A 115343-nucleotide genomic window follows, 5' to 3' on the forward strand; every position below is an offset into this window, starting at 1 on the left:
GCAGGTAAACTGACCCTGGCTGATACCAACGAGGAAGGTGCAAACCTCCTGGCCCTGCAGACCCGCCAGCAGCTTGCATCAACGTCCCTCTCGTTCGCGTCGCAGGCGGACCAGACGGTTCTCTCCCTCTTCTAAGAAGAATCAGTCAGACGCACGACTCACAAGCTGACAACCAGGAACGGCGGGGCATTGCCCCGCCGTTTTGCATTTGGCGGCATTAACACCCTCCAAAACTTGAATTTTTTTCCCGAACGAATCCAACTACTTAAAAGAAAGTTTTTGGTAACTCTTCTTACCAAACCTTTAACAGGTGCACGGTCGCTTAACTTTCCATTTACAATTTGAGGATCGAGACCTTCTGCCAGAAGGCATTGGAAACGCGTGCCTATCAATTCAGGCACCAAATGATGTGGTGAGCCCAAATGAGCGATATTGTTCTTTCGAGTGCCGTTCGGGAAAACTTGCTCTCGTTGAAAAGCACGGCGAAGCTGCAGTCGACAACGCAAAACCGTCTCGCGACCGGTTTGAAGGTCAACTCCGCCCTGGACAATCCGAACTCGTTCTTCACCGCAGCAGGTCTGACTGACCGGGCGAACGACCTGTCCAACCTGCTCGACAACATGGGCCAGGCCGTCCAGACGATCCGCGCAGCGGACGACGGCATCACCGCAATCACCAAACTCGTTGAGTCCGCAAAGGCAATCGCCAACCAGGCGCTGCAGACCCAGAGCGAATACCAACGCAAGACCTACGCCGAGCGCTATAATGACATTCTCGAGCAGATCGAGGATCTGGCGCGCGACTCCGACTACAAGGGCAAGAACCTTCTGGCGGGCGCAGGCAACGAACTGCAGGTTATCTTCAACGAGGACAGCACCTCGAACCTGACCGTCCATCCGGTCGATTTCACCGATACCACGCTGTCCACCGGGCTTGCCCTGAACGACCTTGGCGTCGGTGCCGGGGCAACAAATTCCTTTACCCTCGCGGCAGGAACGACGACCCTCGATCTGACGGGATTGCAGGCATCGTCCAAACTGTCCGACCTGGCCGACTGGGCAGACGGTGACCAGGTCACCATCTTCGACGGTACGACCACCAAGACCCTGACTGTGGGCTCCAACCCGGGCGAGATCGAGACCGTTCAGGATTACGTCAACGCCATCAACGATATGCAGGGTTTGAAGGCGACTTTTGACGAGGATACCGATCAGATCACCGTCGTTTCCGGCCTCGATCCGGCCGTATCCCTGACGATCAACAAGGACAACGCCGGCGGTGGCAACGCAACCAACGGCGGCGTCGGCACCGGTACGACGACCCTTGTAACGTCGGTCATGACGGCAGGCTCTACCCTGATCAGCTCCGGTGGCTTCGATATCGACGATGTTCTCTACATCACCGATGGCAACGGCTTTGAAGCCGCCTCCATCGAGATCGACGAAAACACCACCGTCAGTGATCTGGTCAGCCTGATCAAGTCGGTCAAAGGCCTCGATGCCAACTTCACCGCGGGCAGCATCTCCTTGATCGGCGATGTCTCCTGGAGCATTACCAGCACCAATAACGACTTCAATATTCGCGATCTAAGCGTCACGGACGGCAGCGTGAATATCCTGGCAACCGACTCGGACTTCGCCAAGGACACTGACATCGAACGCGTGCTACAGTCGATCAACTCTGCGCTTGATGAGCTGCGTGCGGCCGCTGGCAACCTCGGCACGAGCCTGTCCACGGTGGAAATCCGGACGGATTTCACCGAAGAGCTGATCAACACGCTTGAAGTCGGCGCCGGCGCCCTGACGATCGCTGACATGAACGAGGAAGGCGCGAATATGCTGGCCCTCCAGACCCGTCAGCAGTTGTCGTCCACCGCCCTGTCCCTCGCCAACCAGGCAGAACAGAGCGTCTTGAGCCTGTTCGGTTAATCAAAACGGGTAATTCGTTAAGGTATCGGGCGCGGCGCGTTAACCTTTGCGCAACATTGGTGCCCGATACTGGGGAGTGGAGGTCAGGGAATGGCGCTCAAGGTCGAGCTTAAACCGGGCGAACGCATTATCATCGGTGACTCTGTAATCACCAATGACAACCAGCGGACCCGTTTGTTCATCGAAGGACAGGCGCCAATCCTGCGAGAAAAGGACATTCTCACACCGGCCACCGCGGATACACCAGCCAAACGCGTCTATCTAGCCGTGCAGCTTATGTATCTCTCCAGTGAAGTGGACAAAATTCAGGAGAATTACTTCACTCTTGTGAATGACATTGTAAAGGCAGCTCCGAGCACGATCCCATACGTTACGCGCATCAGTAACGCGATCATCGGCGGCGCTTTCTACAAGGCCCTGAAAGAAGCACGTAAGCTTATCGAGTACGAGAGGACGCTGATCGGTCATGTACAAACAGGCAGCGCAGGCTTACCAGAAGACGAGCCAGGTGGCGGTGTCGCCGAGGGAGCTGGAAGCGACCCTTCTGATGAAGGCAGCCGCCCGGCTACAATTGATCAAGGATGATTGGGAAGAAACCTCCTTCGCAGAGAAGGATGAGGCTCTATCCTACAACAGAAAGCTTTGGACGATCCTGGTGACTTCCGCCACGAGCGCGGAAAGCCAGCTTCCCCAGGACATCAAGAACAACATGGCGTCACTGGGCGTCTTCGTTTTCAAGCACACCATGGCAATAATGATCGATCCGGTGCCGGAGAAGCTCGGCACGCTTATCTCGATCAACCGCAACATTGCCGAAGGACTTCGCGCCCGCCCCGAATAGGCATGGCATGCAAGCGAACAAGAAAGGCCGGAGCATCAATCCATGCTCCGGCCTTTTCTATGTTTGTCGGTTTACTGCATCTGACGGCGGAACTACGTGCCGTCTCTGCCTTTAAAGATAATCGACGATGCTGAGCTGATAGACAATCGAGGATGCCCTGTAGGAGGCTTCGATGTTCGTCTGAAGCTGAAGGATCTCAGCGGCCAGCAGCTCGTTGTCGACGCCCTCTATGGTATCGATCGTCCCAAGATAGCTTGAACGCATCTGGTCGTGCCGGTCATCGGTGCTCTGCACGGTGCGGTAGGCGACCGAGATCTCTGTGGTGATATCCACGATGCCCGACTGGTCCGCCGTATCCGGCTCGAGGACGGTACGCATCCTGTCGCTGAGGGCAGAATAATGCAGCTTGGTCAGGTCGTAGCCATCGGAGAAATCGGCGCTGATGAAGGTCGCCAGGGCCTTGATGACATCCGTCAGCCCGTCCTCGTTCGCACGGGCTCCGTAGTTCACCGAAAGGTTGGTGTCGATCACCGCCGTCTTGTCGGCCCGTGCGTCGGTCGTTGCGCTGTTCTCACCGGTGTACCAGATGACCGTGTTGGCCGCGCCGGAGACAAGCCCTGTGGCGGTATCGAAGGGCGGTCCGTCCACACGCACGGGCTCACCGCCTGCGAAGGTATCGAAGAAGCTGTTCGCCGCCCATTCATCGGAGGCTGCCCTGAGCGTCGTTTGAGCCTCCTTTTCGAGCCTGGCGATCATCGCGTCGCGAAGATTGTTGGCCGTCTCCTCCAGGTCCGCCCCGATCGCAAAGGTGTCATCCTCGCCGCCAATCGAATTGGCGGTGAAGGTGAAGACCACCGGCTCGTCATGCGCCGGCGGCATGGTGAATTCCAGGGTGATGCTTTCGCCCAGCTCCGGCTGACCTGTGAACTGGATGTCGAAGCTGTCCGGATCCACTCCCCCAGCCGGACCGGTGATGGAAACATTGGTCAGGTTCGATGAAACTGCCGAGATATCGAAGCCGAAATCATGGGCCCCGTCTTCGGCAATCGTGAAGGTGGAATCCGTTGGCGTAGGACCGGCATAGTTGGTCGTCAGGGCGGACACGTCGAGCCGACCATTGTCGTTCGGACCGAGATTTGCCTGGTAGAATTCGTCCACGACCTGCCGCAGACCGGCACGTGTCAACGTTCCGTCCAGGATCTCCTTGACGCCGGCGACGGGGTCGTTCGTGGCATTGCTGCCGCCATAGAGATAGTGTCCGGCCACTTCCGTGTTCAGTAGGTTGACCGCTTCGTAGAGCAGGATCTCGGCGGTCGCCTGGGATCGGGTCTGCCCATCGGCCTGAAGCTCGAAATCATTTGGATCGATCGCGGACTTGCCGTCGATGCGAAGGTCTTCCAGGCGGTCCAGCGTCAGGTTCAACGTCTCGATGTGAAGGTTCGCGTGAACGATGGTTTCCTGGTAGGCCTCGATCCGGCCCACCCGCTGGGAAAGCTCGAGATCCAGCAAGCGGTTGTTGCCGATACCGCCATAGGTGCTGGAGACCTTGCCCGTTGCAAGCTGCGTAGTCTTTTCCGTCAGCGTCTTGCTCAGGCTGGTTACCTGCTTGGTCATGTATGACCGGGAAGTGGTAATCGTACCAATGGCCATGATGCACCTACTACACAGTATTCAACAGGACATCGAACAGCTCGTTCACCGCCTGCATGACCCTTGCGTTGGCCGCATAAGCGTTCTCGAGTTCGATCAGAAATGCCATTTCAGCGTCCACGTTGACCGAGTAGCTTTCCTCGTAGCGGATCGCCAGATTGGTGGTCAGCGTTTCCTTGGCCTGGGCATAGGCAGCCGCGTCGTTTGCCTGGTTTCCCTGATAGGCAACCACCTGGTTGACGTAGGCAAGCAATGTTCCCTCGTAGGGCGCGCCGGTATTCCCGATGCCCGCGCCCGCGTCGTAAGCCTTTGGAGTGGCCGTCAGCTTTTCGAGAAGATATTCGGCCCGAGCGGAATCATTGTCGGAGTTGACGCTCGGAACCGTCTCGTATGTGACGAGCAGCGAGCTGTCGGCCTTCAGGTCCGCATTGACCGCAAACGACTTCGCATATCCGACTCGCTGCCCACCGTTTTCCAGCGCATCGGTGAAGATCTCCTGCCCCGCCCTGCTGTCAACGAAGATGGACAGGCCAAGTCCCTGGTCGGTATTTGCCGTCGGTGTGATATTCGCGCTCAGGCTGGTCACTGCCGAGGGGGCGCTAACGTCGCCCAGAACCTGCAGATTGCCGGACCCATCGTCGCTGGCCTGAAGCGGCGTAGCGGCAAGGGCCGCAACCATCTGCGCTACATAAGTCGCCGGCGTTCCACTCGAAATATCAATACCATAGACCGTATCGTCCGGCCGTGCGGTCTCGGTATCGTCCAGCGGAAGCAGGGACGCATCGGTAACCGCGACGAAGGTTACGTTCTGCGTTGCGCCTGCCGTGTCGGTGTATGTCAAAGACACCGTATTGCCGGCCTGCAGTCCGGAAACGTCCAGAACGTAGCCGTCGTCCGGAACCACCGTGACCGCGCTCCCGGGCACCGTCACATTGGACATGGAAATCGAAAGTTCGGCGGCAATCGTGTCGAGCTGGCGCTGCGCCTCGACGAGAACCTCGTCGCGCATTTCGCTGAGCGCCACGATCGAACCTGATTGCGAGTTCTGGACCAGGTCGAACTTTGTGCCGCCGGGCGTGGTGGCGATGATGGAATTTCCGCTTTCCCCCGGCCGCAAGAAGGAGCTGGCAGTAAAGGAAACCGACGAAACCTGATTGTTGGCAAGAAGCTGCTGACCGGTATCGGTCTTGATCTGCAGCATGCCGCTGCTTTCCTCGGTCACCTCGATGTCGAGGTATCCGGAAAGCTGCTCGACGTAGCGATCACGCTGGTCGAGGAGATCGGCAACCGAGACATCAATGGAGCGGGATTCGTGTATTTTCTCGTCGATGTCCTGAAGGCTGACAAGAAGCTCATTGATGTCTTCGGCTTCCGCACGCATCAGGGTATCGGCGTCGATACGCATGTCTTCGATCGCCGTGTAGGACAGGTTCAACTGCCGCGCCAGCGCATCGGCCGCGGCCACCACCTCCTGCTGCGCCGGATAGCCGCCCGGGTCATTCACAAGCGACGAGAGCGCATTGGAATATTCCGTCATCAGCGAGTTCAGGCCCGACCCGTCCTCGAGCGTCCCGAACAGATCATCCAGCCGGCTGGTGAAGTTCGCGATCTGCGAAGCGTAATTGGTCTCCGACAGCGAGCTGAAATAGGAAGCCTGGATATTTTCGTCGACCACGCGACGGACTTCGCTCGACAGGATGCCGGAAACATTGCCGCGACCGTCGAAGAAGACGTTGGCCTCGACCGTCTTGGTCGAATACCCCTGCGTGTCCGCGTTGGCGATATTCGCCGCGGTGACGTCGATCTGCCGCTGATTGAACGTGAGGCCGAACAGGGCCGTGTTCAGAGCTGATGTCAGACCCATGGCTTCGCCTCCTTAACTCTTGACGCAGGGGTGGACCGGCGGGAGTCCCGTCCCGCCGGCAGGGCTTATTAGCGGACCATGTTCAGGGCATCGTCCAGCATCTCGTCGGACGATGTGACGACCTTGGAGTTTGCCGAATAGGCCTGCTGGGTGATGATCAGCTTGGAGAACTCCGAGGCGATATCCGCGTTGGACAGTTCCAGGGCGTTGGCGATGATCGCGCCGCCGCGGGTCAGGTCCGGCACGCCGGAGGTCGGTGTCGCGGCAAAGGCTGCACCATCCACACGCTCCAGCGCCTGCTCGGCATCAAAGGTCGCAAGCGGGATTTCATACAAGCCACGGGTCTGGCTGTTGGAGTAGCTGGCGTTGATACGGCCGGACTGGTCGATGGAGATACCGACGATCTCACCGGCCGCATAACCATCCTGATCCAGCGTCACCGAAGAAGCGACACCAGTCGGGTCGGAGTACTGGCTCAGAGCGCCATTCGGGAAGGAGATCTCGACGTTGGTTGTGGTCACGTCACCAACCTTGAGGGTACCGATGATGAAGCCATCCGATGTACCGTTGACCACACCGATATCACTAGCGACCACAGCGACCGCATCCAGGTCGCCCGACGCATCAAAGCTGACAGTCCCTACGCGGTTCCATGAGTTGGTCGCATCACCGCCAGTGCTGATATACATGGACCAATCATCATCGGTCGTATTGTTGGTCTTGCCCCAACGAACCTCGACATTCAGCGGCGTGCCGTTGTCGTTGTAGATGGTAACCGATCCGCCAGAGATGGTGCTATCGAGGAAAATATCTTCATTTGCCACGGTAACGGGACCGGTACCCAGCGTCGCATTCAGAAGCGACGTGGCCGGATCAGAACCATCGTAGTCATTGGTACGCGGGACGGTCGGCAGGTTCGCCTGATAGTCGATCAGCGTCGTTGCCTCCGCCGGGATCGGCTGGTCGTCGATCTGGATCACGCCAGGCGCATCACCGATCGGGTTGCCGGAATCCGGATCAAGCTGGAAGCCCATCAGGTAGTAGCCCGAGCTGTTGACCATGAAGCCGTTCTCATCGAGCTCGAAGTCACCGGCGCGGGTGTAGTAGCTGGTGTCCGCAAAAGTCGTCTGCCCGTCCACGACATCGTTGGCGGCTGTAACGACAAAATACCCGGACCCCTTGATGGCCATATAGGTATCGACGTCGTTGCCGGAGATATCACCCTGGATGGTGTTGGTTGCGCGCGACGTCGCGTAGGTCGTGCCGGAGACCTGATCCGCCTGAACGGTACCGCCACCCGAAACCAGATCGGAGAACGTGGTGTCCAGGCGCTTGTAGCCGGTGGTCTGTGAGTTGGCGACGTTACCGGAAATATTCTCCAGGGCCTGCGCCTGTGCCGCCAAGCCGGAAACTGCGGCGTTGATTGCTCCGTAAATACCCATGCTAGTTCCTCTTCAGGTCCGGGCCCTCGCCCAAATGTCTGCCGGAACAATCGCAATCGGCATGCCAATCCAGATCGACAAAATTTATTATTGTAATTCAATGACTTAAAATAAATCATTCCACAAAGCCATCACTCGCCCACTGGGAAGAAAGCGACCGAGAGGCAAAAGATTCCGGGTGAGCAGGAAAAAACCGTCTACCCGGCAGAACCTGCAGATGCGCCATCGCGTCTCTTGCGCAGTGCACACGCCGACCATAGTCTCTGCGCAAATGAAATGACGGGAATAGCGAATGCGCTTCGAAGGAACTGACAACTACATCGCGACCGAAGACCTGCGGATCGCAGTCAATGCAGCCGTTGCCCTGGAACGCCCGCTGCTGGTGAAAGGCGAACCTGGCACAGGCAAGACGATCCTCGCGGAGCAGGTCGCTGCCGCGCTCAATGCGCCACTGATCGAATGGCACGTGAAGTCGACCACGAAGGCACAGCAGGGCCTTTACGAATATGACGCGGTCTCTCGTCTGCGTGACAGCCAGCTTGGCGACGAGCGCGTGAAGGACATCAACAACTACATCCGCAAGGGCAAGCTTTGGGAGGCGTTTACCGCCCCGGAGCGTCCCGTCCTGCTGATCGACGAAATCGACAAGGCAGACATCGAGTTTCCAAACGATCTGCTGCTCGAACTCGACCGCATGCAGTTCCACGTCTATGAGACCGGCGAAACCGTCAAGGCGGTTCGCCGTCCCGTGGTAATCATCACCTCGAACAATGAGAAGGATCTGCCGGATGCCTTCCTGCGCCGGTGCTTCTTCCACTTCATCAAGTTCCCGGACAAGGACACGATGGCCGAGATCGTGGACGTTCATTTCCCCGGCCTGAAGCAACGCCTGCTGCACGAAGCCCTGACGCTGTTCTATCAGGTCCGCGACGTCCCCGGCCTGAAGAAGAAGCCTTCGACATCGGAACTGATCGACTGGATCAAGCTCCTCGTCAACGAAGACATTGATGCCGAGACCCTCAGGACGGCGGACAGCAAGAAGCTGATCCCGCCGCTTCACGGCGCACTTCTGAAGAACGAGCAGGACGTGCACCTGTTCGAAAGGCTTGCCTTCATGGCAAGGCGCGAACGACAATAGGATTTCGATTCTCCAGCCAGAGAAGACAATGACGCAGCCTGGGAACACAAGATTGACAGCGAGGCTCTTTTGTCTCGGTGCATGCCTTGTGGCCCTTGGTGTCCTATCCGGACCGATGGGCAAGGCGAACGCCCAGTCAAACACCGTCGAACAACAGGTAGGCTGGGTCAGCGACGTGCGCGGCATGCGCCACTTCAGCGGTCTTCGCTGTCCCGATATCGTCGGCGAACTCTTCCGCACCAAGGTTCTGGCCGCCGATGCGGACCGGCTGGCCGGCTGCGTTTATTCCGGGCGGGAAGGTCTGCGCGCGATCCTTCGCCAGCATGTCCCCGGCACAAGTTCGCGTGCCGCAAGCGATTATCTGAACAGCTACCGCTCAAGCGGCTTTCGCCGGGTGCAATTGTCGGGTGCGGGTGCAGGCGGCATCACTTTCGTCACCAATGACTGGACGCCGAACATTCAATACGAAACGCTCTGGCGCTTTGCCGGTGAAAAGGCCGATTTCACGGTCTGGATGTCCTACACGCTTCCCCAACAGGAAACGGACATCGGCCCTGCATTCGCCGCCTTCACCGATATATTGAACAGACAGAACTGACCGGAGCATCGCGGCGCACCCCAAACCCGAGCACCGCCGACAAACAAGAGCCGCCGGGCCACCTGGGAGAAACCTTTGCTTCGCTTGTTATTGCTACGCCACGCGAAATCCGACTGGGCCGATGCTGAATTGCGGGATTTCGACAGGCCGCTCAACAGCCGGGGACGCAGCGCCGCACGGGCCATGGCGACGTTTCTTGCAGAAGCCAAGCTGAAGCCAAACCTGATCCTGTGCTCCACCGCCCGGCGAACCCGCGAAACGCTGTCCCGGCTGCTTCCGGTCATGACGCACGAAGCGGACGTCAGGCTCCTGCATACCCTTTATGATGACAGTGAAGGCAATTACCTGCCGCAGATCCGCCAATTCGGCAAGGACGCCAGGACACTCATGGTGATCGGTCACAACCCTGCCATCGAGCAGTCCGCACATGGCCTCTTCGGCTCCGGCGAGATGGAGCTGAAATCGGACATGGAGCTAAAGTACCCCTCGGGAGCACTTGCAATCTACGAATGCCCGATCGACCGCTGGGCCGACCTCAAGCCGGAGACCTGTCGCCTCGAGGCCTTCATCAAGCCCCGCAGCCTTCCCGGCGAAGAGGGATGATTGCGAAGCCGAGCTTCAGTGCCTACATCACCGGGCGGAGGTAGACACTTGAAGCGACTGCAAAACCTGGCCGACGAAGCGCGGCTGACCCTTGCCAACATTACAGACGCAGCCACGGATCTGACCGTTCCGAGCGTTCGGCTCGGCGTAACCGGTCTGGCGAGGGCCGGCAAGACCGTCTTCATCACCGCACTCGTTCACAACCTGGTGCATGGCGGGCGCCTTCCGGTGTTCGGCGCCGCCGCCGGAGGACGGCTCACCCGTGCGTTCCTTCAGCCGCAGCCGGATGATGCTGTTCCCCGCTTCGACTATGAAACCCATGTGGCGGCTCTCGTCGACGAGCGCATCTGGCCGCAGTCGACCCGGCAGGTGTCCGAGCTTCGCCTCACGATCGAATATGAAAGTGCATCCTACCTTTCTCGCAAGCTCGGCCCTGGCAAGCTGCATCTGGACGTCATCGACTATCCGGGCGAATGGCTGCTTGATCTGCCGCTTCTGAAAAAGAGTTACGCCGAGTTTTCCGCAGAGGCCCTGTCGAGGGCGCGAGCCGCGAACCGTGCCCAGATCGCCGCGCCTTTCCTTCAGGAGCTCGACAAGATCGATCCGGACGGCCCTGAAACGGAGACCGAGGCCCAGCGCCTCTCAGGCGCGTTCAAGACTTATCTGGCCGCCTGCCGTGAAGATACGCACGCCCTCTCGATGCTGCCGCCGGGAAGGTTCCTGATGCCGGGCGATCTGGATGGTTCGCCTGCCCTCACCTTCGCCCCTCTCGATATTGCCTTCGATGCTGCACCGGCGCGAAGCGGCACCTTCCGGGCGATGATGGAACGGCGCTACGAGGCCTACAAGAGCCATGTCGTCAGGCCATTCTTCCGGGACCACTTTGCCCGCCTCGACCGCCAGATCGTCCTCGTCGATGTGCTTCATGCTCTCAACGCAGGACCCGATGCGCTTGCAGATCTGCAGGCAGCGCTCGGCGAGGTCCTGACCTCCTTTCGTCCGGGAAAACGCAGCTGGCTCGCCTCCATCCTGACCCGCCGGATCGACAGGATCCTGTTCGCCGCGACCAAGGCCGATCACCTCAACCGCACCGACCATGACCGGCTGCAGGCAATCCTGAAGCTGCTGGTTCAGCGCGGCATGGAGCACGCCCGGTTCAAGGGCGCCGAGGTGGACATCCTCGCCATGGCTGCCGTCAGGGCCACACGTGAGGCCTCCGTCAAGCATGCAGGCGAAGAGTTGCCGGCGATCCTCGGAACGCCGCTGCCGGGCGAGATGCTGGATGGCAAGAGCTTCGATGGAATGTCCGAAATCGCCATGTTCCCCGGGGATTTGCCGACAAATCCTGAATCAATTTTCCGGCCAGTTGAATCATCTTCTGAAAAAGTGACCTATGGTGATCCATCACTTCAATTCCTGCGTTTCCGCCCGCCAAAGCTCCAGCGCACGGCAGAGGGCATGAGCCTCTCGCTGCCCCATATCCGGCTTGACCGGGCGATTGAATTCCTGATCGGAGACCGCCTCGCATGACGCGCCGAACCGATGAAACCTCGTCCCCCTCTCCGACGAGGACCCAACGGCGTCCGGCGGCTTTCGCCCTTGATGACGAGCGGGTCCGCTTTGCGGACGACGAGCACGACCAAAGCCTGAGCGCGGAAGCGCTGATTACGCCCTATGACGAGATCGACGGGGTTCCCCGGCTTCCTGCCGAAGCCAGCCGCCCTCGCAAGGGCTTTTCCTTTGGCAAGTGGATCGCCATCGGCCTCGGCGGCCTTGTCAGCCTTTCCGTGGGACTTGCTATCGACAGCCTGATCCGGGACCTCTTTGCCCGCACCGACTGGCTGGGCTGGAGCGCTGTCGCGCTCGCCGGACTTGCCGCACTCGGTCTCCTCGGCCTGATTTTACGCGAGCTGCTCGGCATCATGCGCGTCGGCAAGATCGACCATCTGCGCGAAGGCCTTGGACAGGCAGCTGAGGCGGACGATGCGAAGGCAGCCCAACAGGGCTTGAAGGAGTTGCTCGGACTTTACGCCGACCGTCCGGAAACAGCGCGCGGCCGCAAGGCGCTTTCCGGCCACATGCGCGAAGTCATCGATGGCCGCGATCTGGTCATCCTGGCCGAACGGGACCTGCTGGCACCCCTTGATCTGGAAGCCCGGCGCATCGTCATGAACAGTGCCAAGCGGGTGTCTCTGGTAACCGCCGTCAGCCCGCGCGCCCTTGTGGATCTCCTTGCCGTGCTGTTCGAGAACATGCGCACGATCCGCAGGCTGTCCGCGCTTTACGGCGGCCGTCCCGGCACCCTCGGCTTCTTCCGGCTGGCCCGCCATGTGGCAACCCATCTTGCCCTGACCGGAGGTATGGCCGCGGGTGACAGCCTGGCGTCTCAGGTGCTCGGTCACGGGCTTGCAGCACGCCTTTCAGCGCGTCTCGGAGAAGGCGTGATCAACGGACTTCTGACCGCCCGCATCGGCATCGCCGCGATTGCGGTCTGCCGTCCCGTGCCCTTTGTCGCCACCAAGGGACCGAAGGTCTCGGACTTCATGAGCGAGCTGGTCAGGACAGCAGAGAAAGAAGACGGCGGGCGCTAGCTGGCGGCTCGACAGCTCAGCTGCACGCAGGTAATTTGCCCCCATGTTCATCGACTTCTTCACCGAGCTGAAATCTGCCGGCGTGCCGGTTTCCCTGCGCGAGTACCTGACGCTCATGGAAGCGCTGGAAAAGGATCTGGCAGAGCGCCGGGTCGAGGATTTCTACTATCTCGCCCGCACGGCGCTGGTGAAGGACGAGAGCAACCTCGACAAGTTCGACCGGGTTTTCGGCAATGTCTTCAAGGGTCTCGACCTGATGAGCGACGTGCCGGTCACCGACATCCCGGAAGAATGGCTACGCAAGCTCGCCGAAAAACATCTCTCGGAAGAGGAAAAAGCGCAGATCGAAGCCCTGGGCGGCTTTGAAAAGCTGATGGAGACCTTGCGGGAACGCCTCAAGGAACAGCAGAAGCGGCACCAGGGCGGAAACAAGTGGATCGGCACGGCCGGCACCTCGCCTTTCGGTGCCTACGGCTACAACCCGGAAGGCGTGCGCATCGGCCAACATGAAAGCCGCCACCGGCGCGCGGTCAAGGTCTGGGACAAGCGTGAGTTCAAGGACCTAGATGACAGCCTGGCGCTCGGCACCCGCAATATTCAGGTCGCCCTGAAAAGACTGCGCAATTTCGCGCGCACCGGAGCGGCAGAAGAACTCGACCTCGACAACACCATTCGCGCCACGGCCCACAGGGGCCTTCTGGATGTGAAGATGCGCCCCGAACGGCGCAATGCGGTCAAGGTTCTGCTGTTCTTCGATATCGGCGGCTCCATGGATGATCATATCCGCGTCTGCGAGGAGCTGTTCTCGGCCGCCCGCACCGAGTTCAAGGTCATGGAGCATTTCTACTTCCACAACTGCCTTTACGAGTATGTCTGGAAGGAGAACCGGCGACGTCATGCGGAGCGCATCAACACCATGGATGTGCTGCACAAGTATCCAGCCGACTACAAGGTGATCTTTGTCGGCGACGCCTCCATGAGCCCCTACGAGATCGCCTATGCTGGTGGGTCCGTGGAGCACTGGAACGAAGAGGCGGGGTCTGCCTGGATGCAAAGGGTGACCGGGCTATACAAAAGCGCTGTCTGGCTGAACCCGGTCCGCCAGGAGCACTGGGGCTATACCCATTCCATCCGCATGCTTCAGGAGCTGATGGAAAACCGCATGTACCCGCTCACTGTTGAGGGCCTGACGGAGGCCATGAAGGAGCTGGCACGCTAGTCACCTCTCAAACAACGAAAACCCCGGCCAGACACGCTGACCGGGGTCTCCTGTCGAGCAATTGGCACCCCTCAGCGCAACACCATCACCGAACACGGCGCATGGCGCACGATGTGGGCAGCGTTGGAACCGATGAAATAGGTCGAGAGACCCGGCTTGTGGCTGGTCATGAGAATGAGGTCGCAGTCGGCAGCCTGCGCTTCTTCCAGAACCTCATGATAAACGGAGCCGATCCGCACCTGGCTATCCACCACGCCGCCTGCAAGGCCCATCTTGGCGATGATTTCATCGAGCGTGGAACGGGTTTCGGCGACTTCCTTTTCCTGGAAACCTTCCGGCAACTGGCTGGCCACGAAGGTCTGGACTTCCGGGCACACGGCAACCAGATGGATCTTGGCGCCGTAATCCTTGGCAAAGGTTACGGCCTTTTCGATTGCAGCGTCGGCGAAAGCGGGTTCGGCCGGATCTATCGGCAGCAGGATTTTCTTGAACATTGAGCCCTCCTGAGTTGAGTTGGCTCACTCTCCGTCAGGGCGCTGACCTTGGCCATGAGGCAAATCAAATACCTGGATCCGATAAGAAATATCGGCCCGGAGTAACTCCGAACGCCTTCCGGAATGTCGAGACGAAGGCGCTGGGGCCCTCGTATCCAAGAAGATGGGATACCTCGGATACGGAGCCGCCCCCCGAGAGCAGCTCCAGCGCCCGGAAGAGTTTCGCTTGGTGACACCAGTTTCGATAACTCAGGCCGGTCTCGGCCTTGACCCGGCGCTCGAACGAACGCACTGACATGGCGCAGCTCTCTGCCGCCACCGCAAGCAAGGGGACCTCCGCCGGGCAACTCAAAATCCGCTCGCAAAGCTGACGCATGCGCGCCTCCTTGGGCATCGGCAGCTGCAGTGGGGCTGCGGGCAGCATCTTGAGCTGATCGAGAATGACGCCGACGATCCGCGCCTGCGGCCCGTCAACGATCTCTCTCCGCGGGTAAGACATGAATTCAAGGATCAGGGCGCGCAGCAATGTCGTCACTTGAAGTACTCGAGGCGTCTGAGGTAGCCGCTCGAGGTGCTCGCGGCCAAAATACATGTAGCGGACTTCCGTTTCGGCCAGATAGCGCGTCTGATGGTGCAGTCCCGCCGGTAGCCACACCGCCCGCTCAGGTGGCGCGAAGAAGGTCCCCACTTCGGTATCGATGGCAAGCGAACCGCGGACGACATGAAACAGCTGCCCGGTCGGATGATTGTGCCATGTCGTTACTTCGCCCGGCACACCCTCGGCGGCAAATGCCTGCACGGGCATGTCGGGCATCTTGGACGTCGTGACATAGTGATCCGGGTGGATCGATGCATCGCGCTGCATTATCGCCCTGCAAGTTCAGTATTTGGCGGGTCAGAAACATATGATGACGAAACAGCGCTAACACGCAAGCTCACCAGCGGCGTAAAAGCAATCCCAGACAGTTATTGAATTCCCTCAGGACAAAACCACACATGAGTTACTTCACCCGCAGCGCGGATCCCTCTGCTGTGACCGGTTGGCGTTCCCCGGCCGTACTTCTGATGATCATGGCTGGCGCCATGCAGTTGTCATTTGCCGCCTGGTGGAACCTGATGAACAACTTCGCCGTCCAGGAACTTTCGTTCACCGGGCGTGAAATCGGCATTCAGCAGTCCATCCGGGAAATCCCTGGCTTTCTGAGTTTCGCGGCGATCTACTTTCTGCTGGTCATGCGCGAGCAGACCCTCGCCTACATATCGCTTGCTTTTCTCGGCGTAGGTGTCGCGGTCACGGGTTATTTCCCAAGCGCCATGGGCTTTTACGTCACCACCTTCGTCATGTCGGTCGGGTTTCACTATTACGAGACCATGAACCAGTCGCTGTCGCTGCAGTGGTTGCCCAAAGCGACCGCTGCCGCGTCCATGGGCAAGATCATTTCGGTCGGCGCCTTTGCCCAGCTCATTGCCTACGGCCTCATCTTCATCGGTTGGAAGGCGTTCGACCTGTCCTTCACGACCGTGTTCCTCGTCGCAGGCGGCCTGACGTTGGTCGTACTCGCCGGCGTGGTGGCAATGTTCCCGAATTTCCGGGAAGGCACGCCGCAGCACAAGAAGCTGATCCTGCGCCGACGCTACTGGCTCTACTACGCCCTCACCTTCATGGCCGGGGCGCGGCGCCAGATCTTCACCGTCTTTGCCGGCTTCCTGATGGTCGAGCGTTTCGGCTACCACGTACATGAGGTGGCCGGACTGTTTCTGCTGAACGGCGCCTTCAACATGCTGCTCGCGCCAAAGATCGGTCAGCTGATTGTCCGCTTCGGAGAACGCAAGGCGCTCATGTTCGAATACGTCGGCCTGATCCTGGTGTTCGTCAGCTACGCCTTCGTCACCAATGCGACGGTCGCGGCGAGCCTCTATGTTCTCGACCACGCCTTCTTCGCCATCGCCATCGCGATCAAGACCTACTTCCAGAAGATCGCCGATCCGGCAGACATCGCGCCGACAGCTGGCGTTGCCTTCACGATCAACCACATCGCGGCGGTCTTCATACCCGTCGTCTTCGGGCTGGTCTGGCTGATCTCGCCAGCGGCGGTCTTCCTGTCCGGCGCGGCCATGGCCCTGGTCAGTCTGTTCCTGTCCAGCATGATCCCGCCGGCCCCTGAAGAGGGCCGCGAGGTGAATTTCTGGTTCCAGAAGCAGACGCCTCAGCCGGCGGAGTGAGCCCAGTACGACCTCAAAAAAGAAAAGCCCGCCAAATCGGCGGGCTTTTCTGTTGGCTGGAATCCAGGAAGTCCATGCCGGGGCACTCTCCTCAAGCCCCGGTCCACGGCGCCTCAGGCCTGGCGTTCGGGAACATGCACGACGAGACCGTCGAGTTCCTCGGTTACCTTGACCTGGCAGGACAGGCGAGAGGTCGGCTTCACGTCGTAGGCGAAGTCGAGCATGTCTTCTTCCATCGGCTCGGGCGAACCGACCTTGCCTGCCCAGGCCTCATCGACATAGACGTGACAGGTCGCACAGGCGCAGGCACCGCCGCATTCGGCCTCGATGCCCTGGACCATGTTCTTGATGGCGTTTTCCATGACGGTGGAACCGACGGGAGCGTCAACTTCGGTGCGCGCTCCGTCAGCGGTAACGTAAGTGATTTTTGGCATGATCCGCGTCTGATCAGATGAGGTGTAAGGGTTCTACCCCGACATAAAGAGTTCCGGTCAAAGGTCAAGGACCGACCTGCGGTTTGCGGAGGGCAGAGACGCTCAAATTTTCATGCAACGGGTGCCGATCCGCCTCTACCCCACCGCAGTTGCAGCCACAAAGCAGCGCGCTGTTAGGCATCCGCTTGAAGCGGCAGTGTCCCTCGATGCCGATCGCGTGATCGCTCACTCTTCCAGGATGTCATCGATGTAGGCATTGGCATCGCCAACGGCCTTTTCCAGGCTGATCAATGGCGGCTCACGGTTTTCCGCCAGTTCTGCCTCCAGTCCCTCGCAGACCAGTGCCACCTGTAGTGCGCCGACTGCACGGGCAGAGCCCTTCAGCGTATGCACCAGATCCTTGCGCATCTTGGGGGGCATCTCGCCACCAATGCGGCTCATCATGGACTGCGACTGGGCCTTGAACATCCGGAGGACTTCCAGTTCCAGGTCGCGGTTGCCGAGCGTAGAAGTTGCCAGTGCAACAAGATCGATAGGAGGCGTCGGATCCATGCGGCTGTCCGACCGAGCCATGGTTGCGATTGCCATTTTCGTACCCCGCACGATGTTCAGGTCTACCGAAACAGCTCCTCCAGGCCAATCCGGTCTCGATGACACGAGTGTGCGCCCGAAGAACGAACGAGGCGTTAAGACAGTCGCCAGCCGCCCCGTATGGACCGCTTCGGCGGCGATGTCCCCAATAAAGTGAATACTTGGTTAACGGCCGTAAATGAATTTTAAAGGCTTCTTTAAGACACTCGGAAAATCAGGCCCCTGTGCTGCTCACTGAAAGCTGCCGAGGCAAGCTGCGACCATAGGGGCTCACGGTCACTTGCTTTTGGCGGACAGCACCGAAATTCCCTTGTCGGTCAATTTGCAGACGAGCCAGTCAGGCTTGATTGGGTTGGAAAACCAAGGCTCTGCCCATCCTGCAGCAAGACAGGCGCGGATCGTACGGGCAGGAATTTCACGTCCGGCATCATCGAACAGAGGCAGTTTCCCACCCGGCTGTTCGAGGCCCTTCTGCAACCAACGCCTTTGCACATCGGTCGGCACATTGCGTCGTGCACCACCTTTTGGGGCACTCATTCGCGCGGACTTTTTCGGCCCTCCGGACTTCGCATTCTCTGTCATGTCCCGCCTCTACCTCCTTAAAAGGATTGCCGTTTGTTGTTCATTAGGAGAGAGTGTGCCATTAGGTAATGCGATGCGGCAAGGTGGGGAAAAGGCTCTTTGGTCATGTGACCTGAGCTGGTCAGCGGCGGCCCCCTTCCAGGCCAGGCCACGAGAAGCATTGACCCGCTATGGACCATACGTGCGTCAGTCGTTTCTCAGGGCCATTGCATTCGAAGAGCGAACCCGAACACGGGACGCTCGTCGATAGTAATGAGTAAGGAACTGAGGCGATCCTATCATGGCAAATCCCCCGAAGGTGAAAGATCCGGCGGAAGCAGCCCTGTCTGCTGTCGAAGAAGCGCTCAAGCTGGACTTCGGCGGCCCCGGCGCGAACAGCGATGCAGCTGAAACGGCGCCCAAGGCATCGGCAAGCGAACGCAATTCGGCACGGCAATCTGCCAACCAGCGCCAGGAGCAACGCTCGGCAAAGGAAGAGGCCAATGCACCGGCTCGTCGGCGCGGTCGCGGCAACCGTCCGCCCGCAGCAAACGACGACCGCCGCAACATCGGCAACCTCATTTATTCGCTTCAGCGCCGTCCGTCTTCGGCACCGTTCTGGGTTGCTCTCGTTCTGTCCGTCGTCTGGGCCACCGTCGGCACCAGCCTCACTCTTTCTTCCTTCGGCGACCAGCTTTCCGGTCTGTCCGATCTCGGCCAGCTTTCCGCCTCCCCGGCCCTGATCCTCGCCGCTGTCGCAATCATCGTCCCGATCGTCTTCTTCTGGGTCATGGCCATGATGATCTGGCGTGCGCAGGAAATGCGCATCGTCGCCCGTGGCATGACCGAAGTCGCCCTGCGCCTCGCAGAGCCGGAAGACATGGCCAAGGAATCCATCCTTTCGGTCGGCCAGGCCATCCGCCGTGAAGTCTCCGCAATGGGCGACGGCATCGAGCGTGCGATCGCCCGCGCCAGCGAACTCGAGGTGCTCGTGCACAACGAGGTTTCGTCACTGGAACGCTCCTACAACGACAACGAGCTGAAGATCCGTTCGCTGATCGAGGAACTGGTCAGCCAGCGCGAAGCCATCCAGATCAATGCCGACCGCGTCCGCGAAACCATTTCCGGCGCCCACGAAGCCTTCTCCTCGCAGCTTTCCAACACTTCCGACGAGTTCGGCTCCTCCGTGGATTCCGCCACCCAGCGCATGATGGATGCGGTCAACTCCCGCGTAGAGGAACTGACCTCCGCAGTTGACGGTCGCATCGAGTCCCTCAGCGCCAACCTGACCACGTCCGGCAACGAACTTGTCGAGGCACTGACGGTACGCGCCGATGACTACGTCGCCCGCCTCACCACAACCGGCAACGATCTGGTCGACAACCTGTCCCAGACAGGCAACCAGATGTGGGAAACCCTGTCGTCCCGCGGCAACGAGGTCAACGAGCGTTTCGCAGCCACCGCGAACTCCTTCGTCGAAACGCTGTCGAGCCGCGGCACCGAGATCAACGCGACGCTTTCTTCTTCCTCCGACCGCGTCATCGAAACCCTCAACGCCAAGGCGGACGAATTCCGCACGTCGCTGGAAAGCACCGGCGCGAACGTCGGCGAAACCATCAGCGCCCGCGGCGAAGAGATCAATGCCAACCTGTCTCTTACCAGTGGCCGCCTGATCGACACCGTCACAGCACGTACCGAGGAGCTGATCAGCACCGTCGACAGCCGTGTCACCAATCTCGACGCCTCTCTGGCCGAGACCGGCAACCGGGTCGTGGAAAGCATCTCCGAACGCGGTCAGGAAGTCACCAACACGATCTCCATCAAAGGTGCCGAGATCGTCGAGACCCTGTCCGAGCGCAGCACGGAAGTCGCTGAAATCCTTCGTGGAACCGGCGAGTCTATCGTGGTCGACCTGTCCCTGCGCGGTGGTGAAATCGCGTCCAAGCTGGACGAGACTGCCGGCAGCCTGACCGACACGATCACCGTACGTGGCGGCGAGCTTGCCGAGAAACTCGACACCATTTCCGAGCGGATCTACAACGCCATCTCGATCAACGGCTCCGAACTGGACGAGCGCCTGGCTGCGCGCGGCAATGAAATGGCCGCGATCATGGAACAGCAGAGCCTCGGCTTCCGCGAGTCGCTGGAAAGCATTTCCTCCGATATCTCGGCCAGCCTCGGCTACCAGACCTCCGAACTGACCCAGAAGCTGGCAGACACCGGCACGTCGCTCGCCGAACTCATCGGCTCGCGCGGCGCACGCGTCGTCGAGGACATCAATTCCGCAGGCTCCCAGATCTCCGACACGCTCGAGATCCGTGGCCAGATCCTGCAGGATGGCCTCTCCTCACGCCTCACTGATCTGGAAGGTATCGTTTCCGGCCGTGGCGGCGAACTGATGGAAGCATTCGACACCAAGACGCTGCTTCTGTCGGAATCCCTCGACTCGCGCCTTGCGACACTGGACAACACCTTCGCGACCCGCATCGACTCGATGGATGCATCGCTCGGCAGCCGTATCAACACGATCGATCTTACCCTCGATCAGCGCACGGCTTCCTTTGAAGCAGCTCTTGAGAGCCGGACCGCCCTTCTGTCCGACGCGATCGAGCAGCGCACCTCCGGCATCGCCGAAGCCCTGGAAGAGAAGACCCGGAACATCTCCGACATCCTCGCGGATCGTTCCGACGCCATCACGATCCAGCTTGGCCAGCGCGTCGAGGCAGCCGGCACCACCCTTGCCGACCGGGCAGAGGAAATTGCCCGCACGCTCGGCGAACGTGTCGATGTCGCGGCAACGTCGATGACCGAGAAGGCAGAGCACCTCGCAGAAACCATGACCAGCGGCACCGAGCGGATCGACGAGACCCTCGACAACCGCGCCCGTCAGATCAGCGAGACCCTGATTTCCCGCACCAAGGAAATCGCCAAGGCCTTCGTTGAGGGCCAGGACGAGATGACCACGGCACTCGACAACCGTCTCGCGGAGGCAGGCACTGTCCTCGCCCACCAGAGCGAGCAGCTGACCGAGTCCCTGTCCGAGCGCATTGCAGAGATCAACGTCTCGCTCGGCGCGAAGGTCTTCGAAGTCGCAGAGACACTCGATACCCGCGCCAGCCAGCTCGAAACAGTCCTCAACGAGCGCCTGGAAAGCATTTCCGGCACACTCACCGGCGAGAGCGAAAAGGCACGCGACATCCTGACAGGCATCATTGCAGAGGCAGGCGGCACGCTTTCCACCGAAAGCACCCGCATGCACGACATGATCAAGGATGCCGTCGCACAGGCCGTGGATGCCCTCGCAGACGAACGCAGCCGCACCGTTGACCTTGTGACCGGCACGGTGACCGACGCGACCGCCAAACTTTCGGGTGAAGGCGAACGCATGCGGCAGATTGTTCTGGGATCCGTTGGCGAGGCGCGCGGCGTTCTCGTCGGCGAAAGCCAGAAGGCGGCCGATGCCATCACCTCGGCCATGCATCAGGCGTCCGGTTCCATGTCTGGCGAAAGCGAGAGGATCCGCGAGCTCGTGCTATCCGCAGTCAGCGAAGCCGCACGGTCCATGGCGGCGGAAAGCGAAAAGGCACGTACCCTTTACGCCGGAACGCTGGCCGAATTCTCCGGTTCGCTCACAGGCGAAAGCGAGAAGGTCCGTACGGATCTGTCGCGCACCATCGCCGAGATCTCCGGCAACCTGTCGGCAGAGAGCGAACAGGCGCGCATGACCCTGGCGGCAACGCTGGAAGAAATCCGCGGCCAGATGACCGGCGAAGCCGACGTCATCCGCGCCCGTGTCAACAACGCCGTCAACGACGCGGCCAACATGCTGGCATCCCGTGGCAACGCGGTTGCAGCAGAGCTGCTTGAGACCGCCAACACCCTGAACGATGCCTTCGGCTCCCGTTCTGGCGAACTGGCCAAGTTGATCGGCACCGACGGCAACGAGCTGATCGCTGCCATCGAGACCCGTGCCCACGACCTCACCGGCCGCGTTTCCGAGATCCACAAGGCGATCCTGGACGCAATCACGGTCAAGGGCCAGCAGGTCAGCGACACCTTCGCCCAGAACGGCCTGGAAGCGACCCGCTCCCTCGTCGAAGCAGGCGACCGGATCGTTGCGACTCTCAACGAGCGCAGCGAGCATGCTGCAACCATGCTCAACGACACCAAGCGCCGTCTCGAGGCAGATGTCTCCGACATTCTCGACAAGCTCAACCAGTCGAACGAGATGCTGCAGACGGTCGTCACCTCCGCCGGCACCAACCTTGCGGACGTGGAAATCAACCTCGGCCGCCGTGCGGGCGAATTCCGCGCAGCTGTCGAACGCGCTGTGTCCGAGACCAATGTCTCGACGGGAGTGATCACCGATCAGGTGGACGCCCTGCGCACGGTAACCGAGACCACCCTCGCCGACGTCCAGTCGCTGGCGGCCCGCTTCGCTGACAATGCGAACGAGCTGTCCACTGCTGCCCGTCATCTGGAGGAAACCAACCGCTCGGTCGAGAACCGCGTTGCCGATCGCAAGACCGCGATCGAGCAGGTCGCCGACACGCTCCTGGCAAAGACGGAAGCTGTCGACAGCCTGATGCGTTCCTTCACCAACACCCTGTCCGAGACGCTGGAAACAGCCGACGACAAGGCACGAGATGCCGCCCGCATGCTGGGCGCCGCTGCCGAGGCTGCAACCAAGCAGGTAACCGAGCAGTTCGAATCCATGCGCCTCACGGCAGGCATGGAAGGCCAGAAGGCACGCGACGCGATCCGCTCGGCCCAGGACGACATCATGGCGGAAATGACCCGCACGGTGTCCGACGCGACCGAACGCTTCAGCGAGGCAGCAACCCGGATGCGCGATGTCGCCCGCGACGTACACCGCGAGCTGGAGGCAACCCGCAACGAGCTGAAGCAGGGCGTTCTCAACCTGCCGGAAGAGGCCGAGGAAAGCACCGCGGCCCTGCGCAAGGTGGTCAAGGAACAGATCCGCGCCCTGACCGAGCTGTCGGACATCGTCGCAAAGCAGTCCAGCGCACTGGATATCTCCCGTCCGCAGGATCGCCCGGCCCAGGTTGCCAGCGCATCGGCTTTCGCCGCGCCAGCTCGCCAACAGACTCCGGTTCAGCCGGCCGCTGAGAGCCGTCCGGCTCCGCGTCCGGCAGCAGAGCAGCCGCGTCGTCAGGCGCCGGCTTCTCAGGAGCCCGGTAGCAAGGGCTGGGTGTCGGACCTGCTGCGCCGCGCCTCACGCGATGAAGACCAGGCGGAAGCTGGTCAGACCCGCTCGCCGCTGCACACCGTCGAGAGCCTCAACTCGCTGTCGGTCGACATTGCAAGGGCAATCGATCACGAGACCTTCGTGGATCTGTGGGATCGCTACAAGCGCGGCGAACGGCACGTCTTCACGCGCCGCCTCTACACCCTGCAGGGTCAGCAGACCTTCGACGAGATCCGCCAGAAGTACGCTCGCGATCCGGAGTTCCGCAATGCCGTGGAACGCTATGTCGCAGACTTCGAACAGCTGCTCTCGCAGGTCTCGCGCAACGACCGCGACAACATGCTGGGTCAGACCTACCTGAGCTCCGACACGGGCAAGGTCTACACCATGCTCGCTCATGCAAGCGGACGTCTCGACTAAGTCGAACGACCATAGCCATCCATCTGAACGGCAAAGGCGGGCTCTTCGGCCCGCCTTTTCTTTTTCAAAGCCATCAATAAGCCGAAAACCGATACTACCCGGGAAGCTCACCCCCCTGTTCCGGGAGTGCCGTAATGCTTCTGACCGTCAGCCGTCGGCACGATCCTGCCTCCAGCGACTTCGGCTTTGCCATTGCCTTGCTCGCGGCAATTGTTCTGCATGCCGTCCTTCTGGCTGCGTTCAAAATCGACAACGACGATCGGACGGCGCCACCTGCGGAGGCCCTGACCATCGACCTTGTTCCGCCACCTGCAAAGTCAAAAGGAACGCCGGTCCCAGAAAAGTCCGCCCGTTCCGCTGCCGATCCAACCGATCAGCCGCGCCCGGACGAAAGTGGAGACACACCTGCTCTTCCGACAATGACGCGCGCCCGGCGCCTCTATACGGCGAGCGTCCTTGAAGATTCGCGGTACTCGGAAGCCCGTCAACTGCTTCAGGAAACCCATATCGAGGATCGCCTACTGCAGCTCTGCAACACCGAAGCGATGGAGCAGATTGCACTCGTTCGGCCCGACCTGAGTCCTGACAAGGTCGTCGCCTACGCAAGGAGCGATGTCATGATTGCCGGGAACTCGGTCACGGCTGCGGGCGCGGCATTGCGGAGCAATGGTATTTGGCACGATCTTCACTTCAGGTGCGATGCAAATACAGCCGAACTTTCGGTTTCCGCATTCGAGTATGCCCTCGGCAACCCGATCCCCTCAGGTCTTTGGGAGCAATTATCTCTGCCGACCGACTAACTCGCATGATCTCCGACAGACACAAATCTGGGCGATTGCACCCTGCCCCCTTGACCTGACGGCCAAAGAAACAAATCCTGATCGCAACTGAATCGTTTTAATTCCGGCCATTCTCTGCTCATGACCAAGCCATCTTCCTCCCCGGTTTTGGGGCTGGGCATCGCATTTGTCGGCTTTGCCTTCTACGCCACGCATGATGCGATCACGAAGCATCTGGGAGCGAATTTCTCGGTCTTCCAGATCATCTTCTTCGCCATGCTCTTCGCGTTCGTGCCAATGTCGGTGATCATGTTGGCCGACCGGAAGGAGGACAACTTCCGACCTCGCCATCCCTGGCTCGTTCTGGCGCGGTCCGGGCTGAGCATCCTGGCACTTTCCTGCGGCTTCTACGCCTTTACTGTCTTGCCCCTGGCGGAAGTATATTCGCTCCTGTTCGCCGCGCCCCTGCTGATCACGGTTTTCTCGATTCCCATCCTTGGCGAGGTTGTCCGGCTCCAACGTTGGGCAGCGGTCGTTGTCGGGCTTTGCGGTGTGCTGATCGTTTTGCGCCCCGGTGCCAGCGAGCTGACACTCGGCCATATCACGGCGCTGACGTCTGCCTGCGCCAGTGCCCTTGCCTCGGTGATCGTGCGCAGGATTGGCAGCGAGGAACGCTCCGCCGTCCTGATCCTCTACCCCATGCTCCTGTCGATGATCGCCATGGGCATTCTGCTTCCGGGCATCTACCGTCCGATGAGCCTTTCCGATCTCGCGCTGATGGCCGGTCTCGGCTTTCTGTCGGTCATCGCGCAGTTCTGTATCATCTCTGGCTATCGTTCTGCTCCGGCAGCGGTTATCGCTCCCATGCAATACAGTCAGATCCTCTGGGCGACCGTCTTCGGTTTTTTCTTCTTTCAGGAAAGCCCGGACATCTATGTCGGCCTTGGCTCGGCGGTAATCATCGGATCGGGGATTTTCGTTGTCTGGCGCGAGAGCAGGTCAAACGTTTCCGTTCGCAGTCCGGTTCTACGGGCATTCGCAGCCCGCTTTACGGTTGCGCCGAATCCTCCGCGAAAATAAGCGTTTCGACGCGACGGTCAGGACGGCCTGACCCTCAAATGCGCTGCAGGATCCAAGAAGCCATGTCGGTGAATACCCTGTCTGCAGACGCATTCAGGGCCGCAACGGCCTGATCCACGCTGGACCCGCCGGTCGGCGTTTCCGCCCTGAAAACCTGGGTCCCGATCGTGCGTCCGTTGCGATCATTGACAAGCTTTGCCGAAATCTCGACCAATCCCCGGTTGGCGCCATCGACCCTTAGCTCGAAGGAGCGGACCTCGGTCTGAAGCTGGTAGTCGATCAGGAGACCTTCACCGGGCACTCCGACGCCGCGAAGACGGCCGGTTCCCTGAAGCGTCTCCACGATCTTTGCCTGGACGACGTTCGGCAGCGCATCGGTCCAGGCTGCTTGCGGGAAATAGCTGTAGATCATGCCGTTCTCGACAACGGCGATGTAGTCGGAATCAAGCGCCTTGAGTGCCCGTGGCCGCGGAACCAGAACCTGAACCGCACGTGACCGTCCGGGGACCGCCTCGAAGCTGGCCGCATTCAGTCCATAGAGCGCCGACGGAGCATTGCCCGCACATCCGGCCAGCAGGAGACCGCCGCCCAGAAGGAACAGAGCGCCGCGCCGGGTCGTTTTGCCCTTGCCTGCCTCGATTGCCATCCCTGAAACGCTCCCCTCTTCCGCGCCACGCGGAATGATACCCTTTACACTACCCATGAAACTAGCGCCGCCGCCCCCCTGAATAGGTCGGGACGTCTTCGCCACCGAAGATGACCCGGTTCGGGCTACGGTCGAAATTCTCGACGGCACGCTGGATGGCAACGAGCGTTCGGTTCACCTGAGACATCGCCGAGGCGAAATCTGCTGATCCCTGGTTCGCGAACTTTGAAAGCCCGCCTGCAATCGAGTCGGCCCGCGTCTCGAATGCGGCAACTACCTTGCGTAGGGACCTGGCGGCATGGGTCGCTTCGACAATCAGGCCTTCTCCATCGCCTTCCACCATGGTTCCGACCTGGTCGACGATGCCCTGAACCCGCACTGAAGTTGCGTTGAGGGTCGCCGTCATTTCCTTTGCATCGGAAATGATCTGGTCGACATCAGGCGTCCGCTTCTGCAGGTCGGCCGTCATCTGCTCGACGTTCTGTGCCGCCGTACGGGCAGAGGCGATCATTTCATCGATGCTCTGCTTGTTGCCGGAAAGGCCGCCGGTCACGTTGTCGATGGATCCTACAATACTGGCCACCTTCTGCGGATCCACTGCCTTGATGATCCCGTTGGCATCGCGCAACGTCTGGGTGAACTGGTCTGCGGCAATGCGCAGATCATCCACGAGTGCGACGACCCGGTCTTCCTTTTCACGAACCGTTCCGGACACATGCTCGAAATTGGCAATCGTCGCGCGGGTAGACGCAATGATTTCATTGATCTCGGTCTCGCGGGCACGAATGTTTGCGACAACACTATCCGCATTGTCGACCATCTGGCCGACCTTTTCAGGATCGACCCTGGCGACGATCGCATCGACCTTGGCGAGCGATGCATTGAGATCCCGGCTCAACGTCTCGACCGAGGCAACGACGTTGGAAACCTTCGCCGGATCCACTGCATCGGCAATCGCGGCGCCACGTTCGACGATGCTGTTGACCTTGCTCATCACCGCCTGGCTGTCAGCAAGCACGCTGCCAATCGCCTCGTCATGCGAGCGGATCGTCGTTGAAACCTGTGCGAGGTTGTCCATGGTCTCGGCCGAAGCGGAAATAACCTTGTCGATGTCCCCGGTGCGCTTCTCGATTACTTCGCCGAGCGCAGCAGCGCCCTGAACAACCTTGTCGATGGCCTCGGAATCGACCGAAGCGATCAGTTTCTCGACACCGTCCATCCCCGAATTCAGGCGTTGGGTGAATGTTTGAAGCTCTGCCGCAGCGCCTTGGGCATCCGCTATCAGCGCGTCGATGCCATTGCTGGACTCTGCAAGACTTGCCGTAAAGCGCTCTATGTCTCCAACGATGCCGGTAACCTTGTCAGAAGGAACGGCAGCAAGCAGCCGTTCGCCCTCGACAACGAGGTTCTCCATCCGCCCTGAGAGCTTTGAAATGGCGTCGCTCATACTGGACAGGTTGGCCATGAAGTCCGAGATCCCCTCAGAATTCTGGGCAAGAGCGCCGGAGAAAGCTTCGACATTCTGCACCGTCTTGCCGATAGCAGGGCCGTTTTCCTGAAGCAGACTATCGATGGTGGACATCGTCGAATCCGCCTTTTTCAGAACGTCGCGCGCCCCGCCGACAATATCGTCGAACAGGGAGCGTTCAGCCTTGATCACCGGGATCCTGGCCGAATCCGGATCCAGCAGAAGCGGCGCATCGAGACTTCCGCCATTCAGGTCAACATAGGCAACACCGGTAAGGCCGGTAAAGTTCAGCGTTGCGACCGTGTCCGTACGCAGGGGTGTCTTAGGCTTCACACGAACGGTGGCGATCACCACCTTCGGGTTTTCGATATCGAAATCAAGTGAACTGACATCCCCGACGGGAATGCCGTTGAACAGGACCTTGCCACCGATCGGCAGCCCGGTGACCGGCGCTGGAAAAACGATCCGCAGGAACACGTTTTCACGCGTTTCAGCCGTAGCGGCGAGCCAGTAGACAAAACCGAACGCTCCGATCAGCGTCGCCATCATGAAGGCGCCGATGATTATGTAATTCGCACGGGTTTCCATCACTCAGCCTTCAACACGGCGCAGGGCCCTCTCGCCCCGGAAATAAGACTTAACCCAGGGCTGGTCGCTCTTCATCATTTCATCAATGGTGCCGATGACCAGAACCCTCTTTTCCCCCAAAACAGCGATTCTGTCGCAAATCGAATGCAGACTGTCGAGGTCATGAGTGACCATGTAGACCGTCAGCCCGAGGGTTTCGCTCAAATTCGCGATCAGCTTGTCAAACGCGGCCGCGCCGATCGGATCAAGACCGGATGTCGGTTCATCAAGAAATACCAGATCGGGATCCAGGGCAAGGGCACGGGCCAGGCTTGCACGCTTGATCATGCCGCCTGACAGCTCCGAGGGAAATTTGTCCGCCGAATCCTGCGGCAAACCGACCAGCTCGATCTTCAACGTCGCCAGTTCGTCCATCAGCTTTGGAGAAAGGTCGAGGTGCTCGCGCATGGGGACCTGGATATTCTGTTTCACCGTAAGCGAGGAAAACAGAGCCCCTTGCTGAAAGAGCACACCCCACCGGCGTTCGACGTTGCGGCGTTGCTCGGAACTCAGAGAAGACAAATCCTGCCCGAAGACCTCGATCGTGCCCTTTCGCTTGTGATTGAGCCCGAGAATCGTACGCATGAGCACGGACTTGCCCGTGCCCGATCCGCCGACGAAACCAAGCACTTCACCGCGCCGGACGTCCAGGTTCAGATCCTGCAAGATGACCTTGGAGCCGAAGCCGACGGTGATGTCACGTGCGGACAGAATTATATCCGCATCCGCGTCCCGCTCACGGGATGCATGGAGGGTCTCCAGATCGACCTCATCGCTGCCCATGAACTGCTCAGACCCCAATAGACGCAAAGAAAATGGCAAAGATCCCGTCGACCACGATAACAAGGAAAATCGCTTTCACAACAGACATGGTCGTGTGACGCCCAAGGGATTCAGTCGAACCGGAGACCTTCAGGCCTTCGACACAGGCGATCAAACCGACGATCAGGGCCATGAAAGGTGCCTTGATCAAGCCCACCATGAGCGTGTCGATCGTGATCGCCTGATGCAGAAGACTGATGAAGGCCTGAGGCGGAATGTCCAGGTAACTCCACGCGACGAGGCCCGATCCGAACAGTGATGCAATATCGGAAATGAAGGTCAGTGCGGGCAGCGCGATCATCAGCGCCAGCACTCGCGGCAGGATCAGGATTTCGGTGACGCTCAGGCCGATGACATGCAGCGCATCGATTTCCTCGCGCATGCGCATCGCGCCGATTTCAGCAGTAAATGCCGACCCTGACCGGCCGGCCACCATGATCGCCGTCAAGATGACTCCCATCTCACGCAGCACAAGGACGCCGGCAAGATCGACGACGTAGATCTCTACCCCGAACTGGCGCAGATAGAAGCCACCTTGCTGAGAGACGATGCCGCCGATGAGGAAACTCATCAGCGCGACGATCGGAACGGCGCCAATGCAGGAGCGGTCGAACTGCACGGCGACGGAGATCCCCCTGAGCCTGCGCGGCTGCAGCACCACCATCGCCAGAACGGTCCCGAGAGAGCCGAGGATATGCAGCATGGCGAGCAGATCGTGCCAGACCCCTTCCATCTGGCGTCCGGCCTTTTCGAGAAAGCCGACAATCGAAATACGGTGACGCTCGGGCTTCCAGTGAGGAGGATGATGCTTTTCAAGCTCCTCGAATAGCGACCGTCGCTTCTCGTCCAGGCCGGAAATCTCGACCCTTCCGCCGCCGAATTCCAGGGACCCGCGCATGCGGTGCACCAGCCAGGCACCCGACGTGTCTATGCTGCCGATGCGCGAGGCGTCGATGCAGATCATGCGATCCTTGGGCACGTCGAGCCGTGGCAGGATTGCTTCTGCCTCGGCCAGCGTATTGATGGCCCAGTCTCCGCTAAGCCGTATCGTATGAGTACCCTCATCCGAAATGACTTCGAAATCCGGAGCCGAATGTTTCTCCAAGAACGCCATCCCGGCAGGCCACCCTCTTGCCGCTCGCTTCAACTCCCTCGTATACCTTGCTCAGGAGTTCATCGTCCAGACGTCACCTGTCTGGATCTCACCTGGAGCCCGGTTCATGAAAATCGAACACCCGTATCTTCTCTTTCTCGGAGACGTGCCTGATGCCCTGGCGGCCAAGACCGCGATCGGCGTGGTCGACTGGCGCAAGGACTGGTGTGCCGGCCAGCTCCGTTTGCCGGGCTGTGCTGCCGACACCGGACTTGCCGACATGTCGATCAGCGAAGCCCGCGACAAAGGCGTGAGAACCATGGTCGTCGGTGCAGTCAATGCAGGTGGTCGCCTGCCCGATCACTGGATCTCCTCCATTGTCGACGCGCTGGACGAGGGTCTCGATGTCGCAAGCGGGCTCCACGTCCGCCTCGGGTCGATTCCCGCCATCAGGGAAGCCGCCGACCGCAACGGCCGGCAGCTCTTCGATGTGCGCCACAACTCCGAAACCTTCGCAACCGGCAAGGGTACCAAGCGAACGGGCAAGCGCATTCTGGCAGTTGGCACCGACTGTTCGGTCGGCAAGAAATACACCGCACTTGCCATGGACAAGGCAATGAACGAGCGCGGCTACCAGAGTTCTTTCTGCGCCACCGGCCAGACCGGCGTTCTGATTTCAGGGCGCGGCGTTGCACTTGATGCGGTGATTGCGGACTTCATTTCAGGTGCGGCGGAGTGGATCTCCCCTGAAACGGCCGAAGATCACTGGCAGATCATCGAGGGTCAGGGCTCCCTGTTCCATCCCTCATTCGCCGGTGTAACCCTCGGTCTTCTGCATGGCTCCCAACCCGACGGGTTCATCGTCTGCCATGAACCCACCCGCAGGACCATGCGGGGAGTGCAAACGCCCCTTCCGACGATCCAGCAGGTCATTGACCTCACGATCCAGTGCGGCCAGCTGACCAACCCTGCCATTCAGTGCATCGGCATCGCGGTCAACACGGCAGCGCTGGGGGAGGACGAAGCCCGGGACTACCTGGCCAAGGTATCAGCTGAACATGGTGACCTGCCTGCGACCGATCCGGTTCGCTTCGGCATGGAAGCCATCGTCGACAAGGTCGCCGACATCTTCGGTGCGCCGTGATGCGCTCGGTTGAAATCGAGACCCAGCGATTTCGGATTGCGGGAGAAGGCTTTGCCATCTCCCGCGGTCGGCGTACCCACGCGGAAGTGGTAAAGGTTGTCCTGACCGAGGGCGGTGCCCGTGGGCAGGGCGAATGCGTCCCCTACGCACGCTATGGCGAAAGCGTCGAAAGTGTCAGCGAGCAGATCCGGCTCATCCAGCAGGCAATCGAACAGGGGCTCGACCGAAAGGGACTGCTTGAGGCGATGCCTGCCGGCGCTGCGCGCAATGCCGTCGACTGCGCCCTCTGGGACCTGGAAGCGAAGAAAGCCGGAAAAGGCGCCGCGAAGCTCGCTGGGCTACCGTCATTGACGCCTGTTACGACTGCCTACACATTGAGTGTCGACACCCCCGAAAAGATGGCAGGCGCCGCGGCGGACGCTGCCGAGCGTCCTTTGCTGAAGGTGAAGCTGGCAGGCGCTGGGGACGATGAACGGATCGCGGCCGTACGTGAGAATGCGCCGCGCGCGACCCTGATCGTTGACGCAAACGAAGCCTGGGACGAGAGCTGTTTCGAAATCAACATGGCGGCATGCACACGCGCTGGCGTCGCCCTGATCGAACAACCTCTTCCCGCCGGCAAGGATAGACTGCTTGCCGAAATCGAACGCTCGGTCGTCATCTGCGCCGACGAGAGCCTTCATACCAGTGCTGATCTGGCTGGCCTGAAGGACCGCTACGACGCGGTGAATATCAAGCTGGACAAGGCCGGGGGCCTGACCGAAGCGCTGACCATGGCGCGGCTCGCCCGCGAGCTCGAGTTCAAGGTAATGATCGGCTGCATGCTTGGAACGTCGCTGGCAATGGCGCCCTCCTTCCTGATCGCGCAGACAGCAGATTTCGTCGATCTGGATGGTCCCCTGCTGTTGGCCGAGGATCGGGAACCGCCGATCCGTTTCGACGGCAGCCTCATGCACGCTCCCGATCCAGCCCTTTGGGGATAGGGCGGCTACTGCGCCTCGGCGAGACGGGCCACCATGAAGGGTCGAAGCAGCATGAGCGACACACTGGCGATGGCGGACAGAGCCGCCATTGCCCAGAAGGCGAAGGCTGGCTCCAAGTCGAACAACGGCCCGCACACAGCAAAGCCGAGAGCCGTCAGGATGCCGTTGGAAGCCGCAAGGCACCCCTGCCCCGTGGCAGCCCATTTCTGCGGTACGAGACCTGCAAGATAGCCAACTGCGCCTAGATGCGCCGCGCCGAAGCTGAGACCATGCAGAAGCTGCAGACCGGCGGCCATTGCAAAGTTGTCCGCATATGGAAACAGTCCCCAACGGACAACCCCAAATGCCGCTGCAATCAGCAGGAGGTTCAACGGACCGAATCGCGGACTCAACCGCCCTGCGATAAAGAACAGCCCGATTTCCGCAACGACTCCGACCGACCAGAGCAGTCCGACCTGGAATTCACTGATCTGCGCCTGGAGCCAGAAAAGAGTGCCAAAGCCGTAGAAGGCAGCATGGCTGCCCTGAAGCAGGCCGAGCACGATCAGGATCAGCCAAAACCATCCCCGGGCGAACAGATCCGGCTTGACGTCGTCTTCCGAGACGGCGGCCGCATCCGACGTTTTCTGCCCCGGCAATGTCAGCGCAACGCCCCCTGTTGCCATGACGCCGAACACCATGCCGCCGATAATCAGTAGAACGCTGTTGTCGTCTCCTGCGAACCAGCCCCCGAAGACATTGGCGACAACGAAGGCGACTGATCCCCAGAGCCGCATGCGGCCATAGTCGGCTCCATGATTGCGAACGACATCAAGGGCATAGGCGTCACTGAGCGGGACCACTGGTGACCAGAAGGCCATCAGTCCGGCGACTGCTATCAACGCGGCCCAGAACCCGGATGTGCCGGCAAAGACACCAAGAAACATCGCCCCCAGAACGGAATAGACAAAGATCGACAACCGCCGGCGTCCGCTGTGATCCGACAGACCTGTCATGACAGGGTTAGCCGCAATCCGAACGATTGTACCGGCGCTCAGGATGTAACCGATTTCGGCCAGACCCAGCCCGCGATTCTCAAGAACCATGGGAAAGAACGGCAAGAAAAGTCCGAAGCCGAAAAAGTGGCTCGCAAACAAGCCCCCGACGCGCGCCGGAAGACTCGTCACCTTGAAGTACATTTTTCCATTCCGGGCATTGTCAGCCTAAAGGGATGTTAACGATTTAACCCCTAGGCTTTTCGGTAAGTCGTCTGAGTTACGGCCAATTGTGTGCAAATGGCAAGCCGAGATAGTCGAAATATGCAAGAAGCAGAAGCACTTGACGAGCCAGCCCCACTCGGGGACATCGAATATCAGACGCTGGAACAGACACTTATGGAGTCTGATCGCGGCCGGCGGTTCCTCGCCGAGTTCGTCAGGCGTAACAAGACTCCGGAAACCCAGGAGATCCTGAGCGCGATTCATCGTCTTGAAAAATCGATGACCCGGCAGCGCAAGGTTCCTGATCTCGATCGTATTCGCCTCGACATTGCGGAAATGCACGAAGCGATCGAACGTACGAAAAACGAGATTGCCAACATCAAGGCTGAAGGTGGCGATACGAATCGCTTCATGGACGCCTCGCATGAACTCGACGCCATCGTCACACAGACCGAAGGCGCGACCCAGACCATCCTCGAGGCAGCCGAACAGATCCAGGAACAGGCCTGGACGTTGCGGGAGAACGGCGCGGACAACGGTGTCTGCGACGAAATCGACGCCAAGGCGACCGAAATATTCATGGCGTGCTCGTTCCAGGATCTGACTGGCCAGCGCACCACCAAGGTGGTCCAGGTGCTCCGGTATCTGGAAAGCCGCATCAACATGATGATCAATATCTGGGGCATCGAGGACGCCGAAGCCGAAGAAGGCGCCGGACCGGTCGACACTCGTCCCGATGCGCACCTGCTCAACGGACCGCAGGACGAAAACAAGGCTGTTTCGCAGAACAGCGTGGATGACCTCTTCGCAGGAAACGAAAGCGCACTTGATTCATTTGATGCGGCACCGGCCGAAGTTGCAGCTGACGCGAACGCTGCGGACGAGATCTCGTTCGACAAGATCGACACGTCTGACGATGACGTGTCCGTCGACGCAGCAACACCCGATACAGTCGCGGATGAGAGCGATATCGAAGCCATCATGGCCGGTGGCGCCGAGGAAGATGAATTCGGCGGCGAGCCGATGGACGCGTCCGCAATTGACGCAATGTTTGCTGAAGACGCCGCAATCGGGGCAGACACAAACGAAAGCGAAGATGTAGCTGACGCCGTCGCAGCCGACGACGAAATCGCCCCTCCGGCGGCCGGCGCCGAAGACAAGGTTGAGTTCGACGCTATTGGTGGCGACGCAATCGGTGAAGAAGCGCCCCTTGATGAAGACGCCATCGATCGCCTCTTTGATGCGGAGATGGCAGAATCAGATTCGGATGTGGCCTGGGAAGAGACCGAAACGGAAGCTGCACTCGATGAAAGCAACGACCCGTTGCAACAGCTTTCTGAAGCCGAGCGCCAGGCGCTGTTCAACTGACCCAAACAGACACTTTCATCAAAAAGCCCGCCATCCAGGCGGGCTTTTTTTATTGTAGCCACCTGCTCTCAGGTCACGTGTTCCCTGGTTTTGTGCCCACAAGCCATGTACCGAACGAGCCCGGACAGGTCCCCGTCACCTCGTCAAAGCGGAATGGAGCATATGGGGATCAATGTTCCCACCAGTCAGCACCACACAAACGACCTTGCCTTTGGCATCGAACTTCCCGGACAATATTGCCGCGAGTGCGACAGCACCGCCCGGTTCGACCACAAGCTTCAGTTCTAGATGTGCGAACGCGACCGCAGCCAGGGCTTCGTCGTCCGTTACGACCAAACCATCCCCTGCGCGACGCTTCAGGATCTCAAACCCGATAGCACCGGGACGCTCGGTCAGCAGCGCATCGCAAACCGAGCCGGCTGTCGAAGGGTTGCCGACCCGTTCTTCCGCCTTGAGCGACCGCGCGTAGTCATCAAATCCAGACGGCTCCACCGTGCGGAACCCGCAATCCGGCAGGTCATGTTCCAGAGCAACGGCGACGCCGCTGGAAAGGCCGCCGCCTCCGGTACACACAAGTACGGTATCTGGAACCAGGCCAAGCGCCGCAGATTGAGCGGCAATTTCCGCCCCCACAGTCCCTTGGCCCGCAATGACCCCGGGATCATCGAATGGATGAACAAAGGTTGCGCCGCTCTTGTCGCAAATCGCAGCTGCAATGGCCTCACGATCCTCGGAAACCCGATCGTAGGTTATGACTTCCGCGCCAAAGTCCCGGGTCCTCTGAAGCTTGATGGTCGGTGCATCGGCAGGCATCACGATGGTGGCCTTCATGCCGAGGAGCCTCGCTGCTTCCGCTACACCTTGCGCATGGTTACCGGAAGAACAGGCGACAACGCCGTGTTTGCGCTGTGCAACCGGGATCATGCTGAGACGATTGAAGGCGCCGCGAAACTTGAACGACCCGGTACGTTGAAGGCACTCCGGCTTCACCAGCATGGTCCCGCCAACCGCCTCGTCCAGGACAGGAAAGCGGAGCAAAGGCGTCTTTACCGCATAGCCGTCGAGCCGGGCCTGCGCATCGGAGATATCCTGCCGCGAAACGGAAACAACCATCGGGAACCTGCCGCAAAATCCATGAAGGTGGAACTGGCCCATCGTGAGCGAACGCTCGGACCGGCGACGATCATAGGCGGCTGCCGCAAAGGCGCAAGAAACAATCGCATAGTAAATCTAAGCGGCTTGGTTCTGCCCGTTACGACCGCAGGCCTCTTCCGCGTTTGCAAGAAATTGGCGGGCACTGGCAGCCCATGTGTAGTTCAGGGCCACCTTGCGGCAATGATCGGACGGAATATCCAATGCATCGAGGCAAGCCTGTCGCAAATCTTCGGACAGGACCCCCGCCCCGGTCTCCCCAATGACGTCAAGCGGCCCCATCACGGGATAGGCCGCAACCGGAACCCCGCAAGCAAGGGCCTCCAGAAGCACGTTGCCAAACGTGTCGGTCTTTGACGGAAACACGAACACGTCGGCAGAGGCGTAGAGGCGAGCCAGGTCTTCACCGACCTTCGCACCGGTGAAATACACATCGGGATACTTGCGTTTCAAGCTGTCCAGCTGCGGACCGTCGCCAACCACGACCTTGCTTCCCGGCAAGTCCAGATCCAGAAAAGCTTCGATGTTTTTCTCTACTGCGACACGTCCGACATTCATGAAGATTGGACGGGGAAGGTCCGCCGGGAGGGCAGAGCCTTCGTAGGGCTGAAATAGAGCCTCGTCCACGCCCCGTGACCAGCGCTGAAGATGCTTGAAACCGCGTGTGCGCAAATCCGTTTCCAGTGTTCCCGTGGCCACCATGCAGCCCTGCCCGGCATTATGGAAGCGCCTCAGCCAGCTGTAGGACCAGGACAAGGGTATCGGCAGCCTCGCCGAAACATATTCCGGAAAGCGGGTGTGGTAGCTGGTGGTAAAGGGGCGATCGTCACGGCGCGCAATCGACGCCGCCATCAGCCCCAGAGGCCCCTCGGTTGCGATGTGCAGATGCTCGCAGTTCAAGGCTTCGATCCGCCGCCGCACCATTCCCCTGTGAGCAAGGGACAGCCGGATCTCCGGATAAGTTGGACACGGCAGCGTGCGGAAATCCTGCGGTGTCAGGAACTCCACCCGAAGTCCAATTTTGCGCAGCTCGGACGCGGTGCGTTCAAGGGACCGGACGACACCATTGATCTGGGGATGCCAGGCATCGGTAACCATCAATATGGAACTCATGCTGCGACCGGCTGTTCCTTGGCGGCCGGAAGAGCTCGCACCTCCGTTGGTCTGACCCATCGGATCACCTCGAATGTTCCGTCGTGATGTTCGGCAACCGCGGTGCAGCTTTCCACCCAGTCACCGGTGTTGATGTAGTGGATGCCGCGCATGTCCTGGTCGGCAGCATGATGGATATGGCCACAAATGACCCCGTCAACTCCGCGCCGGCGCGCCTCTTCGGACAGGGTTTCCTCGAACCGCCCAATGAAGCTGACCGCGTTCTTCACCTTGAGCTTGGCCCAGGCGGACAGCGACCAGTAGGTCAGGCCGAGACGCCGGCGGACGACATTGACCCATGTATTGGCGGCAAGCGCGGTGACATAGGCCTTGTCTCCAAAAAAGGCGAGCCACTTGGCATGACGGATGACCACGTCGAACTGATCACCATGGATGACCAGGTAGCGCCGCCCGTTGGCGCTTTCATGCACGATGCTGTCGACCACCTCGACACCACCAAAATGGGTCCCGAGGAAATCGCGCAGAAACTCGTCATGATTGCCGGGAATATAGACGATCCGCGCACCCTTGCGCCCCTTGCGCAGGATTTTCTGCACCACGTCATTATGGGCCTGCGGCCAATGCCAGGAGCGCCTCAGACGCCAACCATCGACGATGTCGCCGACGAGGTAGACGGTTTCGGCTTCCGCATCTTTCAGAAAGTCCAGCAAGAGATCGGCTTGGCACCCACGTGTTCCAAGATGAACATCCGAAATGAACAGGGCCCTGTAGTGCTTTGCGCCGGATGGCTTTGCCATTGGCTTCGCTCCATGTCGTCATCTGGAGCGCTATAGACGCGATTCAGGTTGCATTATTATGACACCCGGACGAGCCGTCCGTTTATCGCCATTCGATATCTTCCGGAATTCGCAAGTCTTTGAACGAATACAGCACTTGCCCAAGTCACCGCATCTTGCATATGACAGGGCACAAGGTGCCGATACCGCACCTGGTACAACAACTTCCTGGGAGGGGATCTCGTGGATCTTGGAATCGCCGGCCGCAAGGCCATCATCTGCGCATCGAGCCGCGGCTTGGGCAAAGGCTGTGCAATTGCACTTGCCGAAGCCGGCTGCGATATCGTCCTGAACGGCCGGGACAAGGACGCACTTGCGGCGACGGAGGCCGAGATCCGCTCCCGCTTCCAGGTGTCGGTCACCAGCATTGTCGCAGACGTCTCGACCAGGGAAGGACAGAAGGCAATCCTGGCAGCCTGCCCGTCCCCGGACATCCTGGTCAACAACAACGGCGGGCCGCCCCGCAAGGACTATACAGAGTTGGACCGTGACGCGATCCTGACCGGCGTCATCCAGAATATGGTCACCCCGATCGAACTGATCCAGGCGGTAGTCGGCAACATGTCCGAGCAGGGCTTTGGCCGCATCGTCAACATCACGTCGATGTCTGTTCGCATGCCGATCGAGGGGCTCGATCTGTCCTCAGGGGCACGTGCCGGCCTCACAGCCTTCCTTGCCGGCGTCTGCCGCCAGGTGGCCGGAACGGGCGTGACGATCAACAACATCCTGCCTGGCAAGATGGACACAGACCGCCTCAGGGGCGGCTTCGAGCGCGCGGCAGAACAAACAGGCAGGAGCATCGACGACGTGCGCGCGGCCCAGGCGGCAGAAATTCCCGCCGGCCGGTTTGGTACGGCAGAAGAGTTCGGCCAGACCTGCGCATTCCTTTGCTCGACCCACGCCGGCTACATCACCGGCCAGAACATCCTTCTCGACGGCGGGCTGTTTCCCTCCGCGTTCTGAGACTTTACAGATCTCCGAAAGCAAAAAGAGCTGGTCGATTGACCAGCTCTTTTATTTTTTAAAGCTTCAGCAGTCCAGGCGTCTTACCACTTGTAGCGAAGCGACGCCGAGAAGATATCGACCTGTGCATCCGCTTTGCCTACGTAGTTCCCGATTGTGGCGCTGTAGTCCTGGTGACCACTAACAATCTTGATATCGGTATCTTCAGGAATAAGGTGAGAGTAGCCGACGTCGAAGGACAGGTTGTCCGCGAAGTTATAGGTCGCACCAGCCGACAGCCACCAACGATTGTTATCCGGAAGACGCGTCGAGCGGATTGCTGTGTCGATGGGCGACTTCTCGTAGGCAACACCGGCCCGAAGAGTGAGGCTGTCGTTGTAGGCGTACTCGCCACCCACAGAGAAGAACCAACCGTCTTCATAATTGAACGGCAGCGACTTCATGTAGAGACCGTCGTCGCGAATGACCTTGGGAGCTTCCAGGCGGCTCCAGTTGGTCCATTCGACTGTACCAAGCAAGGTAAACTGGTCTGTGATACGCTGCTTGGCAGATAGCGTGATCATTTCCGGTGTGGACATGCTCACGCCGATGTTGTGGCGCCCAGCCGGCAGGCTCGCGGAAAGGGTCGTCGGCAGGATGAAAACACCTTCGAGATCATGCCAGACAGCCGAACGGTAGCCGAGGCCGATCTCTGTGCCCTGCATCGGCTTGATTGTGACACCAGCGGTCACACCGAAGCCAACATCATCGCCCTTGAGTTCAATGTTGTTTGCGCCGGCGGCGCCTGGATTTGCATTCTTCAGGCGAACCTGGATGTACTGCACCTGAGCGCCAAAACCGACCGAGATCATATCGTTGAACTTGTAGCCGATGGTCGGGCTAACGTTCACCGAGAACACTTCGGAAGAGCGGGAATAGTAACGGCCGGCCCAGTTGTCATCGGGCTTGGTTGCAAGTCCGAAGGGAGCATTCACGCCAAGCCCGAAATATAGCTCTTCATTGAACTTGTACGCGGTGTAGGTTGCCGGGATCCATGCATCGGACGCCATTTCCCCGCTGCTCACCGTTGAGCTTCCCAGAGCACCACCGGTCAGCGAGCCGGTGATCTCGGATTGAGGAATAATGAAGGAATTATGTGCTTCGACCGTGAGGCCGTCCTTGGCGCCGGTAATCGTCGCCGGGTTCCAGAATACGGATGAGATGGAGGGGCCGGTCGTGCCGTTACCCGCAAAAGACATACCCTGGTAGTAAGCGCTCTGTTCACGCAAGGCGAAGGCGCCCGCGAAAACGGCGCTGGAAGCGATGGAGGCTGCGATCGCCGTCGTGGCGAACAGCGCGGATTTTTTAAGTGCCCAAGACATTCTTGTTTCTCCCAATACCCCCTCCCCTGTCCGCAAGGAGGAAATTCAATCTGGGGCGATTTTTAAGGGAGCGATATGCAGGATCAAGCGAACAATTGACCATTACGTAACGTCACGGATTTCACGCTGCATCGCAACAACTTACCGTGTTTTACGCGTCCCTCGTGGATTGACCGATGGGAAATCGACCGCATTAGGGGTTTCCCTAATGATTTGTCACAATCCCGTCACGAATTTTAGCAATTGCCTAAAAAAAAGGCACTCACCACCCATCAGTGAGGGCAAAAATTTTATTTGCCTGAAGTTGCCAAAAAGCCACGCTTTGGCTTCGTTGCGGCATGCTGACCGTCCCGATTTCTACCGAGTCGACCTTGCACTGCAGGCAAAGCTGCGATCATGATCCGCCACCAATTTTCTCGCTCAAGGAAGGAACGTCTGATGAAGTTGCTGCGCTACGGAGATAGGGGCAGTGAAAAGCCTGGCCTGCTCGATGACGATGGAAACATCCGTGACCTGTCCGGACACATCGACGACCTGACCCCGGACACCTATCGACTGGAGAGTTTGCAGAAACTCGTGGCAATCGATCCGGCCTCCCTCCCGGTCGTTCCGGCGGGAACGCGTATCGGCGCACCCATCAGCCGCCCTGGTCATTTCATCGCCATCGGCCTGAACTACGCCGATCACGCGGCAGAATCCGGCCTTCCGATCCCGGCGGAGCCGGTCGTCTTCTCCAAGGCGCCGAGCAGCCTCAGCGGCCCGAATGACGATGTGATCTATCCGTCCGGCGCATCGAAAGTGGACTGGGAGGTCGAGCTCGCGTTCATCATCGGCAAGCGTGCCTGGCAGGTCAGCGAAGACGAGGCCCTTTCCCACGTGGCGGGCTACACGGTTTGCAACGACGTTTCCGAGCGCAAATGGCAGATCGAAGGCACCGGCCAGTGGATCAAGGGCAAGAGCGCTCCGACATTCGGCCCGCTCGGCCCCTATCTGGTGACAGCCGATGCAGTTTCCGATCCCCAGAACCTGGACCTGTTTCTGGATGTCAACGGCAAACGCTGCCAGACCGGCAACACTTCGACCATGATCTTCTCCATCAAGACCATCATTTCCTTCCTGTCGACCATGATGGCGCTGGAGCCGGGCGACGTGATCACAACAGGCACGCCTCCCGGTGTCGGCATGGGCATGAAGCCTCAGGTTTACCTGAAGCCGGGCGACGAAATGCGCCTTGGGATCACAGGCCTTGGCGAGCAGACCCAGAAGGTCGTGGCCGAGTAAAGCTCGGCCACACGCCGATTGCAAAGAAGCCGCTGGAAACATCCGGCGGCTTCTTTCATTTGAGAGCTGCGTAAAAGATCAGGCAGTGCCGTCGCGTGCGGACAGGAAACGGCGCACCGAGACACTGCTCCAGGGCGCGAGACGTTTGCTGGCAGCGACATAGCTGGCATGAATTCGGCTGCTCAGCGGATCTTTCGCAGCGAACTCCTCCAGGACCTTGTGCGAAAGATCACGTAGCGCGGCCAGGACCTCATCCGGATAGAAGCGGATCTCGACACCGTCCTCTTCCTGAAGAAGCTGCAGTGCTCCGGCATTTTCCCAGTCGCTTTCGGCAAGGGCCCGTCCGTTTTCGGCACGGCATGCCTCCAGCACGATGGCACGGAGGTCTTCCGGCAGCTTCTCCAACGCACCGACATTGAACAACGCCTCACCTGTACCGTTCGGCTCGTGGAAGCCCGGAGCGTAGTAGGTCTTTGCGATCTGCTGGAAGCCCATGGCACGGTCACTCCACGGCCCGAGAAATTCCGCCGCGTCGATTACACCGCTCTGTAGTCCTTGGTAGATCTCGCCCGGCGGCAGCGTCAGCGGTGTTGCGCCAAGACGGCGCAGGACTTCCCCGCCCAGGCCCGGCATCCGGATCTTCAGGCCCTTCAGGTCTTCAAGAGAATTGATCTCGCGGTTGAACCAGCCGCCCATCTGGACACCCGTGTTTCCGGCCATCACCGGCTTGATGTTGAAGGGGGCATAGAGCTCGTCCCAAAGCTCCTGACCGCCGCCTCGCTCGATCCAGGTGATGTGCTCCTGCGGCAGCAGGCCGAAGGGGATGGCCGTGAAGAAAACCGCTGCCGGTGCCTTGCCCTGCCAGAAAAATGAAGCCGTATGGCCCATCTGTGCCGTCTCTGAGGAAACCGCATCGAAGACGCCAAGAGCTGGAACCAGTTCACCGGCAGCAAAGAGACGCACACGCATCCGTCCGCCGGACATCTGCTCGATACGGTCACAGATACGCTGAGCTGTTACGCCGGGCCCTGGGAGGTTCTTCGGCCAGGAAGTCACCATCTTCCATTCGACTGCCGGTGTGGTGTCGGAAGCAACGGCCGGTGCAGCGAGCATCCCTGCCCCAGCGCCCGCAGCAAGTCCGAGCGCCTGCCGGCGCGTCATGCTTGCGCTGGTCTGTTCGAGCTTGGTCATGTCAGGGTCTCCAGAATTCGTGGAAATGATGCACCGGCCCGTGGCCTGCTCCGATCTTCAGGGTGTCCGCGGCCTTGATTGCTGCCGTTATGTATTCCTTGGCATCGCTGACAGCCCGGTCGAGCAGCTGGCCCTTCGCAAGCCCTGCCGCGATCGCCGAGGACAACGTGCATCCGGTGCCGTGAGTGTTCTGCGTGTCGTGCCGTGGGGCTCTGAACCAGGAGACGGAAGAGAGCGTCATCAGCAGATCCGCTGACTCTGCACCCGCTCCGTGACCGCCCTTGAGAAGGACCGCCCGAGACCCCAGACGCAGGAGCTTTTCGGCCTGCACCAGCATGTCCCGCTCGGTCTGCGCGACATCGCACTCGAGCATGCGCGCCGCCTCGTGGAGGTTTGGCGTCACGAGGTCGGCCTTGGGCAACAACACCTCGATCAGGACCGAAACGGCCTCGCCTGCCAGCAAGGGATCGCCAGAGGCCGCAACCATGACCGGATCTAGCACAACCGGGCCGGTCCGATGGGCCTCGAGACCCTCCGCCACGGTCTCGATCACCGCCGGAACGGACAGCATGCCGATCTTGGTCGCATCCACGTTGAGATCCGAATAGACCGCATCCATCTGGGCACGGATGAAGTCGGACGGCACGTCGTGGATCGCAGTCACGCCGAGGGTATTTTGCGCCGTCAGCGCCGTCAGCACACTGGCGCCGTAGACACCGTTTGCCGAGAAGCTTTTGAGGTCAGCCTGAATTCCGGCACCGCCACCGGAATCCGATCCCGCTATGGTAACAGCAATTGCTGTCATGACTTTCATGACCCTCCGAGGTTTAGATCGACGAACTTGAGGCGGCTCTTCAATGCTGTTTCGTCAACCCCGTACAGCGCATCGAGCAGTTCGGGAACAAGCGAGCCAGGCCCCCTTGCCCGCTCCGCAGCGATTTCGCCGGCAATGTTGAAGACAGACAGCGCCACGGCGGAGGCAATCACAGGATCTGGCTCGATGGACAGGAACGCCGCCATCACCGCCCCCCCTGCGCAGCCCGTGGCAGTTACCCGCGACAAAAGAGGATGACCATTCGCAAGACGCAGGGTCGCGTTCGCCCCGCAGATCAAATCCTCGCTCCCGGTCATCGCAAGAGTAAAACCGCCCGTCCGCGCTGCACGCGCTGGTTCCTCGCCGGGGAAAAGGCTCTCGACCTCCTCACGGTTCGCCCGCAACAACGTGGGCGGATCGCTCAGGAGCTGATCTGCATAGGCGCAACGGACCGGGGAACGATTGACGAAAACCGGGTCGAGGACGATTGGCTTCCCGGCCGCGCGTGCGGCCTCCAACGCTGCCGGTATCGCCTGACGTCTTCTCTCATCAAGTGTGCCGAGATTGACAAGCAATGCGTCGGCACTTGCCGCGAAGGTAGCCACCTCTTCAGGTGCGATCGTCATTGATGGAATGGCGCCAAGCGCGAGCAGCACGTTCGCGGTAAAGGACTGAGCTACAGCATTGGTAATGCAGTGAACTCGCGGTGCCCTCTCCCGCAACCTTGAGAGCACAGAGACAGCTACGTCGGGCGAAAATGCATCCGGGCGCGCAGTCATCGACGAACACTCCCCCTCAAGGCGAGTTCTGTCAGTGCGCATGAAACTGTCGGGAAGACGGCAATCGCCGCAATTTGAACCATCTCAAATCCCTCCGCCGGTATGAGCCGGATCAGGTTCAAGGAGTTGGCCGAATTGCCTCTCAGCCCGATCGGAATTGCCGGGCACCCCCATGAGATGTTTCGACTGCTATCAAGTTGCCTGTTCAATTGCAAGCATGCGGACCGTGTATCACCGGCACGACATTGACTGTCGGTGGCAAATCCGGCATGCCGGGAGCCGACAATCCCATCGGAGGCTGCCATGACGCCCTTTTTCGTGATGATCAAATGCAAGCTCGGCGAGACCTACAAGGTCGCCAGCGCCATTGCCGACGCAGAGATCGCATCGGAAATCTACTCCACCAGCGGCGACTACGACCTGCTGGTCAAGTTCTACATTGAGGACGGAGCAGATATCGGCCACTTCGTGAACGAGAAGGTTCATCCGGTAGACGGCATCCAGGACACGAAGACCGTCATTACCTTCAAGGCATTCTGATCCGGCGAAAATGGGCGACCTTGCGCCCAATCCGCCCGGGTTCTCACGCGGCCCGGCCTAGCGATAATCCAGATCAAGCGTCACCGGCTTCGAACCGCCAATACGCCGGACATTCGGCGCCCCCTCCTCGTTCCAGCGGAACAAGGTGACGTGCCACAGCCCCGGTTGTCGGCGTGACGGATCGATCAGACCGTCAAATCCCAGTTCCCTGATCCGCTCGGCGGCAGACCATGAAGGCGGCTCCTCGCCGCGCTCGAGCGGAGCCAGCCATGGCATGCGCGCAAGATCATACAGCGCGGAGGCGGCTGGGTCACGCAGGTCGCAAAGTCGCGCTTCGCTGAGTTCATAGGTCAGGAGAACCCTGTCCCGCGTCTCGGGGCGGACATATTGCCCGATCGCAACCCGGGCACTTTCCTCGTCCGGACTCAGGTAGAGGGCATCGCTCCCCTTGGGATTGAACCGCGCCGCTGGCCGCTCGGGATCTCCGCGCTTCAGCACCACGCCGGCATCCTGGGCAAAGGCAAGCTTGACGAATGTGCCCCGGACGACCTTCAGCATGGCTCTAGGACCTCGACGGTGTCGACGCCCGCCGATTGCGTGTGCGGTCCAGTCCAAGCCTGTGCTCGCGGTAGATGACGAAGACACCCGCGGCGATAACGATGGCTGCACCGATCAGGACCTCAGGAACAGGCACCTCGGCAAACAGGAAGTAGCCCAGCGCCACCGCCCAGATCATGTTGGCATAATCGAACGGCGCAATGGTGGAGGCATCCGCGTACCGATAGCTTTGCGTCAGCAGGATCTGCCCCACACCGCCTGAAAGTCCGACAAGCACAAGCAAGCCGGACGTCTCCAGATCGGGAACGACCCAAGCCTGCGAGGGAATTAGCCAACCAAGCGGGATTGTCACAAGCGAAAGCAGGGAGGCAAGACCGGCGAACCATGTCACGATGGTCGAGGTGCGTTCCGTCTCGCACAAGCGGCGCACGAAGATCATCGCCATAGCTGCAAAAAGCGCTGCTGCCGCTCCACACAGGGCCCCAACCGTCTCGGCGCCGTTGAAATCGCCGTCGCCAAGATGTGGCGACAGGATGATGATGATCCCGAGAAAGCCGATGAGAACGGCGCTCCATCGATAGATCCGCACCCGTTCGCCCAGAACAAGAAAGGCGAGAACGACAACCATCAGCGGTGTAGCGAAGCCGATCGCCGTTGCATCCGGCAGCGGCAGTAACGAGAAGGCCGTGAAGGAGAAGATCATTGCGGTAATGCCGACGGCAGATCGGCCGACATGCCCCCAAGGCCGATCGGTGCGGAACGCGATCATCAACTCGCCCCGCATCGCGACCATGAAGAGCACCGGCCACATGCCGAAGAAATTGCGTGCAAAAACCACTTCGCCAATTGGGACGCGTTCGGATGCAATCTTCAGGGCAACGACCATCACGGAGAAGATCAGCGTCGAGGCGACCTTGAAAGAGATCCCCACAAGCGGCGCCGAGCGCGTCAGGCCGACAGCAGTCGAAGTGTCAGGTGAAGGATTTCCGGATGCGCCGGGAAGCGCCATGGCTCACGTCCAAAAGGGTCCGACGCGGAGGTCAAGGATCAGAGCAGGGCGTCGGGCCCACGAAACCACTCTGATCGGACACAATGCTGAAACTCGGACCGAGGCGGCGCATCTTTCGATGGAGCGATCCGGCATCTGGAACGAGACCTTGTGTCAAGGCAACCGCTCCGACCGATGAAATTCGGCAATCGGCAGGGATCTGAAACGATATAGAAGCAGGGATGCCACCGCAACCTGTCGCGCGATACGCTCCACGCATGCCGCTATGTGGTGTTTGCACAGATTTGATCAGTCTTTGATGATCGATCCCCTTGGGATCCTCGGCCTGCGCCTATACTTGGCCATCAGGCGAATCGCAAAGGCAAACCGCGAATGTTCCGTTCATTCTTCAAGAGCCCGAAATGGTTTCTCTGGGCCTATATCGGGTCCGTCCTCATCCTCGGCGTCACCTGGTACAAGGTGCAGCTCGATGTCCAGATCAACGAGTGGTTCGGCAGCTTCTACGACATCGTGCAGAAGGCCCTAAGTGAACCGGGCAGCATCACCTTCGAAGAGTACATGAAGGAGATGATGACCTTCTTCCGCATCGCGGGGATCTACATCGTGATCGCGGTCATTCTCGACTTCTTCATAAAGCATTTCATCTTCCGCTGGCGCACCGCCATGAACGACTACTACATGAGTCACTGGCAGGCGGTACGGCACATCGAAGGCGCTTCCCAGCGCGTCCAGGAAGACACCATGCGTTTCGCCCGTATCATGGAGGGCCTTGGCGTATCGTTCATGCGCTCGGTCATGACGCTCATCGCCTTCCTGCCACTGCTCTGGACACTGTCCGAGAATGTCACGGAACTTCCCTGGATCGGCGAAGTGTCCCATTCGCTGGTATACGTGGCGATCCTTTCCGCAGCTTCAGGAACGGTCCTGCTTGCAGCGGTGGGCTTCAAGCTGCCTGGTCTTGAATTCGAGAACCAGAAGGTGGAAGCGGCATACCGCAAGGAACTTGTCTACGGCGAGGATAATGCGGAACGGGCGGCTCCTCCCTCCGTGGCCGAGCTGTTCGGCAACGTTCGCAAGAACTACTTCCGCCTCTATTTCCACTATCTCTACTTCGACGTCGCACGCTGGTCCTACCTGCAGGCGACGGTTCTTGTGCCGTATATCGCGCTTGGCCCGACCATTGTTGGAGGGGCCATCACCCTCGGCGTCATGCAACAGATCGTTCGTGCCTTCTCGCGGGTGGAAAGCTCGTTCCAATACCTGGTCAACGCATGGACCACGATCGTGGAACTGATTTCCGTCTACAAGCGCCTGCGGGCCTTCGAGGCGAACATCTGGGCATATGAAAAGAATGGCGGCGAGCCCGCGGAAACTCCGGCGCAGTAGCCGCCACGATCAGGCAACGGCGGCCGAGTGCGGATATTGTCGCGAGATGATCATTTCGCATTCGGCCAGGGGCACGGGCCGGCTGAAAAGGTAACCCTGGACGGTGTTACAGCCCTCGCCACACAGGAAGCTGAGCTGCTCCTCGGTCTCCACCCCCTCGGCCAGGACGGGTATGTGCAGTGAAGTGCCCAGAAGGATCGTCGATTTGACGATCGCGACTGCCTGCTCGTTCTCGGTGAGGCTCGCGATGAAAGCCCGGTCGATCTTGATCTTGTCGAAGGGAAAGTTCTGCAGGGTCGAAAGCGATGAATATCCCGTTCCGAAGTCGTCCATCGCCACACTGACGCCGATCTTCTTCAAGGCCATGACAACCTTGAGTGCATGGGACTGATCTTCGATCAATCCGCTTTCCGTCAACTCGATCTCAAGACGCTTGGGCGAAAGACCCGTCTTTGCCAAAACGCTTGCCACCTGCAGCGGAAGCGTGTCCTGCGCGATCTGTGCGGCCGCCACGTTGACAGCCACCGTCAGGTCACTTGGCCAGTTCGCCGCTATACGGCAGGCATTTTCCAGAACCCATTTGCCGATCTCCAGTACCAGACCGGTTTCTTCGGCAATCGGAATGAATTCGGACGGCGGCACCAGTCCGCGCACCGGATGGTGCCAGCGCACAAGCGCCTCAAAACCGGTTACCCGCCGGGTCTGCGTATCGTTCTGCGGCTGGAAATAGAGTTCCAGTTCATTGTTCGCAATCGCGGACTTCAAGTCGATTGCCATCGAGGCCCGGGCCCGGCTGCGTTCCTCCAGGCCTTTGCAATAGAACTTGATGCGGTCCCCTCCGCCGCCCTTTGCCTCGTAGGCGGCAAGGTCGGCGCGTGCAATCAGGTCGATCCCCGTTTGCGCATCTTCCGGCGCAAGGGCAACTCCAATACTTCCCCCGACAGTGATGACCTGATGGTTCCACTCGAAAGGCATCGTGATGCGTTGCCTCAGGAATTCCGCGAAAGCCTCCACGTCTTCACGGGATATCGGGCCGAAGATGCAGGCCACGAATTCATCGCCTCCGACACGAGCGACAAATTGGTTACTTGTGAGTCCGTCCGTCATGCGGCTTGCGAGAATTCTCAGGAGTTCATCCCCCGCCGCATGCCCATGCACGTCGTTCACATCCTTGAAGCGATCGAGATCGATGGTCAGGACAGCCAGTGTCGTTCCATCCAAGTCTGCCAGACGTTCGTCCAGCCAGCGCCGCAGGAAGAGGCGGTTCGGCAATTCGGTCAGCATGTCATGGAGCGCAAGATGCTGATAGTTGGTGTTGGCTTCCTCCAGACCACGGGTGTCGATCAGATAGGCCGATCCGACCGTCGCAATGATCACAAGAGTGATACCCACGACTCCAGCAAGCATCACGTCATCGGAAATGGCCTGGATCGGCACATCGAGCCCCTTCAGAGGCACGATCGACATCGCCGTCATTCCGGTGAAATGCATGACCGCTATACAAACGACGAGGGCAAGCGAAGCCTGCATGGTCGCAGATCGGTCGGTTCCGGTCGAGGCAATGACCAGAGCCCCAGCACCGATGCCGGCTCCCAATACAATCGACCAGGCGATATAGACCTGATCCCACAACAGGACCGCCGGCACCTGGAAGCTCGCCATGCCGATGTAGTGCATCAGGGCAACGCCAAGTCCGAAACCGGCTCCCCCGATCATCGGCGCGATCAACCCCGGCCGGGTCGACGCTACGAAAAAGGCCAGTCCGCTGGTGACAATGGCTGACGCCAAAGACAGAAGTGTCAGCGTTGCATCGAAGCTTCGTGGAAAGGGAACGATATAGCCGAGCATGGCTGAGAAGTGCGTGGTCCAGATGGTCGCGCCTCCCACCAGGGCAACGAGAAACAACCAAAGGCTCTTGCGATTTCCCGGGCTGTTACGCATTCGATTGAATAGACTGATGGTGAGTGCCGAGCCAAGGACGCAGACGAGAACTGCAAAAGCGATGAAATGGCTCTCGTGGGCAAGCGCGATACACGAAACAACTGAAATCATAAACGAAATGCCGTCCAGCGTGCCTGCTCACACGTTGAAATTCCTTACGCGAGCGGCTTGAAGTTACACTCTAGAGTATTCTCCCGCCCCCTAACGAAGGATGACCAAAATAGTCAAAATTACGTACATTTGCGTTTTTTGACATCGTGCAACATGACAGGTTGGCGGCTCACAATTCCTGCGCGCATTTCGGCGTTCGCCAGTGCATACGTGCATGACGATCGGGTTTTGATGAGGGCAAATAAAAACGCCGCGCAAGTGGCGCGGCGTTCATATTGGAAGGCGTGGGTTAGCTCCCTCAGGCCTTCGCAGTCTGAATTGCTTCCCAGACCCGGGAAGGCGTTGCAGGCATATCGAGGTGGCCGACACCGGCGCCATCCCGAAGGGCCTTCTGGACAGCATTCATGATCGAGGCACAGCCTCCGATGGTTCCGGCCTCGCCCGCGCCCTTGATGCCCATGGCATTTGTGGTCGAGGGAACGTTGCGGGTCTGGAAATTGAAATCCGGAAGATCGGCCGCGCGGGCCAGATGGTAATCCAGAAGCGAAGCCGTCAGCAGCTGGCCTTCCTCGTCATAGACCGTACGTTCGCACAGTGCCTGACTGATCGCCTGGGCCGTTCCGCCCTGAACCTGACCTTCGAGCAGGATCGGGTTCACGCTGACGCCGAAATCGTCGACGATGACGTAGTTCAGAACTTCGACGTCGCCGGTCTCCGGATCAATCTCGACTTCGGCGATATGGGTGCCGTTCGGATAGGTCGCCTCGGCCTGCTTGACTTCTTCGCGGCCGAACAGCTTTTGCGGCGCACTGGCCGCAACCTCGGCCAGACTGACCTGACGGTCTGTCCCGACCACGCGAACCAGCCCGTCTATCAGCTCAAGATCATCAGCACCGACTTCAAGCTTCTCGGCTGCCTGGTCCTTGATCTGCTTGACCAGAGACTTGGACGCCTCATTGACCGACGGCAGACCGATCGGAATGGAGCGGGAACCACCAGTTCCGCCACCCTTGCGGACCCGATCGGTATCGCCCTGTATGACCTCGATCTTGTCGAGATCGACACCGAACTGTTCGGCAATGACCTGACCATAGGAGGTGGCATGGCCCTGACCATTGGTCTGGGTGCCGATGAGCAGCGTGACCGTACCGTTGTCGTTGAGCTCTACCGTGGCTTCCTCACCTCCCGGAAAGGCACAGGCCTCGATATAGCAGCACATGCCTATACCACGGTACTTGCCTTCCGCCGCGCTTGCCTTCTGCCGCGCCTCGAAGCCGGCCCAGTCAGCCTCTTCCATGGCCTTGTCCATATGGCCGGAGAAGTCACCGGTATCGTACATGCGGCCTGTCTGGGTCGTGTAGGGCATCTGGTCCGGCTTCACGAAATTGCGCCGGCGGATCTCGGCAGAGCCAAGTCCCGTCTCCTGGCCTGCCTTCTCGATCAAACGCTCGATCAGGTAGGCAGCTTCCGGGCGCCCCGCACCGCGGTAGGCATCGGTCGGAACCGTATTCTCATAGACCCCGGTCGCAGTGACAGCCAGTGCCGGAATGTCATAGAGCCCGGTCGACATGGAGGTCCCGACGAAGGGAATGAACGGACCGAACTGGTGCAGATAGGCGCCCATTGAAGCAAGCACGTCGATCTTCAGCCCGATGATCCGGCAGTCCTTGTCCAATGCAAGTTCGGCAGTGGTAACATTATCCCGGCCATGGGCGTCGGTGACGAAATGCTCCATGCGCTCACCGATCCACTTAACCGGCTTGCCGAGACGTTTTGCAGCGGTCAGGCAAAGCGGATATTCGCGGTAGGTGAACATCTTGGTTCCGAAGCCGCCGCCGACTTCCGGCGTGATGATCCGCAGCTTGTCCTGAGGGATACCAAGGATATCGTCGCAGATGATGCCGCGCATGCCGTGGCCACCCTGGGTGCCGGCGGTCAGTGTGAACTTGTCGGCGCCAGCATCATATTCCGCCACACACCCACGGGGCTCCATGTAGTTGGCCACGAGGCGGTTGTTGATCACCTTGATCGAGACGATCCGCTCCGCCGTTTCGAAGGCTGCCTTGCATTTGTCGGCATCCCCATGGCCCTGCACGAAGGCCCGGTTTGTTCCATACTCCGGCCAGACCAGCGGTGCATCCGGCGTGAGGCTCGCCTCGATGCCGACGGTCACAGCCAGCGGATCATAGTCGACCTGAATAAGCTCGGCAGCGGACTTTGCGGTTTCCACGTCGCAGGCAACGATGAAGGCAATTGCATCGCCCACATAGCGCACCGTGTCGCCGCATAGCACCGGCTGCGGCGGACAGGCATGGGTCGTGCCATCCAGCTGCTTCATAACGGCCTTGGTCGGCATCGGCTTAACGTCGGAAATGTCGGCCGCGGTCAGAACAAGAGCCACCCCGGGGAAGGCGCGCGCCTCGTCAAGACCGTCCAGCTTAATCCGCGCATGGGCCATCGCGGACCGCAGGACATAGGCATGAAGGCAACCCTCAGGAGTCACATCCCCGGTGTAGGTTCCCTCACCCTTGATCAGGGGAGCATCTTCCTTTCGGCGCACCGGTGCACCGACCCCAAACTTGGCGGGCATCACTTGGTTCATAAGGGATTGTTCCTGCTGTTCGCACTGACGACGGCGCATTGCAGCCCGAAAAGGGCCCACGCTCTGATTTTCATCTAGCATACTAAGAGAAACGTGATGAGACCAGCGTAGATGCAACCGCAACCAAGGGGGTAGCAATGACACTCGACCAACTCACAACACTTCTGGGCTGGTGCACCCTAATAAACGGCGCAATCCTCGTCTTTTCGACGATCGCACTTGTAGGCTTCCGAAAGCCGGTCGCACGTGTACATGAGGCTCTTTTCAAGATCGATGACCAGAACCTTGCCCAGGCCTATTTTCGCTACCTGGCCCAGTTCAAGATCCTGGTCATCGCTTCAATCTGACGCCCTATTTGGCTCTCACACTTTGCATGTGATCGATGGGTGCCGGCACCAGATCAGATGATTTCGTCCTCGTCGAACAGCGGATCGGCAATCAGCTGCGAAGCAAGACTGTCGACCGTACCTTCCGCGTCGTCCTTGCGCCGCACCTCGGCGATATGGAACAGGCCGTCGCCTTCATTGACCACGGGCAGGTTGGTGCGCCCGATGATGAGGCCGCCAAACCGCGCAACTATTTCCCTTTCGACCTCTCCGAAAGGGTCGGAAACAATACCCAGCAGATCACCGACGGCAACGACCTCGCCCGCCGACTTGAAGGGACGCAACAGTCCGCCTGCAGGAGCCCGGACCCAGGAACTCGAGGTCGTCCGAATTGGCGTTGCCTTCGGCTTGGTGATGCCCTTGCCCGAAACCATGTCCAGCTTTCTCAGGACGCGCAGAATTCCGGACACGCCTGCCCGTATGGCCATTTCGTCGAACCGAAGACCTTCACCAGCCTCGTAGAGGAGAATGTCGACGCCCTTCTCCTGGGCCGCCTGCCGCAAGGAACCTTCGCGAAGCTTGGAGGTCAGGATGACGGGCGCCCCGAATGCCTCTGCCAGATCCATGGTCTCCGGCCGCGAAGGCGACACCCGGATCTGGGGAAGGTTGGTCCGGTGGATCGCAGCCGAATGCAGGTCGATGCCGTAGTCGCAGCGACTTACGATCTCCACCATGAAAAGGTTTGCCAGGCGCCCGGCAAGCGAGCCCCGCTCGCTGCCCGGGAACGACCGGTTCAGATCTCGCCTGTCCGGCAGGTAGCGTGAATGGTTCAGAAAGCCGAATGCATTCACGATGGGTATGACCAGCAATGTTCCCTTGAGATTATCGAGGTTGGAGGCCCGCAGAACGCGACGCGCGATCTCCACACCGATCACCTCGTCACCATGAACGGCCGCACTTACGAACACGACCGGACCCGGGCGGCGACCATGTATGACATGGACCGACATGGAGACCGGCGTGTGATCGGACAGGACGCTCACCGGAAGGTCGACGGTCAGCCGGGCACCGGGCGCAACCCGATGCCTGCCGATCTCGAAGTGGGCCCGCGGCTTCATCAGCCTTTGCCTCGGGTCTTCGTCTTGCCTGTCTGGGCGTTTTTCATCATGAACTCGATGATCTTGCCCGCGACATCAATACCGGTCGCCTTCTCGACACCCTCAAGACCGGGAGAAGAGTTGACTTCCATCACCACCGGGCCGTGATTGGCGCGCAGCATGTCGACGCCGCAGACGTTGAGGCCCATGGACTTGGCTGCACGGATCGCGGTCGAGCGCTCTTCCGGCGAGATCTTGATCGCTTCCGCACTGCCGCCGCGGTGCAGGTTGGACCGAAACTCGCCTTCAGCACCCGTACGCTTCATCGCGGCAATAACCTTGCCACCGACCACGAGGGCACGAATGTCGGTTCCGCCGGCTTCCTTGATGAATTCCTGCACGAGGATGTTCACGTTCGCACCGCGGAAGGCTTCGATAACCGACTTTGCGGAACGCTCTGTATCTGCGAGAACCACGCCGATGCCCTGCGTACCTTCCAGCAGCTTGATCACCACCGGAGCCCCGCCGGCCGTTTTCAGGACTTCTTCTGTCATTTTCGGGTCATGGGCGAAGGTCGTCACCGGCAGGCCAATGCCATCACGCGCAAGAAGCTGCATGGAGCGCAGCTTGTCGCGCGAACGGCCGATCGCAACGGATTCGTTCAGCGGATAGACGCCCATCATCTCGAACTGGCGCAAAACGGCCAGACCATAGAAGGTAATGGATGCGCCGATACGCGGGATCACGGCGTCATAGCCCTTGAGCTTTTCGCCGTTGTAGAAGATCTCCGGACGTCGCGACGCGATGTTCATGTAGCAACGCAGCGTGTTGATGATGTCCAACTCGTGACCGCGCTCTTCGGCAGCCTGTTTCAGGCGCTGATGCGAATACAGGTCAGGGTTACGTGCCATCATTGCAATTTTCATAGGCTTTCTCCTCTTGGAAAGTCTTGATTGTCTCAAACAGCCGGTTCGGTCGCTTCAGGCAGCAACGTCGGTGCGACTGAATTCATAGGCTTCATCTGCGGCTCACCCGCCACGAAGGATTTCCCGGGATTCACGAGGACCTTTCGTCCCCGGATCGCAGTTCGCCCGAGGATCATGTCAAATCCCATGTTTTCGCGATTGGCCAATGACACCTCCACGTGCCAATGGTGGCGCCCCATCACCAGGGCAGTTTCGATAATCAACCGCCGTTCGGGAACGCCGCTGGTGTTCTTGATCTCCCGCTCGTCCCGGATAGGGGCTTCCACCCGCTTGTTTTTGTGATTTCGGGTCGCAGGCACCCGGAAACGTACCCAGCGCCGTCCGTCGCGTTCGAACACCTCGATATCTTCGGCATGAAGCGCCGATGTTCGGGCGCCGGTATCAATCTTCGCCCGCATATTCGCGATACCCAGATCCGGCAGGGCCACCTTTTCTCGCCAGCCGATTATATCGGTCGCCCGCGGCACCTTTTTCGCCTTCAGTGCGGTCATTCAAGACAATCCTCGTTGGCCCTGCGGTAGTTCACGTAGGTGTTGGCGCTGGTCACCACGAAGAAGCTGTCCATGTCGATCAGCACATAGCCTCGCTCCAGCATGGCGCGCGCCAGATCCCTCACATCATCCTCGTACAAGCGGCGCCGCCCCGCGATCTGACGCACCAGCTTCACCGGAATGCGATACCGCCCGTTTTTCTTTCCCGTTCCACCAAAAGGCCGGTCGTACAACTCGACCAGCTTTTCGACCGTCCGGGGAATGAACTCACCTGATGCCGTCATCTCTCTCACCAGTCGCGATAAAATTTATTTGTCTATATAAGAATTATTTTTTACATAGGCAAGACAAAATGAGTCATGCACAACAAGCGGCAGGACCGTACGCACTGGAAAGGAAGCCACCATGAGCGAACTCGCCGAGAGCCTCGACGTCACCGACCAGGTGCGTCAGCACGTTGCCGAGCAAGATCAGGCTGCCCTGACCAGCCTTCTGGATCCATTGCCCTTGAGCGAGGCTCTCAGGCAGGTTCTCAATCTGTCTCCCGAGGAACGTGCTGCTGTTCTTTCCCTGCTTCCCGCAGACGTCTCGGCAGAACTCATCGAGGAAGCTCCGAACGAGCTCGCAGTCGAACTCGTTGAGGGCCTGTCTGCCCCCAAGGCAGCTGAAATCATTGATGAACTGCATTCCGACATTCAGGCCGACGTCATCGGCGAACTGGACAAGGAGGATGCCGAAGCGATTCTGGCGGAAATGGACGCCGAAGATGCCGCTGACGTCCGCCGCCTTGCCGAATACGACGATGAAACTGCTGGCGGCCTCATGGCCGCCGAAACCTTCACGTTTCGGGAAACGGCGACGGTCGGAGCGGTTCTGCGGCGCATCGCCTCGGAAGACGAGGATTTCGAGCGATACCGTGGGCAGCATCCGTATATTCTCGATGAGGACGACCGGCCGGTCGGCGTGGTTTCCCTGCGCAGCCTGCTGACCGCTCGCAAGAGCGCAAAGCTGTCCGAGATCATGACACCACCTTTGACTGTTCCGGCCAGCATAGCTCTGGACGACCTGCAGGATCTGTTTTCCGAGCATCCGTTCCTGGGCATGCCTGTCGTGGAAACGGACGGCCGGCTCGTGGGTGTCGTGTCACGTTCGGCGGTTGACTTTGCGGTCCTCGAACGGGCGGAATCCGAGAGCCTGAAACGTCAGGGCGTCGTTGGCGACGAACTGCGCTCGATGCCGCTGCTTCTGCGCTCCCGGCGCCGTCTTGCCTGGCTCTCAGCCAACATCATCCTGAATATCGTCGCTGCAAGCGTCATCTCTGCCTATGAGGAAACACTGGCTGCGGTGATTGCGATTGCCGTCTTCCTGCCGATGGTCTCCGACATGAGTGGATGTTCCGGGAACCAGGCGGTCGCCGTCACGATGCGTGAGCTTTCTCTTGGCCTCGTGAAGTTCGAGGATGCCGTACGCGTCTGGCGAAAAGAGGTCCTTGTCGGTCTCATCAATGGCATTTCGCTTGGCATCATGATCGGCATCGTCGCCTGGTTGTGGAAGGGCAATGCCTATCTCGGCCTCGTCATCGGCGGCGCACTGGCGCTCAACACCTTGATCGCCGTCTCCATCGGCGGTGTGGTGCCCCTCCTGCTGAAGCGCTTCAACCAGGACCCCGCGGCCGCAAGCGGACCGCTGCTGACAACCATCACCGACATGGCGGGCTTTTTCCTAGTCCTGAGTCTTGCCAGCGCATTGATGCCCTGGCTCCTCTGACAAGGGTGGAGCCACAAAGGCCGCTGAACGCGAAGAAGGCCGAAGGCTACCCGCCTCCGGCCTTCGTGTTCGATGGGGAAAAGCTCGAGCTAGTTTGCCTGCTCTATTTTCAATTTGACTCCCGAATACCATTCCGAGACGGCACGTATCTCTTCATCCGAAAGCTGTGCCGCAACCTCGGACATGATCTCGTGCACCCGTTTTCCGGTTCGAAAAGCCTTGAGCTGCGTGTCGATATACATGACCGTCTCGCCGGCCAAGTTGGGCGCGTCCTCCAGTTCCGACAGACCGTCGGCACCATGGCAAGCGACACAGGCCTCCGGCGCCATGTCGGCTTCCTTGCCCGCCGGCAATGCGGCCGAGGCACGCTGCGACGAGTACCATGCAGCAAGGTCTGCGATCGCCTGATCATCAAGCCCCTTGGCAACGACGCTCATCATTTCATGTGTACGCGTGCCCTCACGAAAAGCCGTCAGCTGATGAACGAGATAGGGCGCGGGCTCCCCACCGATATGCGGAGCGATCGGGATCTTCGCAAAGCCGTCAAGCCCATGACAGGTCCGGCACATGCCGGCCTTGGCCTTGCCGGAGGCCGGATCCCCCTGCGGGGCCTCGGCAAGTGCGCCCTGGGCGAGGAAAACCCCGCCCAGGACGATGAATGCGTGTCGGAGCATCAGTTGCCCTCGTAGGAGATGCGGTAAAGAGCACCAGCCAGATCGTCAGACACGAGGATGGATCCGTCCCGAAGCTGGGTTACATCAACCGGCCGCCCCAGGTATTCGCCGTTCTCGTCGATCCAGCCTTCCGCGAAAGGCTCGGACCGGGCATTGCCCTCATCATCGATGAAGGTCACCATGACCCGCGCTCCGACCGGTGTGGTCCGGTTCCACGATCCATGCTGCGCCGAGAAGATGGCGTTCTTGTACTTCGCCGGGAACATGCTCCCGGTGTAGAAATGCATCCCGAGATCCGCCGCATGAGCGACCATTTCGACGGCTGGCATCACCACATCGACCGGAACTTCCTGACCGGCGTACTCGTTGGTCCGCACGTCGCCACCACCGTACCAGGGATGCCCGAAATGCTGCCCGGCTGCGGTCTGGCGGTTGAGTTCGCCCGGAGGAATATCATCCCCCATGCCATCGACCTGGTTGTCCGTGAACCAGAGCTCGCCGGTGACCGGATGATGATCATGACCGACCGAGTTGCGGACCCCGTAGGTGTAGACTTCGCGGTCCGTACCGTCGATGTTCATTCGGATTATGCCGCCGATACCGACTTCGTTGTAAAGTTCCAGCTTCTCCGCAGGAGCCACGTTGAACGGCTGACCAAGCGAGATGTAGAGCTTACCATCCGGCCCGATGTCACAGACACGGGCGGTGTGATTGTAGCTTTCTTCCTCGACCGGAATCAGCTCGCCCCCGGGAACGATCGGCACGGCAACAACATCAGGGCTTTCATAGAAGAACTCGGCAGCCGGATAAAGCAGTACGCGGTTCTGCTCGGCAATGATCAGGAAACCGTCATCGGTAAAGCAGGGGCCGTTGGGGATGGACTTGGGAAGCGAAGGCGCAAAGTTCTTCACCTCGTCAGCGACACGGTCCTTGTTGCGGTCGGTCACCGCCCATACCTCGGACTTGCGGGTGCCGACGAAGGTTACGATACCCTGGGGCCCGACTGCCATGTGCCGGGCGTCCGGTACGATTGCATAGAGGTCGATCTTGAAGCCATCCGGCATCTTGATCCGCTCAAGCGTTTTCTTGATTCCGGCCGCATAATCGCCGCCTTGTTCGATGACGGTGAACTCGGTTACGCCGGTGGTCTTGAATGCACCCAGCTTGGCCAGATTGTCCGGAAGCGCGCCTTGCCCCAGAGACAGTGTTGTGCTCGCGAGTAAACCTGCAGCAGCAAACAATAACCTTCTCATTACTTCCTCCCAAATGCAGTTCTCCTGCCTGCGGCAATCGCACGAGCAGAACAATGTAATAGGGAGGATGATTATGATTTTTACAGACCCAAAAAGCCGATTGAAGGCGTTTCACACTCAATCAGCAAATATAAGCCAGCCCACGAATTCATATCGAATAAGTGGTTATTTTAACTTCCTCCCATATGACCACTGATGCGGTCACACTCAAAATATTGTCACTTCAAAAAGCACTGATGGTAGTATAAATTTACTACACATCAACTTTCATCAGTGTTGTGCCGTTGCTATCTGCTCTGTCCGGATCAGGCAGGCGCACCTGAGCAAGGAGGTAAAATTTCGGGCTTCTCCCTTGCCCTCGAGAACCTCCGAATGCAGACGCGAAACGAACGCGGGCGTAGTCAACCCCTCGCTTGCGGCAATGCCATCGACAATCTTCCAGAACGATCGCTCGAGCCGAATGCTGGTGCTGTGCCCATTGAGGCGCATCCTGCGCGTCTCGGGTTCATAGTCAGCCGGGTCCTGTCCGGCAAAAATCTGACACATCATCAGCCCTCCCGGTTTGAATGCTTCAGCTTCGAACCGGCGGCCGCAAAACTCAAGAAGTTTCAGATATTAGAAATTCGCGCCCGCCAAAGCTGCCTCGGAATAAATTACAATTTTGCCATGAAATTCAGCAACCTATCCAAAAGCCGCTAAATTCACATATTCCGCCAAGGAAAAAGTCCGGTCGTATCGAGCGGGACCAGAGCTCATATCTCGGCTGGTCCTTCACTGCCTTCAAGCAATCGTGACTTACTTTCAATGATTTGAATATTGATCTGACGCACCGACACCTTAGGGTCCGTGCACGTCCATTTTGCAGGCACCGGTTACACCATGTTTTCACGCACCAGATCGCTCGGAACTTCGTTCGTTGCAGCTCTTGTCTCTGCCGGTTTTGCGCTGATATCGGCCGCCACGGCAGGCGCAACCGGAACAAATGGCTGGACGCTGTCTGTCGCCTCCCCTTCGATCGTTCCGCCACCACGTCCGACGATGCCCGCGCCAACTCCCGATGGCCTGCCCGATGGAGAGGTGGCCACCCATGACATCGGCGACATTCGTCAGGCCTGGTATACGGATCCAACAGACCGATACGGACACGGGATTCTCGGCGATGCCATCGAAGCCGGAACCTTGAAGGTCAAGACAGCCGCCGGAAATATCCTTTCTCTGAAGCTACCCGCGGCAGAGGTATTCGAGGACAGGACGCCTAGGCTCGCCGATCTGGACGGAGATGGAGCGGTTGAAGTCATCACGATCCGGTCGTCAACTAGACTTGGTGCCTCCGTCACCATTTACGGACTCTCGGCGAGTGGCGAACTCACGGAAAAGGCGGCAACCGAATTCATCGGCCGCTCGAACCGATGGCTGAACATCGCCGCGATAGCAGGTTTTGCCGGAAACGGACGCCTTCAGATCGCCTATGTCGAGACACCCCACATTGGGGGCACGCTTCATCTCTACGACTATGTTCAAGGCAAGCTTGTCCGTCTTGCCAGCCAGCACGGCTTTTCCAACCATGCCATAGGGTCCCGGCATATGGATCTGTCACTCCCGGTCGATCTGGATGGCGGCCCTGCGCGCAATGCATTGATCGTTCCGAACGCGCGCCGCAGCACGCTCAAGGTGATGTCTTATGACAATGGTACCTGGACGCTTCGGTCGGAAGTTGCTTTGCCGCACCGGATCGAAACCGCACTTGGCGCCATCGGCAGCGGCCCGGCAACGCAAGCCTTCTTCCGATTGGAAGACGGCAAGGCCTATGTTCTGAGCCCGCGATGACTCCAGGTATCAGCGGTACGGGTTCTTCGGGCTCCGGTCATCCGACAGGCTCCTGCGGCTTCCAAGCGTGAGAGCCTCGATGGCATCAGCAAGATGGATTTCCTGGATATTGTAGTCACCACGCGCGACGCGGATCTTGTGCGCTTCCAGCATGACTTCGCCATGGGAAATCCCCGCCGGCGGCTCGAAGCGGTAGGAAGCCAGCTCGATCAGAAACCCGAGCGGATCGCGGAAATAGATCGAATCCATGAAGCCCCGATCCTTCGGACCGCTATGGGTAATTCCCCGCTCGTCCAGCCGATCTGCAATCTGCCGGAACGTTGCCTGGGAAACACTCAAGGCCAGATGATGGACGCAGCCAGGCGTCTGCGGCACGGCTGACGCGTCCGGCGTCCGGGTCTCATTGGTGAAGATCGTGATCAGGCGGCCATCGCCGGGATCGAAATAGAGGTGGCTCTCGTCGGCATTGTCTAGATTTGGCTGCTCGAACACGAAGGGCATTCCAAGGATACCCTCCCAGAAATCGATCGATGTCTGGCGATCGGCCCCAACCAGCGTGATGTGGTGTACGCCCTGAACCTGAACCTTGCGCATTTCCGGCCTCCTTGCTTCCTCCTCGTTTTCATAAGGCGTACCCTGCCGACCGATGCAACCGCAAGCACGCTGCGGTAAACAGTGTGTTCCCTTGCTAACGGAAGCGCGGGCCCCCTTCCCAAATTCACCAGACACGTTATGTTAGTATACTAACTATTGCGCCGCCGCGTCCTGCGGCGAGACCGGAGCGCGGACCCAAGGGCTCCGTCCGTGCATCCGGCGCATAAATGCCCAGGGAAACGACATGGAAAAGGCCCCTTTGCCTGATGCAGAGGGCACCCAAGAGGTGACCGCCCCGCCGCCAAGCGGCCTTTTCGGCCGAAGTATCGCGAAAATCTCCGGGCGCGTTTCGCTTTTGCCTGCCAACACGATCGGCGCGCTCTGGATCCTGCAGGCTGCGTTTCTTTTCACCATCATGTCAACGCTGATCAAGCTGGTCGGTGAACACCTGAGCGTGTTCCAGATCCTCTTGATCCGTCAATCGGTGATGGTGCTCATAGTCGCTCCCCGGATTATCCGGGGTTTGCCCAGCTCTCTTGCCACGAAGCGCCCGGGTCTTCAGGCCGCCCGCGTGGTCTGTGCGACAATCGCGATGCTTTGCGGATTTTCGGCGATCATTCATCTGCCGCTTGCCGACGCCACCGCGCTCGGCTTTTCCAAGACCTTCTTCATCACCATCTTCGCGATCATTTTCCTTGGCGAGACTGTCGGCCCCCATCGCTGGGGCGCAACGATTGTCGGCTTCCTCGGCGTGCTGCTGATGCTGCGACCGCAAGGAGACGGGTTCGTCGACATCTATGCCCTGATGGCGATCTTCGGCGCAGCCGGTGCCGGCATGGTCATGGTGATCCTGCGCGTCCTGACCAAGACGGATAGCCCGACGACGATCCTCACCTATCAGGCAACCTTCGTTGGCCTGATCATGATCGGCCCGGCAATCTACACCTGGCAGACGCCGACCTTGCAGGAGTGGGGCCTCCTGGTGCTGGTCGGGATCGTGTCCTGGGCAGCGCAGATGTCGAATATCAAGGCGTTCCGCTCAGGCGAGGCAACGGCGATCGCTTCTCTAGACTATACCCGCCTTCTCTACGCCACCGTGATCGGGGCCATCGTCTTCAGCCAGTGGCCAAGCATCGAAACCGTGATTGGTGCCGCCATCATCATCGGTGCCTCCATGTATACGGTACGCCGGGAGGCCGTGCGCGGCCAAAAGCTCGCACGCGCGGCCGAGGGGCGCGGCTACAACAACTGATCCGGGCGTGAGTGGAAAGTCTTCCTGCAACTCAGAGAGGAGGTATCCTCCTCTCAATGCCCGTTGAAATGCACCGAACCGAGCGAGGTGATATCGTAGCCGCCGAGCTGTGCCGCCTTGTCCGCAAATGCATCCGAGCGCGCAAATCGCAACAGCGTCTGGAATGCCTGCTCGAAATAGTCGCGCCGTCCGACAAGCAGATCAAAGCGTTCTTCCAGAACCGGAACGAACTCCAGCTTGCTCTGCCGGGCAGCGGTTTCAAGACCGAATGCCATATCTGCTTCGCCCGAGAAGACAGCCTGTGCCGCCTCGCGCTCGTCGCGCACGACCGGGCCCTCCCCCAGGACAGTGGAAGGATCAAGCCCGAGTTCGGCCAATTTGCGCAGGAGCAACACGTGAGTGCCGGCAGCGGCCTGCCGCCTTGCGAGGCGCCGGCCGGGCAGATCCAGAAGCCCGTTTACCCGCAATGGGTTTCCAGCCGGAAGAATGAGGCCGCGCCGCCGCCGCGCCCACTCGATCAAGACCACCGGCTTGAAGGAAAAGTTCCGCGCAACCTCTTCGACGTTCCAGTTTGCACCTTCGCTGTCAGGGACATGCATACCGGCCGCAATACCTTCGCGGCGCGCGAAGCGGTCAATGCCGTCGAGACTGCCATCGAACAGTGATGCCAGACCGCAACCGGACTCACGGACAGCCCATTCCAGAAGCGGATCATGACTTCCCAGCATCACGAGAGGACGATCGACGTCTTCCTCGTAAGCGTCGCCCGCCCTCTCGATCCAGGCAAGCACCGCATCACGCGGAAAAAGAAGCTTGCCGGTCGCCCGGCTATGCGGCACGTCGCCGGTTGCGACGAGATCGTAGACCTTGCGCTCCTTGACCCGGATCAGATCCGCAAGCTCGCGGGTTGTCAGGTAGCGCGGAAGGTCTTCATGCATGTTGCAGGCTCACAAAAAAGCGGTCCGGGACCCCAAGTCGGTACCCCGAACCGCTGTATCTGGCAAGCTGATCAAGGCGTTCTATTGCCCTCGACCACACCTCATGCCGGTATCATCACCGGTTTCAGGCGTCGGCTTCTGCCTTGGCCCGCTTGGCCGCCTCTTCCTCGACCAGTTCCTTTTTGGACAGCTTGCCGACCATGGTTTTCGGCAGCTCTTCGCGGAACTCGATTTCACGCGGCATCTCGATGGTGGACAGATGGTCCTTCAGGAAGGTCTTGAGTTCGTCATCCGAGAGCTCATGGCCATCCTTCAACTTGACGAAGGCCTTCGGGGACTGACCGCGATAGGTATCGGGCACCGCGATTACGATACATTCGGCAACCGCCTGATGCTGATAGATCGCTTCTTCGATGACACGCGGATAGACGTTGTAGCCGGAACACAGGATCAGATCCTTGATCCGGTCGACCAGATAGATGAAGCCGTCCTGGTCCTGGTAACCCACGTCACCGGTATGAAGATAGCCATCCTCGATGGTCTGATTGGTGTCGTCCGGACGCTTCCAGTAACCGAGCATGACCTGCGGCCCCTTGAGGCACACTTCTCCCTTTTCACCCTGGGCGACAGGCTTTCCCGGATCCTCGACATTGCGGAACTTTGCGATGGTCCCGGGCACGGGCCGGCCAATCGATCCCGGACGGTTCGTCTTGTCGAGCGGGTTGGCCACTGCAACCGGCGAAGATTCGGTCAGGCCATAACCCTCGACAAGAATGCAGCCGGTGAGCGTCTCGAACTTGCTCTTGACTTCGACAGGCAGAGGCGCACCACCGGAGAGGCAGAACCGGATGCTGGTCAGGTCATATTTCGATGTCATCGGCGCATTGTTGATCGCGGTGAAGATCGTCGGGACGCCGGGGAACAAGGTCACCTTCTTCCGCTTGATCGTGTCGAGTAGCATTTTCAGCTCGAATCTTGGCTGAAGGACCATCTCGGCACCCAGAACCACGGCAAGGTTCTGAGCCACGGTCATCGCAAAGACGTGGAAGAACGGCAGCACACAGAGCATCTTTTCCTCGCCTGCCTTTGCGCCGGAGAAGATGCATTTCATCTGCTCGATATTGGCCGACAGGTTGGCATGCGTGAGCATCGCGCCCTTGGGCACACCCGTCGTTCCACCGGTGTATTGCAGCACTGCGATCGCTTTTGCCGGATCGATATCGACCGGAAGGGCGCTCCCCGGTGTGGACATCAGCTCATCGAAATGAACATGAGCGGAGTCATGCGGGATTTCGGCGATTTCCTTGCGCTTCAGGAGGCCGAAGAGGAACTTCTTCGGTTGCGGCAGGATCGGAGCCATTGGACAGACGATGATCTTGTCCAACACCTTTTCCAGACGGATGGCCTCGACCTTGTCGTAGATCTGCTTGAGATCCATCGTGACCATGATCCGAACATCCGCATCGCGCGCCTGGAAAGCCAGTTCACGCTCGACATAAAGCGGATTGAAGTTCACGACCGTGCCGCCAATCTTCAGGATCGCGAAGTAGAAGACGGTATAATAGGGCGTATTTGGAAGACACAGGCCGACGTGAACGCCCGGTTTGACGCCCATGGCCTGCAGGCTGGCTGCAAGCTTGTCGACCATCGCGCCGAAGTCGCGATAGGTCCAGACCTTGCCGAGAAAGTCCGCGGCCGGCCGGTCACCGAACGCCTTCACTGTCTCATCGAGATACTCGTGTAACGGACGGGGCCTGAAAGCCGCGGTCCACTCCTCCGCTGTCGCCATGGCGATCTCCAACTCGCTCGTTTTTGTTCACCGGGATTAAGCGACTGCACTCCCTCGACCCGAAATCGCGACGTGATCGCAGGTCAAATCCTCCATGCAGTTCCGCCGCTGCCCGGCGCGGCCGATTTCCGGCCTTTCAAGGGGAAGTCTTGCACAGATACTTCCGTTAACGTCAACTCACGACGTAACGACACCCCCTGGGTTAATTGCACCAAAGTCTAACGATCTGTGGACGAAACGTCCCGTTTTCCCGCTCATCACACGCTATTGAGCCACGAGCTGGAACCGATTGACGTCGAACACGCCAAGGTCCGTGATCTTGAGATGGGGAATGACAGGCAGCGGCAAAAAGGCGACCTGGAGGAACGGCTCGGGCAGAATGCACCCCAGGCCTCGAGCTGCCTCACGAAGGACCTCGAGCTGCTCCTTGACCGTTTCGAACGGCTCCAGGCTCATCAGTCCGGCCACGGGAAGCGGAAGCTCTGCAATGACATCCGATCCCCTGGCAACGGCGAACCCGCCCTTCATATCGATGACCCGGTTGACTGCCGCGGCCATCGCCACCTCATCGGCTCCGACGACGCAGATGTTGTGACTGTCATGACCGACGGAGGAGGCAATCGCACCCTCCGTCATTCCAAAGCCGGAAACAAAGCCGCAGCCGATATTGCCGGTGTGCTTGTGCCGCTCGACCACGGCCACCTTGAGAACGTCCTGCTGCAGATCCATCTGCGCCTTGCCGTCGACGACAGGCAGGTTTCGTTTCAGGTGCTCGGTAATGATGCGCCCCGGAACCACTCCGATGACATCCACGTCCGAATTGGCAGCGCCCACCTGAAATGCGTCCGGTGACACCTTCGAAGCCCTGACGCTGTCGAGACCGACGGGATCAACAATCGTCCTTGCGGCAAAGGTGGACCGTTCGACAAGGCGCCCTCCGCTGATCACCGACGCCACCTGGCAGTCCTCGAAATCGTCAAGAAGAACGATATCGGCGCGCCAGCCAGGCGCGATGTGACCGCGATCCTTCAGGCCAAAAGCGTTCGCACCCGACCAGCTGGCCGCCCGATAGGCATCGAGCGGACGTATGCCCTTTGCGATCAGGCGCCGGATCATGCTGTCAATATGCCCTTCCTCGGCAATGTCCAAAGGATTTCGGTCGTCTGTGCAAAGGGCAACGAAGGCCGACACATCCGGCTGCAGGATGGGCGCAAGGGCGTCCAGATCCTTCGAAACGGAGCCTTCGCGGATGAGGATGTTCATACCCTTGGCGAGTTTCTCAAGAGCCTCTTCCGCAGTCGTTGCCTCATGGTCGGTACGAATGCCGGCGGCCAGATAGCCGTTGAGTGCCATGCCGCTCAACAAGGGAGCATGTCCGTCGATATGCCCCCCCTGGAAGGCTTCAAGCTTGGCCAGGACCTTCGGGTCCCGCGCCAGAACGCCCGGAAAATTCATGAACTCTGCAAGCCCGATGACCTTCTCATGTTCCCGGAGCGGCAGAAGATCCTCGATTTCCAGACAAGCCCCGGAGGTCTCGAACGACGTTGCAGGCACGCAGGAAGACAGGTTGACCCTGAGGTCCATAACCGTCTCCAGGGAGCTCTCCAGGAAATACCGGATCCCCTCTGCGCCAAGGACATTGGCGATCTCGTGCGGGTCGCAGATTGCGGTCGTGACACCGTGAGGCAGCACACAGCGATCAAACTCGAATGGCGTAACGAGCGAGGATTCAACATGCAGGTGCGTGTCTATGAAGCCGGGAACTGCAACCCGCCCGCCCCCATCGATCTCGCGTCGGCCCGCGTAGTCGCCGGTGATCCCGACAATCCGTTCGCCGACGATCGCGATATCGCTTTCGATCATGGATCCATCGATCACGCTGAAGACCCGCACGTTGCGAACAACGAGATCGGCCTCAGCTTCACCGGCGCCGGCCGCAATGGCCCGGGCAAGAAAGGCGGCATCGGTGGGCGTGGACTTCATCGGTATCGGCCTTTCTGAACATGACCGCGGACATCGCGGCGGTACCTGGGTGCGCCGCAAAGCATAGCCCGCCCAACGCACGGCTTGCAAAACCAGACTGCTCCCCCTCCACAAAGCTTCAAGGAGGCGATTCGAGGGTCACGGATCGCCCCTGAGTTAACTTTTTGACTGGAGCAAAATTCCGATTTCGAGTTTAGGAAACGGAAAAATTCTCCGAAGGGTTGTTTTTTTATTGCATTGAACTAATCAGTACAAACAACAAGATAGCACTCAATAGCCCGCAGTTTTCCGGCTTTCTTGCAAATTTTGATTGACAAAATTGCCGCGTATCGCTATTAATTAAATCAATCAAAATTAATAAATAAAAACTGTGCGGCCCCATCGCATGGACTTACAGCCTTCCGCATCCCTCCCTTGCGGAAGGCTGACCATCTCCGGAGTCAGTCATTGCCGAATTCACGTCGCTCTGCACGAGGGTCGAACTCCGCCCAGCTTCGCCGCTACAACGAGCGGATCGTTCTGCAGATACTGCGACGTGAGCAACAAGCCTCCAAGGCGGATCTCGCCCGGGCAACCAAGCTGACAAACGCCGCCATCGGCGCAATCATCCAGTCTTTGAGCGAAGATGGCCTGATCGAGGATCTCGGCAAGCATCATGGCGGCGGTCGCGGTCAACCGGCCACAATACTCAAGCTCGCTCCGCGCGGTGCCTTCGGCTTCGGCGTTCGCGTCGACCGGACGAACCTAGAGACCGTCCTCGTCGACTTCGAAGGACGTGTGATCGGCAGAGCCAGCCATGAGATGGTGCTCCCTGCCCCGCAGAAAGCGCTGGAGATCATCCGTCGCGACCTGGAAAATCTGAAAGGTCTTCTTTCACGCGAGGAACAGGCTCGCCTGACCGGAATTGGACTGGCCCAGCCATTCAATCTCGGCGCCTGGCTGCATGAACTCGGATTGCCTGAGGCAAATTTTCGGCTTTGGGACACGTTCGACATGGCAGCTGCGCTTGAGGATGGGATGGATCTACCGGTATTCCACGAGAACGACGGCACGGCTGCAACCGTCGCAGAGCTGTTCTATGGCCAAGGTCGGCAGAACGATGATTTTCTCTACATGTTCATTGGCCCCGCGATTGGCGGCGGTCTCTGCATGAAAGGCGATGTGGTGCGCGGGGTATCCGGCAACGCGGGCGACGTGGCGATGATCCCTGTCGCACCAAGCAAGCTTTCGACGGCACCGCTACCGCGTAGATCAAACGATATCCTGTTGACCCGCGCCTCCCTGATTTCGCTGGCCCGGCATCTCGAACCGGAAGGCTTTCCGGGTCTCAACCGTCCGGATCTCCAGGCAGCTGTCGACAACGACGATCCGCGTTTCCACGAGTGGCTGGCCGATTGCGTGGATGCACTCACACCCAGTCTCGGCTCCGCAGTCGCCCTTCTCGACATTCCTCTGGTCATCATTGATGGCGACCTGGAAGGCAGCTTCGCAGATCACATAACCCGGGAACTTGGCCAGTCGCTCGCTGCTGCTGCGCCAGAGGCACGCAATGCCCCCGAAGTCAGGTTCGGCAGCTTCGGCAAGAACGCCGGCGCCATCGGGGCTGCGAGCCTCCCCATGTTCTTCAATTTTTCCCCGCGAGTTTCAATTCTGACTGGCGGCTCGTCTGGGGCGGCCGCGGGAAGAGCGGTCGCATTTCAATCCGCCGACTGACCTTCCCGTTGCAAAAAGATCCGTTGAATGGGCCGGTCAGACGCTTCTCAGGCACGCGAAGAGCTTGACGAAGCGAACAGGTTTTAACATCAGGGGCGCACAACGCATGCCGGTTTGCAGATGCCGAGAAATTTAATTTGGAGACCAAAAAAATGATGTCTCCGACTGAAATTCCGCTCTTCACCTGCTGACATCCGAATTAAACCGATTTAAAAGCCCCGGAGAACCATCCCAAGTGAGGACCGAACATATGGCTGTCCGTGTCATTGAAGTCGCTGACTTTGACCTCGTCGTCTTCGGAGCATCCGGCGATCTGGCGCACCGCAAGCTGATCCCGGCGCTGTATCACCGTTGCTGCGATGGCCAGCTACCTGAAGATGCACGCATCATCTGTTCATCGCGCCGCGCCTACACCGACGAGGAATACCGGGATTGGGCCCGGGAAGCACTCGGCGAACATGTCGGTGAACTCGAGGAAGCCCGCATCAACCGCTTCCTCTCCCGTCTGCGCTACGTTGCCATAGATATCGGTTCGGGCGACGGCTGGGATGGGCTCAAGGAGTTGCTCGACGAGCGCCCCGAAGTGGTGCGCGCTTTCTACCTCGCGGTAGGGCCGGATCTTTTCGGAACCATCTGCGAGAGCATTGGCGCCAACGGCCTCGTCACCGAAAAGACCCGCGTCGTGATTGAAAAGCCGATCGGCAAGGATGGCAAGTCTGCCAAGGCGCTCAACGACACGGTGGGTGCCGTCTTCGACGAAGACCAGATCTTCCGTATCGACCATTACCTCGGCAAGGAAACGGTGCAGAACCTCATGGCTCTGCGCTTTGCCAACGCCCTGTTCGAACCACTCTGGAATGCCGCTCATATCGACCACGTCCAGATCACGGTCGCGGAGTCCCTCGGGACGGGAGGGCGTGCCGGCTACTACGACACGGCGGGCGCACTGCGCGACATGGTCCAGAACCATATCCTGCAATTGCTCTGCCTTGTCGCCATGGAGCCGCCGGAGTCCATGGACGCTGACAGTGTCCGCGACGAGAAGCTGAAGGTCTTGAAGGCTCTTGCGCCGATCCACGAAGGCGACGTCGACAAGCTGACCGTGCGCGGACAGTACCGGGCCGGAGCCTCCGCCGGCGGTGCCGTACCCGGATATCTTGAAGAGCTCGGGCGCGATGACAGCACCACCGAAACCTTTGTTGCCCTGAAGGCCGAGATCGCCAACTGGCGGTGGGCGGGCGTGCCGTTTTACCTGCGCACCGGCAAACGCCTCGCACAGCGTGTATCCGAAATCGTCGTGCAGTTCCGGCCGATCCCTCACTCGATCTTCGACGAGGAGGCCGGCACCATCTCCGCCAATCGCCTGATCATTCGCCTGCAGCCCGATGAGGGCGTGCAGATGAAGGTCATGATCAAGGACCCTGGGCCGGGTGGAATGCGCCTGCGTCAGGTTCCGCTCGACATGAGCTTTGCAGAGGCTTTCAAGGTACGCAATCCGGACGCCTACGAGCGCCTGATCATGGACGTTATCCGCGGCAACCAGACCCTCTTCATGCGCCGCGACGAAGTCGATGCCGCCTGGGCCTGGATCGACCCGATCCTGGAAGCATGGGCCAACTCCAAGGAAGCCCCGCGTGGTTACACCGCCGGCACCTGGGGCCCCTCGGCCTCCATCGCCCTGGTCGAACGCGACGGCCGCACCTGGGCAGAAGACGGACTTTGATGCGCATGGCCCGCAGCGCAACGCGCGGCGGGCACCGCAAGACGCGGGACAGCGAATGACCGCCAATCGTCCGAACATGCCACATGCCGGTCATGTTGCAATGCGAATTTAAATCGATTAAATCAGCCGCAGCCATGATGCTTCGGCTTCAAGTCCAGCCTGCAAGACGCAGCCAGAGAGGACATCGAGGACATGACCATCCAAGCACGTATCGGTGAGGTGACCGAACGTATCGCCAGGCGCAGTCATGACAGCCGTTCCAGTTACCTTGAGCGCATTCGCAAGGCTGCGGACAAGGGACCGCAGCGCTCGCGTCTTGCCTGTGGCAACCTCGCCCACGGTTTCGCGGCCTGCACGCCGAACGACAAGGCCGCTCTCTCAGGCGACGTGGTCCCGAACCTTGGCATCATCACCGCCTACAATGACATGCTCTCGGCCCACCAGCCTTATGAGACCTACCCGAACCTGATCCGTCAGGCTGCCCATGAAGTCGGCGCAGTGGCCCAGGTCGCAGGTGGCGTTCCCGCAATGTGTGACGGTGTCACACAAGGTCAGGAAGGCATGGAGCTCTCGCTCTTCTCCCGGGACATCATCGCAATGTCCGCTGCTGTCGGTCTCTCCCACCAGATGTTCGACGCAGCAGTCTTTCTCGGCATTTGCGACAAGATTGTCCCGGGCCTTTTAATCTCGGCCCTGTCCTTCGGCCACCTGCCGGCCATCTTCATTCCGGCCGGACCGATGACCACCGGCATTTCCAACGACGAGAAGGCCAAGACCCGCCAGCTCTATGCCGAAGGCAAGGTCGGACGTGCCGAACTGCTGGAATCGGAATCGAAATCGTACCACGGCCCCGGCACCTGCACATTCTATGGCACGGCGAACTCCAACCAGATGCTGATGGAGATCATGGGCCTGCACATGCCCGGCGCCTCCTTCGTCAATCCCGGCACGCCATTGCGCGATGCTCTGACCCGCGAGGCTGCCAAGCGCGCCCTGGCCATCACTGCTCTTGGCAATGAATACACGCCGGCGGGTGAGATCATTGACGAGAAGGCCATCGTCAATGGCGTCGTCGGACTGCATGCGACCGGCGGCTCAACCAATCACACCATGCATCTAGTCGCCATGGCAAATGCCGCCGGTATCAAGCTTACCTGGGACGATATCTCCGAGTTGTCCGATGTGGTGCCTCTCCTTGCCCGCGTTTATCCGAACGGAAAGGCTGACGTGAACCACTTCCAGGCGGCCGGAGGCCTCGGCTTCCTGATCCGCGAGTTGCTCGGTGAAGGATATTTGCACCAGGACGTGAAGACGGTCTATGGCACGGATCTCTCCGGCTACACGGTCGAGGCAAGGCTCGATGAAACCGGTAACGTCGTCCGGGACGCCGCGCCGGAAAAATCAGGCGACGAAAACGTTCTTGCTCCCTTCGCCAAGGCGTTTTCGCCGAACGGCGGCTTGAAGGTTCTGACTGGCAATCTCGGCAAGGCGGTCATCAAGATCTCCGCGGTCGCGAAGGAACGTCATGTAGTCGAGGCTCCGGCACGCGTCTTCCATACACAGGAAGACTTCCTGGCAGCCTTTTCACGCAAGGAGTTCAACGGCGACATCGCCGCCGTCGTCCGCTTCATGGGCCCCAAGGCCTGCGGCATGCCCGAACTTCACAAGCTGACGCCAGCCCTTGGCATCCTCCAGGATCGCGGCCACAAGGTTCTGCTCATAACCGACGGGCGCATGTCCGGCGCATCAGGCAAGGTGCCCGCTGCGATCCACGTCACGCCCGAGGCTGCCCATGGCGGCGCGATTGCAAAGATCCGCGACGGCGACATGATCCGCCTGGACGCGGTCACCGGCGAACTGACCGTCCTGGTCGACCAGGCCGAATTCAATGCAAGACCCCTTGCAACACAGGATCTTTCCGATCATGAAGCCGGTGTCGGCCGGGATCTTTTCGCCGCCTTCCGCGCCAATGTCGGCAGTGCCGATACCGGCGCCCATGTCTTTGGAGCCTGACGACAGGCCTGACTGAAACAATAGACGAACCAGCCGGTGATGCGCCGGCAATCGGGGAACGCAGATGCCGCAGAACATTGCCAAGATCGAAAAAGTCATGACCGCAGCTCCGGTGATCCCGGTGCTGGTGATCGAGGATCCGGCAAAAGCTGTTCCAATGGCCGAAGCCCTGGTCCGCGGCGGCCTGCCCTCCATCGAAATCACCCTTCGGACACCCCGCGCCTTGGAAGCCATCAGGCTGGTAGCAGAAAACGTCGAAGGCGCGATCCCGGGGGCCGGTACGGTTCTGGATCAGGCACAGTATGAAGCCGCCGTTGCTGCAGGCAGCCAGTTCATTGTCTCCCCTGGCGCAACCGACAAGCTTCTGGATGTGGCAGAGCAAAGCGACGTGCCGCTGCTTCCAGGCGCGGCCACCGCATCGGAAGTCATGGCCCTGCTTGAGCGGGGTTACGAGCGCTTGAAATTCTTCCCGGCCGAACAGGCTGGCGGCGCATCCTACCTGAAGTCACTGTCGTCTCCACTGGCCGCCGCAAAATTCTGTCCGACCGGCGGTGTCAGCCTTGAAAAGGCGCCAACCTACTTGGCCCTTCCAAACGTTTTGTGCGTTGGCGGCTCGTGGATCGCAGATGCAAAGGCAATCGATGCAGAAGACTGGGGCGGTATCGAAGAGCGCGCCAAAGCCGCGGCACGCCTGGGCCGTTAGGAAGTGCCAACTGTTACGCTGAGAAAAGCCACATCACCCGATTGTTTCCGGGACGTCCCAGATCAACCGGATGCCTGCGGCAGCGTCATTGCGCCAGGCGAACTCGCCAAGCACGGGACGTTCGAAGTTCTTCAGGTGCAGCACGACTTCCTCGGGCAAGGTCTTCAACCCCTTGCCCTTGACCCGGCAACCGTTCTTGCCGGCGTCAACGATCACCACGGTCAACTCGGTTACGCCTTCCCGATCTGAAATCTTGACGGGAATATCGACCTGGTTCCGGCGTTCGCGCCGCTTGTCGTGAACCTGCTCTTCCTGCTTGGGGAAAATGACGGACACAACATCACCCCTGACGCCGGTGATGGTGGCACGGCTCAGACGGGAATTCTCATCAATGCGGATGCCAATGTTCTTCCGAAGACCAGCTGCTTCCTCGGTCGTAAGGCTGCACCCCCACTCGCTGACATTGGAGGCGACTGCCTTGATACAGGACAGGGTATCGAAATCGACGACAAGGACATCCGCTTTGGCGTCCTCTTGCCCATGCAGATGTATCAGACAGTGGTTCATCAATTACTCCGCGTCCTGACCTCACGGTAAGTCCTGCCATGAATCCGTTTCCAGTCGCTTAAAAATTCGCTCATTTTACCGGGATTTGTAGCTTAAGAACTGGGAAACCAATTGAGATATATGTAGTTTTTACGAGCCACCCCCCTCTGCAATGGCTCTTCGCACTCCTGAAATCACGCATTCCGATACACCTGGTCTGGACACAAGCTGACGTTGGGGCAAAAATCCGGCCGCATCTTCAGAATGCGGCACTTCCAACCGCCACCAGAGGGGTTTCGGAAACATGAAATCGATCACACTATCGGCATGCGGCGCCATTGCGTCACTCCTGCTTTCCCTTTCAGCAGGTACGGCTGAAGAAGTCTGTAAAGGCTTCGGCCCGCAAACCCCGAGAGACATCTCAAGCGGACTTGGCACCAACAAGCGCCTCTTCACCATGGCACCCGACGCCTCCAAGCTCAATCTCTGCAACATCCACACGCATACCAATGCCGAACACAAGGGGCCTGGCTTTTCCGTATCTGCGGGCACCGGAGAGCATGGCGGCTTCAAGTGTAACGAGACCGGAACCCTCACCGCTGCGGAACTGTCCGATCCTGGCATCGGAGCCGGCGCCTACCACGGCGTGAAACCGGGCGACACGATTGAGGTGCACTGGGTCCACACCTCATGCGAGATCGAGCCCGGAAAGGGCCTCGGCTCCTGCCTGAGCGATGCTTGCGCCAATCCGCAGCTGCGTGTCGAAACGCAAGTCTTTCTCGTCGTGAACGATCCCACTGCGCTCAACTTCATGGATTTCGCCTATCAGGGCAACATGGTCGGCGGTCTGCATCAGGCCAAGGCCCTGCCGACCGGAACGGGGACACCCGTGGTCTTCGGCGGCTCCACGACGGGACCGAAGTATACCGAACAGACCTGCTCGCCGTTGCAGGTGACCTGGTCGGTTCGCCCGCAATGCGCAAAACTCGACATCAACTCGCTGAACGTCTGGGCTGCGATGGGCAATGTCTTTGGTGAGGACCACTCCCATGGCGTACGCCAGTTGGTCACTTCTCCGGAATTACTCTCGCCGATCAACTGATCCGGTTTCATGAATTTTCCGGCAGGTCGGCCCATCCGGCCTGCCGCACTCCCCGCTCCCGGCATCAGGTCCGGGATCGCCTCCCCTTGATTTACTGAACAATTTCCGACCCCATATCCAGAACCAGCTGCCGCAGGACTATATCAGGGTGGCAAGGCTGTGTTATGCCCTTGCCAGCGCGTTCAATTTGCTCCACACGGTGATTTAAATCGATTTAAAAGGGAGCCTTTCGATGGCTTTGTCCGACGTCTTTGCCAAGCTCTCCGCTCATGCGGAAACCTTTCAGGATCGCCCGCTGCGCAAGCTTTTTGCCGGGGATGCGGAGCGGTTTTCCAGATTTTCACGCAAGTGCGATGATCTTCTGATCGATTTTTCCAAAAGCCAGATCGATGACACCGCACTCGACCTGCTAACGGAACTGGCAGAAGCCGCCGGCGTCACCGCGCACCGCGATGCCATGTTCGCCGGAGAGAAGATCAACGAAACCGAACAGCGCGCCGTTCTGCACACAGCCCTGCGCAACCGGTCGGGCGAGCCCGTCATGGTCGAAGGCAAAGATGTGATGCCCGACGTCAATGCCGTACTGGATGCGATGGCAGACTTCGCCGATGGCATTCGCTCCGGGGATATTGCCTCTGCCGACGGTCAGGCCTTCACCGATGTGGTCAACATCGGCATTGGCGGCTCGGACCTGGGTCCGGCAATGACCACACTGGCTCTGACTCCCTATCATGACGGACCGGCCCTTCACTATGTCTCCAACGTCGACGGTGCCCATATCGCCGACACCCTTGAGCAGCTTGATCCTGCGACGACCCTGGTGATCGTCGCCTCCAAGACCTTCACCACCATCGAGACGATGACCAACGCGCAGACGGCGCGCAAATGGATCGCCGAAGCTCTCGGCGAAGACGCCGTCGGCGATCACTTTGCCGCCGTATCCACGGCACTCGACAAGGTTGCTGCCTTCGGCATCGATGAAACGCGCGTCTTCGGCTTCTGGGACTGGGTCGGTGGCCGCTATTCCGTATGGTCGGCCATCGGCCTGCCGCTGATGATCGCCATCGGTGCGGACGCCTTCAACGACTTCCTCGATGGTGCCCACGCAATGGACAGGCATTTTGCCGAAGCGCCCGTCTCCGACAACCTTCCCGTCCTGATGGGGCTCATAGGCGTCTGGAACCGCGATGTTCTGGGGTACAGCGCACGGGCAGTCCTTCCCTATGACCAGCGCCTCGCACGCCTGCCTGCCTATCTGCAGCAGCTGGACATGGAATCCAACGGCAAGCGCGTGAAACTTGACGGTTCACCGGTCGACGTCGAAACCGGCCCGCTGGTCTGGGGCGAGCCCGGCACCAACGGCCAGCATGCCTTCTACCAGCTTCTTCATCAGGGGACGACGGTCATCCCGTGCGAGTTCATTGTCGCCGCGAAAGGCCACGAGGAAGATCTGGCCCATCATCACGAGATGCTGGTCGCCAATTGCCTTGCCCAGTCCGAGGCCCTGATGCTGGGGCGCACGCTGGAGGAAGCAAAGGACCTTCTGAAGTCATCGGGCATGAGCGATGAAGATGTCGACCGTCTGGCACCGCACAAGGTGTTCCCGGGCAATCGTCCGTCGGTAACGATCGCATACGACCAGCTTACCCCCTATTCCCTCGGCCGCCTGATCGCCCTTTATGAACACCGGGTCTTCGTCGAAGGCGTGATATGGGGCATCAACTCCTTCGACCAGTGGGGGGTCGAGCTTGGCAAGGAACTCGCCACCGCTCTCCTGCCAATGGTAAAAGGAGAGGCCAGTGCCGACGCCAAGGACAGCTCCACACAAGGTCTGCTCAAGGCGCTCACAAGCTGATCCGGTACCACTTGATCCTCAGATGGAGCTGCGCGCCATGCGCAGCTTCAGCTCGGTAGTTCCGAAGATACGGATATCGGCATGGAAATTCTCCTTCCGGAGGTACCTGGCATCGGAGCGGCAGACCGGTCCGATGAACATCAGCCTGTGCCGCACGCTGTAGCGCGCCAGTTCGGTACCGAAAACCTTCTGGAAGACGTAGAACGTCAGGTAGTGGTTATCCACCAGCGCCCGCACCGGCCGTTCGGAGCGGCGGACCACATGAATAAGATCCAGATCGAACAGCTTGTCACCATTGACGTTGGAATGCCGCTCCGGACCGTCTGAGAAGATGAAGTCGTAAGGCCGGTCGGGAATGCGCTCGTATTGCACGCCCCGGAACATCCTGTAATAGCCGTCGACTTTCGGGCTGAAAACGATCTCCACACAGTCCTGATAGTGAGCCGGCAGCAATTTGAGCACATCATCGCGCCATTCCGGCACGTCTTCCATGCTGGTCAGCCGCCCCGCACCATGGCCATCTCGCTCGTTTTCCTTCAAGGCGTAGGCCAGGACCAGCGTCGAGATTCCGGGGCCGAACTCAAGCACCTCCCGCGGGTGATATTTCCGCACTGCCGAGTAGAGTTGCCAGTAGTCGGACCAGGAGGCTCCGGTAACCTCGCTCTGCTCCCGGTAATCGTTGATTTCCCGCCACAAGTCCGGGATCTTTCGCAGCCGCTCCCGGGCACGCCGGTTTTCCGCGGACACCATGCGCTCTGCGATCGCCCACCGGAACCGTGTCATCCAGCCGCTGGCCTTTTCTGCTCCAATGCCGTGCATAAGCCCCTCACTTCGAACAATTCTTGAAACTGCCCAAGCGTTTGCAACACATTTGCCACAATCGTCGGAAAGTTGAGCAACCAAGGCTGTCTCCGAGCGTTAAGGCATAGAACGCCGTGTTGCCCCGCATTGGGAACCGCTTTACCTTTCGTCGGTAGCAGGGAATTATTCCGTGAGAGATGACATAGCTCATGGAGCTGCTGGCGGTTTGAAAGTTTTTATTGAGAGAGATTTCACTCGGGAGACTATGCAATGAAAAAGCTACTTGTCGTTGCGGCCTCAGCACTTCTGCTGGCCGCCTGCCAGTCGGACAGCCAGCGCGATCGTGCGCTCGTAGGCGGCGGTCTCGGCGCGGCAACAGGCGCAGCAATTGGGGCAGCGGCTGGCGGCGACGCGGGCAGCGCGATCGCTGGTGCCATCATTGGCGGCGCCGGTGGTGCAATCGTCGGGTCTGCCACGACACCGAAGAACTGTGTGGCCTACGACCGGTATGGCCGCCCGTACCGCGTAGCTTGCCCGTAAGCATCAATCACCGGTCACGACGACCGGACGTGATGGAGAAACCTGAATGAAGAAGTTCCTTGTCATTGCTGCGTCCGCGCTTCTGCTCGCAGCCTGCCAATCGGACAGTCAACGTGACCGTGCTCTCGTCGGTGGCGGCCTCGGTGCGGCAACCGGTGCCGTCATCGGCGCTGCCGCAGGTAATGGTGTTGGCCCCGCACTGGCAGGTGCCGCGATTGGTGCTGCTGGCGGCGCAATCATCGGCTCTGCGACCACACCCAAGAACTGCACGGCCTATGATCAGTACGGACGTCCTTACGCGGTGGCCTGCCCGTAAAATCGACAGGACCGACAAATGGCCGGTTCCGCTGTAGAATCTTGGTGATTCGGACCCTTCCACGGGAGACCACTGGATGAAGATCACCTGGATAGCAGCGGTGCTGGCCATCGGCTTGTCCGGCTGCGTAACAAACACCGACAGTCAGCGGGACCGCATGCTTATCGGCGGCGGCCTCGGAGCGGCGACCGGTGCTGTGCTTGGCGGCGTTGCCGGTTCGACGGCCGGCTCGGCTCTGGCAGGAGCTGCCCTCGGCGGTGTCGCGGGCGGCCTGATCGGGATCGTGACGACCCCGCGAAACTGCATCGCCCGGGACCAGACCGGCACGCCTTACAAGGTTCGCTGCCCCTGAGATCCTGAGCCACCTGCAAAGGCGTGGGCCATGGACTCACCCGAAAAGACAAGAGCGAGACCGATGGCCTCGCTCTTTTTTGTTGCATTCGAGGATGTGAGACCTCCTCAGGCAGCCTTGGAGGCGGCCGACTTCAGTGCCGCTGCCGGATCCACATAGGTGTATCCGAGGGCGTCAGCCACGGCCTGGCAGGTCACCTGACCTTTGTGGACATTAAGGCCCGGCAGGAACAGCGGATCTTCCAGAAGCGCCTTCTCGGCTCCCTTGTCGGCGAGCGCCAGAGCGAACGGCAGCGTCGCGTTGTTCAAGGCATAGGTCGACGTGCGCGGCACTGCTCCCGGCATGTTGGCCACGCAGTAGTGGACGACACCGTCGATGATATAGGTCGGGTCAGAATGCGTCGTCGCCTTGGAGGTTTCGAAACAGCCCCCCTGGTCGATGGCAACATCGACGAGAACCGATCCCGGCTTCATCCGCTTGACCATGTCGGCGGTGACCAGTTTCGGAGCCGCTGCACCGGCAACAAGCACCGCACCGACAACGATATCGGCTTCCAGCACATACTGCTCAAGCGCAGCCTTCGTGGAATAGACGGTTCGCAGGGACGAGCCGAAAGTCTGCGACAACTCCGCAAGGACCTCGACGTTCCGGTCGAGGACGGTGACATCGGCACCAAGGCCCAGCGCCATGGTGATCGCGTGGCTGCCGACAACGCCACCGCCAATGACGACGACTTTGCCCGGAGCAACGCCAGGGACGCCGCCGATCAGGACGCCAGAGCCGCCGGCTTCCTTTTCCAGCGCCTTTGCGCCTGCAATGACGGAAAGGCGGCCTGCAACCTGGGACATTGGCGCGAGAAGCGGCAATCCACCCGACTTTCCGAGAACGGTTTCATAGGCGATGCAGGTGGCGCCGGATTTCACCAGATCGGCGGTTTGCGCTGCATCGGGCGCAAGATGCAGATAGGTGAAGAGGATATGATCCGGGCGCAGCATCGCACGCTCGACGGCCTGCGGCTCCTTCACCTTCACGATCATCTGGGCGACGTCGAAGACTTCGGCCGCGGTCGGGAGGATCGACGCGCCGGCAGCTTCATAGGCAGCATCATCAGCGCCAATACCCGCGCCGGCTTTGGTTTCGACCCATACGTCGTGGCCATGAGCGATCATTTCGCGAACGCTGTCCGGCGTCAGACCGACCCGATATTCGTGATTCTTGATTTCCTTCGGAACACCGATACGCATGATTTTCCCTCGCTGGACAGGCATTTGTTATTGGCAAATGGTAGCTCCGAACGGCTCGAATTTGCTTGCGTGTTGCGCGTTCGAAGAGGAAAACTTGCAAGTATATTGCGCAAAGAGTTAAATCGTTCGAATATTCTTCAACGGAGACCGGTTTGAAACTCGATCGTATCGACCGCAAGATTCTTAACGTGCTTCAGGCTGATGGCCGCATTGCCAATGCCGATCTTGCAGAAAAGGTTGGCCTGTCGCCTTCGGCATGCCTTCGCCGCATGCGCGCCCTGGAAGAATCCGGCGTCATAGACAAATATGTAGCGCTTCTCGACCAGCGCAAGTTGGGTCGCCGCATGGACGTCTTCGTGGAGATATCCCTGGTTGGACAATCCAATGAAGTGCTGGAAAATTTCGAACGGGCCGTCGCCCGCTCCAGCGAGATCATGGAATGCTTCCTGATGGCCGGTGACGCGGACTATCTGCTGCGCGTCACTGCGGCCGACCCGAATGATTTCGAACGCATCCACCGCGAGCAGCTCGCGCGACTGCCGGGAGTATTGCGGATGAAATCGTCCTTTGCCATCAGGCCCATCGTCCGCAAGACCGCCTTCCCGATGAAGGAAGGCTGATCCTCTTGTGCGGGCTGAAGTCCCAAGGCCACGCAAGCGTGTCGACGCCGCCGCGCATGCAAGTTATAGTCGCGCCACTTTTGATGAATTCGCACCGGAGTCACAGGTGTCCTTCCAGATTTCCCGCCTTCTCGAAACCACCTACAAACTGGCCGAATGCCCGACCTGGGACGAGCGGACCGGACGCCTTTACTGGACAGACATCAAGGGCTGCAGCATCCAGGCGATGGACTGGGAAACCCGCGAGATCACAAGCTACGCCTTCGACAACGAAGTTGGCTCGTTCGGCCTGTGCGAAGACGGCCGCCTGATCGTCTGTGTCTGGGACAGGATTGTCCTGTTCGATCCGGCCACCGGCACCAGCGAACCATTTGCCGAAGTTGAGACGGACCTGCCGCAGACCCGGTTGAACGACGGCAAGGTCGGACCGGACGGTGCGTTCTGGGTCGGAACGATGGACACCTCGTCCCCCCGCGAGCCGATCGCAGGGCTGTACCGGGTCGATCCTTCGGGCCAGGTCGACAAGATCCGCAACGAGTTGCAGGTCTCCAACGGCCTTGCCTGGTCGCCTGACGGGCTCTGGATGTACCACTCGGATTCAAGTCCCGGCTGGATCGAGGCCTATAACTTCGATCCAGGAACAGGAGCACTCGGCGCGAAGATGCTCTTCGCCCAGCAGACCAACGAAACCGGACGTCCTGACGGCGCGACGGTTGATGCAGACGGCAATTACTGGAGTGCGGGCGTCTCCGCAGGTGTCCTGAATTGCTTTGCCCCGGACGGAAGCATCACACACGCCATCGAGATCCCGGCACCGAAGCCGACCATGCCCTGCTTTTGCGGGCCCGACCTCGATCAGCTGGTCGTAACCAGCCTGCAAGCCGGAGATGAAGGACCGGAAAGCCTTTCCGGCTCCCTGTTCCTGGTCGAAGGTCACGGCACAAAAGGTCTGCCGACCTTCCGTTTCCGGATCGGCTGAGCCGAAGATCGCTCTATCGGCAGCCGCGCACCTTGACCGGTTGCCAGATGACGCGTGCGTCGCTCACCTTCACCTGACGCGTGACGGTCTGGTAGACGGCAGGAACATGCACTTTCTGGCGACTGGCGGGGCGTACCATCACCCGCTCCTGCACCGTGCCGTAGATCGCGGGTTGCGTCACCGCAACACGACCTCCAGGCTTGACGAGAACCTTCTCGTGGACGGTCTGATAGACGGCCGGATGCTGCACCTTGCACAGGATCTTGCGGCCCTTCCGGATCTGGTATTCCCAGCCGACCGAGGCAGGCCGCACCTGAACCTGGCGGCTGCGGGTCTGGTAGACCGGAGCGATCTGCCGATAGCTGACCCGCTCCGGCTGAACGACCACACGGCGGTTCTGAAAAGCGTAGACGGCCGGTGTCTCGACAACCCGCGTCGTTGCCGCGCGGACGAGAACCTGTTGCTGAACCGTCTGGTAGGTCGCGGGAATGACCGCCTGCTCATAGCAGGCCAGTGCCCTTCCCCCGGCGATTGCGGGTGTCGCTGCAGATATCACCACGCTGCCGGCGACGACCGCACCGACGCATCCGGACAAGACAGTTCGAAACATTGCACATCCCCCGTCATCCCGGCCGCAAATCTTCGACCGCGGACGAGCTTAGGGAATTTTAACGATTTGTTAAAGATTTAAGTTGCAGGCCGCGAGCCGGCTACCGGTCGTAGTCGGTATCGTCGTTGATGACATGCCGGGCTTCTTCAGGCACCCATTCGCCCCAACGCGGCTGCAGCTTGTGGTCAACCGAGACGCGGTCGTCAAAAACAAAGCACTCGCCCTTCCAGAGGCTTTCTTCCTCCGGCACCTTTTCCAGGTAGTTCAGAATGCCGCCCTCGAGGTGATAGACCTCCTCGAAGCCTTCCTGAAGCATCAGGCCGGTCGCCTTCTCGCAGCGGATACCCCCGGTACAGAACATCGCTACCTTCGGCTTGTTCTCAAGCTCCACCGCCTTGCGAACCCAATCCGGAAACTCGCGGAACGACTGAGTTTCCGGATTGAGCGCCCGCTCGAATGTGCCGAAGGCATATTCGTAGTCGTTGCGGGTGTCGATCACGACCACTTCCGGATCCGAGATAAGTTCGTTCCAGTTCTCAGGCTTCACGTATTTGCCGACGATCTCGTTGGGATCGATGCCGTCGACGGCAAGACGCACGATCTCCTGCTTCAGGCGCACCTTCATGCGCTTGAAGACGTGACGGTCTGCCCAGGCTTCCTTGTGTTCCAGCTCGCAAAGACGGGGATCGGCGCGCAGGTGCGCCAGAACTTCGCGCATGCCCTCTTCCGGCCCGGCAATCGTGCCGTTGATGCCTTCGCTCGCCAAAAGAATGCTGCCCCGCACATCCCGCTCGACGCAGAAGGCCTTCAGCGGCTCGCGCATGGACTCGTGGTCCTCCAGCGGAACGAACTTGTAAAGGGCGGCGATCAGGATCTTGGACATTTGGCTTTCGGGATCACTCTGGATGATCAATGGGTCAAGCGCGCCTTATAGCGCCACTTCGACAGAAATGAGAAGTCCGCATTTCCTCGGACCCATGCTGGACGGCGAGCCATGCCAAAAGCGAGAAAGCCCCGCGCCATCCGGCAACGGGGCTTCGCGCAAAGCTGCAACGATCAGTGAGCCGTCTTGAGAGCCTTCAGGATCGCTGCGAGTTCCTCGGCCGGATCGAGCATTGCCTTGTCGTCGGCAAGGTTCATAGCAGAGGCGGTGAGGTTTTGCAGGATACCTTCCAGCAGGGCGACATCGCCCATGAGTGTCTGGCGCTTCTGGGCGGCTACCGAATTTTCGAACAAGGCCCCCATGGAATGCACCAGGGAGGCATAAAGTGCGGATGTTGCGACGGCGGGAGACAGTCCCAATACGAGCGCATCCACATCCGCGGCGGGGGCGGAAGTTTTCGAAGCTGACATGCGTGTTCCTTCAGGTCGGCCAATGCATAGGCATTGTGCAGCAGTGACGTTCGCCGCCCCGTTCGGCCGGCCCTTGTTGCAGGGCTAGCCCCGGACCTGTACCGCAGCACATATTCTACCTGAAGTTGTTAATTCTTCGTTTCCGCACCTAACGCGCAATGGTCCCGCTCCGGAAACCGGAACGGGACGCCTGCCTGTTTAGGGTATTTGGTGCGGACGCTTAGCGGCCGCCGAAGGCATTCAGCACCGTCAGCAAGCTGGTCAGGTTGTCAGACACGCCGGTCTGGGCAACCTTTTCGCTGGCACCGGCCGCTGCGGTTGTATCCAGGCTGTAGATCTGCATCACGCCCTGGTTGACCGCCGCCTGCGCCAGAATGTTCTGCTGCTGCTGGGCCGAAACCGCATTTTCAAACAGGACACCCGTGGAATGGGCCATGGATTGGTACAGCGTACTCATGGCCATGGCGGGGGATTCTCCCACCACCTTGACGTTCGACTGGGTCACCGCATCCGTGATCATCGGGTTCACCAATTCAGCCATAATCTTTTCACTCCTCATGCTGAGCCAGCACCGATGCCGGCTACCGACACTCCTAGGACGTTGCCATCAGGCATCCGTGACGGATGAGAGGGAAATTTTTAGGATATAATTCAAAAAGATAGCCGGCCAACGAGCACGTTGACCGGCTTCAGTGGAAACCCTTCGAAGAGGGCCTCGGGGAGGATCAATTGGGGCGTGCACCGGGACCAGGGGCACCGCCTCTGAGCAGCTCCGCCTGACGCTGGACTTCCTGCGAGATCATCGATCGGATCCGGTCCATGGCGGCGTTGAGTTGGCTCGCAACCTGCGGATTTGCTGTACTGGAACCTGGGCCCGCTCCACCCTGGGCACCAGGGGCGACAGCCTCGAAAGCAGCCGCAGTTGCCGCCTTGCCCGATTTCAGGATTTCACCAAGCAGTTCCTTGTCGCCGAGAATTGCGGCCAGGGCATCATGTTGGGTCGCCATGGCTTGGGACAGGGCCTCTGCCTTCTGGCTCGCATCGGTCAGAACCTTCTCGACCACCTCCAGTCCCTGGGCATAGGCCTTTTCGCTCTCTTCCTTCTTTTTCAGGATTTCCCCGGCCAGACTGAGAACATTGGGAAGCGACTGGTGCAGCGCCTGATATTCACTCTGCAAGGCCGCTGTCTTCACGTAGCCCCTGATCAGTCGCTCAAGCGCCTCGGGCGGCGCCGTCGCGGCCTTGGAACCTGATCGCTCACCCGCGCCTTGCCGAACGCCCGGTCTTCTTGTCTCTGACATTTCCGGTCTCCTCGACGATCGTTTCCTCGATGATGTGCATTTCCCGATGAACAGGCTCGCTCTCGTGATCCTGGCAGGAACAGGCCGCTGTCTGGGTCAGCACACCCGCGCCTCCGCCACAACAGGGACAGCACCCAGCCCCGGTGGAAGAAACAAGCAATTGCTGAGGCGGCATGTCAGCGCGGCGTGCAAGCTGCAGCATCGAAGCCTCAGCGCCCTGCAATGTCCCCCGCGACCAGGCCAGATGTGACACCAGCCGCGGATAGAGACAGAACAGGGCCTGCGGATCGCCACCCTCTTCCTCGGACTGGACCAGTTGCTCCCGCCACTGGTCGAGGGTCGCAACCAGCGCCTCGTCCAGCGTCCGGCAGACTTCGCTCAACTCGTTTTCCATGATACCTTTCTCCTCTCGATCTCCCGCCGGCGGACGAGCATCGTCCCGGCATCGGCTACCCGGCCGCCCTCTGCATTGCCTGCACATCGCGCGCCTCCTGTGAGCGTTCCCGTCCGGCCTCGTTACCCGTCGCCGTTGTCCTCTCCGGAAGGCTCCTGCCCCCCGGGGGAGGATCCGCTGCCCTTGCGCTTCCCCAGTATCTGCTTCAGCACCTCAAGGACTTCCGTCTGCTCGTCCTGCGGCAATGCATTGAAAGCCTCCAGAAGAGTGCGCTTTGGGTCTCCGCCGCCCCCACCTTCGGACGGAGGCGAAAAGCATGCCCCTGCAAGCGGGAAGTCACGCGAACAACCGTTGCTTCTAAGTGTCATGGCCCAAGCCTCCTGACGTGGTCTCCAAACCTGCTTCAGCCGGACTTCAGATCGTTGATGACGGTGGAGGCGGACGTCCCGGCTGTACTGCTGACATTGCCGTAGACACCAACTGCCTGCGTCACCATGTTCTGGATTTCCGCCAGCAGCGGAATTTCCTTCAGTGCAGCGACAGGCTCCGGACCTTCCGCCGCCTTCTTGATTGCCACCGCTTGCGCGGCAACCGCGATCTGCATGATCGCATTCATGTAGTTCTTGGCGTCCTGGACGGCCATTCCGGTCGTCGTGCTCACCATCATCTCAGGCGGCGTCGAGATTAGCTCAGGCGCGTATTTCGTCGTTTCCATGTTCGAAAACTGAACGGCCTGAACGATCTGCTTGTTCAGCGCCGATGTGTCGGGAGCCGCCTGCGGCGCTCCCTTCGGCTTTGCTGCCGGCTTGCCGAGATTGTCCGTTGTGCCTGCCTCAAGACGGCGCTGCGGACGCAAGGTCCCCGTTTCGTCCCGCACCAGGGAAACCGGCGCATCATCGGCGCCCTGCTGTATGCCCGCACCCATGTCCGGTGCCTGCTTGCCAAACCAGCCATCGAACCACATTGCCAAACTCCCCTGCTACCCGGCACTGCCAATCAGGTGTTTCAAGACGTCTTGGCCGGCTCGCCGATATCCATGATCAGCTGACAGGCCTTCGACACTACCGCCGTCGTGATCTGGTTCATTGCCTGCTGGCTGTGAACCGCGTTCTGGATGGAAAGCCCCGACGCATGGCTGGCCACCTGGTAAAGGCTGGCAATCGCCTGCGCCGGCGATTCCGCAACCACCTTCACGTTGGTCTGGGTCACCGCATCGGTGATCTGTGCATTGACTGTGTCGACCATGCTCGTTTCCTGTCCGGTCGTGGCGGTCGATAGGCATTGCTCCTGCCCCTTCCGCACGGATCGTGTTCATACGCCCTGCCTGTCAAACGCAAGGACGCCTCATCCGGTCGCCCGTGAAAACTTTTTTCTTCATCTTCACCGGAGCGCGCCGCGGAACCAAGGTCCTCGCCGAGCGCCACGCGAAGCTGCTCGCGCAAATGCTGGACGCGCTTTCGCGCCAGCGGCTCGGAGATACACATCTGCCGGGCGATGTCCCGGTAGCTCTGCTCGTCATAGAAGCGCAGGCGGAAGATCTGCCGAAACTCCGGAGAGAGCCCATCCACCGCGCGCAGGACCCGCCGCAAGGCATCCTGGTGACGCAAGAGGTTCTCCTGGTCGGGATGCCTGTCCGCCAGGTCGGAGACATAATCCTGGTAGACGTCGGCCTTGAAATCCCGCACCTGACGCTCCGAATTGTGACGGCGCAAGCGACTGATATGCTCGTTCTTCATGGCGAACAGCAGGAATGCACGCGGCTCGCGCACCTCGGTCTCATGGCGCTCGACATGGGCAACCGCCTTTACCAGCGTCGAGGACAGAAGATCCTCTGCGTCCTCCCGGTTGCCCTTGGTCAGTCGCAGCGCCCGGCGCCTCAGGACCAATGCGTCGTCGATCCAGCTCATCCAGATCCCCGCAGATGGCAGGTCCTGCGAACCGCCCCCCGCCCGCGACTGCCCTCCTGCCTCTGCAACATCAGTCGATCCGGCCAGCATCGCGACCTCCCCGTTCTTCTCCATGTCCCCGGCACCTGACACGAACTCTCCCTCCATATCGACCTAAGGTTGTATTTCTCGTCAGGACAGGACGCTAGGAAAAGATGCGTGTGAATTAATTCATGAGATTTTCGTCGGCTCGTCTCTGGCCGAGGTAGCTGGAAAACACCCGTGACCGCCCGTTGCCCTGCCAATCGCGCGATAGCGGCACTGCTTCCTCAAACGGCAACCACAACCTATATACAATTAATAGGAGAGTTTAAGCGAAATACAACCCAGATTTCATGCAAATGCGCAATCCGGGCCACCGTACGCGCGCCGCAGATGGAGGGACGCACGCGATCAGGCACGCGTGAATTCGTCGAGCACGCATGAAAACCACGCCGCGATGGCGATTTGCTACCGATTTCAAAGAGAGGAAAATGGTGGGTGCACGGGGATTCGAACCCAGGACCGGCTGATTAAGAGTCAGCTGCTCTACCAACTGAGCTATACACCCACATCGCCTTGGCGGTTTCGCTTTCAAGAGGCGAGTGATCGGCCGCGCCGCAGCGCGTCGATGGCCGCTATATAGATGGCTCCTTTTGTGCACGCAATCCCTTGCATGAATTTTTTATGGCACAGGGTTTATGCATCCGGGCAAATGCCGCGAGAATGCGGGCTTTCTGTTCTGAGCCGCACGTCGAATTCCAAGATTTCGCCCTGGGGATAACCGAAAATATGTAAGACCGCGAAATTTTCCGAAAGGCTTTTCAGATTTTGCGAAATAAATGCAATTTTGCGCTTGACCCCTCCCCCTCGGCTGACTACGGTGCGGCGCATCAAGAACGGGTTGACCGGATTCCTCGTCAGCCAAACCAGAGGACAGACGCTCACAATGACGTCTCTCATTCTAGTAGTAGTAGGAAAGCGCGCCACCGGAACGGTATGATCCCGTTCGGAACACGCTGGCGCGCAACCAAGGTCCCGAAGGGGCCTTTTTTTGTGTCCCCGTTCCGAGCGTCTCACCACCTTCTCCGGCAGCCCCTGCCTGCCCGCCTTGATACGACCGATCAAGCCGCAGCACGCACCCAGCGTGAGGCGGAAAGACAAGACTGACCGACGAGCCAAGCCTGAACAGTCGCGTTCAGGGCCCAATGCGAGGAAAGCAAGAATGACACGGGAGATGACCGGCGCCGAAATGGTGATCCAGGCGCTGAAGGACCAGGGAGTTGATACGATTTTCGGCTACCCGGGCGGCGCAGTGCTTCCCATCTATGACGAAATCATTCAGCAGGACGGCCTTGAGCACATTCTCGTACGCCACGAGCAGGGCGCCGGCCATGCGGCCGAAGGCTATGCCCGCGCCACCGGCAAGCCGGGTGTCGTTCTCGTCACGTCCGGTCCGGGCGCGACCAACATGGTCACCGCGCTGACCGATGCCATGCTCGATTCCATTCCGCTGGTCTGCATCACCGGCCAGGTTCCGACCCACCTGATCGGCAACGACGCCTTTCAGGAATGCGACACCGTCGGCATCACCCGCCCCTGTACCAAGCACAACTGGCTGGTCCGCGACGTCGACGACCTGCCGCGCATCCTGCACGAAGCCTTCTATGTCGCGACCTCCGGCCGTCCGGGCCCGGTCGTCGTCGATATCCCGAAGGACGTCCAGTTCGCCAGCGGCACCTATCAGGGCCCGACCGGCAACCCGGCCGCCAGCCACAAGAGCTATCGCCCGCAACTGAAGGGCGACGCCCAGGCAATCCGCATCGCGGCCGACCTGATGGCCAACGCCAAGAAGCCGATCTTGTACACCGGCGGCGGCGTCATCAACTCCGGCCCGCAGGCAGCCCAGCTCCTGCGCGAGCTGGTTCAGCTGACCAATTTCCCGATCACGTCGACGCTCATGGGTCTCGGCGCCTACCCGGCTTCCGGCGACAACTGGCTCGGCATGCTCGGCATGCACGGCACCTATGAAGCCAACATGACCATGCACGACTGTGACGTCATGGTCTGCATCGGCGCCCGCTTCGACGACCGCATCACCGGCCGCATCGACGCATTCGCGCCGAACGCCACCAAGATCCACATCGATATCGATCCGTCCTCGATCAACAAGACGGTCAAGGTCGATCTGCCGATCATCGGCGATGTCGGCCATGTGCTGGAAGACCTGGTCCGCATCTGGCGCTCGTCGTCTCTCAAGGCCGACGAAGCCGCCATGAAGGCCTGGTGGCAGCAGATCGACCAGTGGCGCGCCCGCAACTCGCTGGCCTACAAGCCGAACAGCGACATCATCATGCCGCAATACGCGATCCAGCGTCTTTACGAGCTGACCAAGGACCGCAAGACCTACATCTCGACCGAAGTCGGTCAGCACCAGATGTGGGCGGCCCAGTTCTATGGCTTCGAGGAGCCGAACCGCTGGCTCACCTCCGGTGGCCTCGGCACCATGGGCTATGGCCTGCCGGCCTGTATCGGCGCACAGACCGCCCACCGCGACGCGCTGTGCATCGACATTGCCGGTGACGCCTCGATCCTGATGAACATCCAGGAAATGTCGACGGCGGTTCAATACGGCCTGCCGGTCAAGGTCTTCATCCTGAACAACCAGTACATGGGCATGGTCCGCCAGTGGCAGCAGCTGCTGCACGGCAACCGCCTGTCCCATTCCTACACCGACAGCCTGCCGGACTTCGTCAAGCTGGCCGAGGCCTATGGCGGCGTCGGCTTCCGCGTCGAGAAGCCGGGCGACCTGGACGGCGCCATCGAGGAAATGATCGCGGTCGACAAGCCGGTGCTGTTCGACTGCCGCGTGGCGAACCTCGCCAACTGCTTCCCGATGATCCCCTCGGGCAAGGCCCACAACGAAATGCTGCTTCCGGACGAAGCCAACGATGAAGCTGTCGCCAACGCCATCGGCGTCGGCGGCGGGGCCCTGGTCTGAGGAGGGACGAGACATGAACGCACAGCAGAACCCGACCGCTCTCTCCGCCTATTTCATGGCTGAGGTCAGCGACAAGAATGAAACCCACACCCTGTCGGTGATCGTGGACAACGAGCCGGGCGTTCTCGCCCGCGTCATCGGCCTGTTCTCCGGTCGTGGCTACAACATCGACAGCCTGACCGTTTCGGAAACCGAGCACGAGAAGCACCTGTCGCGCATCACCATCGTCACCACCGGCACGCCGATGGTGATCGAGCAGATCCGCCACCAGCTGGATCGACTCGTGCCCGTGCACCGGGTGACTGACCTGACCGTCGAAGCCAGGCTGGCCGGTCAGGACAAGCCGCTCGAACGCGAGCTGGCCATGGTCAAGGTTGCCGGAACCGGTGACAAGCGCCTGGAAGCCCTGCGCCTCGGCGAAGCCTTCCGCGCCACGGTGATCGATGCGACGACCGAGCATTTCGTCTTCGAGATCACCGGCCGCACCTCCAAGATCGAGCAGTTCATCTCCATCATGAAGCCGCTCGGCCTGGTCGAAGTCTCCCGCACCGGCGTCGCCGCCGTACAGCGGGGCCCTGAAGGGCTTTAGGACCTCACGGCCGTCCTACCGAACCAGTCAAGCGCCGCCGGATCTCCGGCGGCGTTTTGCATTGGCTACGAGCACGCCGATTTAGGTAGGAATAGTTCCTACTATGTGGTGTAATCATTCCATCAAAAAGGATCGGGTCATGGCGAATGTGAAAAAGTCCTTCGTGGTTGGTGACCGCTACGAGGCCTTCATTGCCCAACAGGTTGAGACAGGGCGCTTCAACAACGCCAGCGAAGTCGTTCGGGCTGGGCTGCGAATGTTGGAAGACTATGAAACCCGTCTTGCAGAGGCACGTGTACTGGTTGACGAAGCTGACGCGGAAATTGCAGCTGGCAAGGGGATCGACTACGCTGACGGCCAGACAATCGCCAACGATATCGTCAAGCGGGGGCTGGCACGATTGGGCCGAAACGACTAGTTCTTGCACCAAAGGCGCGAGAAGATCTGACCGAAATCTTCGTTTATCTCGCCAGTGAGGGCGAGGAAGCTGCAATCCAGTTCGTAAACGAACTCAGCAGTAAGCTGGAATGGATCGCCGAGTCCGGCTTCTCCGGAGTTGCCCGCGACTGGATCCGTCCAGGCTTGAGAGCTGTCATCTACCGTGAACGTTGTATCTATTACCGGATCAATGACGACGCGGTTACGATCCTGCGCATTGTTCACGAACGGCAGGATGTCTCTGCCCAGGAATTCTAGGGCCCAGGAATTTTAGGCGACGTGACCTCCAATTTCCCCTTCAACCTCCCCGACTATCTCGCCCGCATAGGCCTGACGGCCGTTGCGCCGACAATCGACGGCCTGCGGCAGGTTCAGGGCGCGCAGATGCAGGCGATTGTCTTTGAGAATGTTCTGCCCTTTCTGGGAGACGTGCCCGATGTCAGCCTTGAAGGGGTCTGGGACAAGCTGGTGGCCCGTCGCTGCGGCGGCTATTGCTTCGAACTGAATACGCTTTACGGCGCCGCCCTCGAGGCTATTGGCTTTGAATTCAAGCCGGTTCTGGCGCGGGTGCGCAAAGGCGCCCCGCAAGGCGGCGCGCGCACCCATCTGGCCTTTGTCGCGACCATCGACGGCCAGGAGTGGCTGACGGACACGGGTTTCGGCGGACCGGCACCGAGCGCTCCCATCCGCCTCGGCACAGTCGAACCGCAAGACGTTGGCGGCAAGCGCTATCGCATTATTCGGGACGAGATCTCTGGCGAAGAGGTACTGGAACAGGAAAGCGAGGCCGGCTGGTATTCGCTCTACGGCTTCGACCGGGTGGAGCCGACAGCAATTGATATTGAAGCGGCCAATTTCCTCTGCGCCACCTGGGACAAGACGCCGTTCACGGCAAACCTTCTTGCGTTCCGCTCGGCGCCCGAGGGTAAGCTGAGCTTTCAGAACGGCCTTGTCCGCCGCCCGGCCGGCGCGGACGACCAGACGCAAACCCTGTCCTCCCTCGCCGAACTGGAGAACTTCTTCCAAGGTGAGCTCGGTCTCGGCTACGACCGGGGCGTGCTGACAGCCCTTCACGAGCGCCTCGCAGGCCGCAAAGCCAACGGCTGAGCGACACGCGCCTGTCATTTTCTGTCGCAGGACCCGCCAGATTCCGGCTCTTGCAGTAGACGAATGCAATGCTCTTTCGTATATGTGCGCCCCCGGGTGAAACATGAGGCGCCCGGCATACGCGAGACGCACCTGCGACACCCCATCAGGAAGGCTCAAAGCCCATGATCCACGGTCTCTCCCGGCCGAAAAACCAGATCCGCTGGCTGCTGCTGGAGGGCATTTCGCCCACCGCCACCGCGGTCCTCGAGAAGAACGGCTACACCAACGTCGAAGTCCTGCCCGGCGCCCTGGACAGGGACGCGCTGATCGAAAAGATCCAGGGTGTTCATATCCTTGGCATCCGCTCGCGCACCCAGGTCACCGAAGAGGTTCTGGAAGCGGCCAAGACGCTTGTTGCCGTCGGCTGTTTTTCCGTCGGCACCAACCAGGTTGACCTTGAAGCCACCGTCAAGCGCGGCATCCCGGTCTTCAACGCGCCCTTCTCCAACACCCGCTCGGTCGCTGAACTGACGATTGCCGAAATCGTCATGCTCATGCGCGGCGTCTTCACCAAGTCCCAGGCTGCCCATCAGGGCAAGTGGATGAAGACCGCCACCGGCTCGCACGAAGTGCGCGGCAAGACCCTCGGCATCGTCGGCTACGGCAACATCGGCACACAGCTCGCCAACCTGGGCGAAGCCATGGGCATGCGGGTGATCTTCTTCGACCTGACCGACAAGCTGCAGCACGGCAACGTCACGCCGACCGAGACATTGAGCGAGCTTCTGGCCCAGTCCGACGTCGTCTCCCTGCATGTTCCGGACACGGCCGAGACCCGCAACATGATCACCGCAACCGAGATCGCGAAGATGAAGAAGGGTGCCTTCCTCATCAACAATGCGCGCGGCAAGGTGGTCGACATCGACGCCCTGGCGGAAGCGCTCAAGAGCGGTCAACTGGCGGGCGCTGCGGTCGACGTGTTCCCGGTCGAGCCCAAGTCGAACAAGGACGAATTCCTTTCGCCGCTGCGCGGTCTCGACAACGTCATCCTGACGCCCCATGTCGGCGGCTCGACGGAAGAGGCCCAGGCACGTATCGGCGAGGAAGTTTCCAAGCGTCTGGTCGAATATTCCGATGTCGGCTCGACACTCGGTGCGGTCAACTTCGCCGAAGTCCAGCTGCCCAAGGGCACCGACGCGACGCGCTTCATCCAGGTGCACCACAACGCACCGGGCGCCATGCGCACACTCAACGACCTCTTCACGCGGCACGACTTCAACATCTGCTCCCAGTACCTTCAGTCCTTCAAGGACATCGGCTACGTGGTGACGGATGTGGACAGCCACGTCGAGGATCCGGAAGCTATCCTGGAAGAGATCCGCGCCCTGCCGAACACCATCCGGGCACGCCTTCTCAACCGGGTGTAAGGCTACAGGCGACTACGGCCATCCCGGACTTGCTCCGGGACCTGATCGCGCTTCAAAGCCCCGGCCCAGCGCCGGGGCTTTATTGTTTCCAAGGGAATCTCGCGCCTCGTCCTCCCCGAGGCAGCGGTAAGAATTGATCCCTGCTCATTGTCCCTAGGGACAATTTCCCGTTTGACAGCAACGGCTTTTGCTCCAATTTTCAGATCTCTGGCGCTCCGATGCGCTTTGCAAGAATTCATCCCAACCGGATCGGTCCCATGTCTGCCTCGCGCCTGTCTGTGAACGTCAATGCCATCGCCATGCTCCGCAACCGGCGCGACCTGCCCTGGCCGAGCGTCACTGGCATGGCCGCGATTGCGATGGATGCTGGCGCCAAGGGCATCACGGTTCATCCGCGCCCGGACGAGCGCCACATCCGCAAGACGGACGTCTTCGAGCTGTCCGAGCTAATCGAGGATCGCTATCCGAACAAGGAACTTTGCCTGGAAGGCTATCCGACCGCGGACTTCATGAAGCTCGTCGAGGAAGCCCGCCCGGACCAGGTCCTTTTCGTGCCCGATGATCCAGACCAGACCACCTCCGACCATGGCTGGCAGTTCGGCGGCGACACGGGCCCCCTCGCCGATGCCATTGCCGCGGCCAAGGACTGGGCCGTCACCGTTTCGCTGTTCTGCGACCCGGATCCGGCAGCGCCGGAACACGCCGCCCGCCTTGGCGCGGAACGCATCGAGATCTACACCGGGCCATATGGCGCCTGCTACGACGATCCGGCAGCTGCATCCCGGGAACTGGACAAGGTCGTGGCGACTGCAGAGGCGGCCCGCTCCGCAGGTCTCGGCGTCAACGCCGGCCACGATCTGACGGTCGAAAACATTCCCGCGCTGATTGCCCGCGCGCCCTTCATCCGGGAGATGTCCATCGGCCACGGCTTTACCGCCGATGCGCTGATCCATGGCTTTGCCGAAAGCGTCCGCCGTTTCCGCAAGTCCATGGGCGAGATCTGAGCCAGGTCGGTCCAGACGCGGCAGCCGTGCCGCCCCAGTCTCTCATGTACTGGCGGAATCGCTTTACCTGTATTTGACGCCTGCCTTGTCATCACACAAAGCCAGGTTTGAAACTTCCCACCACCTTGGATCCCGACCGCGTGCCCTGACCATTGAGCGAAGGCGAGCACGCCGTCGCGACATGGGTTCACGGACGGATGCACTCCCGGCCGGCGGCCGCTTCGTGAAATACGGCAAGTGCCGAGATTAATCTATTTGTTGATTTATTACACATTAACACTTCAATGATATCAATAAATAAGAAGCGAATACTATTCGTAAAACTTACAATGGTAAAATCTGCAATAATCCACTGTGCACGTCATCGGAGAAGCCCCAGTGTCACAAATTCAATCGCCGGCAACGAAAAAATTCGGCTGGTCCTCGATTAAGACGCAACCAAAGATCCTGATCGGGGTCGCAATTCCGTTAGTGCTGCTCATGGCACTTGGCTTCGCAGCCCTCAACAGCATCGCGAAGATCTCGGAAACGAGCGGTTGGGTCAATCACACATACAATGTTCTGGGCAAAGCCCAGGATGTCGTCTCATCCGGTGTTAACATGGAAACCGGCATGCGCGGCTATCTGCTTTCCGGGACGGAGGAGTTCCTCTCCCCCTACAAGAATGGAGAATCGGCGACCTACAGCTCCATCAAGGAGTTACAGGCCGTTGTCGCAGACAACCCGAAACAGGTGGCCCGGCTTGAGGAGGTCGCAACGGTCCTACGCGACTGGCAGGCAAACGTCACCGAGCCAATGATTGCACTTCGCCGTGAAATCGGCGACAGCAAAACGATGAATGATGTTGCAGCGCTCGTCGGCGAAGCACGCGGGAAGGTTTTCTTCGACAAGTTCCGCAAACAGATTGCCACATTCACGTCGCGTGAAGAACTCTTGCTCAAGGAACGCGAGGCAGAGTTCCAGGCGGTTTTGGCCTCAGGCAGCATGGTCGATTCCGGCGCAACCAAGGACGCGATACGATGGGTCACCCACACCTACAAGGTCATTGCCCACGCGAACGAAATCATCGCTGCAGCCGTGGACATGGAAACCGGAATGCGTGGCTACCTGCTTGCCGGCAAGGAGGAGTTTCTGGCACCGTTCACAGCGGGCAAGTCCGCCTTCTTTGATCGCGTCAAGGACCTTGCCAAAACGGTATCCGACAACCCGGATCAAGTCGCATTGCTGGAAGATGTCGAAACGACCATCAAAGGCTGGCTGACCGAAGTGGTCGAGCCGATGATCGCCCTTCGGCGTGAGATTGGCGATTCAAAGACGATGGACGACATGGCTGACCTCGTCGGCGAGGCCCGCGGGAAGGTCTACTTCGACAAGTTCCGCGCATTGATGAAGGACTTTTCGTCCGAAGAGGCCAGCCTGATGGAGGCCCGCAAGCTTGAGAACGTCCAGACCGAGAACACGACGCACACCGTGATCGTCGGCGGGATGATCCTCGCAATCGTCCTGGGCAGCGGCTTCGGCCTGCTCATCGGCCGTGGCATCTCGGGTCCGATCACTCGGATGACCGAAACCATGGGCGAACTGGCAGCCGGCGACAAGACGATCGACATTCCCGGAACAGATCGCGGTGATGAACTGGGTGCGATGGCAAATGCCGTCAGCGTGTTCAAGGAAAACATGATAAAGGCTGACGAGCTTGCCGCCCGCGAGCGCTCCGAAACCGCAGCCCGTGAAGAACGGGCACGTCGCATCGAGAGCGTTACGAAGAGCTTCGATGCCAGCGTTTCGGAACTCCTGAGTGCGGTTGCCGGCGCATCTGCGGAGCTGGAGAGCACGGCGGTTTCCATGTCCGGAATCGCCGACGATACCAACACCCGAGCCACAGCAGTTGCTGGTGCTGCTGAACAGGCCTCGGAGAACGTTCAGACAGTCGCTGCAGCGACTGAGGAGCTGTCGACGTCTATCGACGAAATCGCCCGTCAGGTCGCCCAGTCGTCGGCAATCGCCGGCCGTGCAGTCGACCAGGCCGCGAGCACCGATCAGCAGGTTCAAGGTCTCTCTCGCGCTGCAGAGCGGATCGGCGAAGTCGTGAAACTGATTTCCGACATTGCCGAACAGACCAACCTGCTCGCGCTCAACGCCACGATCGAGGCAGCCCGTGCCGGCGAGGCCGGTAAAGGCTTCGCTGTCGTCGCCGCCGAGGTGAAGGAGCTCGCCAGCCAGACTGGCAAGGCCACCGAGGAGATCACCCTCCAGATCAACAACATCCAGCTCGAAACCGAAGGCGCAGTAACCGCGATCCAGTCTATCGGCGCGACGATTGGCGAGATCAACGAGATCGCCTCGGGCATTGCATCCTCGGTAGAGGAGCAGACTGCGGCCACACGTGAAATCGCCCGGAACGTCGAGCAGGCGGCAAGCGGCACGGGACAGGTGACCGGCAACATTCTTGAGGTCACCCGCGCTTCCAGCGAGACCGGTGCGGCCGCCTCACAGGTTACCGCCACAGCCAGCGATCTCAACAGGAAGTCGGAGCAGCTCAAGACCCAGGTCGAAAACTTCCTGTCCGAAGTTCGCGCAGCCTGATTCTGCTACCGGGCAGGACACCCAATGGTGCCCTGCCCGTCTTCCCTCCTCAGTGTTTTCTCTGAATGCCCGGCAAGCGCTCCGGCAGATTTCCTCACCGCGTGCAGACGCTTTCATGGGGTTTGGCACCCGGGAACTGGACAAGGTCGTGGCGACTGCAGAGGCGGCCCGCTCCGCAGGTCTTGGCGTCAATGCCGGACATGATCTCACCGTGGAGAACATTCCCGCGCTGATTGCCCGTGCGCCTTTCATTCGCGAGATGTCCATCGGCCACGGCTTCACCGCCGACGCGCTGATCCACGGCTTTGCCGAAAGCGTCCGGCGTTTCCGCAAGTCCATGGGCGAACTCTGAGCCTACGCGCCTTTAGAGCAGCCGGCCTTTGCTTCTCGCGAAGGGACCGGGTCAGGTCGCGTCCGGCAACGCCTTGATCTGGTCTGCAAACCTGCGCATGAGCCGAACGAGGCTCTGAACGTCTTCGTCCGGCCAGCTTTCGAAGATGTCGCGGCCGATCCGGTTACGCGCGGCATCCACCTTGTCGGTCATCGCCTTGCCCTCGGCCGTCACCACGGCTTCACGAACGCGCCTGTCCGTCGCGCCGGGCCTGCGCTCGACAAGACCGAGGCTTTCCAGCTTCGCTACCTGACGGCTGACAGTGGTGTGGTCCCGGCCTGCACGATCCGCGAGATCAACGACCCCGATCGGGCCCAGCCGCTCGATCCCGACCAGCAGTGGAAACAGCGCCCGATCCAGCGAAATCCCCGCTTCCCGGATCATCACAGCATCGCGTTGCGGCCGGTTCATCACGCTGACGATATCGACCAGCGCACCGTGCAGCTCTCGAAGCAAGGCTTCATTATGTGTATTTTGCACGCTTTTTCTTGACGGCATTCCAGTCTCCAGTTATGTGCATTTTACACATAAATGATTTCACCCGGCAACGGCGGGATATACGTTCCGGCGCTGCCACATTCGAGGAGAGGCCTGATCATGCCGGCAATTCCGCCGATCCGCCGCTGGGCGACGCCTGTGACCATCGGCTCCTTCGTGTTGATGTCGGCAACGGGCGTCGTCATGTTCTTCGAATTCGAGCCCGGTCTGACCACGGTCGTCCACCAGTGGTTTTCCTGGGCCTTTCTTGTCGGTGCCGGAGCCCATGTGGCGGTCAACTGGCGACCCTTGAAACTTCATCTGAGATCACGCTGGGGCAAGGGTAGTCTTGCTGTATTCTGCCTCATCCTGCTGGCATCCTTCACGTCATGGGGAATGGTGACAGGTCCGCAGCTCAAGCGCCCGATCGAGGCGGCGCTCGTCAACGCACCTATCTCGGCCCTCGCCGAAGTGACGCACGTGAGCACGGACAGGCTCCTTGCCCGCCTCCAGACACATGGAATCGAAGCCACGCCAAACCAGACCCTCGCAGATCTGGTTGTCGCTCACGATATCGATGAGAATATCTTCCTCGGGATCGTCTTTCTGGGCGAGTGACCGCCAGATCCGTCAGGTCGACTGAGCCTTGTCAGCCGCAGGCTGTCTTGCCGCCCTGCCCGCTCTGGGCATCGCGACGCATGGGAAGCATGGCATGCTTCAGGAGGTAGGGAGCCAGCTCTGACTGAGGCATGGGGTGGCCGTAGAAGAACCCCTGGAAATGATCGCAGGCAAACGAGTTCAAAGCCTCTGCTTCTTCTGCCGTTTCAATGCCTTCCGCCGTCACTTGCATGTCCAGCTTGTGACCGAGCATGATGATCGCGTCGAGGATGTGCCGTGACTTGCTGTTGCTGGCCGAGATGTCGCGGATGAAGGATCTGTCGATCTTCAGCTTGTTGAAGTTGAACCGCCACAGGTAACCGAGGCTCGAATAGCCCGTGCCGAAATCATCCATCGCCAGCGAGATACCGAGTTCACGCAAGGCAATGAGCTGATCGCTGACCGTGTCGGCATGCTCGACCAGAAGGCTCTCCGTCACTTCCAGCTCGAGGCGCCGCGGCGCAAGCCCATGCTCCAGCAAGAGACTGCGAATGGTCTCGACAAGCTTGCCGTCCTCGAACTGACGGGTGGACAGGTTCACCGAGACGAACAGATGGTCGGGCCAATCGGCCGCTATGCGGATGGCCTCGCGCAGAACCCACTTGCCAATCCCCTGAATCTCGCCGCTCTCCTCCGCGATCGGGATGAATTCCGCAGGCGGGATCTTCTCGCCATTGGCATCGGTCAATCTCAGCAACGCCTCGAACCCGGCAACGTACTGCCGCTCCGGATCGATCAATGGCTGGAAATGAACTTCGAAGCGATCGGCGGCGAGGCCAAGCAGGACGCTTTCTTCAACGTGCTTGCGCCGGGCGATCTTGCTTTCCAGGTCCGGTGAGAAGATCGCGAAGGTGTTGCGGCCCATGAGCTTGGCCTGATACAGCGCCACATCAGCCTTGTGCAGGCGCTCCTGCAGATCCAGGTCTTCACCGTCGTCGATATAGACGCCGAGGCTCAGATGTCCCGTGATCGCAATGCCATCCAGCCGTACGGGCTCGCTCACGGTAGCACGCAGATTGTCGATCATCTCTTCCAGTTCGGACTGGCTACGTCCGGTCGACAGGATCACGAACTCGTCGCCGCCAAACCGCGCGGCCAGCTCTCCACGGCCCAGGTGGCTTGAAATGGCGTTGCCGACGTGACGCAGGAATTCGTCCCCAATCTTGTGACCGAAGGTGTCGTTGATCGTCTTGAACTTGTCGACATCGATGTAGATGACGGCCGTTTCAGCAAGATCAAGTTCGCCGCCCTTGCAGCGCTGCTCGATCGTTAGGAAGAAGGTGACCCGATTGTAGAGCCCGGTGAGCTGGTCGAACGACGACAGCAGGCGCACTTTTTCGCCCGTACGCAGGTGCTGGCGCATCTTGGTCACATAGGCGCTGAACGGTACGGCGAAGGTCGCGATGAAGATCAGGCCAAGAAATGTTGCAAGCTCCAGAAAGCTGTTGCGGAACAGGGAGGCCAATTCGGTCTGGTCGACATACACCTCTACGACCCCGAGAGCCTGTCCGTCCGCGGCCATGACCGGAACATAGGCCTCGACATAGAGATCCGGCCGGTTCGCCTTGCTGGTTCCGTCGTTGACGTCGATCTGTGCCTTGCCTGTATCGAGGACGAGCCGGGCATGACCGTTGTGATCCGCTCGCGCACCCACTTCAAGGGGAAGTCCGAGTTCATCGGAGATCAGGACAAGGCGGGCGTCCGCGTCGAACAGCTTGAAACGAAAGACATCCCCGACATGGGTCGCCGTCTTGATCGCGGCCTTCTGGGCTTGGTTCGGCTCTCCGCTGAGGATCAGTGCGGGAAGATCGGGGATGCTCTCGGCCAGATAGTCGGCCCAGTTGCGTGCCTTGCGCTCGGCATTCACGACGATGACGTCATCGACCGTGTGATTGAGACTAAGCTGGCCGAGCCATGCCATTCCCAATCCAAATGCAACCAGCAAACCCAGCGCGAAGACGCGTTTAAGCATACGTTCCAGTCCCCTTGGCAATCACCACGACCTTACTTCCTCAGAGGCTAACAAGGAGATAACAATTGCAGTTCATCTCTACGTATCTCGGCACTGGTAACGGGATGGCATGGGCCATATTTACTGATTGATATTTCTAACAATACTTAAGGTGAAACATGCATTTGAACCCGAACGACCGCGGGGCCGGTGCAGGGCCCGCTTGCTCCCTGCGGGATGAGTTTCCGATTTTCCGATGAACGCCCAAATTCGCTCTTGACCTTGCCTCACCGCTAACGCATAAATCCGAACCGTACCGTACGGTACAAGAAAATGATCTGATCGCAGGGCGCTTCTGCGCACCACCGCGGCCTTGGAAACGTCTGAAATTCGTCCGGGAACACGCCGACCATCATGTCCCTTTCTGCTGCCGATATCGAGTTCGAAGAGATTGCCTTCACCCCGCGTCAGGAAGCGGTTCTGGAATGCGCCCTCGGGCTCCTCGTGGAAGGCGGCGAGAAGGCTCTCACGACGGCAGGGCTGGCGCGCACAGCGAACTGTTCCAAGGAAAGCCTCTACAAGTGGTTCGGCGACCGGGACGGCCTTCTGGCAGCGGTCGTCGCCTATCAGGCAAGCAAGGTGCACTTTCCGCCGGAAAGCGGCGCGACCGCCGACGCGGGCACCTTCCGCAAGCATTTGACCGCCTTCGCGACTGAGCTTTTGGCGGTTCTATTCGGCGAGACCTCTGTCGCGCTCAACCGCCTGTCCATCGGCCAGTCCAACCGGGACGACAACCGTCTCGGCCGGCTGCTGCTGGTGCGCGGCAAGCACATGATCTCCGCCAAGGCCCGCGCCCTCATGGAGGCCGGCCGTCATCGCGGATACCTGAAATTCGACGACGCGGAAGAGGCCTACCAGGTTCTCTACGGCCTTGCCGTGCGCGACGTTCACATCCGGCTTCTGCTGGGCGAAAAGGCCAGCGAGGAAGAACGCGATCTCAACGGCCAGGCCGAGGTCGCAGTAGACCGTTTTTACAAGCTTTTCGGGGCGTAAGACGCTTCCCGATCACATCGGACAAGGGAATATCGAAGGCTCGCCGGTTTGGTGGCCCTTCGGAGATAACGGGAGAAAGGAAAACCCATGCGTGTTTATTACGATCGCGACGCTGATCTGAACCTGATCAAGTCCAAGAAAGTCCTGGTCATCGGTTACGGTTCCCAGGGCCGTGCCCATGCCATGAACCTGAAGGACAGCGGCCAGAAGGACATCGCCATCGCCCTGCGTGAAGGCTCCACCACGGCCCTCAAGGCAGAAGCCGACGGCTTCAAGGTCATGAACGTTGCCGAAGGCGCCGCCTGGGCCGACCTGATGATGATGGCAACTCCGGACGAACTGCAGGCCGACATCTACCGTGACCACATCGCCGCCAACATCCGTGACGGCGCAGCAATCGCTTTCGCACACGGCCTGAACGTTCACTTCGGCCTGATCGAGCCGAAGGACACCATCGACGTCCTCATGGTCGCTCCTAAGGGCCCGGGCCACACGGTTCGCGGCGAATACGTCAAGGGTGGCGGCGTGCCGTGCCTCATCGCCGTCCACCAGGACGCGACCGGCAATGCACACGACCTCGGCCTGTCCTACGCCTGCGGCGTCGGCGGCGGCCGCTCCGGCATCATCGAAACCACCTTCAAGGAAGAGTGTGAAACCGACCTCTTCGGCGAACAGGCTGTTCTGTGCGGCGGTCTCGTCGAACTGATCCGCGCCGGTTTCGAAACCCTGGTCGAAGCCGGGTACGCTCCGGAAATGGCCTATTTCGAGTGCCTGCACGAAGTGAAGCTGATCGTCGACCTGATCTACGAAGGCGGCATCGCCAACATGAACTACTCGATCTCCAACACCGCAGAGTGGGGCGAGTACGTCACCGGCCCGCGCATCGTGACTGCCGAGACCAAGGCTGAGATGAAGCGCGTCCTGACCGACATCCAGACCGGCAAGTTCACTTCCGATTGGATGCAGGAGTACCGTGCAGGCGCCGCCAAGTTCAAGGCAACCCGCCGTCTGAACGACGCTCACCAGATCGAGGAAGTCGGCGAGAAGCTCCGCGGCATGATGCCCTGGATCAAGTCCAACGCCCTCGTTGACAAGACCAAGAACTAAGGCCTTGCCCGCGTTGGACTTGTCCAAGGATTGAAACCGCTCGCGCCGTCCAATGGACGGTCGCGGGGGGATCAAGTCCAACGCCCTGGTTGACAAGACCAAGAACTAAGGCCTTGCCCGCGTTGGACTTGTCCAAGGCTTGAAACCGCTCGCGCCGTCCATCGGACGGTCGCGGGGGGATCAAGTCCAACGCCCCAAGGCGCCCATGGTCGACAAGACCAAGAGTTGAGGTTCCCTGGACTTGAGAAGCTGATGGCCGCGCAGCATACGCCGCGCGGCCTTTTCTTTGCCCGGGCCCATTCATGCAAAACATGCACGACTGCCGTTCGCCGCCTGCGATTTTTCCCGCCGGGGCACTGCCATATCAAGTGGCTGTCTGTCCAAGAAAGGGAGATTGACCATGCAGATCAGCAACTCCATCGTCCTCGTGACCGGAGCCAACCGGGGCACCGGAAGGGAATATGTTCGCCAGCTTCTGGAGCGTGGCGCTGCGAAGATCTATGCCGCGGCCCGCGACGTCGCATCGCTCGATGCGATTGTCTTGCAGGACCCGGACCGGATCGTTCCCATCCGGCTCGACATCACCAAGCAGGCCGATATCGATGCCGCGGCCCAGGCGGCTTCGGACGTCACGCTGCTCATCAACAATGCCGGTGTCCTGAGCTTCGGCGGCGCGTTGGACGTTGGCCCGGACGCCATCGAGCAGGACATGTCGGTCAACTATCGCGGCCTCCTCGACATGACGCGGGCTTTCGCACCTGTCATCGAACGAAATGGCGGCGGCACGGTGGTCAACATGCTGAGCCTGCTGTCCTTCCTGAGCGCACCCGGCTTTTCGGCCTATAACGCGTCGAAGGCAGCTGCCTGGTCGATGACCATGTCCTTGCGCGCCTATCTCGCGCCGCGGAACATCGAGATCCTGAACGCCTTTCCCGCCGGCATCGACACCGACATGCTGGCGGCAGTCGACGGTCCGAAGGACAGCCCGCATGATGTGGTTGCCGACGTCCTGAGCGCTCTCGAGCGTGGTGAAGAGGACGTCTACCCGGCCGCAGCCGGCGCCGTCCATTCGTCCTGGCGGCAAGACCCGAAGGCCGTCGAGAAGATGCTCGCGACTATGATGTAAAAAAGCTGGCGGCTCGGCGCCCGAAGGCGCCGGGCCGGAAGCGTCACGGAGAGAAAAGGATGCGGAGCCCTTCATTTCATGCCAAGAATGCAGGAATGGATACGGACGCTCTCAAGACATCGGTGCTTGTTGCCCAACTCGGCAGTTTTGCAGCCGCCGCACGCGCCTTGAACCTCGACCCCTCATCGGTCTCCCGCACGGTTGCCGCCGTCGAGGAGAAACTCGGCCTGAGATTGTTCCAGCGCACCACCCGCCGCTTGACCCTCACCGAGGAGGGCGAAATTTATCTCCGTCGGATCGCACCCCTGCTCGAGGAACTCGATAGCGCGCACGATCTAGCAGGCGGGGCGCGCGACGCTCCGTCCGGAACCCTGAAGCTGACCGCCTCGGTCGCCTTCACCCAGGAATGCATCGTTCCGCTCCTTCGGGAGTTCCACGCCCTCTACCCGGACCTCACGCTCGAGTTGCTGGCAAGCGACGCCAATATCGACCTTCTCGCGGAAAGCGTGGACCTCGCCGTCCGCCTGGCGCCTGCCCCCGCTGGCGATCTGATCAGCACCCGCCTGCTGCAAACCCGCTACCGTGTCTGCGCCTCACCGGACTACCTGGAGACACATGGTCCGATCGAAACCCCGTCCGATCTCGAGCGTATCCCTTGCCTGCGCCCCGCCCTACCCGGGTTTCGTTCACGCTGGCTCTTCCGGCAGCCGGGCAAGGCGCCATTCGGCGTTCCGATTTCCGGACGCTTGCTGATTTCCAGTGGGCTTGCGTTGCGACAGGCCGCACTGGACGGCCACGGGCCTGCACTGCTCGCGGATTGGTTGATCGCACGAGACCTCGCAGAAGGCCGCCTTGTCGACGTCTTCCCCGCCTACGACTCCACGGCAACCGAATTCGACACCGGCGCCTGGGCCCTCTACCCAAGCCGAACTTTTCTGCCGCGCAAGGTGCGGGTCACGATCGACTTCCTGCGCGAGCGTCTCCCCCGCGCCGCAGCCGTCCCCGGCCGATAGAATGGCACAAGGAAAAGCCGGGTTCTCCCGGCCGTTTTCCTTTGCCTGCAGAGAAAGCCGGACTTGGCTTTGCCGTCTGACCCCGGATTCGATGTGCTTAACGCCTCAAGAAGATCAAGCTTCCCGAGCACGTTGGGGAAGAGCCAAATTTCATCCCGGAAATTTGCTGGCAAGCGTATCGCCTTTGCCCCCGTAAGCGGGTTCGCAGCGCTATCGGAAAACCGCAGAAATCATTCAATTTCCACAGTTCTCCAAAGGTCTAAGCTGTCCGCCTGAGGCCCAAGAACTCAACCCTGTCAGAGACTTAATGACGTAGACCGGAATCTGTCCGCATCACCTTCCACCCTTATTTCCCGGATAGCTAAAATTTTAGCTTTTCCCGTAAAACCTCAGCAAGGAACGCCGCCTAGTCTCCGCCAAAACAACAATCCGATTTTTACTGATTTTCGTTGTTTGCCGGAGACCCAACCGCCATGGACAAGTTTTCGCTGCTTGCGGCCAATTCCATCATATTGACGGTTTTCGCAGTAGCTTTCCTTGCCGCATTTCACGACACCCGGCGCACCCATTTCTGGCGTCCGTGGGTCACTGCCAACCTGCTGGCGGCGGGAGCCTTCGTCTTCTACATCACCGAGCAAAGCCTTCCGGAAATACTGGCGTTCATTGTGCCGAACGGACTGCTGATCGCCGCCTTTGCGCTTTACAATCAGGGTGCAATGCAATTCAACGGCCGCGGGCCCTGCAAGCTGCGCCTGTGGATTCCACTGGCGCTCATGGGCGCTACTTCCGTTCCTGCCCATTTCACCCACAACTACGCGCTAACCTATTCGCTCACCAACCTTCTGCTTGCCTTTCTCGCCTTCTCTACGGCAGCAGAATACTGGTCCGGTAGAAGTGACGGCCTGTCCTCGCGCTATGGCCTGGCGATCAGCTTTTCCCTCGCAGGAACCTCATTCGGCCTGCGAGTGATCCAAGGCCTGGTAGAAGGCAATGTTGTCGCCATCGGCCTGCCGCATGACACTCTTCTGACCATCCATCTCGTCAACGCCCTGATCTTCGTGACCGCAAGCGGTGCGTTTTCGCTCGCCCTGGTTTTTGAACGCAAGACGGCAGAGCAAAGGGAAGCCGCGCACCGAGATCCATTGACGGGCACCTTCAACCGCCGCGAATTCACACTTCGGCTGAAGGACATTCTGGCAAGCCCCTCCCGTCGCCCCTTCGCCGTGATCCAGTTCGACCTCGATTACTTCAAGTCGGTCAACGACCGCTACGGCCACGGTGCGGGAGACGAGGCGCTTCAGCTTTGCGCCGACGTGATGCAGTGGCACCTGCGGGAAACAGATTGCCTCGCCCGCATCGGCGGCGAGGAATTTGCCGCCCTGCTCCCTGATGTGAGCCACGAGGAAACTCTTGAGATTGCCGAACGCATTCGTGAGACCATCGCCGCCACACCGCTGCATTTCGCACCCGACGATGTCCGCCTGACGCTGTCCGCCGGTATCTATCACGGTCAGGGCTGCGGCCTTGATCACAAGGAACTCATGCGCCTTGCCGACCGGGAGCTGTACCGTTCCAAGCACGATGGCCGAAATCGTATTTCCTCGTCCACAGCAACGCTCAAGCCGCGTTACGAAGCGGATGGACCCGACCGGATTATCCGCAGCGCCTGATGGAAAACCGGCGCTGCGGAAGCCGAATTGATCAGAAACTTGCCTCGATAAGCTGGGTCACCTTGGCATCGCGGCTCGCTTCGCTCTTGCCACCCATCACGACGACCAGCCGCTGCTGACCACCGCGCCGGGCGGTCGCCACGAGGTTATAGCCCGAGAGGCTGATATAGCCGGTCTTGAGGCCGTCGACTCCGGCGACCTTGCCCAGAAGATTGTTCGTCGCGCGAAAACTTCGGCCGCCGTGCTCGAACGAGCGTGCGCGGAAATTGGACGCATATTGCGGAAACCGGGTCTTCAGCGCCCGCCCGAGCCTGGCCATGTCGCGAGCGGTCGTCACTTGCGCCGGGTCAGGCAGACCGCTGGCGTTGACGAAACGGGTGCGTGACAGGCCCAGCGCCCTTGCCTTCGCGGTCATGCGGGAGGCAAAGGCACTTTCGCTACCCGCAAGGTTCTCCGCGACAGTGATCGCAACATCATTTGCCGATTTGACTGCCAGCGCCCTGATGGCCTCATCGACAGTGATCGTCGATCCTGCCTTGAGGCCGATCTTTGCAGGCGGCTGACCGGCTGCCTTGGCAGAAACCGTCAGGGGTGTCGACAGGCTAACGCGTCCGGCCTCGACCTCCTCGAACAAAAGGTAGAGCGTCATCATCTTGGTGAGCGAAGCCGGATAACGCGGCGCATCAGCATTCACGGACGAAAGTTCCGCGCCGCTTGCCATGTCCATGACGAGTTCCGAATAGCCCCGCGCCACCGCCGTCGAAGCCGGTGCATAGGAAACGGCGGCGACCGCAGACGGCTGGGCGGCAGGCACCGCTGCGGCGGTCTGCGGCGAGGGTTGCGGTGCCGTCTGACACGATGCCAGAAGCATCCCGGCCAGCGTCAGCGCGCCGACACGTCTCACAAGGCTTGTCTCAGTCCTCATCCTCATGCCTTCAACTTGTAACCGGTCTTGAAGATCCACCAGATCACCCCGAGACAGGCAAACAGGAACAGGAGTGTCATGGCAAGAGACAGCCACAGGCTGACATCGGCCTGACCATAGAAGCTCCAGCGGAAGCCGGAAATCAGGTAAACCACGGGGTTGAGGAGGGTCACCTTCTGCCAGATCGGCGGCAGCATCGTGATCGAGTAAAAGCTGCCGCCAAGAAAGGCCAGCGGCGTCACGATCAAGAGCGGCACGAACTGCAGCTTTTCAAAATTGTCGGCCCAGATACCGATTATGAAGCCCAGAAGCGCAAAGGTGATTGCCGTCAGCAGGAAGAAGGTCACCATCCAGCCCGGGTGCTGGACCTCGAGCGGAACGAAGAAGGCCGCTGTGGCGAAGATGATCACGCCCACGAGGATCGCCTTGGTGGCTGCCGCCCCGACGAAGGCGATGGTGATTTCCAGGAACGACACCGGCGCGGACAGGATCTCGTAGATCGTGCCGGTGAACTGCGGGAAGTAAATGCCGAAAGAGGCGTTCGAGAGGCTCTGTGTCATCAGCGAGAGCATGATGAGGCCAGGCACGATGAACGCGCCGTAGGAGACACCGTCCACTTCCGTGATGCGCGAACCGATCGCTGCGCCGAAGACGACGAAATAGAGCGATGTCGAAATGACCGGCGAGACGATGGACTGCATGAGCGTCCGCATGGTCCTTGCCATCTCGAAAACGTAGATTGACTTGATCGCGTGGAAATTCATGCCGTTTCCTTCACCAGGCCGACGAAAATGTCTTCAAGAGAGCTTTGGGTGGTGTGCAGGTCGTTGAACCTGATACCGGCCTGCGACAGCGCGCCAAGCAGCGTCGTGATGCCGGTGCGCTCGCTCTGGCTATCATAGCGGTAGACGAGCCTGGTGCCGCCGTCTGCAAGTTCCAGGTCGAACGAGGCAAGGGCATCGGGCACGCTCGACAGCCTTTCGGACAGGTCCAGCGTCAGGTGCTTGGCGCCGAGCTTCTGCATCAGGGCATCCTTGCGCTCCACCAGGATGATCTCGCCCTTGTTGATGACCCCCACCCGGTCGGCCATCTCTTCGGCTTCCTCGATGTAATGGGTCGTCAGGATGATGGTGACACCCTTGTCCTTGAGCCGCTCGACCACACGCCACATGTCATGGCGCAGCTCCACGTCCACGCCGGCCGTCGGTTCGTCGAGAAACAGCACCTTCGGCTCATGCGCGAGAGCCTTGGCGACCAGAAGGCGGCGCTTCATGCCGCCGGACAACGCCATGATCGGACTGTCGCGCTTGTCCCACAGCGTCAGGTCTTTCAGGATCTGTTCGACGAGAGCATCGTTGCGGGGCAGTCCGAACAGCCCGCGGCTGAATTCCACCTGCGCCCGGACCTTCTCGAACGGCGCCGTCGGCATCTCCTGCGGTACGAGGCCCACAAGCCGTCGCGCCTCCCGGAACTGGGCCTGTGTGTCGAAGCCGCCGATCTCGATGGAACCTTCCGTCGGAATGACAAGCCCGCAGATCGCGCTGATAAGGGTGGTCTTGCCCGCGCCGTTGGGGCCCAGAAGCGCAAAGACCTCGCCTTCCTCAATCTCCAGAGAAACAGATTTCAGCGCCTGAAAACCACCTGAATAGGTCTTTTCAAGCGCACGAACGGAAATGATCGGGGCCATGGAAACCTTCGTTTTTGAATGAGCGTCGGCAATGCCGGAAAGCGGCACCCTCCCAACGGCCGGACAGCCGTTCCCTAGACGTGGGGCGCAGACTGCCAGAGCGCAACCCCAAAGGAAAGAGCCAGAGCACCAATCCACTCCACACTCCTGACAGGATACTGATCCGCGCAGTGCAATTTCCTGCGGCCCATCACGCCCCGGCCCCATCGGATGTTCCCGGACGGAAACCAGCGTTTCCGATTGCTGAACACTGCGTCGCGAGCGTTGCTCTGGTCAGGGCGAAAGCCAATGCTATCTTTGGATCAATCAGTTCTTGAACCTTGGGAAACGGCCATGTCCATTCGCCCCGTCACACATATCGGCGCCACGCAACCGACCCTTGAAGGTGCGGGCGTGAAACTGGAACGCGTTTTCGGCTTCCAGGACCCTGAAATGCTCGATCCGTTCCTGCTGCTGGACGACTTCCGCAATGAGCGGCCGCAGGACTATCTGGCCGGGTTTCCGTGGCATCCGCACCGGGGCATCGAAACGATCACCTACGTTCTGGCCGGCACGGTCGAACATGGCGACAGCCTCGGCAACACCGGCAATCTCGGCGCAGGCGACGTTCAGTGGATGACCGCCGGCCGGGGCATCATGCATCAGGAAATGCCCAAGGGCGACGACAAGGGCCGCATGCACGGCTTTCAGCTCTGGGCCAACCTGCCCTCCTCACTGAAAATGACCCAGCCGCGCTATCAGGACGTCCAGTCGAAGGACATCCCGGTCGAGGTCGATGACGACGGCACCGTCGCACGCATCATCTGCGGCGAGTTCTGGGGCAAGTCAGGCCCGGTTGACGGCATAGCCGCCGACCCGCAATATCTCGACATTTCCGTTCCGCCCGGCAAGCGCAAGCGTTTCAAGGTCGATACCTACAAGCAGACCTTCGCCTATATCTTTGAAGGGTCCGGTTCCTTTGAAGGCGCATCCGATCCCTTCGGCGTGCTGACCGAAAAGGAGTTCGCGGGCGAGGAACTGACCTTCCGCGACCAGACCGGGGACCGAACGCTGGTCGTCTTCGGCTCCGGGGACGAGATCGTCGTTCAGGCCGGGGAACAGGGCATCCGTTTCCTTCTGGTTTCGGGCGCCCCGATCAAGGAACCGGTCGCCTGGCACGGCCCCATCGTGATGAACACCCGCGAGGAACTTATCCAGGCGGTCAACGAGTTGCGCTCGGGCACCTTCATCCGCTGAAGAACCCTGATTTGCCGAATACAGGGCAAGGGAGACCATTCCAGCCTCCCTTGTTCGCGCCACAAAAGCGCGCTACGCGTCATGGGATCTCGCCTTGCAACCCAGAGACCTCATGCCTCTCAAGATCCGAGCCGCACATCCCGGCGACACCAACGCACTGACGGACATCATGCACCGGGCAAAGGCGTCCTGGGGCTATGATGACGCTGCGCTGGCCGGCTTCCGAAATGCCTTCCGGATCACGCAAGGCTGCCTGAACCGGCTGGATATGCTGGTCGCCGAGCTGGATGGAAAACCAGTCGGATTTGCCGGCGGCAAGCTGGAAGGTGCCGGTCCTGACGCTCCCTATCTGATCGACTATCTGTTCGTTGCGCCCGAAGAGGGGCGCAAGGGCATCGGCCGTTTGCTTCTGACCCGTCTGAGCGATCAGGCCCGGTTCCGGGGCGCAACCAGACTGCGGCTTGAAAGCGATCACTTCGCCCGCGGCTTCTACGAAACCCTCGGCTATACAGTCACCGGCACAAGACCGTCCCAGATGGCACCGGACAGGGTTCTTCCGATCATGGAAAAGGCGCTGGGGTCAGGCATCGAGCCGCTGAAGTCACTCGAAATCCGTCTCGACGCCGGCACGCCGTGGGACTTCGAGACTGTGAACCGGGCCGACATCGATGCCTACTGGCACCAGCTCATCACCGCCAATCCGCATCTCTGGAACGGTCGCACCCTGAAGCTGACCGGCTACAGTTTCCAGGACGGCACTCTGACCGGCACCTGCCGGGAATGCTCCTATGCTGCCTTTCTCGCCTGGCGTGACTGGGGCGCACCCGATATCACAACGTTCAACCTGTTCGGCTCTGCGGTCGTGCGATCATCGGACGGCGCGATCCTCTATGGCGTCATGGCCCCGCATACGGCGACGGCCGGAAAGATCTATCCTGCCGGAGGCAATCTGGATCTCGGCGACGTGGGCGAAGACGGCACCATCGATGTCGAAGGGTCGATCCTGCGAGAATTGAAGGAAGAAACCGGCATCACGCCTTCGGCCGGGGCTGGAGGTTCCCTTCATGCGATCTTCGACGGACCGCGCATTTCCATTGCTCGCGTCATCGACGTCGACCGGCCCGCAGACCGCCTGCGCGAGACCATGATCGAGCATTCCCTTGCAAGCGACGAAATGGAGCTTGCGGACATCCACATCATTCGCGGCGCGGACGACCTGACAAATCCGGACATCATGCCCTATGCCCGCCGGTTCGCCAGATACCTCTTGGACTTGTGAGTGCAAGAAACGCTTAACCAGTTAACGCGCATGCGGGCTAGCGGCCCGCACGCTTCCATGCAACAGTCCGCCATCATGCCGGACGCATGAGCTTGTAACGACAGGAGCCACAGAATGGGACGCCGCTACGCAATCCTCGATGTCTTCACCAACAAGGCACTTGCAGGAAATCCTCTGGCGGTGGTTCTGGATGCGGAAGGGCTAAGCGATCAGCAGATGCAGGCCATCGCCGGAGAGTTCAACCTGTCCGAGACCGTCTTCGTCCTGCCTCCCGAAAACCCCGGTCATTCGGCCAATATTCGCATCTTCACACCGGGCCGGGAACTGCCGTTTGCCGGCCACCCCACCGTCGGCACGGCGATCCTCATGGCCATGGAACGCTTTGGAGATATTGAAGGCGAACAGGACGCCATGGTCGTCCTGAAGGAGAAGATCGGCCCGGTCCGCTGCGGCGTCGTGCTCAAGGAAAACGCAGCCGGCTTTGCCGAGTTCGACCTGCCGAAACTCCCTGCCCCGGCAGGCCCGACGGAGAACAGGGACATCATCGCGGCCGCACTCGGTCTGGAGCCGACCGACATTGGCTTCGAAAACCACTGCCCGACCTGCTACGAGGCCGGCGTTCCCTTCGTCTTTGTACCGGTTAACGGGCTGGACGCCCTGACGCGCGCCGAGCCGGTTCCCGCGCTCTGGAAAAAGGCTTTCAAGGAGAGCTGCTCCACCAGCGCCTTTGTCTACTGCCGCGAAACAAAGGGCCACGACAGCGGCTTCCAGGCCCGCATGTTCGCGCCAGAAATGGGCATCATCGAGGACCCCGCAACCGGCTCGGCCGTTGCCGCCTTTGCTGGTGCCATCCACTATTACGACGAACTTCCGAACGGCACTCATTTCATCCGCATAGAGCAGGGTTTCGTCATGGGCCGCCCGTCCCTTATCGACCTTGGAATCGACGTGGAGGCCCGCAAGCTCCATGCCGTGCGCATCGGCGGCCAGGCAACCCTCGTCGCCCGCGGCGAGCTTTACCTGTAAGGCTCGCCCGACAGCCTGCAGAAAGTGTCATTTCCCTGCCCGGTTGCAGGAAAACAGGTTAGGCTACCTCTCACGATCATTGATGCCGCGTGAGAGGAAGTCCTGAAATGCGAAACCGCACCCTGAACCTGCTTCTCGTTTTGGCCGCCCTGCACACAGGTGCGCCGGTACCGGCCTTCGCCCAGCAGGCCGCCGACAGCGTCGCCCCGGAAAGTGCCAGCGCGCTCCCTGCGGCCTTTGAAAACCTTTCCCCAGCCGCGGAGGCGGCATACGCTGCCAAACAGGCCGGCAAGCCGGTGACGGCGAAGAAATGGATGATCGCAGCTGCCAATCCGCTTGCAGTCGAAGCGGGTGCGAAGGTTCTTCAAAAGGGCGGCAGCGCGGCAGATGCCATGGTCGCCGTCCAGGCCGTCCTCGGGTTGGTCGAGCCGCAATCCTCCGGCCTTGGCGGCGGCGCCTTCCTCGTCTGGTTTGACGCAAGAACCGGCGAACTCACCACGCTGGACGGACGAGAAACCGCACCACTCGAGGCAAGGCCGACCTATTTCCAGAATGAAAACGGCGAACCGCTGAAATTCTACGACGCCGTCGTCGGTGGCCGTTCGGTCGGCACGCCCGGAACGCCGAAGCTCATGGAGACCGCCCACGGCATGTGGGGCAAACTGGAATGGAACGGCCTGTTCACCGATGCCATCAAGCTGGCCGAGGACGGCTTCACGGTGTCACCGCGGCTTGCCTCCCTGGTCGCCGGAGACGCCGAACGGCTTCAGCGGTTCGAGGCAGCACGGGCCTACTTCTTTCCGGGCGGGAAAGCCATATCGGCCGGTGATGTCCTGAAGAATCCGGAGTACGCGGCAACGCTTGCCGCCTTGTCTGACCAAGGCACCAAGGCCTTCTACGAGGGTGCGATTGCAGACGACATCGTCGCCACCGTGCGCGGCGCTCCGGGCAATCCCGGTCGCCTGTCCCGGACCGACCTGTCCCTTTACGAGGTCAAGGAACGCCCCGCCGTCTGCGCCAAATACATTGACACCGAGGTTTGCGGCATGGGCCCGCCCTCGTCCGGCGCACTGACCGTCGGTCAGATCGTCAGCATGCTCACGGCTCACGACCTGTCGCGATACCCCTCGAAAGACCCGCAAGCCTGGCGGCTGATCGGCGATGCCTCCCGCCTCGCGTTTGCCGACCGGGGCCGCTACATGGCCGACAGCGATTTCGTTCCCATGCCGACGAAAGGCCTGCTGGATCCGGCCTATCTCTCGACCCGTTCGGATCTTCTGAAGGGCGATGACGCGCTGCCGGAGGTCACGCCCGGAACTCCGCCCTGGGACCACGCCCTCCTGCAGGCCGACGACGACAGCATCGAACTGCCCTCGACCTCGCATATCTCCATCGTGGATGCAGACGGCAATGCCCTTTCCATGACGACCACCATCGAAAACGGCTTCGGCTCGCGTCTCTTCGTGCGCGGCTTCCTGCTCAACAACGAGCTGACCGACTTCTCCTTCCGCACCCATCAGGACGGCGTTCCCATTGCCAACCGGCTGGAGCCGGGCAAGCGTCCCCGCTCGTCGATGGCACCAACGATTGTGATGAAGGATGGCGCACCTGTGCTCGTCATCGGCAGCCCGGGCGGCAGCCGCATCATCGGCTATGTGGCCAAGAGCATTCTGGCCTGGCGGCACTGGAACATGGACGTCCAGCAGGTCATCGCCATGCCTCACCTGGTAAACCGTTTCGGCACCTACGACCTTGAGGCAGGCACCTGGGCCGAAGACCTTGCGGGCCCGCTGGAGCAGCTCGGTTACAAGACCAGTGTCCGCGATCTCAACTCCGGCCTTCATGCCATCCGCGTGCTCAACGACGGCACGCTGGAAGGCGGAGCCGATCCA

107 protein-coding genes, 1 tRNA gene, 1 pseudogene and 1 riboswitch (1 of these 110 running past the window's edge) are annotated in these 115343 nt (G+C 60.0%); of the genes and pseudogenes, 56 read left to right on the forward strand and 53 right to left on the reverse strand.

Features of this window, described 5'->3' with window-relative positions; genetic code table 11:
* The 4 genes from ACN0SY_RS07350 to flaF all read left to right on the forward strand — a co-directional run.
* Positions 1-135 (forward strand): flagellin (locus ACN0SY_RS07350; RefSeq protein ID WP_417687187.1); only part of this gene is annotated, 135 nt, incomplete at its 5' end.
* Between the two features lie 287 nt (positions 136-422).
* On the forward strand, positions 423-1928 hold the full coding sequence (locus tag ACN0SY_RS07355; protein WP_417685922.1) for a flagellin: 1506 nt from the start codon (positions 423-425) through the stop codon (positions 1926-1928).
* 90 nt (positions 1929-2018) lie between these two features.
* On the forward strand, positions 2019-2513 hold the full coding sequence (gene flbT, locus ACN0SY_RS07360; protein ID WP_417685924.1) for a flagellar biosynthesis repressor FlbT: 495 nt from the start codon (positions 2019-2021) through the stop codon (positions 2511-2513).
* On the forward strand, positions 2395-2769 hold the full coding sequence (gene flaF / locus ACN0SY_RS07365) for a flagellar biosynthesis regulator FlaF (protein WP_417685926.1): 375 nt from the start codon (positions 2395-2397) through the stop codon (positions 2767-2769). Before flbT ends, flaF begins: the two co-directional genes overlap by 119 nt.
* 111 nt (positions 2770-2880) lie before the next feature.
* Here the strand turns inward: flaF and ACN0SY_RS07370 are convergent, their stop codons facing one another.
* The 3 genes from ACN0SY_RS07370 to ACN0SY_RS07380 form a co-directional block, all read right to left on the reverse strand.
* A complete protein-coding gene (locus ACN0SY_RS07370; RefSeq protein WP_417685928.1) occupies positions 2881-4419 on the reverse strand; it encodes a flagellar protein in 1539 nt (512 codons plus the stop codon).
* A gap of 10 nt (positions 4420-4429) precedes the next feature.
* The gene (gene flgK / locus ACN0SY_RS07375) at positions 4430-6283 is read right to left on the reverse strand and encodes a flagellar hook-associated protein FlgK (protein WP_417685930.1); all 1854 of its coding nucleotides are present in this window, start codon (positions 6281-6283) and stop codon (positions 4430-4432) included.
* A gap of 68 nt (positions 6284-6351) precedes the next feature.
* On the reverse strand, positions 6352-7725 hold the full coding sequence (locus ACN0SY_RS07380; RefSeq protein WP_417685932.1) for a flagellar hook protein FlgE: 1374 nt from the start codon (positions 7723-7725) through the stop codon (positions 6352-6354).
* Positions 7726-8017: 292 nt separating this feature from the next.
* Here ACN0SY_RS07380 and ACN0SY_RS07385 point away from each other — a divergent pair, with 292 nt between their 5' ends.
* The 6 genes from ACN0SY_RS07385 (at position 8018) to ACN0SY_RS07410 (ending at position 13874) form a co-directional block, all read left to right on the forward strand.
* Entirely contained in the window at positions 8018-8863 is an 846-nt protein-coding gene (locus ACN0SY_RS07385; protein WP_417685933.1) for an AAA family ATPase, read from the forward strand.
* Between the two features lie 52 nt (positions 8864-8915).
* Positions 8916-9461, forward strand: coding sequence for a hypothetical protein (locus tag ACN0SY_RS07390; RefSeq protein ID WP_417685935.1), 546 nt, complete (start codon positions 8916-8918; stop codon positions 9459-9461).
* Positions 9462-9536: 75 nt separating this feature from the next.
* Positions 9537-10064, forward strand: coding sequence for a SixA phosphatase family protein (locus ACN0SY_RS07395; RefSeq protein ID WP_417685937.1), 528 nt, complete (start codon positions 9537-9539; stop codon positions 10062-10064).
* Between the two features lie 48 nt (positions 10065-10112).
* Positions 10113-11594 carry a YcjX family protein gene (locus tag ACN0SY_RS07400; RefSeq protein ID WP_417685939.1) on the forward strand — a complete coding sequence of 494 codons (1482 nt, stop codon included), beginning with the start codon at positions 10113-10115 and terminating at the stop codon, positions 11592-11594.
* Positions 11591-12655, forward strand: coding sequence for a YcjF family protein (locus tag ACN0SY_RS07405; RefSeq protein WP_417685941.1), 1065 nt, complete (start codon positions 11591-11593; stop codon positions 12653-12655). The genes ACN0SY_RS07400 and ACN0SY_RS07405 overlap by 4 nt, the downstream gene beginning before the upstream one ends.
* Positions 12656-12698: 43 nt before the next feature.
* A complete protein-coding gene (locus tag ACN0SY_RS07410; protein ID WP_417685943.1) occupies positions 12699-13874 on the forward strand; it encodes a vWA domain-containing protein in 1176 nt (391 codons plus the stop codon).
* A 71-nt stretch (positions 13875-13945) separates the two neighbouring features.
* On the opposite strand, the gene ACN0SY_RS07415 is transcribed toward ACN0SY_RS07410, so the two are convergent.
* Together ACN0SY_RS07415 and ACN0SY_RS07420 are read right to left on the reverse strand one after the other, a co-directional pair.
* Positions 13946-14368 carry a universal stress protein gene (locus ACN0SY_RS07415; protein WP_417685944.1) on the reverse strand — a complete coding sequence of 141 codons (423 nt, stop codon included), beginning with the start codon at positions 14366-14368 and terminating at the stop codon, positions 13946-13948.
* 64 nt (positions 14369-14432) lie between these two features.
* Positions 14433-15233: an AraC family transcriptional regulator gene (locus tag ACN0SY_RS07420; protein ID WP_417685946.1), complete on the reverse strand. Its 801-nt coding sequence runs from the start codon at positions 15231-15233 to the stop codon at positions 14433-14435.
* Positions 15234-15364: 131 nt separating this feature from the next.
* Here ACN0SY_RS07420 and ACN0SY_RS07425 point away from each other — a divergent pair, with 131 nt between their 5' ends.
* Positions 15365-16591 carry an MFS transporter gene (locus ACN0SY_RS07425; protein WP_417685948.1) on the forward strand — a complete coding sequence of 409 codons (1227 nt, stop codon included), beginning with the start codon at positions 15365-15367 and terminating at the stop codon, positions 16589-16591.
* A gap of 113 nt (positions 16592-16704) precedes the next feature.
* Here the strand turns inward: ACN0SY_RS07425 and ACN0SY_RS07430 are convergent, their stop codons facing one another.
* Positions 16705-17025 carry a 2Fe-2S iron-sulfur cluster-binding protein gene (locus ACN0SY_RS07430; RefSeq protein WP_417685950.1) on the reverse strand — a complete coding sequence of 107 codons (321 nt, stop codon included), beginning with the start codon at positions 17023-17025 and terminating at the stop codon, positions 16705-16707.
* A 225-nt stretch (positions 17026-17250) separates the two neighbouring features.
* Positions 17251-17613 carry an Hpt domain-containing protein gene (locus ACN0SY_RS07435; protein WP_417685952.1) on the reverse strand — a complete coding sequence of 121 codons (363 nt, stop codon included), beginning with the start codon at positions 17611-17613 and terminating at the stop codon, positions 17251-17253.
* Between the two features lie 865 nt (positions 17614-18478).
* On the opposite strand from ACN0SY_RS07435, the gene ACN0SY_RS07440 reads away from it, so the two are divergent.
* The 3 genes from ACN0SY_RS07440 (at position 18479) to ACN0SY_RS07450 (ending at position 25665) form a co-directional block, all read left to right on the forward strand.
* Complete coding sequence (locus tag ACN0SY_RS07440) at positions 18479-23806, forward strand: antitoxin (protein WP_417685953.1); 5328 nt, start codon at positions 18479-18481, stop codon at positions 23804-23806.
* A gap of 134 nt (positions 23807-23940) precedes the next feature.
* Positions 23941-24606, forward strand: coding sequence for a DUF930 domain-containing protein (locus ACN0SY_RS07445; protein WP_417685954.1), 666 nt, complete (start codon positions 23941-23943; stop codon positions 24604-24606).
* A gap of 120 nt (positions 24607-24726) precedes the next feature.
* Complete coding sequence (locus ACN0SY_RS07450) at positions 24727-25665, forward strand: DMT family transporter (protein ID WP_417685956.1); 939 nt, start codon at positions 24727-24729, stop codon at positions 25663-25665.
* A 34-nt stretch (positions 25666-25699) separates the two neighbouring features.
* On the opposite strand, the gene ACN0SY_RS07455 is transcribed toward ACN0SY_RS07450, so the two are convergent.
* Genes ACN0SY_RS07455 through ACN0SY_RS07470 form a run of 4 tightly spaced genes read right to left on the reverse strand, consistent with a single transcriptional unit; the run spans position 25700 to position 30342 of the window.
* Positions 25700-26368, reverse strand: a complete 669-nt coding sequence (locus tag ACN0SY_RS07455) for an ABC-type transport auxiliary lipoprotein family protein (RefSeq protein WP_417685958.1) — start codon at positions 26366-26368, stop codon at positions 25700-25702.
* Positions 26369-26372: 4 nt separating this feature from the next.
* A complete protein-coding gene (locus ACN0SY_RS07460) occupies positions 26373-28367 on the reverse strand; it encodes an MlaD family protein (RefSeq protein WP_417685960.1) in 1995 nt (664 codons plus the stop codon).
* Between the two features lie 3 nt (positions 28368-28370).
* The gene (locus ACN0SY_RS07465; protein WP_417685962.1) at positions 28371-29189 is read right to left on the reverse strand and encodes an ABC transporter ATP-binding protein; all 819 of its coding nucleotides are present in this window, start codon (positions 29187-29189) and stop codon (positions 28371-28373) included.
* Positions 29190-29196: 7 nt separating this feature from the next.
* Positions 29197-30342 (reverse strand): ABC transporter permease, encoded by a 1146-nt coding sequence (locus tag ACN0SY_RS07470; RefSeq protein ID WP_417685963.1) that lies wholly within the window; start codon positions 30340-30342, stop codon positions 29197-29199.
* A 106-nt stretch (positions 30343-30448) separates the two neighbouring features.
* On the opposite strand from ACN0SY_RS07470, the gene dgcN reads away from it, so the two are divergent.
* Together dgcN and dgcA are read left to right on the forward strand one after the other, a co-directional pair.
* Positions 30449-31465 (forward strand): N-acetyltransferase DgcN, encoded by a 1017-nt coding sequence (gene dgcN, locus ACN0SY_RS07475; protein WP_417685965.1) that lies wholly within the window; start codon positions 30449-30451, stop codon positions 31463-31465.
* Complete coding sequence (gene dgcA, locus ACN0SY_RS07480) at positions 31462-32448, forward strand: N-acetyl-D-Glu racemase DgcA (RefSeq protein ID WP_417685967.1); 987 nt, start codon at positions 31462-31464, stop codon at positions 32446-32448. Before dgcN ends, dgcA begins: the two co-directional genes overlap by 4 nt.
* Positions 32449-32453: 5 nt before the next feature.
* Here dgcA and ACN0SY_RS07485 read toward each other — a convergent pair whose 3' ends face one another.
* Positions 32454-33626, reverse strand: coding sequence for an MFS transporter (locus ACN0SY_RS07485; RefSeq protein ID WP_417685968.1), 1173 nt, complete (start codon positions 33624-33626; stop codon positions 32454-32456).
* Positions 33627-33746: 120 nt separating this feature from the next.
* Between ACN0SY_RS07485 and ACN0SY_RS07490 the strand changes: the two genes are divergently transcribed.
* On the forward strand, positions 33747-35015 hold the full coding sequence (locus ACN0SY_RS07490) for a protein phosphatase CheZ (protein ID WP_417685970.1): 1269 nt from the start codon (positions 33747-33749) through the stop codon (positions 35013-35015).
* 135 nt (positions 35016-35150) lie between these two features.
* On the opposite strand, the gene ACN0SY_RS07495 is transcribed toward ACN0SY_RS07490, so the two are convergent.
* From ACN0SY_RS07495 to ACN0SY_RS07505, 3 genes are all read right to left on the reverse strand, one after another.
* Positions 35151-36128, reverse strand: coding sequence for a threonine ammonia-lyase (locus ACN0SY_RS07495; protein WP_417685972.1), 978 nt, complete (start codon positions 36126-36128; stop codon positions 35151-35153).
* 117 nt (positions 36129-36245) lie between these two features.
* Entirely contained in the window at positions 36246-37280 is a 1035-nt protein-coding gene (locus ACN0SY_RS07500; RefSeq protein WP_417685974.1) for a glycosyltransferase family 4 protein, read from the reverse strand.
* Positions 37277-38077 carry a UDP-2,3-diacylglucosamine diphosphatase gene (locus ACN0SY_RS07505; RefSeq protein ID WP_417685976.1) on the reverse strand — a complete coding sequence of 267 codons (801 nt, stop codon included), beginning with the start codon at positions 38075-38077 and terminating at the stop codon, positions 37277-37279. Before ACN0SY_RS07505 ends, ACN0SY_RS07500 begins: the two co-directional genes overlap by 4 nt.
* A gap of 222 nt (positions 38078-38299) precedes the next feature.
* Here ACN0SY_RS07505 and ACN0SY_RS07510 point away from each other — a divergent pair, with 222 nt between their 5' ends.
* Positions 38300-39079, forward strand: coding sequence for an SDR family oxidoreductase (locus tag ACN0SY_RS07510; protein ID WP_417685978.1), 780 nt, complete (start codon positions 38300-38302; stop codon positions 39077-39079).
* An 83-nt stretch (positions 39080-39162) separates the two neighbouring features.
* Here ACN0SY_RS07510 and ACN0SY_RS07515 read toward each other — a convergent pair whose 3' ends face one another.
* A complete protein-coding gene (locus ACN0SY_RS07515; protein ID WP_417685980.1) occupies positions 39163-40440 on the reverse strand; it encodes an OmpP1/FadL family transporter in 1278 nt (425 codons plus the stop codon).
* Positions 40441-40878: 438 nt separating this feature from the next.
* Here ACN0SY_RS07515 and ACN0SY_RS07520 point away from each other — a divergent pair, with 438 nt between their 5' ends.
* Positions 40879-41721 carry a fumarylacetoacetate hydrolase family protein gene (locus tag ACN0SY_RS07520; protein WP_417685981.1) on the forward strand — a complete coding sequence of 281 codons (843 nt, stop codon included), beginning with the start codon at positions 40879-40881 and terminating at the stop codon, positions 41719-41721.
* A gap of 78 nt (positions 41722-41799) precedes the next feature.
* Here ACN0SY_RS07520 and ACN0SY_RS07525 read toward each other — a convergent pair whose 3' ends face one another.
* The 3 genes from ACN0SY_RS07525 to thiM are packed head-to-tail and all read right to left on the reverse strand — an operon-like array spanning position 41800 to position 44505.
* On the reverse strand, positions 41800-42912 hold the full coding sequence (locus tag ACN0SY_RS07525; protein ID WP_417685983.1) for a TRAP transporter substrate-binding protein: 1113 nt from the start codon (positions 42910-42912) through the stop codon (positions 41800-41802).
* Between the two features lies 1 nt (position 42913).
* Positions 42914-43717 (reverse strand): bifunctional hydroxymethylpyrimidine kinase/phosphomethylpyrimidine kinase, encoded by an 804-nt coding sequence (gene thiD, locus ACN0SY_RS07530; RefSeq protein WP_417685984.1) that lies wholly within the window; start codon positions 43715-43717, stop codon positions 42914-42916.
* Between the two features lie 5 nt (positions 43718-43722).
* Positions 43723-44505 carry a hydroxyethylthiazole kinase gene (gene thiM / locus ACN0SY_RS07535; RefSeq protein WP_417685986.1) on the reverse strand — a complete coding sequence of 261 codons (783 nt, stop codon included), beginning with the start codon at positions 44503-44505 and terminating at the stop codon, positions 43723-43725.
* 71 nt (positions 44506-44576) lie between these two features.
* A riboswitch (TPP riboswitch) is annotated at positions 44577-44687 on the reverse strand.
* A gap of 121 nt (positions 44688-44808) precedes the next feature.
* Here thiM and ACN0SY_RS07540 point away from each other — a divergent pair.
* A complete protein-coding gene (locus tag ACN0SY_RS07540; RefSeq protein ID WP_417685988.1) occupies positions 44809-45045 on the forward strand; it encodes an Lrp/AsnC ligand binding domain-containing protein in 237 nt (78 codons plus the stop codon).
* A 57-nt stretch (positions 45046-45102) separates the two neighbouring features.
* Here the strand turns inward: ACN0SY_RS07540 and ACN0SY_RS07545 are convergent, their stop codons facing one another.
* A complete protein-coding gene (locus tag ACN0SY_RS07545) occupies positions 45103-45603 on the reverse strand; it encodes an RES family NAD+ phosphorylase (protein ID WP_417685989.1) in 501 nt (166 codons plus the stop codon).
* Positions 45604-45607: 4 nt separating this feature from the next.
* Entirely contained in the window at positions 45608-46612 is a 1005-nt protein-coding gene (locus ACN0SY_RS07550; protein WP_417685991.1) for a DMT family transporter, read from the reverse strand.
* A gap of 372 nt (positions 46613-46984) precedes the next feature.
* Here ACN0SY_RS07550 and sbmA point away from each other — a divergent pair, with 372 nt between their 5' ends.
* Complete coding sequence (gene sbmA, locus ACN0SY_RS07555; protein WP_417685992.1) at positions 46985-47998, forward strand: peptide antibiotic transporter SbmA; 1014 nt, start codon at positions 46985-46987, stop codon at positions 47996-47998.
* A gap of 9 nt (positions 47999-48007) precedes the next feature.
* Here sbmA and ACN0SY_RS07560 read toward each other — a convergent pair whose 3' ends face one another.
* Positions 48008-50050: a putative bifunctional diguanylate cyclase/phosphodiesterase gene (locus tag ACN0SY_RS07560; protein WP_417685994.1), complete on the reverse strand. Its 2043-nt coding sequence runs from the start codon at positions 50048-50050 to the stop codon at positions 48008-48010.
* A 298-nt stretch (positions 50051-50348) separates the two neighbouring features.
* On the reverse strand, positions 50349-52652 hold the full coding sequence (locus ACN0SY_RS07565; RefSeq protein ID WP_417685996.1) for a xanthine dehydrogenase family protein molybdopterin-binding subunit: 2304 nt from the start codon (positions 52650-52652) through the stop codon (positions 50349-50351).
* A gap of 137 nt (positions 52653-52789) precedes the next feature.
* On the opposite strand from ACN0SY_RS07565, the gene ACN0SY_RS07570 reads away from it, so the two are divergent.
* Entirely contained in the window at positions 52790-52999 is a 210-nt protein-coding gene (locus ACN0SY_RS07570) for a DUF6868 family protein (RefSeq protein ID WP_417685998.1), read from the forward strand.
* A 53-nt stretch (positions 53000-53052) separates the two neighbouring features.
* Here the strand turns inward: ACN0SY_RS07570 and ACN0SY_RS07575 are convergent, their stop codons facing one another.
* From ACN0SY_RS07575 to ACN0SY_RS07590, 4 genes are read right to left on the reverse strand one after another with little or no spacing between them, the layout of a single operon-like run.
* On the reverse strand, positions 53053-54096 hold the full coding sequence (locus ACN0SY_RS07575) for a succinylglutamate desuccinylase/aspartoacylase family protein (RefSeq protein ID WP_417686000.1): 1044 nt from the start codon (positions 54094-54096) through the stop codon (positions 53053-53055).
* The gene (rimK, locus tag ACN0SY_RS07580; protein ID WP_417686002.1) at positions 54096-55001 is read right to left on the reverse strand and encodes a 30S ribosomal protein S6--L-glutamate ligase; all 906 of its coding nucleotides are present in this window, start codon (positions 54999-55001) and stop codon (positions 54096-54098) included. The genes ACN0SY_RS07575 and rimK overlap by 1 nt, the downstream gene beginning before the upstream one ends.
* A gap of 32 nt (positions 55002-55033) precedes the next feature.
* The gene (locus ACN0SY_RS07585) at positions 55034-55552 is read right to left on the reverse strand and encodes an ATP-dependent zinc protease (protein WP_417686003.1); all 519 of its coding nucleotides are present in this window, start codon (positions 55550-55552) and stop codon (positions 55034-55036) included.
* Positions 55549-55836 (reverse strand): hypothetical protein, encoded by a 288-nt coding sequence (locus tag ACN0SY_RS07590; protein WP_417686005.1) that lies wholly within the window; start codon positions 55834-55836, stop codon positions 55549-55551. The genes ACN0SY_RS07585 and ACN0SY_RS07590 overlap by 4 nt, the downstream gene beginning before the upstream one ends.
* Before the next feature lie 121 nt (positions 55837-55957).
* Here ACN0SY_RS07590 and mgtE point away from each other — a divergent pair, with 121 nt between their 5' ends.
* Positions 55958-57319, forward strand: coding sequence for a magnesium transporter (gene mgtE / locus ACN0SY_RS07595; protein ID WP_417686006.1), 1362 nt, complete (start codon positions 55958-55960; stop codon positions 57317-57319).
* Positions 57320-57408: 89 nt separating this feature from the next.
* On the opposite strand, the gene ACN0SY_RS07600 is transcribed toward mgtE, so the two are convergent.
* From ACN0SY_RS07600 to ACN0SY_RS07610, 3 genes are all read right to left on the reverse strand, one after another.
* A complete protein-coding gene (locus ACN0SY_RS07600; protein ID WP_417686008.1) occupies positions 57409-57993 on the reverse strand; it encodes a c-type cytochrome in 585 nt (194 codons plus the stop codon).
* Positions 57993-59246: a PQQ-dependent sugar dehydrogenase gene (locus ACN0SY_RS07605; RefSeq protein WP_417686010.1), complete on the reverse strand. Its 1254-nt coding sequence runs from the start codon at positions 59244-59246 to the stop codon at positions 57993-57995. The genes ACN0SY_RS07600 and ACN0SY_RS07605 overlap by 1 nt, the downstream gene beginning before the upstream one ends.
* A gap of 270 nt (positions 59247-59516) precedes the next feature.
* Positions 59517-59708 carry a ribbon-helix-helix domain-containing protein gene (locus ACN0SY_RS07610; RefSeq protein WP_417687188.1) on the reverse strand — a complete coding sequence of 64 codons (192 nt, stop codon included), beginning with the start codon at positions 59706-59708 and terminating at the stop codon, positions 59517-59519.
* Here ACN0SY_RS07610 and ACN0SY_RS07615 point away from each other — a divergent pair.
* Positions 59619-59945, forward strand: a complete 327-nt coding sequence (locus tag ACN0SY_RS07615; protein ID WP_417687207.1) for a hypothetical protein — start codon at positions 59619-59621, stop codon at positions 59943-59945. The genes ACN0SY_RS07610 and ACN0SY_RS07615 overlap by 90 nt on opposite strands.
* Before the next feature lie 180 nt (positions 59946-60125).
* Positions 60126-61073, forward strand: coding sequence for a hypothetical protein (locus ACN0SY_RS07620; protein ID WP_417686012.1), 948 nt, complete (start codon positions 60126-60128; stop codon positions 61071-61073).
* A 9-nt stretch (positions 61074-61082) separates the two neighbouring features.
* Here the strand turns inward: ACN0SY_RS07620 and ACN0SY_RS07625 are convergent, their stop codons facing one another.
* Complete coding sequence (locus ACN0SY_RS07625) at positions 61083-61667, reverse strand: VOC family protein (protein WP_417686014.1); 585 nt, start codon at positions 61665-61667, stop codon at positions 61083-61085.
* Between the two features lie 244 nt (positions 61668-61911).
* On the opposite strand from ACN0SY_RS07625, the gene ACN0SY_RS07630 reads away from it, so the two are divergent.
* Entirely contained in the window at positions 61912-62919 is a 1008-nt protein-coding gene (locus ACN0SY_RS07630) for a DMT family transporter (RefSeq protein WP_417686016.1), read from the forward strand.
* A gap of 53 nt (positions 62920-62972) precedes the next feature.
* On the opposite strand, the gene ACN0SY_RS07635 is transcribed toward ACN0SY_RS07630, so the two are convergent.
* From ACN0SY_RS07635 to ade, 3 genes are all read right to left on the reverse strand, one after another.
* Complete coding sequence (locus tag ACN0SY_RS07635; RefSeq protein WP_417686018.1) at positions 62973-63857, reverse strand: substrate-binding domain-containing protein; 885 nt, start codon at positions 63855-63857, stop codon at positions 62973-62975.
* Positions 63858-63981: 124 nt separating this feature from the next.
* On the reverse strand, positions 63982-65646 hold the full coding sequence (locus ACN0SY_RS07640) for a long-chain-fatty-acid--CoA ligase (RefSeq protein WP_417686020.1): 1665 nt from the start codon (positions 65644-65646) through the stop codon (positions 63982-63984).
* A gap of 264 nt (positions 65647-65910) precedes the next feature.
* Positions 65911-67629, reverse strand: a complete 1719-nt coding sequence (ade, locus tag ACN0SY_RS07645) for an adenine deaminase (protein WP_417686022.1) — start codon at positions 67627-67629, stop codon at positions 65911-65913.
* A 447-nt stretch (positions 67630-68076) separates the two neighbouring features.
* Between ade and ACN0SY_RS07650 the strand changes: the two genes are divergently transcribed.
* The 4 genes from ACN0SY_RS07650 to eda all read left to right on the forward strand — a co-directional run bounded on the left by ACN0SY_RS07650 (position 68077) and on the right by eda (position 73781).
* Positions 68077-69342 carry an ROK family protein gene (locus ACN0SY_RS07650; RefSeq protein WP_417686024.1) on the forward strand — a complete coding sequence of 422 codons (1266 nt, stop codon included), beginning with the start codon at positions 68077-68079 and terminating at the stop codon, positions 69340-69342.
* Positions 69343-69592: 250 nt separating this feature from the next.
* Positions 69593-71065, forward strand: a complete 1473-nt coding sequence (zwf, locus tag ACN0SY_RS07655; protein WP_417686025.1) for a glucose-6-phosphate dehydrogenase — start codon at positions 69593-69595, stop codon at positions 71063-71065.
* Positions 71066-71248: 183 nt separating this feature from the next.
* Entirely contained in the window at positions 71249-73078 is a 1830-nt protein-coding gene (edd, locus tag ACN0SY_RS07660; protein ID WP_417687189.1) for a phosphogluconate dehydratase, read from the forward strand.
* Positions 73079-73142: 64 nt separating this feature from the next.
* Positions 73143-73781 (forward strand): bifunctional 4-hydroxy-2-oxoglutarate aldolase/2-dehydro-3-deoxy-phosphogluconate aldolase, encoded by a 639-nt coding sequence (gene eda, locus ACN0SY_RS07665; protein WP_417686027.1) that lies wholly within the window; start codon positions 73143-73145, stop codon positions 73779-73781.
* A gap of 33 nt (positions 73782-73814) precedes the next feature.
* Here eda and ACN0SY_RS07670 read toward each other — a convergent pair whose 3' ends face one another.
* A complete protein-coding gene (locus tag ACN0SY_RS07670; protein WP_417686029.1) occupies positions 73815-74348 on the reverse strand; it encodes a PilZ domain-containing protein in 534 nt (177 codons plus the stop codon).
* Positions 74349-74631: 283 nt separating this feature from the next.
* On the opposite strand from ACN0SY_RS07670, the gene ACN0SY_RS07675 reads away from it, so the two are divergent.
* Positions 74632-75429, forward strand: coding sequence for a delta-class carbonic anhydrase (locus ACN0SY_RS07675; RefSeq protein ID WP_417686031.1), 798 nt, complete (start codon positions 74632-74634; stop codon positions 75427-75429).
* Between the two features lie 238 nt (positions 75430-75667).
* A complete protein-coding gene (pgi, locus tag ACN0SY_RS07680; protein WP_417687190.1) occupies positions 75668-77284 on the forward strand; it encodes a glucose-6-phosphate isomerase in 1617 nt (538 codons plus the stop codon).
* An 18-nt stretch (positions 77285-77302) separates the two neighbouring features.
* On the opposite strand, the gene ACN0SY_RS07685 is transcribed toward pgi, so the two are convergent.
* Positions 77303-78103 carry a hypothetical protein gene (locus ACN0SY_RS07685; RefSeq protein ID WP_417686033.1) on the reverse strand — a complete coding sequence of 267 codons (801 nt, stop codon included), beginning with the start codon at positions 78101-78103 and terminating at the stop codon, positions 77303-77305.
* Positions 78104-78355: 252 nt separating this feature from the next.
* On the opposite strand from ACN0SY_RS07685, the gene ACN0SY_RS07690 reads away from it, so the two are divergent.
* The 3 genes from ACN0SY_RS07690 (at position 78356) to ACN0SY_RS07700 (ending at position 79293) form a co-directional block, all read left to right on the forward strand.
* On the forward strand, positions 78356-78625 hold the full coding sequence (locus ACN0SY_RS07690; protein ID WP_417686035.1) for a bacteriocin: 270 nt from the start codon (positions 78356-78358) through the stop codon (positions 78623-78625).
* A gap of 46 nt (positions 78626-78671) precedes the next feature.
* A complete protein-coding gene (locus ACN0SY_RS07695) occupies positions 78672-78941 on the forward strand; it encodes a glycine zipper domain-containing protein (protein ID WP_417686037.1) in 270 nt (89 codons plus the stop codon).
* 76 nt (positions 78942-79017) lie between these two features.
* Positions 79018-79293: a hypothetical protein gene (locus ACN0SY_RS07700; protein ID WP_417686039.1), complete on the forward strand. Its 276-nt coding sequence runs from the start codon at positions 79018-79020 to the stop codon at positions 79291-79293.
* A gap of 107 nt (positions 79294-79400) precedes the next feature.
* On the opposite strand, the gene ald is transcribed toward ACN0SY_RS07700, so the two are convergent.
* Positions 79401-80537 carry an alanine dehydrogenase gene (gene ald / locus ACN0SY_RS07705; RefSeq protein ID WP_417686041.1) on the reverse strand — a complete coding sequence of 379 codons (1137 nt, stop codon included), beginning with the start codon at positions 80535-80537 and terminating at the stop codon, positions 79401-79403.
* Positions 80538-80689: 152 nt separating this feature from the next.
* On the opposite strand from ald, the gene ACN0SY_RS07710 reads away from it, so the two are divergent.
* Positions 80690-81157 carry an Lrp/AsnC family transcriptional regulator gene (locus ACN0SY_RS07710; protein WP_417686043.1) on the forward strand — a complete coding sequence of 156 codons (468 nt, stop codon included), beginning with the start codon at positions 80690-80692 and terminating at the stop codon, positions 81155-81157.
* Positions 81158-81263: 106 nt separating this feature from the next.
* Positions 81264-82136, forward strand: a complete 873-nt coding sequence (locus tag ACN0SY_RS07715; protein WP_417686045.1) for an SMP-30/gluconolactonase/LRE family protein — start codon at positions 81264-81266, stop codon at positions 82134-82136.
* Positions 82137-82149: 13 nt separating this feature from the next.
* On the opposite strand, the gene ACN0SY_RS07720 is transcribed toward ACN0SY_RS07715, so the two are convergent.
* The 11 genes from ACN0SY_RS07720 to ACN0SY_RS07770 all read right to left on the reverse strand — a co-directional run bounded on the left by ACN0SY_RS07720 (position 82150) and on the right by ACN0SY_RS07770 (position 88290).
* Positions 82150-82746 carry a hypothetical protein gene (locus tag ACN0SY_RS07720; protein WP_417686046.1) on the reverse strand — a complete coding sequence of 199 codons (597 nt, stop codon included), beginning with the start codon at positions 82744-82746 and terminating at the stop codon, positions 82150-82152.
* Positions 82747-82846: 100 nt separating this feature from the next.
* On the reverse strand, positions 82847-83629 hold the full coding sequence (locus ACN0SY_RS07725; RefSeq protein ID WP_417686048.1) for a rhodanese-related sulfurtransferase: 783 nt from the start codon (positions 83627-83629) through the stop codon (positions 82847-82849).
* A 173-nt stretch (positions 83630-83802) separates the two neighbouring features.
* Complete coding sequence (locus ACN0SY_RS07730; RefSeq protein WP_417686049.1) at positions 83803-84099, reverse strand: RebB family R body protein; 297 nt, start codon at positions 84097-84099, stop codon at positions 83803-83805.
* Between the two features lie 220 nt (positions 84100-84319).
* Positions 84320-84640: a RebB family R body protein gene (locus ACN0SY_RS07735; protein WP_417686051.1), complete on the reverse strand. Its 321-nt coding sequence runs from the start codon at positions 84638-84640 to the stop codon at positions 84320-84322.
* 184 nt (positions 84641-84824) lie between these two features.
* Entirely contained in the window at positions 84825-85400 is a 576-nt protein-coding gene (locus tag ACN0SY_RS07740; RefSeq protein WP_417686052.1) for a hypothetical protein, read from the reverse strand.
* Complete coding sequence (locus ACN0SY_RS07745) at positions 85357-85794, reverse strand: hypothetical protein (protein WP_417686054.1); 438 nt, start codon at positions 85792-85794, stop codon at positions 85357-85359. Before ACN0SY_RS07745 ends, ACN0SY_RS07740 begins: the two co-directional genes overlap by 44 nt.
* Positions 85795-85916: 122 nt before the next feature.
* Complete coding sequence (locus ACN0SY_RS07750) at positions 85917-86162, reverse strand: hypothetical protein (RefSeq protein WP_417686055.1); 246 nt, start codon at positions 86160-86162, stop codon at positions 85917-85919.
* 35 nt (positions 86163-86197) lie between these two features.
* Positions 86198-86758, reverse strand: a complete 561-nt coding sequence (locus ACN0SY_RS07755; protein WP_417686057.1) for a hypothetical protein — start codon at positions 86756-86758, stop codon at positions 86198-86200.
* A 41-nt stretch (positions 86759-86799) separates the two neighbouring features.
* The gene (locus ACN0SY_RS07760) at positions 86800-87039 is read right to left on the reverse strand and encodes a RebB family R body protein (RefSeq protein ID WP_417686059.1); all 240 of its coding nucleotides are present in this window, start codon (positions 87037-87039) and stop codon (positions 86800-86802) included.
* Positions 87000-87833, reverse strand: coding sequence for an RNA polymerase sigma factor (locus tag ACN0SY_RS07765; RefSeq protein ID WP_417686061.1), 834 nt, complete (start codon positions 87831-87833; stop codon positions 87000-87002). The genes ACN0SY_RS07760 and ACN0SY_RS07765 overlap by 40 nt, the downstream gene beginning before the upstream one ends.
* Positions 87834-88214: 381 nt before the next feature.
* Positions 88215-88290, reverse strand: a tRNA-Lys gene (locus ACN0SY_RS07770).
* Between the two features lie 654 nt (positions 88291-88944).
* On the opposite strand from ACN0SY_RS07770, the gene ACN0SY_RS07775 reads away from it, so the two are divergent.
* The 9 genes and pseudogenes from ACN0SY_RS07775 to ACN0SY_RS07815 form a co-directional block, all read left to right on the forward strand.
* Positions 88945-90720, forward strand: a complete 1776-nt coding sequence (locus ACN0SY_RS07775; RefSeq protein ID WP_417686062.1) for an acetolactate synthase 3 large subunit — start codon at positions 88945-88947, stop codon at positions 90718-90720.
* A gap of 13 nt (positions 90721-90733) precedes the next feature.
* On the forward strand, positions 90734-91309 hold the full coding sequence (gene ilvN, locus ACN0SY_RS07780; protein ID WP_417686064.1) for an acetolactate synthase small subunit: 576 nt from the start codon (positions 90734-90736) through the stop codon (positions 91307-91309).
* A gap of 139 nt (positions 91310-91448) precedes the next feature.
* Entirely contained in the window at positions 91449-91727 is a 279-nt protein-coding gene (locus tag ACN0SY_RS07785) for a type II toxin-antitoxin system ParD family antitoxin (RefSeq protein ID WP_417686066.1), read from the forward strand.
* Between the two features lie 35 nt (positions 91728-91762).
* Entirely contained in the window at positions 91763-92005 is a 243-nt protein-coding gene (locus ACN0SY_RS07790) for a type II toxin-antitoxin system RelE/ParE family toxin (protein ID WP_417687191.1), read from the forward strand.
* A 21-nt stretch (positions 92006-92026) separates the two neighbouring features.
* Positions 92027-92854: an arylamine N-acetyltransferase family protein gene (locus ACN0SY_RS07795; RefSeq protein WP_417686068.1), complete on the forward strand. Its 828-nt coding sequence runs from the start codon at positions 92027-92029 to the stop codon at positions 92852-92854.
* 164 nt (positions 92855-93018) lie between these two features.
* Positions 93019-94263, forward strand: coding sequence for a phosphoglycerate dehydrogenase (gene serA / locus ACN0SY_RS07800; RefSeq protein ID WP_417686070.1), 1245 nt, complete (start codon positions 93019-93021; stop codon positions 94261-94263).
* 257 nt (positions 94264-94520) lie between these two features.
* Positions 94521-95267: a pyridoxine 5'-phosphate synthase gene (locus tag ACN0SY_RS07805; RefSeq protein WP_417686072.1), complete on the forward strand. Its 747-nt coding sequence runs from the start codon at positions 94521-94523 to the stop codon at positions 95265-95267.
* Positions 95268-95645: 378 nt separating this feature from the next.
* Entirely contained in the window at positions 95646-97853 is a 2208-nt protein-coding gene (locus ACN0SY_RS07810; RefSeq protein ID WP_417686074.1) for a CHASE3 domain-containing protein, read from the forward strand.
* 133 nt (positions 97854-97986) lie between these two features.
* Positions 97987-98205 (forward strand): annotated as a pseudogene (locus ACN0SY_RS07815) (pyridoxine 5'-phosphate synthase); the annotation flags it as partial.
* A gap of 51 nt (positions 98206-98256) precedes the next feature.
* Here ACN0SY_RS07815 and ACN0SY_RS07820 read toward each other — a convergent pair.
* Positions 98257-98742, reverse strand: a complete 486-nt coding sequence (locus ACN0SY_RS07820; protein WP_417686076.1) for a MarR family winged helix-turn-helix transcriptional regulator — start codon at positions 98740-98742, stop codon at positions 98257-98259.
* 99 nt (positions 98743-98841) lie between these two features.
* Here ACN0SY_RS07820 and ACN0SY_RS07825 point away from each other — a divergent pair, with 99 nt between their 5' ends.
* Positions 98842-99339: a DUF4405 domain-containing protein gene (locus ACN0SY_RS07825; protein ID WP_417686077.1), complete on the forward strand. Its 498-nt coding sequence runs from the start codon at positions 98842-98844 to the stop codon at positions 99337-99339.
* 31 nt (positions 99340-99370) lie between these two features.
* Here the strand turns inward: ACN0SY_RS07825 and ACN0SY_RS07830 are convergent, their stop codons facing one another.
* Positions 99371-101350, reverse strand: coding sequence for a putative bifunctional diguanylate cyclase/phosphodiesterase (locus tag ACN0SY_RS07830; RefSeq protein ID WP_417686079.1), 1980 nt, complete (start codon positions 101348-101350; stop codon positions 99371-99373).
* A 393-nt stretch (positions 101351-101743) separates the two neighbouring features.
* Here ACN0SY_RS07830 and ACN0SY_RS07835 point away from each other — a divergent pair, with 393 nt between their 5' ends.
* The 5 genes from ACN0SY_RS07835 to ACN0SY_RS07855 all read left to right on the forward strand — a co-directional run bounded on the left by ACN0SY_RS07835 (position 101744) and on the right by ACN0SY_RS07855 (position 107298).
* On the forward strand, positions 101744-102382 hold the full coding sequence (locus tag ACN0SY_RS07835; protein ID WP_417686081.1) for a TetR/AcrR family transcriptional regulator: 639 nt from the start codon (positions 101744-101746) through the stop codon (positions 102380-102382).
* Positions 102383-102469: 87 nt separating this feature from the next.
* Complete coding sequence (gene ilvC, locus ACN0SY_RS07840) at positions 102470-103489, forward strand: ketol-acid reductoisomerase (RefSeq protein ID WP_417686083.1); 1020 nt, start codon at positions 102470-102472, stop codon at positions 103487-103489.
* A gap of 400 nt (positions 103490-103889) precedes the next feature.
* Complete coding sequence (locus ACN0SY_RS07845) at positions 103890-104615, forward strand: SDR family oxidoreductase (protein WP_417686085.1); 726 nt, start codon at positions 103890-103892, stop codon at positions 104613-104615.
* A gap of 95 nt (positions 104616-104710) precedes the next feature.
* Positions 104711-105628: a LysR family transcriptional regulator gene (locus ACN0SY_RS07850; protein WP_417686087.1), complete on the forward strand. Its 918-nt coding sequence runs from the start codon at positions 104711-104713 to the stop codon at positions 105626-105628.
* A 473-nt stretch (positions 105629-106101) separates the two neighbouring features.
* Positions 106102-107298, forward strand: a complete 1197-nt coding sequence (locus ACN0SY_RS07855; RefSeq protein ID WP_417686089.1) for a GGDEF domain-containing protein — start codon at positions 106102-106104, stop codon at positions 107296-107298.
* Positions 107299-107329: 31 nt separating this feature from the next.
* Here the strand turns inward: ACN0SY_RS07855 and ACN0SY_RS07860 are convergent, their stop codons facing one another.
* The 3 genes from ACN0SY_RS07860 to ACN0SY_RS07870 are packed head-to-tail and all read right to left on the reverse strand — an operon-like array spanning position 107330 to position 109910.
* On the reverse strand, positions 107330-108223 hold the full coding sequence (locus tag ACN0SY_RS07860; RefSeq protein WP_417686091.1) for a D-alanyl-D-alanine carboxypeptidase family protein: 894 nt from the start codon (positions 108221-108223) through the stop codon (positions 107330-107332).
* A gap of 2 nt (positions 108224-108225) precedes the next feature.
* Entirely contained in the window at positions 108226-108987 is a 762-nt protein-coding gene (locus tag ACN0SY_RS07865) for an ABC transporter permease (protein ID WP_417686093.1), read from the reverse strand.
* Positions 108984-109910, reverse strand: coding sequence for an ABC transporter ATP-binding protein (locus ACN0SY_RS07870; RefSeq protein ID WP_417686095.1), 927 nt, complete (start codon positions 109908-109910; stop codon positions 108984-108986). Before ACN0SY_RS07870 ends, ACN0SY_RS07865 begins: the two co-directional genes overlap by 4 nt.
* A 333-nt stretch (positions 109911-110243) precedes the next feature.
* Between ACN0SY_RS07870 and ACN0SY_RS07875 the strand changes: the two genes are divergently transcribed.
* From ACN0SY_RS07875 to ggt, 4 genes are all read left to right on the forward strand, one after another.
* Complete coding sequence (locus ACN0SY_RS07875) at positions 110244-111146, forward strand: pirin family protein (protein WP_417686097.1); 903 nt, start codon at positions 110244-110246, stop codon at positions 111144-111146.
* Positions 111147-111258: 112 nt separating this feature from the next.
* The gene (locus tag ACN0SY_RS07880; protein WP_417686099.1) at positions 111259-112425 is read left to right on the forward strand and encodes a GNAT family N-acetyltransferase; all 1167 of its coding nucleotides are present in this window, start codon (positions 111259-111261) and stop codon (positions 112423-112425) included.
* A gap of 114 nt (positions 112426-112539) precedes the next feature.
* Complete coding sequence (locus ACN0SY_RS07885) at positions 112540-113451, forward strand: PhzF family phenazine biosynthesis protein (protein WP_417686101.1); 912 nt, start codon at positions 112540-112542, stop codon at positions 113449-113451.
* A gap of 107 nt (positions 113452-113558) precedes the next feature.
* Positions 113559-115343 carry the 5' portion of a gamma-glutamyltransferase gene (gene ggt / locus ACN0SY_RS07890; protein WP_417686103.1) on the forward strand. Its footprint extends 33 nt past the window's final position, so only the first 1785 of its 1818 coding nucleotides appear in the window; its start codon is at positions 113559-113561; its stop codon lies off the right edge, out of view.

This window comes from Roseibium sp. (assembly GCF_048261595.1).
Taxonomy (GTDB): domain Bacteria; phylum Pseudomonadota; class Alphaproteobacteria; order Rhizobiales; family Stappiaceae; genus Roseibium.

Coding starts and splice junctions, on each gene's coding strand:
- ACN0SY_RS07355 (WP_417685922.1), top strand. CDS start 423: ATGAGCGATATTGTTCTTTCGAGTGCCGTTCGGGAAAACTTGCTCTCG.
- flbT (WP_417685924.1), top strand. CDS start 2,019: ATGGCGCTCAAGGTCGAGCTTAAACCGGGCGAACGCATTATCATCGGT.
- flaF (WP_417685926.1), top strand. CDS start 2,395: ATGTACAAACAGGCAGCGCAGGCTTACCAGAAGACGAGCCAGGTGGCG.
- ACN0SY_RS07370 (WP_417685928.1), bottom strand. CDS start 4,419: ATGGCCATTGGTACGATTACCACTTCCCGGTCATACATGACCAAGCAG.
- flgK (WP_417685930.1), bottom strand. CDS start 6,283: ATGGGTCTGACATCAGCTCTGAACACGGCCCTGTTCGGCCTCACGTTC.
- ACN0SY_RS07380 (WP_417685932.1), bottom strand. CDS start 7,725: ATGGGTATTTACGGAGCAATCAACGCCGCAGTTTCCGGCTTGGCGGCA.
- ACN0SY_RS07385 (WP_417685933.1), top strand. CDS start 8,018: ATGCGCTTCGAAGGAACTGACAACTACATCGCGACCGAAGACCTGCGG.
- ACN0SY_RS07405 (WP_417685941.1), top strand. CDS start 11,591: ATGACGCGCCGAACCGATGAAACCTCGTCCCCCTCTCCGACGAGGACC.
- ACN0SY_RS07410 (WP_417685943.1), top strand. CDS start 12,699: ATGTTCATCGACTTCTTCACCGAGCTGAAATCTGCCGGCGTGCCGGTT.
- ACN0SY_RS07415 (WP_417685944.1), bottom strand. CDS start 14,368: ATGTTCAAGAAAATCCTGCTGCCGATAGATCCGGCCGAACCCGCTTTC.
- ACN0SY_RS07420 (WP_417685946.1), bottom strand. CDS start 15,233: ATGCAGCGCGATGCATCGATCCACCCGGATCACTATGTCACGACGTCC.
- ACN0SY_RS07425 (WP_417685948.1), top strand. CDS start 15,365: ATGAGTTACTTCACCCGCAGCGCGGATCCCTCTGCTGTGACCGGTTGG.
- ACN0SY_RS07430 (WP_417685950.1), bottom strand. CDS start 17,025: ATGCCAAAAATCACTTACGTTACCGCTGACGGAGCGCGCACCGAAGTT.
- ACN0SY_RS07435 (WP_417685952.1), bottom strand. CDS start 17,613: ATGGCAATCGCAACCATGGCTCGGTCGGACAGCCGCATGGATCCGACG.
- ACN0SY_RS07440 (WP_417685953.1), top strand. CDS start 18,479: ATGGCAAATCCCCCGAAGGTGAAAGATCCGGCGGAAGCAGCCCTGTCT.
- ACN0SY_RS07445 (WP_417685954.1), top strand. CDS start 23,941: ATGCTTCTGACCGTCAGCCGTCGGCACGATCCTGCCTCCAGCGACTTC.
- ACN0SY_RS07450 (WP_417685956.1), top strand. CDS start 24,727: ATGACCAAGCCATCTTCCTCCCCGGTTTTGGGGCTGGGCATCGCATTT.
- ACN0SY_RS07455 (WP_417685958.1), bottom strand. CDS start 26,368: ATGGGTAGTGTAAAGGGTATCATTCCGCGTGGCGCGGAAGAGGGGAGC.
- ACN0SY_RS07460 (WP_417685960.1), bottom strand. CDS start 28,367: ATGGAAACCCGTGCGAATTACATAATCATCGGCGCCTTCATGATGGCG.
- ACN0SY_RS07465 (WP_417685962.1), bottom strand. CDS start 29,189: ATGGGCAGCGATGAGGTCGATCTGGAGACCCTCCATGCATCCCGTGAG.
- ACN0SY_RS07470 (WP_417685963.1), bottom strand. CDS start 30,342: ATGGCGTTCTTGGAGAAACATTCGGCTCCGGATTTCGAAGTCATTTCG.
- dgcN (WP_417685965.1), top strand. CDS start 30,449: ATGAAAATCGAACACCCGTATCTTCTCTTTCTCGGAGACGTGCCTGAT.
- ACN0SY_RS07485 (WP_417685968.1), bottom strand. CDS start 33,626: ATGTACTTCAAGGTGACGAGTCTTCCGGCGCGCGTCGGGGGCTTGTTT.
- ACN0SY_RS07490 (WP_417685970.1), top strand. CDS start 33,747: ATGCAAGAAGCAGAAGCACTTGACGAGCCAGCCCCACTCGGGGACATC.
- ACN0SY_RS07495 (WP_417685972.1), bottom strand. CDS start 36,128: ATGGTTGTTTCCGTTTCGCGGCAGGATATCTCCGATGCGCAGGCCCGG.
- ACN0SY_RS07500 (WP_417685974.1), bottom strand. CDS start 37,280: ATGAGTTCCATATTGATGGTTACCGATGCCTGGCATCCCCAGATCAAT.
- ACN0SY_RS07505 (WP_417685976.1), bottom strand. CDS start 38,077: ATGGCAAAGCCATCCGGCGCAAAGCACTACAGGGCCCTGTTCATTTCG.
- ACN0SY_RS07515 (WP_417685980.1), bottom strand. CDS start 40,440: ATGTCTTGGGCACTTAAAAAATCCGCGCTGTTCGCCACGACGGCGATC.
- ACN0SY_RS07520 (WP_417685981.1), top strand. CDS start 40,879: ATGAAGTTGCTGCGCTACGGAGATAGGGGCAGTGAAAAGCCTGGCCTG.
- ACN0SY_RS07525 (WP_417685983.1), bottom strand. CDS start 42,912: ATGACCAAGCTCGAACAGACCAGCGCAAGCATGACGCGCCGGCAGGCG.
- thiD (WP_417685984.1), bottom strand. CDS start 43,717: ATGACAGCAATTGCTGTTACCATAGCGGGATCGGATTCCGGTGGCGGT.
- thiM (WP_417685986.1), bottom strand. CDS start 44,505: ATGACTGCGCGCCCGGATGCATTTTCGCCCGACGTAGCTGTCTCTGTG.
- ACN0SY_RS07540 (WP_417685988.1), top strand. CDS start 44,809: ATGACGCCCTTTTTCGTGATGATCAAATGCAAGCTCGGCGAGACCTAC.
- ACN0SY_RS07545 (WP_417685989.1), bottom strand. CDS start 45,603: ATGCTGAAGGTCGTCCGGGGCACATTCGTCAAGCTTGCCTTTGCCCAG.
- ACN0SY_RS07550 (WP_417685991.1), bottom strand. CDS start 46,612: ATGGCGCTTCCCGGCGCATCCGGAAATCCTTCACCTGACACTTCGACT.
- sbmA (WP_417685992.1), top strand. CDS start 46,985: ATGTTCCGTTCATTCTTCAAGAGCCCGAAATGGTTTCTCTGGGCCTAT.
- ACN0SY_RS07560 (WP_417685994.1), bottom strand. CDS start 50,050: ATGATTTCAGTTGTTTCGTGTATCGCGCTTGCCCACGAGAGCCATTTC.
- ACN0SY_RS07565 (WP_417685996.1), bottom strand. CDS start 52,652: ATGAACCAAGTGATGCCCGCCAAGTTTGGGGTCGGTGCACCGGTGCGC.
- ACN0SY_RS07570 (WP_417685998.1), top strand. CDS start 52,790: ATGACACTCGACCAACTCACAACACTTCTGGGCTGGTGCACCCTAATA.
- ACN0SY_RS07575 (WP_417686000.1), bottom strand. CDS start 54,096: ATGAAGCCGCGGGCCCACTTCGAGATCGGCAGGCATCGGGTTGCGCCC.
- rimK (WP_417686002.1), bottom strand. CDS start 55,001: ATGAAAATTGCAATGATGGCACGTAACCCTGACCTGTATTCGCATCAG.
- ACN0SY_RS07585 (WP_417686003.1), bottom strand. CDS start 55,552: ATGACCGCACTGAAGGCGAAAAAGGTGCCGCGGGCGACCGATATAATC.
- ACN0SY_RS07590 (WP_417686005.1), bottom strand. CDS start 55,836: ATGACGGCATCAGGTGAGTTCATTCCCCGGACGGTCGAAAAGCTGGTC.
- mgtE (WP_417686006.1), top strand. CDS start 55,958: ATGAGCGAACTCGCCGAGAGCCTCGACGTCACCGACCAGGTGCGTCAG.
- ACN0SY_RS07600 (WP_417686008.1), bottom strand. CDS start 57,993: ATGCTCCGACACGCATTCATCGTCCTGGGCGGGGTTTTCCTCGCCCAG.
- ACN0SY_RS07605 (WP_417686010.1), bottom strand. CDS start 59,246: ATGAGAAGGTTATTGTTTGCTGCTGCAGGTTTACTCGCGAGCACAACA.
- ACN0SY_RS07615 (WP_417687207.1), top strand. CDS start 59,619: ATGCAGACGCGAAACGAACGCGGGCGTAGTCAACCCCTCGCTTGCGGC.
- ACN0SY_RS07620 (WP_417686012.1), top strand. CDS start 60,126: ATGTTTTCACGCACCAGATCGCTCGGAACTTCGTTCGTTGCAGCTCTT.
- ACN0SY_RS07625 (WP_417686014.1), bottom strand. CDS start 61,667: ATGCGCAAGGTTCAGGTTCAGGGCGTACACCACATCACGCTGGTTGGG.
- ACN0SY_RS07630 (WP_417686016.1), top strand. CDS start 61,912: ATGGAAAAGGCCCCTTTGCCTGATGCAGAGGGCACCCAAGAGGTGACC.
- ACN0SY_RS07635 (WP_417686018.1), bottom strand. CDS start 63,857: ATGCATGAAGACCTTCCGCGCTACCTGACAACCCGCGAGCTTGCGGAT.
- ACN0SY_RS07640 (WP_417686020.1), bottom strand. CDS start 65,646: ATGGCGACAGCGGAGGAGTGGACCGCGGCTTTCAGGCCCCGTCCGTTA.
- ade (WP_417686022.1), bottom strand. CDS start 67,629: ATGAAGTCCACGCCCACCGATGCCGCCTTTCTTGCCCGGGCCATTGCG.
- zwf (WP_417686025.1), top strand. CDS start 69,593: ATGGCTGTCCGTGTCATTGAAGTCGCTGACTTTGACCTCGTCGTCTTC.
- eda (WP_417686027.1), top strand. CDS start 73,143: ATGCCGCAGAACATTGCCAAGATCGAAAAAGTCATGACCGCAGCTCCG.
- ACN0SY_RS07670 (WP_417686029.1), bottom strand. CDS start 74,348: ATGAACCACTGTCTGATACATCTGCATGGGCAAGAGGACGCCAAAGCG.
- ACN0SY_RS07675 (WP_417686031.1), top strand. CDS start 74,632: ATGAAATCGATCACACTATCGGCATGCGGCGCCATTGCGTCACTCCTG.
- ACN0SY_RS07685 (WP_417686033.1), bottom strand. CDS start 78,103: ATGCACGGCATTGGAGCAGAAAAGGCCAGCGGCTGGATGACACGGTTC.
- ACN0SY_RS07690 (WP_417686035.1), top strand. CDS start 78,356: ATGAAAAAGCTACTTGTCGTTGCGGCCTCAGCACTTCTGCTGGCCGCC.
- ACN0SY_RS07695 (WP_417686037.1), top strand. CDS start 78,672: ATGAAGAAGTTCCTTGTCATTGCTGCGTCCGCGCTTCTGCTCGCAGCC.
- ACN0SY_RS07700 (WP_417686039.1), top strand. CDS start 79,018: ATGAAGATCACCTGGATAGCAGCGGTGCTGGCCATCGGCTTGTCCGGC.
- ald (WP_417686041.1), bottom strand. CDS start 80,537: ATGCGTATCGGTGTTCCGAAGGAAATCAAGAATCACGAATATCGGGTC.
- ACN0SY_RS07720 (WP_417686046.1), bottom strand. CDS start 82,746: ATGTTTCGAACTGTCTTGTCCGGATGCGTCGGTGCGGTCGTCGCCGGC.
- ACN0SY_RS07725 (WP_417686048.1), bottom strand. CDS start 83,629: ATGTCCAAGATCCTGATCGCCGCCCTTTACAAGTTCGTTCCGCTGGAG.
- ACN0SY_RS07730 (WP_417686049.1), bottom strand. CDS start 84,099: ATGTCAGCTTCGAAAACTTCCGCCCCCGCCGCGGATGTGGATGCGCTC.
- ACN0SY_RS07735 (WP_417686051.1), bottom strand. CDS start 84,640: ATGGCTGAATTGGTGAACCCGATGATCACGGATGCGGTGACCCAGTCG.
- ACN0SY_RS07740 (WP_417686052.1), bottom strand. CDS start 85,400: ATGTCAGAGACAAGAAGACCGGGCGTTCGGCAAGGCGCGGGTGAGCGA.
- ACN0SY_RS07745 (WP_417686054.1), bottom strand. CDS start 85,794: ATGGAAAACGAGTTGAGCGAAGTCTGCCGGACGCTGGACGAGGCGCTG.
- ACN0SY_RS07750 (WP_417686055.1), bottom strand. CDS start 86,162: ATGACACTTAGAAGCAACGGTTGTTCGCGTGACTTCCCGCTTGCAGGG.
- ACN0SY_RS07755 (WP_417686057.1), bottom strand. CDS start 86,758: ATGTGGTTCGATGGCTGGTTTGGCAAGCAGGCACCGGACATGGGTGCG.
- ACN0SY_RS07760 (WP_417686059.1), bottom strand. CDS start 87,039: ATGGTCGACACAGTCAATGCACAGATCACCGATGCGGTGACCCAGACC.
- ACN0SY_RS07775 (WP_417686062.1), top strand. CDS start 88,945: ATGACACGGGAGATGACCGGCGCCGAAATGGTGATCCAGGCGCTGAAG.
- ilvN (WP_417686064.1), top strand. CDS start 90,734: ATGAACGCACAGCAGAACCCGACCGCTCTCTCCGCCTATTTCATGGCT.
- ACN0SY_RS07785 (WP_417686066.1), top strand. CDS start 91,449: ATGGCGAATGTGAAAAAGTCCTTCGTGGTTGGTGACCGCTACGAGGCC.
- serA (WP_417686070.1), top strand. CDS start 93,019: ATGATCCACGGTCTCTCCCGGCCGAAAAACCAGATCCGCTGGCTGCTG.
- ACN0SY_RS07805 (WP_417686072.1), top strand. CDS start 94,521: ATGTCTGCCTCGCGCCTGTCTGTGAACGTCAATGCCATCGCCATGCTC.
- ACN0SY_RS07820 (WP_417686076.1), bottom strand. CDS start 98,742: ATGCCGTCAAGAAAAAGCGTGCAAAATACACATAATGAAGCCTTGCTT.
- ACN0SY_RS07825 (WP_417686077.1), top strand. CDS start 98,842: ATGCCGGCAATTCCGCCGATCCGCCGCTGGGCGACGCCTGTGACCATC.
- ACN0SY_RS07830 (WP_417686079.1), bottom strand. CDS start 101,350: ATGCTTAAACGCGTCTTCGCGCTGGGTTTGCTGGTTGCATTTGGATTG.
- ACN0SY_RS07835 (WP_417686081.1), top strand. CDS start 101,744: ATGTCCCTTTCTGCTGCCGATATCGAGTTCGAAGAGATTGCCTTCACC.
- ilvC (WP_417686083.1), top strand. CDS start 102,470: ATGCGTGTTTATTACGATCGCGACGCTGATCTGAACCTGATCAAGTCC.
- ACN0SY_RS07845 (WP_417686085.1), top strand. CDS start 103,890: ATGCAGATCAGCAACTCCATCGTCCTCGTGACCGGAGCCAACCGGGGC.
- ACN0SY_RS07850 (WP_417686087.1), top strand. CDS start 104,711: ATGGATACGGACGCTCTCAAGACATCGGTGCTTGTTGCCCAACTCGGC.
- ACN0SY_RS07855 (WP_417686089.1), top strand. CDS start 106,102: ATGGACAAGTTTTCGCTGCTTGCGGCCAATTCCATCATATTGACGGTT.
- ACN0SY_RS07860 (WP_417686091.1), bottom strand. CDS start 108,223: ATGAGGACTGAGACAAGCCTTGTGAGACGTGTCGGCGCGCTGACGCTG.
- ACN0SY_RS07865 (WP_417686093.1), bottom strand. CDS start 108,987: ATGAATTTCCACGCGATCAAGTCAATCTACGTTTTCGAGATGGCAAGG.
- ACN0SY_RS07870 (WP_417686095.1), bottom strand. CDS start 109,910: ATGGCCCCGATCATTTCCGTTCGTGCGCTTGAAAAGACCTATTCAGGT.
- ACN0SY_RS07875 (WP_417686097.1), top strand. CDS start 110,244: ATGTCCATTCGCCCCGTCACACATATCGGCGCCACGCAACCGACCCTT.
- ACN0SY_RS07880 (WP_417686099.1), top strand. CDS start 111,259: ATGCCTCTCAAGATCCGAGCCGCACATCCCGGCGACACCAACGCACTG.
- ACN0SY_RS07885 (WP_417686101.1), top strand. CDS start 112,540: ATGGGACGCCGCTACGCAATCCTCGATGTCTTCACCAACAAGGCACTT.